The sequence below is a fragment of the Arthrobacter koreensis genome, from assembly GCF_009193255.1.
GTDB lineage: Bacteria > Actinomycetota > Actinomycetes > Actinomycetales > Micrococcaceae > Arthrobacter_B > Arthrobacter_B koreensis.
This window is the reverse complement of record NZ_WACG01000005.1, coordinates 287,364-402,706: the sequence shown is the minus strand read 5'-3', so window position 1 is coordinate 402,706 and position 115,343 is coordinate 287,364. Positions and strand designations below refer to the sequence as shown.

The following is a 115,343-nucleotide window of genomic DNA, read 5'->3' as shown; positions in this document are numbered from 1 at the left end:
ATTTACGCGCCAGAGCAACCAACGCTGCCACGAGGAGACCAACTAAACCAGCGGATACCAGTAGCAGTATCTGTTCCAGACCTGTCCGTTCGGCCCATATGGTGTCCCGCGCGGCGCGCACAAACTTCTTCACTTTCAACCTTTTCACCTTGTAAGTCTGGTGCATCGGAGAGTTGTCCCATTTCCGAAAACGGGAACAGCTTCCAAGTGCCTCCTTGTTTGGCCCAGCTACTTGGGAACGAAACCAAACGATGCCGAGCCGCTGCCCTCAACGGTTCCCACACACACGACGGTCCCCTCCCGCGACTTTCCGTCCCATGCCCGCGACTTGAGGACTCCCCGCAAGTTCACTGGTTCCAGATTCGCGAATACCCCGCCCGCAAAAATGCCCGATGAAGGGAGGCATAAGGGGCCTCTTGGCGCTGAGACCACCCCCAGCGTTACGCCGGAGTGATGGTTACTCTCCTACGGTCTCCCCCAAGGAATCCAGTGCAGCGGTGAGTCGGTCCTCGGCCGGGACCAGTCCCTGGTCCGCGGCAGGCAGCTGCTCATAGGTGTAGGCCGCCACGGCCATTGGTGAGGTCGTTCGAGCCAGGGCATACCGGACTGTGTGCTCGTTCTTACTTCCACAGATCAGGATGCCTACAGTCGGACCATGCGCCTCACGGCGCAGCTGGTCATTCAACCAGCGCCACATAGAAATTGAGTTTGCCTGCATGCTCGGGCTGGAACTTGCCGGTTTTTAGTTCAATCACGAAGTAGCGCAGCTGCTCGACGTGGAAGAACAGCAGATCAACGTAGAAGTCATCCCCGGCAACCTCGAAGTGGACCTGCCGGCCCACGAAGGCAAAGCCTGGCCCCAGCTCCTGCAGTGTCTCCACGATTCGGTCCATGAGCGCCTGTTCCAGGTCCCGTTCGGCCACTTCGCCGGCGAGCCCAAGGAATTCGAATGCGTAGGGATCTTTGGCTACCTGCTGTGCCAGCTCCGAATCCGGAGAGGACAGTTCGCGGCTGAAGTTCGACGGCGCCGTGCCGGTACGCTCCATGGACCGGTTCATCATCATGTTCAGCAGGACGTTGCGGGACCACCCATACTCGAGCGCTGCAGCGGCATACCAGTCACGGGCTTGCCGAGACTCGGCTTTGTCCAGGATGGTGCGGATGTGTCCCCACGGCAATTGCGCCACGGCTTGTGGCACATTTGCTCCGCCGCCCCAGGCTTCAGCCATGGACCGCATGTACTGTAGGTTCCGTTGGGAGAATCCGGTCATCTCCGGGAAAGCAGTGCGCAGGTCCTCAGCCAGCCGGCGGATCACTCCAGCACCCCACCCCTGATGGTCCTGGCGGGACAGGATTTCCCGGCCGATGCTCCAATACAGTCCGATCAGTTCCGTATTAACGGTCCGCTGCGCCTGTAACCGGGTCTGCCGGACTCGGTCTTTCAGGGACTCCAGCAGGCGCGTGTAGTCCTCGGGAATCGGTGCCAGTTGGTCGGATGTCATGGACCCATCCTATGGAAGCGCTCCGGCACCTCTTGCCCGCAGGCTGCCCAACGCTTCGACGCTCTGCCATCCATTCGCGGGCATCGAACTCCGCCATCCTGCGAACAGGGTTGCCCTTGGAGATGACCAGCCCCTGGCCTCATGGACGGCTGGTTCACCGGTCTCGATGGAGTCAGGAAGAACTGAAGAAACTAGCCCTCGACAGCACGGCAGTCACCAAACGCCGCACTCCGTTTCTTACAAGCCAGGGAGCTGAACTATCTCGATACTCCCGCTTTGGTCCGAAGTGCCAGAGGACGCCGTCACCGATACCGGTTTGCCGACCACAAAATGCGGTTCGTGCGTGTCGTTTCTTTAGTCCTCCGGAACTATGGCGTGAGTCTTTGAGACCATGTACGCTTCAAGACTGCCTTCGCGCAGGAGGGAACCGGCTACTTCTGTCGAAGCACCGACAAATACGGATCTAGCATAAATATCGTTGCCCACGAACCAAGATGCGTCTTGTGGCAGCCAGTTCATAGCGATCCGGTTTGGTGGGAAGTCAATGGGTTTCAGCGCGTCTTCCAACCCTCCCGTTAGAACATGCATCGTTCGCTGCATGCTATTGGTGATGGTCTCGCTGTGACGAACCCAGCCAGTCAGAGCGCTGTATCCCTCCCACACAAGGTACACGCACCGTGAAGACTCTGTGTGCTCACTGAGGAGAGTAATCAGCCGCCGAGCCACGCCGGGGTCAATGGTGCCCGCCTCCGGTTCATAATATTGGTCGGCCTTCCCGCCTGCCGCGGCAACGATATCGCTCCACTCAGTCTCTGCATCCACGGTTACCTTGGGGCCGGCAATATCTGACCATCGAAAGCGACTGCCATCAGGAGCTGTGACCGGGTTTAGGACTCGGACCACCGCGGGGTAGCGTTCGGGCACCAAGGAAGTGAGCGATCCTGCCCTCTTTCCCATCGTCTGGTTGAGATACCAGGCAACGACTTCATCGCACTTCAGCTCTCCACGACCTTCATCCACTAGAATCCTACCTCGGTTCCAGCTCGAGAACCCAATTTACGACGTTTGCGAACCTTTCCATGTGTAGGTCAGGTTCGGCTAAATACTCCGCACTGATTGCGACAACCTGATGCTCCTCGTCCGAGAGAACATCAGGTGAGAGTCTCATAAGAAGCGAGTCTTCGATAAGACTTATATGGCATAAACTAGTCACCTCATCACTGCAAACCACCGATTGGTCGGGTGTAGACAGCGGGTCCAATCCGTTGGCGGCAGAACCTCGGAATATCGATACTTGCATATACTGCGGCCAGCCAGAATCCTCGATGATGAACCGTCCGGGACCATCAACCCTAACGGGGAGAACATCTGGCAGGCTTCCTGTTTGGTCACTGAACTCCGTGGTGCTCGCAGACTTCCAGTCCACTGCATAAGGTGCGATTACGTTCTGCCCATAAGTAAGAATCGGAGGGCGATCGTTGCCGCCCGAATATTCCAACAATGGGACCTCCGATACCTGGGACTCAGCCGGTATCGTCTGCGGGGACGAAAAAGTGCAAGCCCCAAGAGTGGTGGGGAGAAGAATTCCCCCCACCACTAAGGGCAATCTTCTTAGGAGTCGCACCCGAAACGGGTCTCTATGTCACTGGACGTACGTGCGATGTAGTCTGTGCCCCCAATATTCACCCGGTGGTAACCGTTACCCCGGTAGGTCTGCATGCTGGTGTTGCCACAGACCGCCTTGGCGTTTACGTCGAGACGAGCCAAACGATTATTGGCCTCGGCACTGTTGAACGCAGACCGATGCCACAACCCGAACCAGCCAGCCTTCATGATTTCGGCACCCGCGATCTGGTAGGACGGAGCGTTGCGGCAATCTCGGATACCAGCGTGAACGGACGACATGCCACCGCTGAGATGAACTCGTTCGGTATAACCTGCACAACCGTAGGGATTCCCATTAATCATGACCCTGGCTGCTACTCCCGTTGTCGCAGGGTCAGGGCTCATCTGAGAGTAGGATGAATCGCTGAAAACTTCCTCGGCGGTACCCGACGTATCCGCTGCCGAAGCCGCGGGAGCGGAAAGAACAATTATCGATATTGCTGCAATCGCAGCGAGACCAAACTTTTTAAGCCTCATCAGGCATTCCCCCATTTTTTATTGTACGGAGCCCCCAATGGCTCCACCTCAATTCAACCACGCTCGAGTTTTTCGTCAAGTCAGGGATGCGAAATTTGTTCTCCCGAAGCCTAGTTGAGGAATGAAAACGCTCCCATAGTGAGACTATCCGGCCAGTTCCTCATCAGGGTTCCGCGATCCAATTGCGGGCGTCGGCCTCCGCTATCCTCCGGTACAGGGTCGCCCTGGACATGCCCAGATCCCTGGCCACATGGACAGCTGGTTCCCCGGCCTCGATGAGCCGGCGGGCATTGCGGATTTGGCTTTCGCTGAACTGTTGGCGGCGACCCCCGAGATCCTTGCCCGCCGCACGGCGTTTGGACACGGAATCGTTGATGCGTTCGCGTTTGATCTCAAGCTCCATCTGAGCCAAGGCCGCCATCACGGTAAAGACCATGGAACCCATTGGCGTGCCGGTATCCACATTCCCGCCACCCAGGTTCAGCACTCGGAGATTCACTCCCCTGGCACGCAGTTCCTCGGCCAGGCCAAGCATATTTACCGTCGACCGGCCCAAGCGGTCCAGGGTTGTTATGACCAAGGTGTCGCCTTCATGGAGCGCTTCCAAGGCCTGGTCGAATCCGGGGCGCGATGCCCTGGCGCCGCTGACGCCATGGTCTATATAAAGGTCATCGCGCCGCACCCCCGCCGCCAGAAGGTCCAAAATCTGCCGGTCTGTGTCCTGCGCCTTCGTGGAAACCCGGCCATAGCCGATCAGCTTCACCGACGATTCCTCGAAACTGTCTCGCAACGAGTGTTCATGTCACAAACCCTAGCAGGAGGTTGTGACACATAGTGACAAGACACTCAAACGCGGACGCTGCTGCGGCCTTGCCGTTGTCTCACACAGATGTCTTGCATCCCGTGGGTTACGACACGTCGGCGCCGACTTGGGTGACATCGCTCTTATTTTCGACGAGATGTGCGAATTCAGCACCCTCTGGGGGCCGTGACCACAGGTCAGGTGCAGTCAGGCCTTGAGCAGCCGTGTTCTTTAGTACTCGTAGGTTTAGCTTGCGGACCCATTGGCTCCCCTCGAGGCTACGTGTAGCGGACAGTAGCTGGGCCGAGAAACTGCTGCGCTCGTACACCCGTGGGTCATTGTTGAACGCAGGATCTATGACGGTGATATTCCTGAGTGGAGAGGAGTTAATCCAGCGGGTCAGAGCCACATTGATATGCGCATCACGGAACGAATAGCCGACTACCAGCAGCCGGTCCGCCCGCGCGAGCATGTTCTCGAACTCTCGCAGCATGGAAAGAAATGGTCCATCCGCGCGTAACTTACCGCGCGCGCCGAAGACCACGCCCGGCAGCGACCCGTAATGCGGAGAGTCAGATGCGCCGACAGTTACCACTTTGGTCTCGTGGAGACCGCCGAGCCCCTTTTCCTCATGTATCCGCCAGTCGATAGAACCGTGAATTTTGAGCAGACGCACTTCTGCCTCTTCATCCCATTGCCAGTCACTCCCACCGCTCCAACTGGCGATACCCGTATCCAAACGAACACCCCGTCGTTCGCAGAGAAGCTCGACGGACCGATCGTAGTTGAGGGTCGCGATTTCCACGGGGGTATCGCTCGTCGGAAGCAGTGGGTGGAGGTAGTCGACGTCCTTATCGGTGACGCTTACGAGCCTGGTCAATGCGTTCAGAAGTTCCATCTGCAGACGGGTGTATAGCTCCTCCGTAGAAGCAGAATTACTACCAGTTAGTGCTTCGACAGCCTTCTTGATCATCTCACCGGGCCCTTTGAAGGCCCGATTTTCCAAGACTCCTTCACGAAAATCCTTATCGAAGAATGCCGGCATCGAACCGCCACCCTGCCTGACGCCAGCGAGGGCGGGAGACCATTGGACGAACGGCGCGATCTCCAACGACTCGCGTTCCGCCAGCATCTGGACTGCCGAAAATAGGTCTTCCACATCAATGCCGGCGTAGGCATTCGCTCCGTTGGCTGTGCGGTGAGCAATCATGGCGCCAATCGCGTAATTCACCGCATGCGTTATCCCGTAATACTGATTTTGGGGTGTATCAAGGGCAGCCACGATCTGCCGAGTCATCGCCGTCGACCCTGGCACTCCAGCATCCACGCTTGCACCAGCCCCGAGCAACGCCAGTGTATTCATCGCATCCCCCTACCATTCATGTCCGAATTCTAGCGATCAGGACTGACGTAACCTGGCTTTTCGGTATAGGTCGTCGCGTTGCCGAAACGTCAGTACCGTGAGGGATCAGCCTGCAGTCCTGCCGACTCCTATTTCTAATCCGAGTTGGTGTTTCGAAGCTTCTGGATCGAAACGCATAGGTTGTGAGACTGATCGTGACGGCTGGCTCCGTTGGGAAGTTGCGCGGCGGCGCAAGCTCAGCGAATTGCCCCCTTCTTCAATCTCGACCTCTGGGCACAGGGACCAACATCGACTCCTAATCACAAGCAACCCAGTTCGGCATGAAAGCAAGGACTCGAGGCCCTGCAGCCTTCGGAGATCTTGATTCGAGAAGCGGCTCAAGACTGCAGAGGGCGGCCTCATGCCGCAGCGGATCCCGCCGCTATCCCCCGCCGTGGTCTCGCTGGCCCCGAATTAATAGCCGAAAGCACCTAACTCGATGACTGGGCCCCCTCTCCCGCTTCCTTCCATGCCCTAAGGGTCTGTTCGAGGGGTGACGACCTCTTCTTGGTGTGCCCCTTTTTAGGGGACGTCTTGGGCGCCGATTTACCCGTAGAGGATTTTTCGTCCATAAATACCAGCGCTTGGTTTTGAAGCCTGTATACGTTCCGAACTCGCTCGCGTGCGAAGGTTCGATTGTTTCCGGGAGGAGCCACGCTGGCCCGTTGAACATATAAGAGGTTCAGATCCCTCAGGTCCTTGGTCCCCCTGGACCTCATGGAGGGACTGACAAAATATTGCTGGGGAAACCGCTCGGTGCTCCACCAAACTTCCTTGCCATCCGATTCCCCAGGGCTGACGTCTCCTGACTGCTCTGCTAGGAGAATCAGCAACATGGTCATCGCGGGCGCCGACATGCGCTGAATGAAGCCTTCAGTCCACAAAGTTGTTGGAACCTTGAAATAAATGTCTCTCCGCAGCTTTTTTGTTGCGTAGGAGGTGGAGGGCAAGTCGTAAGGGGACTTGTCCCCGGATTCATCCAGGAGCGTTATGACGGATGGTTCGCCTCGACGCGGAGACACCGAGATCAGTTTGCATTCCTCCAGAATTTTGATCGCTTTTGCGATGCGGCGGGCGCCTTTGATGTTTGGGTCTTCAAGTCCGAGGAGGTTCGCCCAGGTTCGTGCCGAGATGTCAGTATCAAAGTCCCCGCCGGAGCAGCGCCAGACGAGGGCCAGGTACAACTTGACGATGACGCCGCCGCCGCGGCCACCTCGTTTCACAAGCTCTGCCAGAGGAGGCGGGGTATCTGCTCCTTTTTCTACCCGAACAAAACTCTTACGTATTGGGATCGCTTTACGCCGTCCGGAGTCCTCATCCAGCCTCTTTGCCAGGGTTTTAGAGGCTTCTAACAGCTTCTCGGGGAGATCTTGCGCCTTAGGTGAGGAGTCGATTCCTTTGTTGGCATCCCCGGTACTCATAGGAGTCCTCCATACTTCTCCAGTTTACGACTGGGTTGATAATCACCTAAGACGGTCCATCTAGTCATCAAGTGTAGGTGCAACTGGCCAGCTGATGATCTTCATGACGGCACTGTCCAATAATGGCAAGTGATCCGTCGAGTGAACCCTGATAGTGTCATGACATCGAGTTCCACAGAGGTATTTTGCAGCAGGGACTGGGTGCGCGGCCCCCGTATGGTCACGTGTCCCGGGTGGCCTGGGCAAGTTGAACGTCGGGGCCTATCCACCCCCGATAGCCAGCGAAGCCAGCAAAGCCGAAGTTTGCTCGTAGTGCCAAGAGAGCTCAATCTCCCCCCCCGGTAGTTGAGTTTGATTGCGGGAGTACCAGTCGCTCGTCTGGAACGGCAAGGGGCTCGCAGCCGCAGCTCGAGGCATCAGGAGGACCCCCATGGGAATGGGGGTCCTCCTGCGTTAGACCCGGCAGCCGTATTCAGACACGAGATATCGCGTTAAACCGAAACGTAATCATGCCGCTCACCGTACCGAGCCGATTGGGACCGCCCGCTCTGAACCGTGCCTCCGTCAAAGGATCCCTGACGCGCGAAGCCTTCTGAACTTCCTCTTGGTAATCGGACACGGAAAACGAGACAGGTTCTCCTGGCGTGTCCCGTCTCCGCTGCCGGTGTCTCTAATTCCATCGTTTTCGTGCACGCTCTGCCAACCCGGCGCAGCTGAGTTCAACTCACTCTCCCTGGCTGGCTCTAGTTTTCCGGTGCGGGCACATTGCCGTTGACGCTGTAACCACACGGCTAGAACTTTTTCGGTCTGATCTACGGCGTATTTGTACCGGGGATAGCGCCCGTGTTTCCGAATGAAGTTCTCCAACTCCGCTACACGCTGCTGCCACAAAGCCCGTTCACGCTCCGCCTTCGGGGGTGTCAGCCACCCCGGCACCTGGTCATCCAAACGGATCTTTCTGGAGGGCGGTAGTTTGCCGGCACGGTACTGCTCACGTTGGTATTGAAGGAAGCTGCAGAGGCTGCTTTCGCCGTCCAGGTAACCGCGGGGAAGCCTTCCATGCTGCCGACGAAAGTTGACCAGCTCGGCACAGCGTTCCTCCCAGGAACGACGCTTGTTCAATCCTCCTCGCGGCACCGCCGGGCGGTCATGAACCATCAGCCGCTGACCAAAAAGAGCGGGGTTCTGAATAACAGTGCTGCGGATATGGTCATAGACCTTCCGATACGGCACACGACACAGGCTGGCGATACGCCAAGGATCCAGCCCCTTGGTCCACATGTAGAACCACTCTTCGCGGGACCAATGCTGCGGTTCCGTGTCTCGCCTGGCCGATAACTCATTCGTTGATGTGACGGTCATGGCCGTACCCAAGCAAATAATCCTGCCGTGTGCCACAGCGGAACGCAGACCTTGGCGGGAAACTGGATCCGCATCACACGAACCCTGCTTCCTCAACCGGAATTAGCGAAGTTAGTACCTCACATCCAGCTGGGGACAATCTCAGGCATGAAGGCAGGAACCGCATCGCGTCTCTCGCTTGGAAGCATCGGGAGTAAAACTACCTATCCCCGTTGGAAAAGACAGGTATCTCCGTACTACAGACAAACGACAACACCCCGACTTAGCGTTCAGGTCACCGGAGCAGTGCCGCTTCGGCACAGTCTCGTATTCGGGGGAAATCTGATGCAGACCACCAAGCTCCGCCCTGCTCGCGCCGCTGGCCGGCTCACAACTATTGTCCTGACCGCCGGAGCGCTCACGCTCGGTATGGCGGTGCCGTCTCAGGCAGCCGTCCCGGTGACCACACCCGCCGCCGAAGCAACCATCGGCCAGCTCGGAGCCTGCCCCGGTGCGACCCGACTGCCGCTGCCGGTCAGCGACACAGTCAACGCATCCGTCGACGTCGGGACCGGCAACCTATCCGTCTCCATCAACGCCCTCAGCCTGCCCGGAGTGAACGGGGATGCCAGCCTGGGCATCGTCTACAACTCCCGCTCCGGCCAGACCACTCCCACCAATGTCCACCCGCGCTGGACCCTCGCCCTGGGATCAGCCGGCGCCCTGTCCACCACAGCCACCGGGGTCCTCTTCACCTCCGGGGACGGCTATTCCGCCCTGTTCACACCGGTGCAGGGATCTGCCACCGCTTTCACGCCACCAGCCGGGGTAAAGGCTGACCTGGTGAAAACCAGCACCGGCTACACGCTGACTTCCCGCACCACGGCGGAGGTTCAGACCTTCGACGCCGATGGTAAGGCTGTCTCGGTCGCTGACCGCAACGGCAACAAAACGACCCTTGCCTACACTGGCACCCGCCCGACCACGATTGTCGGCACCCGCGGCAGCACCGCGGCCCGCACTGCAACTCTCAGTTACGGATCCGGTGCGTGAATGCTGGATCGAATCAGCCAAACCGCTGGCACCACCACCCGGGCAGCCACGTTCGTGAAAGACCAGTACAACGACAACCTGGCCGTATATAAGGACCTGAACGGCAAATCGACCAGCTTCGTTTACGACAACGGAAGACTGATCCGTATCACCTCGGCTACCGGTTCTGTCATCAAGTTCAGCTATGACAACCAATCCCGCGTCACCAAAATTGAACAAACCGAAAGCAACGGATCAAACTCGTCGGCAACCCGGCTCGCCTATCCCTCCGCGACGCAGACGCTGCTGGCCGGCCCCAACACTGACCAGGCCGCAGCGATCACCGCGGTACCCCGCACCACCTACACTCTGGACGGCACAGGCCGGGTCACCAACGTCGTTGACGCTGCCGGGCGGACCCAGTCAAAGACCTACACCGCTGATTTCGATACCCTCACCGCCTCATCCGGCACCGGGGCAGGTGCGGGCACCACCACCAACACCTACGGGGCGAACACCGGCCAGTCCCTCACCGCATCCCAATCCTCCACCGGAGCGACCCGACAAGCCGAATACGGCAACACTGCCGCGAACACCAAATACCTGGCCACCACCAGCACCGATGATGCCGGGAACAAGAGCACCTACACGTTCAACGGTTCCGGGAACATGCTCTCCTCCGCCGATGCCCTGGCTGCAACCGCAGCCCTGACCTACAACGCCGACGGAACCGTGGCCACAGCGCAGGCACCAGGGAACGGCACGAACACCACCAAATACTACAACGCCGATAAGCAGCTCACCAAGGTCACCCCCGTGACCGGCTCCTCCCTCGCTGCGAAGGACTTCACCTACGACGAATGGGGCCGGCCAAAGACCGCTACCGACGGACGCGGGAACACCACCACCTACGCGTACGACACAATCGGACGCCTTACATCCCAGGCCTACTCCGACGGCACCCCCACGATCACGTACGCCTACGACGCTGTGGGGCGGATAACCCAGCGTGTCGATGCCTCCGGTACCACCACCTACGGCTACGACCAGCTAGGCCGGCTCACCAGCCGGGGCAACACTGCCGGCGGTGGAACAATCAGCTACGGCTATGACAAGGCCTCAAATCTGGTGTCGACCACCGATTCCCGTGGCACCACCACCTACGAATTCGATGCCGCCGGAACCCCCACCGCCCTGAAATACCTTTACCAGGGGCAACAGAAGACTCTGGCCTTTGCAGTGGATGACCGTGGCCGGCGCACCGACTCCTGGATGGGCGCTAACGCGGCCCGTACCAGTTGGGATGCCCGCACCCACACCGACTACGACACTTCCGGCCGCGTCACCCGCTCCACCGCCTACACAGGCCCGAACAACACGGATAACACCCTGGTGATGGACCTGTCCTACTGCTACACCTCCGGCACCACCGCCCCTGATTGCACCGCCAACGCGGCGGCCGACCGGTCCAAAATCCAGTGGGTGAAGGACAACCTCAGCGGCGCCGTCACCGCTTACACCTACGACGGTGCAGGACGCCTGACCAAGGCCGTCGTCACCGGCGGCCCCGCCCCGGCGACTTATACCTATACCTATGATGCCCGAGGGAACCGGCTTACCGCCGGCGGACCGGCCGGAACCCAGACTCTCGCCGCGAATGCCGCGAACCAGATCAGCACCGCCGGGTACACCTACGACAAGACCGGGAACCTGACCGCCGATCCCTCCGGCGCCTACACCTACAACGCGGCCCAGCAGATGACCAAGGTCACCAAGGGCAGCAACACGTACAACTACACCTACGCCGGATCCAGCCAGAACGAGCTGCTGTCCCAGACCACCCCGCAGGGAACCTACCAGCTCACCTACGGGCGCACCGATGCCCAGGGGCTCCCGATCATCGAACAGCTCAAACGCAATGAGGGAACCGCCTACATTGAGCACGACCCGGTCACCGGCGAACCGCTGATGCTGCGCACCAGCTCAGGGATGCAGTCCCTCTACGTCTATGACGGCACTGGGAACCCAGCCGCCCTGCTCACCAGCGCCGAGTACGTTGCCTTCGCCTACAGCTACGACCCTTATGGCACACCGACTTTGACGGAAACCTCCAACGGGCTCGGGGTTCCACAGAACCCGTACACGTTCAAGGCCGGCCTTCAGGATCGTGCTACCGGCTGGGTCAAATACGGGCAGCGCTGGTACAACGCAGGCACCGGCCGCTGGACGCAAATGGACACCCTCGACGCGCCGCTGGACCCCGCCAACGCAAACCGATACGCCTATGCCGCTAATGACCCCATCAATAATTCAGACCCACTTGGACTCGGAGTCTGCAGCGTTAGTGTCGGTATAGTTTCGATCCTCGCAGGAGGGGTGGCCGGGACGTTCACCTTTGGCGCCGGAATATTGGTCGGAAGCCTCGGCCTGCTCGCGGGCGAAGTAGGGTGCAACTGGGACCCAGAACCGCCCGTGAACTTGATAGATCCCCCAGACGATCAAGGATGCCAAGTAAGCCCAACGAACGGTTCCCGTTGGTGTTACTAATCTGAAGGATGTGCCCAAATGCACAAGAAACTGCGAAAAGGCTTATGGGGAGGGGTAGGTACCCTCGCTACCCTGCTCTTAGGCTGGGGTGTACTGCGACTCATTGACGGCAAGCTTCCTGTACCCGTCGCCGTATCCTTCCTGATTGTCGGTGTAGGGCTGTTTGTACTGTCCTATCTCTTCAGAGATCAATGGAGGAATGAAAACGGGAATCCTCTGCGCTGACAGAACCTATAGTGGCGGGCGCTGACCCAACATGCAGCCCGTTCATCTCACGACGGAGTGCTTGCAGGACCCGGCCCGCGTCGACTCGTTGAGTCAGGACGATCAACAATAGAATTTCTTCCGCGGCTAAGTGTCAGCGCATTGCCAGGCAGGGTTGCGTGGGACCGGCCGGTGAATATCCAGGCCCTTGGCGTTTCAGTGGACCCCCACAGACCGCGGTGACAGAGACGTGGGGCGGGTCAGTGTCCGCACCGAAGCTGCCGGCCCCAAACTCACCTTCCATGTAAAAAGCATGTAAAGAACCCGCGATTGTTCAACAAAAAGACTGGCGGATTGTTCAACAACCTTTAGACTGCTGGAAGCCCCTGTGGCGCCCCCCACATTCTCCAGTGATCGGAAAAACCATGGAAACCAAGCCGACGAAGGTGAAGGTTCGGCCTAACGCCAAGCGCACGGCACTGCTCGGAGCCATGTTCCTTATGGCCACGAGCGCCATCGGACCTGGCTTCATCACCCAGACCACCGTGTTCACAGTCCAGCTCGGCGCGGCGTTCGCGTTCGCGATCCTGGTCTCGATCCTCGTGGACATCGCGGTCCAGATGAACGTCTGGCGCATCATCGGCGTCTCCGGGCTGCGTGCCCAGGCTTTGGGCAACAAGGTGCTGCCGGGGGCGGGCTGGCTGCTCGCGGGACTGGTCTTCATCGGCGGCCTGGTATTCAACATCGGCAACATTGCCGGCACCGGCCTGGGCATGAACGCCATGCTCGGCATGGACACCAAGGTGGGCGGTGCCATTTCTGCCGCCGTCGCCATCTTCATCTTCCTGTCCAAGAAGGCCGGCCTGGCCCTGGACCGGATCGTGGTGGCGCTCGGCGCCATCATGATCCTGCTGATGCTCTACGTAGCAATCAGCGCTGCACCGCCCGTCGGCGAGGCGCTGAAGAACACCGTGCTGCCCGAGCAGGTGGACTTCCTGACCATCACCACCCTGATCGGCGGCACCGTCGGCGGCTACATCACCTACGCCGGCGCCCACCGCCTACTCGATTCCGGCACAACAGGCCCCGGACACGTCAAAGACATCACCAAGGTCTCGCTCCTGGGCATCATCGTCACCGGCGTGATGCGTATGCTCCTGTTCCTGGCCATCCTCGGTGTGGTGGCCAGCGGCGTCACCCTCGCCGGCGACAACCTCGCGGCCGACGCTTTCTACCACGCAGCAGGTGAGATTGGCCTGCGCATGTTCGGCATTGTGTTCTGGGCCGCGGCGCTGACCTCCGTCATCGGTGCCGCCTACACTTCGGTTTCCTTCATCACCACCCCCGCAACCAAGGACCGCACCCGCAGCCTGTTGACCGTGGCGTTCATCGCCGTCTGCACCGTTGCCTTCCTGCTGCTTGGCCAGGCTCCGCAGACCCTGCTGGTCTTCGCCGGTGCCTTCAACGGCCTGATCCTGCCACTGGGCTTCGGCATCCTGCTCTGGGCTGCCTGGCGCCGCCGGGACCTGCTTAACGGCTACGACTACCCGAAGTGGCTGCTGATCATCGGTGTCCTGTCCTGGGCGCTGACCCTGTTCCTGGGCTGGAATTCGCTCTCCGGTCTCGCCGCCCTCTGGCAGTAGTCCGCATTCCGCGGCACGGGCCCGGCCCGAGCCGCCTACAGAAGGATGAACGCATGACAAAACCTGAAACACTGGCCGCACTTGACCGGGCTGCCCTGTCTCCCGCCGAGGCCCGGGAACTCTTCCGGGACGGTCTGGTGACGCCGACGGCGGGCTGGGCGGCCGGGTACGCGCAGGCGAACCTGATCATCGTGCCCAAAGCGCAGGCCTTCGACGTCCTGCTCTTCGCCCAGCGCAACCCCAAGTCCTGTCCCATCCTGGGTGTTCTCGACGCCGGTGAGACCAGCGGGCCGCTGCTGGCCGGCGGGGACATCCGCACCGACGTCCCGCGGTACACGGTCTACGTGAACGGAGAAAAGACCGCGGACCCGACGGATATCACCGACTACTGGCGCGATGACCTGGTCACGTTCATTGTGGGCTGCAGCTTTACCTTCGAAGCAGCGCTTCAGGAGGGCGGCATCCGGATTGCACACATCGACCAGGGCACCAACGTGCCGATGTACCGCACGTCGGTGCGCTGTGAGCCGGCCGGCGAGATGTCCGGCCCGCTGGTGGTGTCAATGCGGCCGGTGCCGGCCGCCCAGGTGGCCGACGCCGTGCGGATCACCTCCCGCTACCCGGCGGTCCACGGGGCTCCGGTGCATGTGGGCAACCCGTCGGAGATTGGGATTGCTGATCTGGGCCGGCCGGACTTCGGCGACCCGGTGGACATTCCGGCGGGGCACCTTCCGGTGTTCTGGGCCTGCGGTGTGACACCGCAGGCGGCGGTCATGGAGTCGAAACCGTCCCTGGCCATTGGCCACGCGCCGGGCCACATGCTGATCACCGATGCCCGGGACAGCGCCTACCTGGTGCCTTAGCAGGCTTTTTGCTGCGGGCGGGCTAGTGCCCGTCCGCAGCCAGGTGCTCCAGCAGTTCGGCCTCGGCGGCGTCGAGGTAGCCGCGGAGCGTTTCCGCCGCTTTCTTCCGCTTGCCGGCCCGCAGCAGCTCCACGATCCTCGCGTTCTGTTCCACGTAGTGGGAGTGGAAGTCCGGTTCGCTGCGCATGGCATAAAAGACCAGCCGCATTTCGGCGAGCACGCGGGACATGAGGTCCTGCAGCTGCGAACTGCCGGACATCGCGATGACAGCCTCATGGAAGGCCTGGTTCGCAGCTGCCATCTCTGCCACGGAGCCAGGGGATTTGGCTTCCCGTGCAGCGGCAATCACCCGATCCAGCCTTTCGAGGTCCAGTTCCGGACCCCACAGCGCGGCCGACGGTTCCAGCATCCGGCGCACCTGGTAAATCCGCCGCACCGCGTCGGCGCCGGGGGAGGCAACGAAGACGCCGCGGTTCGGATACCGGCTCACCACGCCCTCGCCGCTGAGCACTGTAAACGCCTCACGCAGCGTGTTCCGGGAAATGTTCAGGGACGAGGCAAGCTGCTGTTCAGAGAGCTTGGTGCCGGGGAGAAGTTTCCCCGCAGCAATCTGGGCCCGCAGCACTTCCGCCGCCCACAGCGTGATGTTGGTATGCGAGGCACGCTGTTCGGCGTACTCGTCCAGGTTCAGAGCCATCCACCCAACCTAGCGGCTGGGAGGGGTCCGGCGGTGTACCCGCCGGACCTGTTACGGCTGTGCTCAGCCAATCTCGCCCAGGGAATCCCCGCGGCCGACGGCGGCACCGGCCTCCAGCGAAGCCCGGGCAAAGCTTCCGGGGCGGTGGGCCCGGACGGTGGTTTCCATTTTCATCGCTTCCAGCACCGCCACCGGATCGCCTTCGGCCAATTCTGCGCCGTCGTCCGCCAGCCACTTGACCAGGTTCCCGGCCATTGGCGAGGCCAGCCGGGCGGCGTCGGCGGTGTCCGGAGTATTGGAGGACGCCTGCGCGGTGCCGCTGCCGCCGGACCGCAGTGCGTTCAGCAGCGCAGCGGGCAGTCCGACGGCGACGGCACGGCCGTCGATATCCACGGTGATGGTTTCCCGCGCGGTGTCCGACGCCGCGGCAATGTGCGGCGAGGCAGCCAGCGGTTCAGCGAACTCGGATTCGATCCAGGTGGTGTAGACGCCCAGCTCGCCGTCGCGGGTGAACGCCTCGGAGCGGACCACGGCCTGGTGGAACGGCACCACGGTGGGCACGCCCTTGATCACCAGTTCGTCCAGTGCGGCCTTCGCCCGGCGCAGGGCCTGCGGGCGGTCCTCACCCCAGACGATCAGCTTTGCCATCAGGGAGTCGTACTCGCTGGGAACCACGGAGCCGGACCGCACACCGGTGTCCATCCGGATGCCGGGGCCAGTGGGCGGCTCGAAGGCTTCCACCGGGCCGGGGCCGGGCAGGAACCCGCGGGCCGGATCCTCGGCGTTGAGCCGGAATTCGAAGGCGTGACCGTGCGGGACCGGATCTTCGGTGATGGACAGCGGCAGGCCGTCGGCAATGCGGAACTGCTCGCGGACAAGGTCAACGCCGGCGGTCTCTTCAGTGACCGGGTGCTCCACCTGGAGCCGGGTGTTGACCTCCAGGAAGCTGATCAATCCGTCGGGGGAGACCAGGTATTCCACGGTTCCGGCACCGGTGTACCCGGCTTCCCGGCAGATGGCCTTGGCGGACTCATGGATGGTGGTGCGCTGTTCATTGGTGAGGAACGGCGCCGGGGCTTCCTCCACGAGTTTCTGGTTCCGGCGCTGCAGCGAGCAGTCACGGGTGCCGACGACGACGACGTTGCCGTGCGTGTCCGCCAGCACCTGAGCTTCAACGTGCCGCGGCTTGTCCAGGAACCGTTCGGCGAAGCACTCACCGCGGCCAAACGCGGACACTGCCTCGCGGACCGCAGACTCAAAGGCGTCCTCCACGTCCTCCAGCCGGCGGGCGATCTTCATGCCTCGGCCGCCTCCGCCGAAAGCCGCCTTGATGGCGACCGGGAGGCCGTGTTCCTCGGCGAAGGCGCGGACCTGTTCGGCGCTCTCGGCCGGGCCTTCGGTGCCGGGCACCAGCGGAGCGCCGGCGCGGACGGCGATCTCCCGGGCGGTGACCTTGTTGCCCAGATCGCGGATGGCCTGCGGTGACGGGCCGATCCAGGTGAGTCCGGCGTCGAGCACTGCCTGCGCAAAGTCAGCGTTCTCGGAGAGGAACCCGTAGCCCGGGTGAACGGCGTCCGCGCCGGCCCTGCGGGCAGCATCGATGAGTTTGGGAATGTTCAGGTAGGTGTCCGCGCCGGAGGCGCCGCCGAGCGGGAGGGCCTCGTCGGCCAGGCGCACGTGCAGCGCATCGGCGTCGGGGTCCGAGTACACGGCAGCGGAGGAAATGCCGGCGTCGGCGCAAGCGCGGGCCACGCGAACGGCGATCTCGCCGCGGTTGGCGATCAGGACCTTTTTCATACGGGTGTTCATTCGGTTCCTTCGGGAAACAGTCCGACGGCCTGCTCCGCGGTAAGCGGTGCGAGGGTGTCGGGGTCAACAAAGATAAAGCGCACCGGATCTCCGGGAGGCAGCTGGGCGGCCACCGGCAGGTCCTCCGGGATCACAACGGCGATTACCGGGTAGCCGCCGGTGACGGGGTGGTCGGCGAGGAACAGGACGGGCAGGCCCGACGGCGGCACCTGCAGCGAGCCGGCCACCACACCTTCGCTGGGCAGTTCACCGTCGCGGGCGCGGGTGAGCGGGCTGGCTGCTGTGTCCTGGGGGTCCAGGGCGAGCCGGACGCCGATCCGGTTGGATTCGCTGGTGGTGAGCCAGGTCTGGCCGGCCAGCGCGGCGGCGGCGCCGTTGCTGAACCAGTCCTGCCGGGGGCCGGCGGTGATGCGCAGCAGGGCGGGTTCGATGCCGTTGCCCAGGGTTCCAGGGACGCCGGCTGCGGCCAGAACCGGAGCCTCGGGGTCCCCGACGTGCAGGCTTCCCGCCGCCGCAACCGGCAGGCGGGTGCCGGCGGCCAGCGGTGCCGGGCCGATGCCGCTCATCGAGTCGGTGCTGCGGCTGCCGAGCACCGGGTCCACATCCAGCCCGCCGCGGACGGCGAGGTAGGCGCGCACCCCGCGGACCGGAGTGCCCAGGACCAGGGTTTCCCCGTCCAGCAGGGCGAACGGTGCGGCGTGCGGCGCGGGCCGGCTGCGAACGCCTGCGGGATCGACGACGTCCGCGGGGACGTCTGCTCCGGTGAGTGCCAGGACGGCGTCGCCGTGGGCGGTGAGTTCCAGGCTGCCCAAGAGGTTCTCGACGACGGCGGCATCAGCCGGGTTGCCGACCAGCCGGTTGGCCTGCCGGGCAGCACGGGGGTCGGCGGCGCCGGACGTGGAGACGCCTAGGTCCGCATAGCCGGGGCGGCCGAGGTCCTGGATCAGGGACTGGAGGCCTGGATTCCCGATCTCGAGGTGGCAGTGGTCGCCTTGGGCGGGCGCGCGCATCTCATCGTCCCTTAGACACCTCGCTCGTTCCTCGCTCGGCGATGCGGGACTCACGAGATGCGCGCGCCCTGAGCCTTCGCTGCCCGCTCGTTCCTCGCTCGGCGATGCGGGACTTATGACGTCCCTGATCCCTTCGCCTGTCGCCTTCGAGCCGTCAGCCTCAGCGCCGGTACCAGCCCCGGAATCCATGGACTCGGCCGGAGAAGAAGGGGAGGAGGTGGTGGGGAGGAATTCTCGGATGGGGGTGAACTGGACCGAGTCGCCGGGAGAGATGAGAGCAGGGTTGGGACGGGAGAGGTCCCACATGGGGGCGCAGGTGCGGCCGATAAGCTGCCAGCCGCCGGGGGATTCGCGGGGATAGACGGCTGAATAATCGCCGGCAAGGGCGACAGCGCCCGGCGGGACCGCGGTGCGGGGGCTGGAGCGGCGGGGAACGTTCAGGGCAGGATCGCCGCCGGTGAGGTAGGTGAAACCGGGGGCGAAGCCGCCGAATCCGGCGGTCCAGGCGGTACCGGTGTGGGCATTGACCACAGCTTCTTCGGAGAGCCCGGTGAGTCGGGCGACCTCGGCGAGGTCGGCGCCGTCGTACACCGTTTCAATGATTACGGTGCGCGGTTCGTCCGTATCCGCGTGGGTGAAGTCCAGGGCCCGCAGCAGCGGCAGGCCGGCCACGGCGTCGCGGCGGCTGGCAAAGCGCACCAGCACCGTGGCCGCGGCGGCGAGGGCATCGACCTGGCCGGGCAGCGGATGGGACTTGAGCTGGGTGTGGAGGGCGACGACGTCGGCCAGCGAACCCAGCTCGACCAGCAGCGCGCGGGTTCCGGCGGGCCGGATGCCGATGATGGTTCCGGCGGGCGCGTCTGCGGCGTGCGGGAGGCTCATACGAAGCTCTGGATGCTGACGCCGGCTTCTTCGAGGCCGGCGCGGACGGCGCGGGCCATGGCGACGGCGCCGGGGGTGTCGCCGTGCACGCAGATGGATTCGGCGTTCATGGGGATTTCGGAGCCGTCAATGGCGATGATGGTACCTTCGGTGGCCAGGCGGACCATGTTGGCGGTGACCTGATCGGCGTCGTGAATGACGGCGTTGGGCTCACGCCGGGACACCAGCGTGCCGTCCGGGTTGTAGTTGCGGTCTGCGAAGGCTTCCGAGACTCCGCGCATTCCGGCGTCGGCGGCTTTGTCCAGTGCGATGGCGCCGGGAAGCAGCAGGACGGGGAGTTCCTTGTTGAAGGCGCGGATCGCGTCGATGACTGCCTGGGCGTGGTGCTCGTGGTGAACGATCGTGTTGTAGAGGGCACCGTGCGGCTTAACGTACTGGATGTCTGCACCGGCGTGCTGGGCCAGGGCCTGCAGGGCGCCGAGCTGGTAGAGCACATCGTCGGCCAGTTCGGTGGGGGAGCAGTCCAGGAAGCGCCGGCCGAAGCCGGCCAGATCCCGGTAGCCCACGTGCGCGCCGATGGTGACGCCGGCAGCGACGGCGTCGCGGCAGGTCTGGGCGATGACGGAAGGATCGCCGGCGTGGAAGCCGCAGGCCACGTTTGCCGAGGAAACGGACTCGAAGACGGCGGCGTCGTCGCCCATCTCCCAGTTGCCGAACGATTCGCCGACGTCGCTGTTCAGGTCAATGATCGGCATGGCAGGTCCTTTTGCGCCTCGGGAACGGGGTCTTCCAAGTGTGCGGGATCACGCCCGATTGTTCAACAATCTGCGGCGGTATGTTGCGGCGGGTGTCTGTGTCGGGAGGGCTGGTCCGTGTCGGGCGCTAGTCGGAGTCCGGGTTTCATGGGCGATCCGGAGGGAGACGTTTGTTTGGATAGGTCCCGCCCAGCGCACCGACGATGGGTTAGTCCTTGGTGGCGGCGCGCAACTTGTGCGAGACAGCAGATTGGCACCTGCATGGATCTAAGTCTGCTTACTACGGGCAAATCATCATTCTTGATATCCCAAACGCAAGATTCCGGCAAGATCCCGGCAAGATAGCCGCAAATAATCAGTATGCATTTTACTGAGGGGTACGGTGGGCGACGGCTTAGTCACTAAGCATCATTTCGACACTCTGGGGAACTGTTTTGACTATGAGATTTAATCCGCCACCAAATTGGCCCGCTCCGCAGGAGGGCTGGCAGCCCCCTGCCGGCTGGCAGCCTGATCCGGCCTGGGGGCCAGCACCGGAAGGGTGGCAGCTATGGGTGAACGAGGAACCCGCAAATAATCAGTCTGCTGGTACGCCCTCTGACACGTCGGTCGTCAAGAAGAGCTGGTTTGCTAGGCATAAAGTCTTGACGGGGATCGGTGTTGTGGTGCTGCTGAGCCTTATCGTCAATGGGCTCAGCGGGACGGACGACGTAGAAAAGGCTCCGGTCGCACAGGTTAGTGAGAGCCCCTCCCCGAGAGCAACGGAGACCACCACCTCCGAACCGGAGCCAGAAGTATCTGCAACACCTACTCCAATGGCCACCGTTGCGCAGGCGACCGAGCAAGCACCACCACCACCGCCGCCGCCACCGGCGGAAAGCTATGGTCCACGCCCCGCCGATCAGCAGGCATTCCTCGACACATTCGAGGCTGGGAAGGCTGCATACGAGGCTGCGGGAACTGAGCTGCAGCGTTCGGTGGCGCTGACGGATCGAGACGCTCAGATGTGTGCCGTGTCGGGTCAAGGCAGTATGACCAACTGGACGGGGAAGATCCTGGAAATCGGGGCCAATAATGACGGCCTGGCGCACGTAAAAATCGAGTTGTCAGAGGGCGTGAAGGTACAGACTTGGAATAACGCTTTCTCTGACCTCACAGACAACACTCTGATACCGCAGAACGCGCCGTTCTTCAGCACGCTGGCCGGGATGAGCGAGGGAACGCTCGTCACATTCGCCGCTCAAACAGTCCCGTCTCCGTCATCTTGCCTGACTCGGTCCAATTTGACGGACGTGTTCTATGCCATTGATCCGAATTTCATAGTTCGATTCTCTGACATTCGTCCTCTCTAGCTACGTTGCGTGGGGATGGCCGTTCATTGAGAGCGGTCATCCCCACTTTTTGTTTTGTCCGTCCAGCGAGTTGGTCAGCAAGCCTGAACGGTAAGGGGAATGGATCTAGCGGTCCAGCTTCGCCTGGATCTCTTCCCAGGAAGGCTCGGCGGCGCCCTGGTTCCAGGGCAGGTAGGCCAGAGCCTTGCCCATGGCGCAGGTGTTAGACAGTGCGGAGAACACCAGCCCGCCGCTGATGCCGCCGGCCAGGACACGGAACTTCGGGGACGCAATGCGTCCAGCGAGAAGCCCCAGGCCGACGAGGCTGCCCGCGGCAAAGCGTACCTGGCGTTCCATGTCCCAGATCTGCTTGCCCCGCACCACGGAACCGCCGGCCTTCTCGACGTCGTCCACGCTGCCGGTGAGCACCCGCCCGCCCTGCAGCCCCGCCGCGGCGAGGCGCTCGTGCGCCTGCTTTGCCCGCACGCCGGACTGGCACATCAGCACGACGCCGTCATCCAGCCGGGCGGCCAGCTCAACCGTGTGCGCGGAGAGCATTGGCAGGGGAATGTTGTGGGAGCCCGCAATGTGTCCGGATTCGAATTCCGCGGGGTTGCGGACGTCGATGACGGTGAGGTTCGGGTTCTCGGCGATGAGTGTGGTCAGCGTCTGCGCGTCGATGGTCTTGGCGGCGGCAGTCTTGGTGGTCTCTGCGGTGGCAGCGGGGGACATTCGGATCCTTCGGTTGGAGTGGCCGGAGTGAAGCACCCACCCTATGGCCCGATTCTGGGAGAAGTCAGGGGACGTTACGCCCTGTGGCACTAGCGCCCGGCTCTGCGACGGCGCTTCCTTGTTGCTTCTGCTGTCCGAATGGCTTCACTGCGGTCATCGACTGGAGTACGGTGCGGTCCGTGACCGCTTCCGCCCATCAGCGCCATGTCCTCAACCCCCGTCGTCTCGTCGGTCAGCAACGATACCGGCAGGGCTGGGCCGCCCTGCGTGTGGCATTCGCCTTGCAAGGCCCGTCCAGACGCATCCTGTGTCGCAATAGCGTCCCTCGCTCATGCCCAAGCCCATCGTGTGTCGCAATAACGCTGCTCTCGCCCGCGATACGGACGTTATTGCAGGACAGGATGATCAGCGACCACCAAAAGAACGTCATTGCGACACAGGATGAGGTCAGGGACTTGGCGCGCGCCAACAACGCCACGGCCCCGGTCCGCGAACCTGGCGCGCGCACGAATCGCGAAACCCACTCCACACCCCGCATTGCGTTTGCATAACGTTCCGGAAACCCCTTGCCGTGATCCACGTCACGGGCATATGTTGTGCTCGCCTACAAATTGTCGGTAGGGGTACCGGCAGGGCGCTACAGCGTTGTATCCGCTCGATCCAGCCGTCCGGGTCACAAGGATGTTTCCCGCAGTCTCGCCGCGCAGTTCCTTGCCGGCGGCAGGATCCTTTTCAAAGGTTCGACCATGAGCAGAAGAAAGAATGTTTCGGCCGTCTTCCTGGCATTCGGTCTGGCAGCAGGCATGGCGGCCTGCGCCCCCGCCGGCACCACGAACAGTGACAGTGAAGGCGGAGACGGCGTCGAATGCAACGTGGGCATCTCCATGCCCACCCGCAGCCTGGAACGCTGGATCAATGACGGCGAGGGGCTGAAGGAAAACCTCGAGGCCCGGGACTGCACCGTTGACCTGCAGTATGCCGATGACAAGACAGACCAGCAGATCTCCCAGATCCAGAACCAGGTGGCCGGCGGCGCCAAGATCCTGGTGGTCGCAGCGATCGACGGCGAGACCCTGGGCCCGGTCCTGGAGGACGCCAAGAGCCAGGACGTCACCGTGATCGCCTATGACCGGCTGATCAACGGGACCGACGCCGTGGACTACTACGCCACGTTCGACAACTACAAGGTGGGCCAGCTCCAGGGCGAGTTCATCGAGGAGCAGCTGGGCCTGGCCGACGGCGAGGGCCCGTACAACCTCGAACCGTTCGCCGGCAGCCCGGATGACAACAACGCCAAGTTCTTCTTCTCCGGCGCCTGGGACGTGCTGCTTCCCTACGTGGAGAGCGGCCAGCTGGTGGTTCCCTCCGGCAAGTCCCCGGCCTCCAATGATGACTGGGCATCCATCGGCATCCTCGGCTGGGGATCGGCGGACGCGCAGGCGGAAATGGACAACCGCCTGCAGTCCTTCTACACCGGAGGCGACAAGGTCGACGTCGTGCTGTCCCCGAATGACAGCCTGGCCCTGGGAATCGAGCAGTCCCTCTCCAGCGCCGGCTACACGCCCGGCACTGACTGGCCGGTGATCACCGGGCAGGACGGCGACGTCGCCAACATCAAGGCGATCCTCGCGGACCAGCAGTCCATGACCGTCTGGAAGGACACCCGCGAACTGGGTGCCCAGGTGGACACCATGATCGAGCAGATCGTCAACGGCGAAGAGGTGGACGTCAATGACACCGAAACCTACGACAACGGCGTGAAGGTGGTCCCCACCTACATCCTCGAACCGCAGGTCGTGGTCAAGGACCAGGTGCAGGAGAAGCTGGTGGACTCCGGCTTCGTGGAGGCCGGCGACGTCGGACTCTAGGGCACCCAGCCGTGCGGGGCACGACGGCGACTGCCGCCGTCGTGCCCCGCACCCTTCGGAAAGAACAGGCAAGACATGATCGATCAGGACGTCATCCTGTCAATGGACGGCATCGTGAAGGAGTTCAACGGCGTCCGCGCGCTCGACGGCGTGTCCGTCGCCGTCCGGCGCGGTGAAGTGCACGGGATCTGCGGCGAAAACGGGGCCGGCAAATCCACGCTGATGAACGTGCTCAGCGGCGTCTACCCGCACGGCAGGTACTCGGGCACCATCTCCCTGGACGGGCAGGAAGTGCGTTACGGCTCCATCAATGACAGCGAGCGGGACGGGATTGTGATCATCCACCAGGAGCTGGCGCTCAGCCCGTTCCTGTCCATCGCGGAGAACATCTTCCTCGGCAACGAGGTGCAGCGCGGCGGGGTGATCGACTGGAACCAGACCAACCTGCAGGCCGCGGCGCTGCTCAAACGCGTCGGTCTGGACGAGAACCCGGCCACGAAGATCCTCGAGCTCGGCGTCGGCAAGCAGCAGCTGGTGGAAATCGCCAAGGCGCTGTCCAAGGAGGTGAAGCTGCTGATCCTGGACGAGCCGACGGCGGCACTGAACGACGGCGACTCGGCGCACCTTCTGGGGCTGATCGACCAGCTGCGCGAGGGTGGGATCACCTCGATTGTCATCTCCCACAAACTCAAGGAAATCCGTGCCATCGCGGATACCGTCACGGTGATCCGGGACGGGAAGACCATCGAGTCCTTCCCGGTGGAGGATTCGGAGGAGATTGAAACCCGGATCATCCGGGCCATGGTCGGACGCCCGCTGGACAGCCAGTTCCCGGACCGGAACCCGCAGATCGGCGAGGAGAAGTTCCGGGTGGAGGACTGGACGGTCCACCACCCGATCGACGTGGACCGCGTGGTGGTCAATGACGTGTCCTTCAACGTCCGCGCCGGGGAGATCGTCGGGTTTGCCGGGCTGATGGGTGCCGGGCGCACCGAGCTGGCGATGAGCATCTTCGGCCGGTCCTGGGGAACCGGGGTATCCGGACGGGTGTTCAAGGATGGCGTCGAAATCCAGACCCGCTCGGTGGGGGAGGCCATCCGGCACGGACTCGCGTACGTCAGCGAGGACCGCAAACGGTACGGGCTGAACCTGATCGGTTCCGTGGTGGTCAACGTGTCCGCCGCGGCTCTGGGGAAGCTCGCCCGGCTGGGTGTGATCGACAAGCACCGCGAATACTCGGTGGCCGATGACTACCGGCAGAAAATGAACATCCGCACCCCCACCGTGGCGTCCGTAGTGGCGAACCTGTCCGGCGGAAACCAGCAGAAGGTGGTGCTGAGCAAGTGGATCTACTCCGGGCCGGACGTGCTGATCCTGGACGAACCCACCCGGGGCATCGACGTCGGCGCCAAGTTCGAGATCTACGGAATCATCAACGAGATGGCCGCGCAGGGGAAGGCCGTCGTCGTTATTTCCAGTGAGCTGCCGGAGCTGATCGGGCTTTGCGACCGGATCTACACCATCGCCGAAGGCCGGCTCACCGCCGAAGTGCCGCGGGCTGAAGCAACGCAGGAAGAACTGATGCGGCATATGACGGCCGCCAGGATCGGATCAGGGACGGCTGCCCGTCCTGAATCCGCCCAAACTGAATCCGCCCGAATTGAAGGAGCACAGGGCCAGTGACCACAACTACTCCTGAACAGGCCAAGACACCGGCCCCGCCGCCTGCCGGAGGCAACGGCCGGAAACGGATGCGGATCGACCTGAGCCAGTACGGCATCCTCGCCGCACTGGTGGTGATCGTGCTGCTGTTCCAGGTCCTCACCGGCGGCCGGCTGCTGTATCCGGGCAACGTCAGCAACCTCATCCAGCAGAACGCGTACGTGCTGATCCTGGCGATCGGCATGGTCATGGTGATTATCGCCGGGCACATCGATCTGTCCGTGGGCTCGGTGGTCGCCACAGTGGGGGCCATCGCCGCCCTGGCTATGAACAACTGGGGCATGCCCTGGTGGGCCGCCGTAATCCTGTCCCTGGTGGTGGGAGCCGCGATCGGGGCGTGGCAGGGGTTCTGGGTGGCGTTTGTGGGGATACCCGCGTTCATCGTGACGCTGGCCGGCATGCTGGTGTTCCGCGGCGTTGCGCTGATCCTGCTGACCGGTGGAACCATCAGCGGCCTGCCGCGGCCGTTCAACGCGATTGGCTCCGGCACGCTGCCGACCACCGGCACGCCCGATCTGCTCACGCTCGGCATCGGCGCGCTCGCCTCCGTGGCGCTGGTGGTGCAGCAGCTCAAGGTGCGCAATGACCTGCGGAAGCTTGACCTGCCGCGGGAGCGCACGGCGTCGTTCGTGTTCAAGAACGCAGTGGCCGTCGCCGCGATCATGTACCTCTGCTACCTGCTGGCGTACAACCGCGGAACGCCGATCATCCTGATCATCCTTGCCGGGCTGGTGCTGGCGTACTCGTTCCTGCTGAACCGGACCGTGTTTGGCCGGCACATCTACGCCATGGGAGGGAACCTGAACGCGGCGATGATGTCCGGGGTGAAGACCCGCTGGGTGAACTTTATGGTGTTCGTGAACATGGGCTTCCTGGCTGGGCTGGCCGCCGTGGTGAGCACGGCGCGTGCCGGCGGTGCCGTGGCCTCGGCGGGGCAGGGCTTCGAGCTGGACGCGATCGCTGCCGTGTTCATCGGCGGTGCATCGGTGCAGGGCGGTGTGGGCACAGTGGTGGGTGCCGTGATCGGCGGCCTGGTGATGGGTGTGCTGAACCAGGGCCTGTCCATCCTGTCGGTGGACGCCGCCTGGCAGCAGGTCATCAAAGGCCTGGTGCTGCTGCTGGCCGTCGCGGTCGGGTTCGCCCGGCGGGGGAGGAGCGCGCGGTAACGGGCGCCTCGAGTGGGCTGCCCGGAGATCGGCCGGCCCAAGGGGATGTCGAGTATGCTCGCCGCCATGGGGAATCACACAGACTCGGACGACTACGGGCTGTATGCGCGGCCAACAGGTGACCAGGCTCAGGAGTCGGTGCAGATTGTTGACGACGGCGGAACTGTTCCGTCTGCTGTGGGGCGGGCCGCCGGTGGGAGCCGCGCATCCGGCCGCGATAACGGTTCAGCACGGGCTGACGGGTCCACATGGGTTGAAGACGCGGGCACTTCGGGCCGCGCCGACGGTGCCCACGGGGCGTCGGTTCCCGGCGGGTCCTCCGCCAGCCACGGCCTGTCCGCATCTGATGGACCCTGGCGCCGGTTCAACCCGTACCTCTGTGCGGCATGGGCTCTGGTAGCCATGATCCTGGCTACCGGCGCGGCTTGGCTGACCGGAGCTTTCGATCCGCCTAGCTACGTCTCGGTTGACCCGGCAACGGGACGGGGGATGGCAGGCAGGCCGGGCATCCTCGTTTCCAACCTGTACAGCATGGGTCCGTTCCTGCTGCTGATCGGGCTGATCGGTGCTTTCACTCTCCTTACCGTGCAGGCTGATCGCTTCCGGCGGGTGCACGGACGCTAGCCGACTCACTGCCGTTTAGCAGCCCGTTATCGCCGCGACCCCTGAGCACTTTGGTCGTGAGGGGAACAAGGCCGACGCGGTTTCCCAGTGAGTGTTGAACGGGGTACCTGGTGTGACCTCAGTGGTAACTCCTGCAACAGTGGGCGGGAAACTGCGGGGTGGGGGCTGAGCGTCGCGAATCGCGGGCTGGCTTGCTGCCTCCGCTCGGCGTCGGGGCCGCCCGGATGGCTGCAGCCTGTGATGAGGCTGGTGGCGGCCGGATTAGGGCCGTAAAGGTGCCGCTGGCGGCCGCGTTCGGGTCTGCACAGCGGGGGGAACGGCCTGGACGGCAAAAATGTTCGCCCTTGGTTGGCATGGGCGCCAGCGCGTGTTCACTGCTGATTAACCTTGGCTGGATGAACTCGGAGAGTCCCAACCGAGCACGACCCCGAGGTTCCATGAATACCGAGTTGCCCTCCAGTCCGCAGGCTCTCGCAGGCATTCCGCCCGCAGTCGGCGGATTGTTCAATTTCCGTGACGCAGCGGCAGGAACCGGAACGCCGGGCCTGCGCCGGGGAATGCTCTTCCGGTCCGGAGCCCTGAACGACCTTGACCCTGCCGGTCTCGCTGAACTGGCTGCAGCGGGGATCGGCACGGTGGTGGACCTGCGCGAGCCGATGGAGATCGCCTCGGCTCCGGACAATGTTCCAGCGGGAACGCAGATGCGAAACGTTCCGCTCTACCGCGGAAGCCTCCCCGTCTCCGAACCGATCGAAGCCGTCTACCGGCATCTGCTGCAGAACGGTGCCCGGGCACTGACCAGCGCCGTCGGCGAAGTGATCCGGAACCTCGACGGCGGTGTCCTGGTCCACTGTGCTGCAGGGAAAGACCGGACCGGGCTGGTGATCGCGCTGGTGCTTGAGGTCGCCGGGGCCTCCCGCAGCGCCATTGTGGAGGACTACTCCCGCACCGAAGCAGCCCTTCCCCATTCCTTCCGCCAGGCGGTGCTCGCCCGGCTCGGCGATCAGATCAGCGATCCCGCCGAGATGGCCACCGCTGTCCGCCTGCACCTGGCCAGCCCGCCCGAGGTTCTGGACAGCGCACTGCAGGACCTGGCCAAGGAGTCCTTCGAAGGTGAGACCGGTGCCGCTGCCTACCTGCTGCGGCACGGTTTGGGCCAGGACCTGCTGGACCGGGCCCGCGTCCTGCTGCACGGCACCGGGATCCCTGCTGCATGAACGCGCCGGGTTACACCCTGATCCACCTCACGGACACACATCTGCATCAGCCGGACGAGCCGTTGTTCGGTGTCCTGGACACGTGGGCACGCACCGCCGAGGCCCTGCGCGCAGCGGTCCGCTACCGGCCCGACGCCGTTGTGGTTACCGGTGACATCGCCGATTCCGGCGGCGATATCTACTCTGCCGCCGCCGAACTTTTCGCCCGCGCCGGCCGGGAGCTGGGCTGCCCGGTCATCGTGCTGCCCGGTAACCATGACCTTCCCGGCACCCGGGCGTGGACGGCCGAAGCGTTCACGGGTTCGCGCACCGACACAGGCCCCGGTCCCGGGGACAACGTGCATTTCGTCGGGGGACTGCGCCTCATCACGCTGGATTCGGACAACCCCGGGCAGCCCGCGGGCCGGCTCACCGGAGAGCAGCTGCACTGGCTGGATACTGTCCTGGCCGAGCCTGCCCCCGACGGCACTGTGCTGGCCCTGCACCATCCGCCCGTCGATTCGCTGCTGCCGCAGCTGGCCGGCCGCGGCCTGGCCCGGCCTGCGGAACTCGCCGGCGTGCTGGCCGGCACGGACGTGCGCGCCGTCCTGTGCGGGCACTACCACCATGCGGTGTCCGGCCGGCTGGGTGCTGTGCCGGTCTGGGCCGGCCCGGCGGTGTCCTACGGCCAGGACCTGTTCGCGCCGCCGGAGAGGGTGCAGGGCCTGGACAGCAGCTGGCTCTCTGTCATCCGGCTGGACGAAACCGGGGTCAGCGCCGTGCCGGTCCCGCTGCAGCCGACTGGCGCAGTGGTGTTCACCAAGCCCGCCGTGCGCCTCAAGGCCCCAGCTCACCCCAGTTCCACACCGCACCCCCATTCCACACCGCCACCCGGCGCCGTCCCCGCTGCCGGCACTACCCGTTCCACCTATCCCTTCCCGGAGCCCGCACGGGCACCGGGCCACCCTTCCCGGCAGCAGCCGTTGCTGCCGGTTTCCCAAGGAGAACCCCTTGCTGCACCGCTCTAAGTACCCCGCCCTCGCCGTCGTTTCCCTGGCGTCGCTTGCTCTCCTGACCGCCTGCAGCGGCAGCGCCGACGGCGCCGAAAACTCTCCGGAAGCCTCAGCGTCCAGCACCTCGGCCGGGGCCACCGGCACCCTCACGGTGTACACCTCCGAGCCGCAGGCAAAGATCGATGAACTGATTGCCGCCTACAGCGAGGTCAACCCGGAGGTCAGCGTTGAGGTCTTCCGCGCCGGCACCGGTGAGCTGAAGACCCGGATCGCCACGGAGAAGGAAACCGGCGGCATCCAGGCCGACGTGATCCTCGCCGCCGACGTCCCCACGTTCGAGGCATACGCCGCCGAGGGGGACCTGCAGGTCCTGGACATCGACAACGCCGGTGAACTGAATCAGGACGTTGTCGACGCCGAGGGCTACTACGTGGGCACCCGCATCATCCCCACCGTCATCGCCTACAACACCACGCTGGTGGACAACGCCCCCGAGTCCTGGGCCGAACTGACCAAGGACGAATACAAGGGCATGATCGCCATGCCGAACCCGGACGTCTCCGGTGCCGCCGCCTTCAACACCACCGTCTGGCTCGAGACCCCGGCCCTGGGCGAGAACTGGCTGAAGAACCTGATCAGCAACGAACCGACCGTGCTGGAAAGCAACGGCCCGGTGGGCCAGGCCGTGGCCGCCGGTACCTCGGGGATCGGGATCGTGGTGGACTATGTGGCCCGCGAACTGGCAGCGAAGGGCTCGCCCATCAGCCTGTCCTACCCGACCGACGGCGTTCCGTACGTCTCCCAGCCGGCGGGCGTCTTCACTGACTCGAAGAACCCGGACGCCGCCAACGAGTTCGTGGAGTTCCTGGTCTCGAAGGAAGGCCAGGAACTGGCCGTGGCGCAGTCCTACCTTCCGGTGCGCGACGACGCCGGTGTCCCCGAGGGCGCGCCCTCCCTCGCCGACCTTGAGCTGCTGAACCCGGACCTCGCGGTGATTGCCGAGAAGCAGGCAAGCGCCGTCGCGAAGTTCAATGACCTCCTCAAGTAATTCCGTTTCCTTGGCGGCGGGTCAGCTCAGCCCCGCCGCCCGGGGAGCTGCAGGCCGGGTCCGGGGCAACGGGCCTTGGGGCGACGGACTGCACTGGCTCCGGCTGGCGGTCTGGACCGTCCTGGCCCTGCTGGTGCTCCTGCCGCTCGGCGTCATTGTGTTCCGCGGGGCCCAGCCGTCCAACGCCGATGTGCTCACGGACCCCGACGTCCTGGCTGCGGCGTGGAACTCCGTTTCCTCCGCCGCCGGATCAGCGGCGCTGGCCACCGCGTTCGGTGCGCTGCTCGCCGTCGTCCTGGACCGGACCGATCTGCCGGGCCGGACCGTGCTGCGCTGGATCTTCCTGCTGCCGTTCCTCATTCCGCCGTTCATTGGGGCGATGTCCTGGATGGCGCTGCTCTCCCCGGCCGGCACCGTGAACCAGGCGCTGATGGCGCTGACCGGATCCGCGCGCCCGGTGCTGGACATCTACGGCGGCGGCGGAGTGGTGTTCCTGCTCGCTGTGCACTCCTATCCGCTGGCCTACCTGGTGATCAGTGCTGCGCTGCGCCGGGTTCCGGGCAGCCTGGAGGAAGCCGCCCGGATCAGCGGTGCCGGCGGGCTGCGCACCTTCTGCCAGGTGACGCTGCCGCTGGTGCGCCCAGCCGTGGTGGCCGCGTTTGTGCTCACGCTCGTCGCCAACCTCTCCGACTTCGGCATTCCCGCGCTGATCGGCCTGCCCGAGCGGTACACCACGCTCACCACCCTGGTGTACCGCTACCTCGCCTCCGGCACCGTGACCAATCCGCTGCCCGCCGTGGCCGCGATCGGGGTGGTGCTGCTGATCCTGGGCCTGGCTGCCGTGCTGCTGCAGCGCCGGCTGCCCGGGGGCAGCGAACTGGGCGGTTCCGGAGCGGCTGCGCTGCCGCTGCAGCTGGGGTCCGCCCGCTGGGTGGTGGCGGGCCTGCTGTGGCTTACCGCCGCCGTCGTCTGCGTGCTGCCGTTGCTGGCACTGACCGAGCAGGCACTGCTGCCCGCTCCGGGCGTGCCGCTGACTTGGGAGAACCTGACCCTGGCGAACATCGCCCGCGCCGTCACCAGCGGCGGAGCGCTCACCGGCATCGCCAACTCGGTGCTGCTCGCCCTCGGTGCAGCGGTGGCCTGCGGCGTGCTGGGGCTCGGTGTCGGTGCGCTCCTGACCCGGACCAAACACCGCTCCAACGCCGCGCTGGACGTCACTGCCATGCTGCCGCAGGCACTGCCGGGCCTGGTCCTGGCTGTCGCCTGGCTCCTGATTGCCCCGGCGCTGGGCATCTTCAACACGCCGTGGGTGATCCTCGGCGCCTACGTGATGGCGTTCCTGGCCCTGGTGGTCCAATCCGTGAGGGCACCGCTGGAATCCGTGCCGGTGTCCCTGGACGAGGCCGCACGGATCTCCGGTGCCGGTCCGCTGCGGGCACTGGGCGACGTCGCGCTGCGGCTGAGCGTGCCTGCGGCGGTGAGCGGCGCCGTCGTCGTCGCCTTGACCGCGGTGCGCGAACTGACCATTTCCATCCTTTTGGTGGCGCCCGGCTCCCAGACGCTGGGTGTGGTCATCTTCAATCTCCAGCAGGCCGGGGACTACAACTCGGCTTCCGCCCTGGCGCTGCTGGTCACGATCGTCGGCGTCGCGGGGCTCTCCGCGACCGCCGCCCTGGGCGCCCGCCGCACGGCGCGCACCCGTTTCCGGAAGGGGAAGTAAATGTCTTCGATCAGCCTTCAAGGCCTGCGCCACGTCTACGCCAACGGCCATGTTGGCCTCTCGGACGTGGACCTGGACGTGCACGACGGCGAGTTCCTGGCGTTGCTCGGTCCGTCGGGTTCCGGCAAGACCACGCTGCTGCGCAGCATCGCCGGGTTTGTTCAGCCGGAGGGCGGCACCCTGTGCCTCGGCGGCAAGCCGGTGGCGGGGCCGGGCGCCTGGGTGCCGCCGGAGAAACGGAACCTGGGCATGGTGTTCCAGGACCACGCGATCTGGCCGCACTGGTCCGTGGCCCGGAACGTGGGGTATCCGCTCCGCCTGGCGGGCGTGCCCCGCAAAGCCGCGGAGGCCCGGGTGCGCAGCGTGCTGGGGCTGGTCGGGCTGGACGGCTTGGGGGAGCGGGCACCGGCTGCGCTTTCCGGCGGGCAGCGCCAGCGCGTGGCCCTGGCGCGGGCGATCGTCGGCGCTCCGCAGGCACTGCTCCTGGACGAAGCGTTGTCCTCCCTGGACGAACCGCTGCGGGCTCGGCTCCGGCTGGACCTGAAGGCGCTGACGAGCGAGCAGGGACTGACATCGGTGCACGTCACGCACGACCGCGCGGAGGCCCTGGCCCTGGCAGACCGGGTGGCGGTGCTGCGGGCCGGGCGGATTGAGCAGGTCGGCACACCGGAGGAGCTGGTGCGGAATCCGGCGTCGGCGTTTGTGGCGTCCTTCGTAAACGATGCCGTGCTGCTGGACGGGACCTGGGCGGAGGGCCGGCTTGCGGTCGCCGAGGGCATCAGCATCCCCGGCGAACGGCTCGAAGCCGGGCCGAGCATGGGTGAAGGCGGTCTGGGGCACAGGGCACTGGCGGTTACCGCCGCGGTGTCTCCGCTGGACCTCTTGCTGCACCCGGTGCACCCGAACCTCGCCGGCGACACCGGCTGGGCACGGACCGGTGTGGTGACCTCCGCGCTTTACGGCCCGCATGGGTTCGATGTCTCCGTGGACTGGCAGGGCCGGACGCTGCGGGCGCATGTCACGGGTTGGGTGCCCAAGCCGGGGGACCGGGTCCTGCCGGAGGTGCTCCGGGCCCATGTGTTCGCGGGGGAGGCGGCTGGTTCTGCGTCGGGAGCCGCGGGGGATGCGGGGGATTCCGCGGGGGATGCGGGTTCTGCGGGGGCCGCGCCGGGGGACGCGGCCGCTGGCCGCCGGACGCTGGTGACGGCGTGAGTGCTCCGGGGAGGGGTGCCGTGAGTGATGCGCGTATGAATGGTGCTGAGACGCTGCCGGCACGGCTGGTCCTGGTGCGGCACGGGGAAACGGACTGGAACCAGGAGCGCCGGCTGCAGGGCCGAACCGACAACCCGCTGAACGGTGTGGGCCGCGCCCAGGCGCGCAAGGCCGGGCGGCTGCTGGCCGCTGAGCCGTGGGATGTGGTGGTTTCCTCGCCGCTGCTGCGTGCCGTGCAGACCGCGCGTCGTATTGCTGACGCGGCTGGACTGCAGCTCGCCGGTACCGTTCCGGAGCTGGTGGAGCGGGACTACGGGCCGGCCGAAGGGCTGCACCTGAACGGGCTGACCGAACCGCAGATCACGGCCGCACTTGGTATCGGTGAACCGGAGCAGCAAGTGGCGGATCGCGGGCTCACCGCTCTGCGCAGTTTGGCCGCGCAGTATCCGGGCCAACGGATCATCGCCGTGGCGCACGGCACCCTGATCAGGCTTACCCTCTCGGAGCTCACCGGCCAGCGGTATGCGCGGGTGCTGAACGGCGAGGTGGTGGAGGTTCCGCTGTCCGCGCTGTTCGACCGTTCCCAGGTGTGAGGGCCTCCTGGGGATAGGCTAAACGCAGGGTCGAGTAGGTTCACCGGCATGGGGAATTCAACGCCTGGCTCCGACGAGGAGTACCAGCTGCACGCACGTCTGCAGGACGGCCAGAGCCGGAACTCTACGCACATAAGCTCTGTGCAAATAATCGACGACGGCGCCGGTTCAATCCCTATCGCTGTGCAGCATGGGTTTTGTGCTGCGGTGTACATAGCGGAGTCGGCTCCGGATATGCGCCGTGGTTTCTTCGGGTCGTTCTTGGAGTTCGGCACCACGGTGGGCTTTATCCTTGCAGCGATTGTCTGCACCACCACCATCACACTCGTCGGCGACGAGGGGATGCTGGAGGGCTGGTGGCGGCTGCCGTTCCTGCTGACTATCCCGCTGGGTCTGACAGCGCTGTGGATCCGGACCCGGCTGGTGGAGGCTCCGGTGTTCGCGGAGGCCTCGGCGCACCGGGAGACCCTGAAGTCCCCGCTGCGGCAGGTGCTGGCGCAGAACTGGCGGCAGCTGCTGGTCCTGGCCGGGTTTGTGGTGCTGCTGAACGTGGCGTTCTACCTGATCCTCGGATACATGCCCACCCACATGAGCGGCCAGCTGGGACACAGCACGGCACAGGGCAACTGGATGCTGGTGGCCGTGATGGCGCTGATGCTGCTGGCGATTCCGCGGGTCGGTGCGCTCTCTCACCGGATAGGCCGCAAGCCGCTGCTGCTGACCGCGGCTGTTGGCTACATTGTGCTGTCTGTTCCGGCGATCATGCTGCTGGGTGTGGAGAGTCTGATCCTGCAGTTCCTGGGCTTGGCTGTGCTGTGCTTCCTGCTGGTGATCCTGGTGTCGTCGGCGTCCTCCACGCTGCCGGCGCTGTTCCCGACGGCGGTCCGCTATACGAGATTTGCGCTCGCCTATAACTTCTCTACGGCGTTCTTTGCCGGTACGTCGCACACCATCGCGAACCAACTGATCGAGACGACCGGCAACCAGCTGGTGCCGGGTTGGTACATGGCGATTGCCGGTGTGATCGGTCTGGTGAGCATTCTGTGTATGCGGGAGACCGCGCAGGCGACGCTGCGCGGCGAGGTGATTCCCGGTGCTCCGGATTCAGTGGGCTGGCCGAAGAAGGTGCATCTGGAGGAGAACCAGGTGGATGCTGAGGAGCGGCGGCGGGTGAGGGTTCAGGCGAGGCTACGGTCTCAAAGAGCCCATCCGAGCCTCGTGCTGGCGACCCTTGAGTGCGGTCATACGAAACGCCGAGTTCGTTAGTACGCTGGGTTCGATGCGCTTGAGACAGAGGCGCCTGCGTTAGCTACGGTCGGCGAGATGTTGGGTTGGCTGCAAGAGGGCACCTGCCCCGGGCTCTCGAATGACAACTCCTTTCGTTTTGCCCAGATCGTGTATAGCCTCGGAAAACGTGGAGCGGAGGCGCTCGAGTTCATATTGGTAGTCTTCTGGTTCGTACTGAACATTCTCCAGGTATCGGTTACACGCGGACGACATACCGACAAGCACATTGAATTCGTGTGACGAGCGAGGTCGGAGAGCAAGCCTCGTTTCTCGGATCCCGTTCCGAATCTGCAGGATTGCGTCTGTCGCAAATTTCCTATCGTCGCTTGGCCCGGTTGGAATCCTCCTTGGAGTGATAACCGTCAATGCCCTACGCAGATGGAGATCTGTAGTTAGGTTGTTTAGTGCGGCCGTCTGTACGGCCTTGGCATCGCGGATCCGCAGTAGGCGTTCCGAAAGGAACGCTGCAAAAGTTCCTTAGAACGCACCGATGAAAGTCGACGGGAGTGTCGCAAGGATATCCATGGGCGCGAGTCTAGATTGTTCGAGATCTTGTGTTTGCTAAGGCCACGCCGATAGCGAACGCTGACGTGTAATAAATGCCGGCTGCGCTCCATGTCAACTAACGCAGCGCCGAACACCGGACTCACTGGACGGCATACGGGTAGGGGCCAGTCACGCCACATATAGTTACCGACATGATGAATCCCTCGCCCTACGAGGTTGACGCATGGCGTCGGCTCCAGGAGCCCAAACTTCGCCCCGTTTCAAAAGCTGTGAAAAGGGCAGGTCTCAAGGCTGCCCAGAGTTCCGCTGGCGTCGGAAAGAGGGCAGCACAGTATTTTGAGAGTCGTCCTCGGGCACAGTCGCTGGTAGACAGAGGGCAAGACGCGGTCGATAAGGGTACTCGCGCGTTTCAAACGGGTATTAGAAATGCGAAGGAAGTCGTACCAGAGGGAGTCACTGACTGGAGCGGTGCAGTCGTTCAGTCCGTGACTCGAATGCTCGCACGAGCCTCTCGCGTCGGGCTGTCTCCCCGCCGTGTGGTGGAGAGGCACCAGAAACGTGGACACGAAGTATCAGTGCTCTCAGACCTGCGTCGTCTTGACTTGGAGGAAGTTGATGCCGTTCGGGGACGGGGGCTAAATCTCTATTATCCGATCGCAGCAGCCGTGTCGGGGGCTGGTGCGGGTCTAGTCGTTTCAGGCGGATCGCTGGTGGTTGTTGCTTCGGCTGGTGCCGCGACGGCCCCTTCTGCCGCGGCAGTTGCTGGAGCTATTTCCGGTGATGCCGCAATCGTTTTGGGGCTGGCGTCTCGTTCCGTTGGGCACGTCGCATTGCTCTATGGCTATGATCCGGAGGATCCTAGCGAAAAGCTCTTCGTTATGTCTGTGGTCAACGCTGGTACAGCAGCGTCGGCGACTGCAAAGCATACGGCAATGGCGGACGTTTCACGATTAACGCAGGCACTTGTTCGTGGGAAGGCATGGACTGTTCTCGACAAATCCATAGTCACGAAAGTGTCCAAGCAGTTTGCCAAGGCATACGCCACTCGTTTCACTAAACAGTCGCTTGGAAAGATCGTCCCAGCGGCAGGGATCGTCATTGGCAGTGGCCTAAACTGGGCAACTCTGGAGTCAATAGTTGATGCAGCTGACCTGGCCTATCGCAGACGTTTCCTGATGGAAAAGTATCCGGATCTCGTGCCTGGAACCACGGTCTTCCCCGATCTAACTGAGAATGTCGATGGCGACACTGATGTATCCATCAGTGTCCTTGACGAGCTCGCGGAGGCAGGTGGACCTCGGATCGGTTGAACCCCGCCCCCGCTCATCCTTGTCGTAGGGTGCGTGCGCGGGAAAGATGGGCGGTTGCAAGCGGAAATAACAATAAGATGAGGATAGATAGTTGAAGGCCGAAGCAGTAACGCCCAGAGACCTTTTTGATTCCAAAGTTCAGTATGAAATTCCGGCGTTTCAGAGGCCGTATGTATGGAGCGAAGAGGACCAATGGGCGCCGTTGTGGAACGACGTCTGCCGTGTGGCCGAGTCTGTCCTTGACGCAGCATCCAATGACGGTCAACTTCGAGGCATGTCCCCTCACTTCCTGGGTGCAGTCGTCATCAAGGAAGTGTCAGCCACCGCTGGTGACCTTGCGAGGTCGCAGGTCATCGATGGGCAGCAAAGGATGACCACACTGCAGATTCTCATAGATGCGGCTCAGCTAGTCGTAGAAGCCCATGGACACGAAGACGATGCTGAAGCGTTGCAAGAACTGGTCGTAAACGACTCGCGCAGGTTCAAAGGCACGAGCAACCGCTTCAAGCTGTGGCCGTCAAGGGCTGACCGGGATGCGTTTGAAGCGGCGATGGACCGGACGATTGAGGATGACCTGCAACTTCAGGATCACAGAATTGTTCAGGCCCATACCTTCTTCCAGGATGCGATCTCTGATTGGGCCCTGTCCGTCGATGAAGAGCAAACGTTTCAGGTTTACGATCGCCTTTCCGCCCTAGCTAAAGTCCTGAGTGATCAACTGCACCTAGTGGCGATCAATCTAAGTGTGACTGATGACGACCAGCTTATTTTTGAGACGCTGAACGACCGAGGAACACCGCTGCTAGCTGCTGACCTTATTAAGAACTGGGTTTTTCAGCAAGGTGAAAGGGCCCAAGCAGATGTAGACACATGGGCTGAGAAGTATTGGCTTCCGTTTGACGAGGAGTGGTGGCGGCAGGAAATAAACCAAGGCCGGCTTCTCCGTTCGCGAATTGATATCTTTCTGCAGTATTGGCTCATAATGCGGATTCAGGACGACATTCCCAGCGATACGGTCTTCCGGCGGTTCAAGGAATACGCAACTACACACATGCAGGACGGTGAATCAGGAACTCAATTCATTCGTGCCCTCCGTCGGGATGCCGATATCTTCCGATCATTCGCTGAGATTGGCGACGAATCTCCGCAGGGCCGATTTTACCGTCGGGTGATCGAAGCTCTGGAGCTCGGTGCAACGACGCCGTTGTTGCTTTGGATGCTGTCGCCTAACCATCAGGTGCCCCAGGAGCAGATAGAACTGGGGCTGGGCGCTTTGGAGAGCTGGGCGGTCCGCCGAACACTACTTCGCCGTACCAGTAAGGACATAAGTAGGCTGATGGTGAGCCTGCTGAAGGAACTGAACGGTGTACCTATGGAAAACTGCGGGACGTCGGTGGTTCAGTTTCTCGTGGCCCAATCTGCAGACTCCCGTGAGTGGCCCAGCGATGAGCAGATGATTGAGGAGCTTCCCGGCATAAGGCTATACGGGAATTTGCGGCAATCACGCCTGCGTGTTGTTCTCGCAGAAGTCGAGAAACAGTTGAGGCACTCCAGACAGGAAAACGTGACACTGCCAGACGGTCTGGAGGTGGAACACGTAATGCCCCGCGGCTGGCGCTCCCACTGGTTCAACAACCTTCCTACGGAACCCGATGCAGAGAAAAAGCGGGATTCGTTGATTCACACGTTGGGTAATCTGACCCTCACCACCCAGCGTCTGAACGCGGCCCTATCTAATCGCCCGTGGACGGATGCTGAGGCGATGGAAGTGGCGCCAACGGGAAAGGACGCAGGCAGAGGTAAAAGGAGCATGCTGAGTGATTTCAGCATCCTCGCGATCAACAAGGGCATAGTTGACGACCATCCCGCTGTGTGGACAGAAACCGATATTCGAGCACGTTCAGTCCAGCTAACGGAGGCCATTTGCGCTGCATGGACTCATCCGGGAGCTCTGACCTCTTAGGAACCCATGTCCGCTCTCGTACGAGACAATGGACTCAGGGGGATACACACTTATGCAGGAGACCAGCTTGACCACTACACCGCTAAGAACTCAGCTCAACGTCGCACCGGGCTCGGTGGTGAGGATTCGGGACGAGGAATGGCTGGTCACAGCGGCAGAGCCGTCCATCGACGGCACCCTGGTGAGGGTCCAGGGCCTGACAGAACTGGTCCGTGACACCACGGCAGCGTTCTACTCCGGCCTCGACGACATCGAGGTCGTCGACCCTGCGAAGTCCAAGATCGTCGCCGACGACACGCCGAACTACCGCAAGGCCCGCCTTTTCCTGGAAACAACGCTCCGGAAAACGCCGACGCCGCAGTCCGCCAAAGAGCTCACCGTCTCCACCCGCATGCTCTCCCGCAACTTGAAGTACCAGCAGATCGCCGTCGCAAAAGCGCTCGATACGAAGAACATTCGCCCCCGCATCCTGATCGCCGACGCCGTGGGCCTCGGCAAGACGCTCGAGATCGGCATGATCCTCAGCGAACTGGTCAAGCGCGGCCGCGGAGACCGCATCCTCATCGTCACGCCCCGCCACGTCCTGGAACAGATGCAGCACGAACTCTGGTGCCGGTTCGCCCTGCCGTTCGTACGGCTAGACTCCGCCGGCATCCAGAAGGTCCGCCAGAAACTGCCGGCCACCCGCAACCCTTTCACGTACTACAAGCGCGCCATTATCTCCATCGATACCCTCAAGAGCGCCCGCTACCGCGCCCAGCTGGGCAAACTGCAGTGGGACGCCGTCGTCATCGATGAGTCCCACAACCTCACCAACACCGGCACGCTGAACAACGAGCTGGCCCGCATCCTGGCTCCCAACGCCGAGGCACTGATCCTGGCCTCCGCCACCCCGCACAACGGCCGCAACGAATCCTTCGCCGAGCTGCTCCGCCTCCTGGACCCCACCGTCGTCCGCCCCGACGGCAGCTTCGACGCCAAGCAGGTCGAGAACCTGATCATCCGCCGGCACCGCCACAGCCCGGAAGTGGCCCAGGAAGTTGGAGCAGATTGGGCCGAACGCGAAGAACCGGACAACCGCCTCGTATCGGCATCGCCCGCTGAAAACGCCATCGCCGACGAACTCTCTGACGTCTGGCTCTACCCGGACGGCAAGCCAGCACCCCACTCCGGGCAAAACGGATCCCTGTTCTCCTGGACCCTGGCAAAAGCCTTCCTCTCCAGCCCAGCCGCGCTACTGGAAACCGTCACCGAACGTCTCAAAAAGCTCGACGCCGATTCCCCGGTGGAGGCCAAAGAAGCGGAAGCACTCACGCGCCTGCAGAACCTGGCGAAAACAGCCAACACCGGAGAATCCGCGAAATACAACGAACTGGTCAGCTACCTCAAACGCATCGGCGTCGCTAAGGGCTCCAACACCCGTGCCGTCGTCTTCGCCGAACGAGTCGCCACGCTTAAATGGCTGCAGAACAAACTCCCCAAGGCCCTGGGGCTCAAGCCGGAGAACATCGGTCTGCTGCACGGCGGACTTAGCGACATTGAACAGCAGCGCATCGTGGACCAGTTCAAGCGCGGCAACAGCCCGCTGCGCGTCCTGGTGACCGGCGACGTCGCGTCCGAGGGTGTGAACCTGCACGCTGAATGTCACCACCTGATCCATTTCGACATCCCGTGGAGCCTCATCCGTATCGAACAGCGCAACGGGCGCATCGATCGCTTTGGCCAGCGCCACAAACCGCAGATCACCACCCTCCTGCTGAACCCGGCGAACACCCGGTTCTCGGGCGACATCAAGGTCCTGACCCGGTTGATGGAACGCGAACACGAAGCCCACACCGTGCTCAACGACGTCGCCTCGTTGATGGGGGAGTACAGCGAAAAGAAGGAAGAGGACGCCATCCGCGACGTCCTGATGGGCAAAAAGGACTTCGAGGACACGGTCCCGGATCCTGAGGCAATGGACGACGACGACTGGGACTTCCTCGACGCTGTCCTGAACCCGGAGACGCAAAAGGACCACGCCGCAGAAACGATCCCGGACGTCCCGTTGGAAAAGCCGCTGGGCCTCTATCCAACGGACCTGGATTTCCTCGACGAAGCACTCAACGAAGCCTTCGGCGACCCGCAGAAGAAACTGGGCTGGACCGTCCACACCGGCCACGGCATCGCGGAGTTGGAGCCGCCCGCTGACCTGCAGCACCGCCTCGGCTACCTGCCCCAGGACTACCTGTCCGAACGGAAAGTTACCGAAAAGCTCAAACTTGCCACGAACGTGCAGGCCGGCACCCGGGAACTGGACCGCGCCCGTGAGTCGGACACCATGAGCTGGCCCGAAGCCCATTACCTCGGGCCACTGCACCCCGTCCTGGACTGGGCCAGCGACCGGGCCCTCGCCTCAATGTCCCGTAGCGAGGTGCTGGCGGTCCGCGGCGACGTCGACGTTCCACAGGTCCTGCTGATGGGAACCTTGATGAACCAGCGCGGGCAGGTGGTGTCCAAAGCCTTCATCGGTGTGGAATTCCCCAACCCGCAGAGCCCGGACTTCTGCATCGCCGAGCCCATTCCGGATATCGGCAGGCACCTGGCAGAGATTGGTGTCCATGCCAAGGCAACCAACCCCGGACCGGTGCAGCTCACAGGTCTGCAGGACCTATTGCCGCACGCCGTCGAACAAGCCGCCAACAACCTCGAACTCACCTTCGCTGAAGCTGCGAAACAGGCCAGCGACCGGCTCGATGCCTGGACCAGCCGCGCGCACGGCTGGACGCAGGAATCCTTCGAGCTGGCTCAGCGCGGCGAAGTCCGGAAGCAGCGGGAACGCGTGACCGAGGAGCAACGTGTTGCCCAGTCACTGGCCCCAGCTCAGAGGCTGGTCCGCCCGTTGCTTGTGGTTGTCCCGCGCAATACCCCTGCCGCTCCTTTGGAAGGTGCTAACCAGTAATGCCGTCTTTTGATTCGATTGTTGTCGGTGAGGACTGGATCAGTGAGCACTTCTTCACCACGGATTCCACCAAGGAGTCCTACCAGGCCGAGGTCATCAAACTCCGCAAGTCGTGGGACGAACAGGCCAAAGACGGAGACCCGACAACGCTGACCCGTTTCGCCGAGGTCCGCGGACGGTTGCAGGCGCTTCTGACCGGATTGGCCGAAGACCCGTCAGGAGCCGCTGAAGCCTATTCCGTGCTGCGCCGCGCTTTGGGATTCCAGGGAACGACGGCGGCCGCCACCTTCAACCGCAGCGGCACCGAAACTACGGTCGCCGGCGTGTGGTCAACAGGCCAGTCCGAGGTGCTGTTCCTCGAAGCGAAGCCCGCTGATTCCCCTGAAGATGTTCTTTCATCCGTTCAGCCGTTGGGCAGGGTGCTTGTTGACGGCAAGGAAACCGACCTCACCGCTGCGAAGCTTGTGTCAGAGATTTACCTAGCTGAGCAGGCTCCACGCTTTGTAGTGATCATGGCCGGGCGCTGGATGGTGCTCACCGAGCCCGAACGCTGGGCTGAAGGCCGCTACCTCGCCGCGGACGCACTGCTCGTCGCGGACCGGAACGACACCAAGAAGTACGGCGAGACCGACCGGTTCCTAAGCATCTTCGGCAGGGATTCCCTGATGCCCGCCCCGGACGGATCCATGTGGTGGGACACCGTCCTGGAGTCCTCCGTCAAACACACCGTCGGCGTCTCGCAGGACCTGCGGGAAGGAATCCGCCGCTCCATCGAAATCATCGCGAACGACGTCCTGCAGCGGCGCGCCGCCCGCGGTCTTCCCGAGGACGACGTCGATGGCCAGGTTCTGGCCAAACAGTCCCTGCGCTTCCTCTACCGGATCCTGTTCCTGCTCTACGCGGAGGCTTCCCCGGAAATGGGAGTGCTTCCCGTCGGAGCCGGCGAATACAGCGAGGGATACGGTCTGGACCGGCTCCGTGAACTGACACTGGTCAACATGCAGTCCCGGGAAACCCAGCGGGGCACCCACATCTATGATTCGCTGGAACTGCTCTTCCGGCTTGTCGACGGCGGCCACGCTCCGGCTCGGGGGATGTCTCCCGATGAGATGGAACAGGCGAGCGGGGACAACGAAGGCCTGGTCTTCCAGCCGCTGAAGGCAGACCTGTTCCAGCCCGAAGCAACCTCGCTCATCAACGAGGTGGGGCTCAGCAATTCGGAACTTCAGCGGGTGCTGCGCAACCTGCTGCTGAGCAAGGAATCCCGCGGCAAGGACCGTGGCTTCATTTCCTATGCGGAGCTGGGCATCAACCAGCTCGGCGCCGTGTACGAAGGGCTCATGTCCTACACCGGCTTCATCGCCGCAGAACCGCTGTACGAAGTGGCGAAGGACGGTAACCCTGAAAAGGGCTCCTGGGTTGTCCCGGTGGACCGGGCCGACTCAATCGATCCGAAGCACTTCGTTAAAGCAGAAGACGAGCTCACCGGGGAGAAGAAACCTGTCCGGCATGAGAAGGGCTCGTTTGTTTTCCGGCTGGCTGGCCGGGAGCGCCAGCAGTCGGCGTCCTTCTACACGCCCGAGGTCCTGACCAAGTTCGTCGTGTCCCAGGCCCTGGAGGAACTGCTGGACCAGAACGGCGAGACAACCCTGGCCGATGACATCCTCCACCTCACCGTCTGCGAGCCAGCCCTGGGATCCGGAGCGTTCGCCATCGAGGCCGTACGACAACTTGCCGACGAGTACCTCAAGCGCAAGCAGGCCGAACTCGATGTTCAGATCCCTGCCGAAGAGTACCAGCAGCAGCTGCAGCGGGTGAAGGCGCAAATTGCGCTGCACCAAGTGCACGGTGTGGACCTGAACTCGACCGCAGTGGAACTGGCCGAAGTGTCCCTATGGCTGGACACGATGGTCCAGGGCCTCCAGGCTCCTTGGTTCGGGCTGCGCCTTCGTCGGGGCAACTCGTTGATCGGCTCGCGGCGTGCCACCTACTCACGTGCCTCTATTGCAGATAAGTCGTGGCTGAAATCAGAACCCTCGGATGCGCCACTCACGGGTCTCGTAGAGGCGATGGCCAACGACTCGGACGACCCTCAGGTGGTTTCACGCATCCATCACTTCCTACTGCCGGCCGAGGGATGGGGAGCAGCTGCAGAAGCCAAGGAAGTGAAAGACCTGGCGGGCGAAGCCCAGAAGGAGCTCAAGGCCTGGCGTTCCCGCATCAAGGCCAAACCGACAAAGACACAGATCGACCGTCTGGTGGGACTCAGCGGACGAGTGGAGTCTCTGTGGAAGCTGGCCCTTCGCCGGCTCCAGGTCGCCGGGACGGAAGCCCGACGGGACATCGAGTACTTCGGGAAGGCTGAAACCCCGGACCGCGTCGACGGAGCCACACGGCAACCGCGTGAGGCTGTGACGCGGGAGCAGATCGAGGCCTCGCTGAACGACCCCGACGGCTCGTACCAGCGGCTGCGCCGCGTCATGGATGCTTGGACCGCATTCTGGTTCTGGCCGTTGACTGAGACCGCCACGGAGGGTTCACAACCGCCCACATTGGAAGAGTGGATTTCGGTGTTGGAGGGCATCTTGGGGAAGACGTCCAAAGAGAATTTGCCGTCGAAATACAGGGTTTCGGGTCAGACTTCTGTCCTGTCTATGGCATCGTGGGGCGAGCTTGAGGGCATCGAATCATTCGACCACAGCACTGCCCAGGTGCGGAAAATCGACTCAGTACTGGAACAGCACCCATGGCTGCGGGTCTGCGAAAACGTGGCGAAGGAGCAGGGATTCTTCCACTGGGAACTCGACTTCGCTGCAGTCTTTGGCCGTGGCGGCTTTGATCTTCAGGTGGGAAACCCACCGTGGGTGCGACCTGACTGGGACGAGAATGCGATCTATGCGGAGTTCGACCCGTGGTGGCAGCTCAACGACAAACAGACGCAGGCTACCAAGGAATCCAAGAAAGAGCAGGCCAAGGCGGACGACGGCCAGCGAAACTTCATGACTGATCAGGCAGCCAGTGTTGAAGCGGTGCGTGCCTTCCTATCTTCACCCGCGACGTATCCCGTTGTGGCAGGACTTCGCCCCGACCTCTATCGATCCTTCATGGAACGGACGTGGAGGTCGAGTTCGCGGCAAGGAGTTGTCGCGCTCCTTCACCCCGAATCGCACTTTACTGAAAAGAAGGCTGCCCACCTGCGAGCTGAGACGTATCGGCGTCTCCGCAGGCATTGGCAGTTCATCAACGAATTGTCGCTCTTCGAGATTCACCATCTGGTCACTTACGGAGTGCACGTTTACGGAGCGCCAAAAGAGTCCCCTGAATTCCGAATGGCTACATCGCTTTACCACCCGGACACTGTCGCGCGCTCAGAGGTTCACGACGGATCTGGAGAAGTCCCAGGGCTGAAGGATGTGGACGGTAACTGGGACACACGTCCACATGCAGAACGAATTATCCGGGTGGACGAGAAGATTCTCAGGGTGTGGGCAGACATCTTGGACGAGCCCGGTACCCCGCCCCTCCATGCACGAATGGTGTATCCAGTTAACCGTGCCAGTTCCCGTGTCCTCGAGAAACTAAGCAAAGCTCCCCGCGTACGCGACCTGGGACTGCAGTATTCATCGGGATGGAATGAAACTACCGACCGCAAGAAGGGCTACTTTGAGGTCGGCTCGGCTGTTCCGCATTCATGGGATGACGTCATTCTCCAGGGACCGCACTTCACCGTCGCCAATCCCTTCGCCAAACAGCCAAATCCCACGATGAAGAACAACCTGGACTGGACCGAGATCGATCTAGAGGCCCTCCCCGACAATTTCATTCCAAGGACCAGTTACCAGCCTGTCGGCGATCCCGATCGTTACAGGAGGGATTATGGCACCTGGCTTGGAACCGACGGCAATCCAACTTCGGTGCGTAACCAGCTTCGGCTCGGATGGCGTCGCATGGCTGCCACCACTGGGAAGCGAACTCTCCATGCGGCACCTATTCCGCCGGGCGCCGCGCACGTCCATCCGGTTTATTCGGTAGGTCCGTTTGACTCTCCAACCGTGTTGTTGGGACAACTCGCTTATTTCGCGTCCCTTCCAATGGACTTCCTTATCAAGTCGTCCGGTTCTAGCGAGATTCAATTCATGCTGGTCGGGCAGCTGGCGAAGTTTGACCCAAGCAGCCCGCTGGCTCCACATTTGGTCGATCGGGCGGCAAAACTCGTTTGCACTACGGGCATCTATGCGGAAGCTTGGGAGAGTGCACTCGGCTCTGCGTGGAAACCTGAGTTCGTGCTGAGGAAAGCATCCGAACGCCGACAGGCGGAAGTGGAGCTTGACGCGATGGTTGCACTAGACACGGGCCTCTCGGCAGACGAGCTTTGCACCATCTACCGCACCCAGTTCCCAGTTCTCCGCGGCTACGAGCAGAACGATCTTTACGACGCCAACGGCCGCAAGGTTCCAGGAGACATAAACCGGCTCTACCGGAAGGTCGGTGAAAAGCTGACCCTTGAAGAGCGCACATGGACCCATCCGCAGAGCGGCGTCGAGTACGTGTTCGACTTCCCGTTCCGGAGTTTTGACCGGGAAGAGGATATGCGTAAGGCTTACGCACACTTCGAAAACCTGCTGGGGGACAAGAGTTAAATGTCGGAACTCCTTCCTACAAGCCAGAGCCAGGACCTTCGCAGGGGACTGTCCGACTTCCTGGCGACCACCTTCGCGCTCACCGATACCGGGGCGCAGTCGGCGATCCAGGACTTCCTCTCCGACCCCGAGAAGGGCCTGTTCAAAGGCCCGTATATTCGGCTTCGTCTCCCCTTCGAGAGCGCAGCACCGGGCTGGCGGGACTGCCTCGACTGGTATCAGGGCTTCGAGCCCTACGGCCACCAGGCACGGGCCTTCCAACGGCTCAGCAGCAAAGCGCTCACGCCTGCAGCCAGGAGCAGATACCGCCGGCCAGAACCGACCCTGATCACCACCGGCACCGGTTCAGGCAAAACCGAGGGGTTCCTTTACCCGATCCTCGACCACGTCCTGCGGGCCAAGAAGGACGGGATCATGGGCATCAAGGCGCTCATCCTTTACCCGATGAACGCCCTCGCCAACGACCAGGCGAAGCGTCTCGCTGACATGCTGACTACCTATCCGGAGCTGAGCGGAGTCACCGCCGGACTCTACACGGGGCAGAAAGACACCCCGCGGACCAAGGTCTCACCGGATGGACTGATCAATGACCGGGGCGTCTTCCACGAAGACCCGCCGGACGTCCTGCTGACGAACTACAAAATGCTGGACATGCTCCTGCTGCGCCATGACGACGCACCGCTCTGGGCAAAGTCTGCTCTCAGCCTCCAGTACGTTGTCCTGGACGAATTCCACACCTACGACGGCGCGCAGGGCACCGACGTCGCCATGCTGCTCCGCAGGCTTGGCCTCACGCTGAAGAGCTACTGGCCGGACGACCTCACAGACGCGCCGCACGGTCTCACCGAGCAGGACCGCGCCCGCCCGCTGGGCCGCGCCACACCCGTCGCCACCTCCGCAACGCTCGGCAGCGGGGGTGACCCGCAGACAATGCTCGACTTTGCCGAAACAGTTTTCGGCGAGTCATTCCCGCCGGAAGCGGTCATCACTGAATCCCGGCTAAGCGCGGAAGGCTGGGCTGCTCATGGCTCCGGCGCGGCACAGAACAAAAGCCTGCAAGCCATCAGCCTGGCTATCGCCGAAACCAACGCTGAGGTCGCCGCGCTCCGGGAGGAGGGTAAGGATGTCGAGGCTGTCATCGAACCGGTACTCGCTGCCCTGATCGAAACGCCTCCCGACGATCTGCTGGATGCCGTCCGAACTCATCCCCTGACAGGCGCCCTCCTCGCGAACGCCACCGACGCCGTCGCACTCTCCACCCTGGCTGAGGCGATATTCCCCGCCCAGGTTGCGAATCGCGCCCTGCCCACCGGCGCAGTCGAAGAGTTCCTTTCCCACGTCATCGCGCTGCTGAGCCATGTCCGCGCCCGGTACGGCATGAAGGCGCTGACCGTGGAGACGCACTTCTGGATCCGGGAAATGTCCCGGGTGGACAGTGCCGTGGACACCGTCCCGAAGTTCCGCTGGGCCGACGACGGCGTCGACCAGTCCGAAACCATGTTCCTTCCCGCGCTCTACTGCCGGCACTGCGGACGGCACGGCTGGGGAGCCCTCCTGGCTCCCACCGGGATGGATCTGGAACTGGACGACTCCAAGGTCCGCGAATCCCGGCTGGTGAACAATCCCCGGTTCCGGACGCTCATTTCAGCCGCGGACGAAGCCGACGCCGTCGAGTTCAACAGGGACGGTGCGGAGAGAATCCAAGGACTCTACTGGCTCCACACGGCCAACCGGAGCCTGTCCAAGACCCCGCCCGTGGACGACAGTGTCGACCTGCTGCAGGGCCGCATCATTCCCGTCCTGATGCTCGCCGGACAGGACGCGGACGACCAGTCCAAACAGGACGTCTGCCCGGCCTGCCTGGCCAAGGAAGGCATTGCCTTTATGGGCAGCGCCATCTCCACCCTGCTGTCTGTGACCATCTCCAACCTCTTCGGCGCACAGGGTCTCCACGAGGCGGAGAAGAAGGCCCTGGTTTTCACCGACAGTGTTCAGGACGCAGCGCACAAGGCCGGCTATGTTCAGGCCCGGTCGCACACCATGACCCTCCGCACGGCCCTGCGGCGGGCGCTGGGGGATGATGTCAGGACGTTGACCGAGGTTGTTGAGGGTGCCATCTCCGGCGCCTCAACGCCCGCCGACCGGTACCAGCTGATAGCTCCGGAGTACGCGGACCGCAAGGAATTCGTTCCCTTCTGGCGTCCTGGTTCTCCGCCGTCGGCCCGCACCACCGCGCGCAAGTATGTCCGCCGCCGTCTGCAGTTCGATGCCATTCTTGAGCTGGGACTCCAGTCCCGCACCGGCCGGACCCTGGAGCTCACCGGAGCAGTCGCCGTCGAAACCGATGCCGGAAGCCCCACGCGAATGCTCACCGTCGCGGGCAAAGCCTGGGAGACCGCGCAGCACCAGACCATGCTCGGCGAAGCTGCCCCCACCCCCGAACAGCTGCTGCAGTGGGTCCGGGGAACCGTTGAGCGCGTGCGCCTGCAAGGCGGCATTTACCATGACTGGCTCAAAAACTACATCGCTAAGGACGGCAGGCGCTGGCAGATCTGGGGCGGCCGTCCCAAGGGGCAGGGCATGCCCGCGTTCCCGGCCGGGCGGTCCGCTCCCACTTTCCCCCGGATTGGGAAGGCCGATGCGACGGCGGAGAACTTCGACTCGGTCACGTCCACCGCGTCCTGGTACGCCCGCTGGACTTCGCGCTGCCTGGGCGTCCCGACGGCAGACAGCGCCTACCTGGCCAAAGCGCTCATCCTCGCGTTGGCCGAGGACGAGGTGCTGGGAACATCCCGTACAGAGTCCGGTGCGGAAATCTACTGGCTGGACGCCGACAGGATCCTGGTCACACCTCCCGACTCCGACGACCTGAAAAACAAACACCACGTCCTGGCCTGCACCGTATGCCACGCGGTAACCCCGGGAAGCCGTACGGTCTGCGACCAGCTTGAGGGAGCCCCCTGCACACTGGTGCGCTGTCCGGGGAAGCTGGAACGAGCCGAAGGCCATCCGGAAAACTTCTACCGCAAGCTCTACTCCTCGCAGGAGAGCAAACGTGTGGTAGCGAAGGAACACACGTCCCTGCTGGATGACGCCACACGCATCACCTACGAGACCCAGTTCAAATCCGGGTCCGAAAACCCGCAGGCACCCAACGTCCTGGTTGCGACGCCCACCCTGGAGATGGGCATCGACATTGGAGATCTCTCCTGCGTCATGCTCGCTTCGCTGCCCACCTCCGTGGCGTCCTACGTGCAGCGGGTGGGCCGCGCTGGCCGCCTGACCGGAAACTCCCTGGTTCTGGCGTTCGTCCAGGGCCGCGGCGAACATCTGCCCAAGTTGAACGAACCACTCTCCGTCATCAACGGCGTCGTTCAGCCCCCGGCCACGTATCTGGACGCCGAGGAAATCCTGGCCCGCCAGTACGTTGCTCATATTGCCGACCGGTTCGCCCGCGACTCGGGCCGCCGCCACCCCCGCGAGGCTATCCATGCCCTGGGCAGTGTTGAGCCGGGGTCATACCTGGGTGACCTGATCCAGGATGCCACCGCCAACGCCGATGCGTATCTGCAGGACTTCCTGGGCCAGTTCGGCGATAGTTTGTCCGAGTCCAGCCGGAGTCGTCTGGTTGCCTGGGCTACGGAGCACGACGGCGGCGAGCCGAGCGATCTGGCCCGTCACCTCGTCCGTGCCTCAGGGCAGTGGAAGGCTGACATCGAGGAACTGGAGGCTCGACGCAAGACGATCGACGCCGTCATGCCCGAACTGCAGAAGGCCGCTGATGATGCGGAACGTTTGGGTGATTCGTCATCCGAAGCTCCTCAGGCACTTCGGACCGCCAAGGCAACACTGCGGATGATCGGCGGGCAGCTCATGGAGCTGCGCGGGGACTACTGGATATCCGTCCTCGAGGCCTACGGGGTGTTCCCGAACTACACGCTGTTGGACGATTCAGTCAGCCTGGACGTGGGTCTTTCCTGGAAAGATGCGGACACCCAGGAATTCGAAACGGATACGGTCACCTACAACCGGGGTGCCTCCGTCGCGCTGAGCGAGTTTGCTCCCGGGGCCACGTTCTATGCCCAGGGCATGGAGATCCAGATCGACGCCGTTGACCTCGGTCCGCAGCAGAGCAACGTGATGCAGTGGCAGGTCTGCCCCAACTGCGGGTGGATCAACAAAGAGGTGGCGTCCAGCAAACCAGTGGACACATGCCTGCGCTGCAAGACCAGCGCCATTGCGGACATGGGTCAGGTTTTTAACGTCGTCCTGATGAAGAAGGTCTCCGCGGAGATTCGCCGGGATGAAGCTGCGATCAATGATCGCCGGGATAACCGCGTCCGGGAGCGCTTCACCATCGCGGCCGCAGCGGATATTGATGAACAGCATCTGCAGAAGCGCTGGTTTATTGATGGCCTGGATTTCGGTGCCGAGTACCTGAACCGCATCGACATCCGCTGGCTCAATACCGGACGCACCGCCTCCAATGGAGGCGTCCGGCTGATTGCCGGCGACGAGGTCAAGGCACCGATGTTTCGGCTGTGTTCCTACTGCGGCCAGCTGGACCAGGCGGCCAAGGAAAACAAGCCAACCGAGCACCGGTTCTGGTGCAAATACCGGAAGCAGGACCAGGAGAGCATCCGTGATGTGGTTCTGGCCCGGGAGCTCAGCACCCAGGGCGTGGTGCTGCACCTTCCTCCTGAGGTGACGTTCGGTGATGACTTCGCAATTCCCAGCCTCCAGGCGGCAGTCCTTCTTGGCCTGCAGGAAGTTCTGGGCGGCGCCCCGGATCACCTCGGTGTGCTGCGCATCAGCGACCCCGTCTACCAGGACAACCGGCCGGCTCTGCTGCTGCATGACAAGGTTCCCGGCGGCACCGGGTACCTTGCCGAGTTCGGGGACCCCGAACGGGTCTGGCAGCTCCTGAACGCGGCGTGGACAACGGTGAGGGACTGTCCTTGCCGGAACGAGGAACGGCTGGCCTGCCACCAGTGTCTTTTGCCGCATGCGGAGCCATGGCAGGTCGATAAAGTTGCCCGGGCTACGGCCGAAAGGATCCTTCGCCAGCTGCTTCTGGTGGGGAAGGACGAAACCGATGCAGCGCCGTCGTTCGATGCTTGGAAAGTGACCGAGGAAGTACCGGTCCTGGACGAGAGCACGGAGTCTTTCCTGGAGAAGCTTTTCCGTAAGGCTTGGACGGACCGGCTCAAGGATGTGGGCGCGCACATCAAGGTGACGCCGGGTGCGTTGGCTGACACCATCACGTTCCGAATCCCCGGGCAGTCCTTCCAATGGCAGCTGATACCGCAGGCAGACGTAGCGGGAACTCGTCCGGACTTCCTCCTGCGTGGTCCGGCGGATCCTAACTTCCCTGTCCTGGCGGTTTACACCGACGGACACAAGTTCCACGCCAGCCAGGAACACAACCGGATCGCTGACGACGCCGAGAAACGGAACCGGCTGCGGCACACCACCGAGCTTTCTGCCGCCGTCATTCCCTGGGCGATCACCTGGGACGACGTAAAGGCGTTCGAAGCGGGACCTGATGCGCCCGTTAACATGCCTGGCTGGGTCAATGAGAAGTTGAACGCCCAGCTGATGACGAAGTATCCCGTGGACGTCGGCATCATGAACCAGCTCGGTCGCGATGCGGTCTCCATGCTGTGGGAATGGGTCAACCGCCCCGACCCCGAGGCCTGGCAAAAGTTTTCCGAGCTGGTGCCGTTGATGCTGATGCAGCAGAAACCGCAACCTGCTGATCGGGACGCCGTGTATGCGCACGCACGAGATTTGGCGCAGGGAGTCCAGGTGCCGCTAACGCCTGGTGACAGCACTGGGTGGAGCTACCAGTCGGGAAGTCTTGGGTTCACGGCAGCCGGCTCACCGTCGAACCTTCCTGCTGTGACGGTGGGGCTCTGCCTGGATGATCGGGATGAGTCCCTGTCCTCTCCGGGACATGAAGAATCGTGGCGGAGTTGGCTCCAGCTATCCAATCTCTTGGCTTTCAAACCACTCGGGATGACGATCGGATCTGTCCTGTCCAGCGTGAATGCCGGCGACCTGAACGCTGAAGCGGCCCAGCGTGAAGCCGCCCAAGCTGTGGGCAGCGACTGGCAGGAGCTGCTCGCCGATGCCACTCAAGCGGAAAAGGTTGTCCTGCTTCGTCTTGAAGCGGCTGGTCTGCAACGGCTGCCGGAGCTGGGCTACGAGCTCGACGGCTGGGTGGCAGATCTTGCCTGGCCGGAGGTCCAGGTTGCGTTGGCCTACGACGACGAATCGCGGGCCAAGTTCGCCTCCGCCGGCTGGAAAACAGCTACCGATATCGATGAAATCCAGGAACTTCTAGAGGCAGTGGGGGATTGATATGGCGTTGGTGACGTGGATAAGGCAGAAGGACAAGATAGATGGGTCCATGCGGGCCAAGGTTTACGCGTTCTTCGAGAAGCTGCAGAAAGATGACACCGCTCCCGGCCTGCACATTGAACCCATGCATAATCCCGCGGATCCGCGGGTGCGTACCGGCCGGATTGATCTCAATTACCGGGCGGTGCTGTTCAAAGTCTCTCTGGAGTCAATGCCGCATTACTTCTACTACGGTTCCTGGCCCCATGATCAGGCCATCGAGATTGCCCGTTCCAGCGTTCTCGCCGTCAACCCCGTTAATGGTGTTCTGGAGGTCTTGCGGAAGTCTGCCCCGGTTGAGCCTGAAGCCCCCGTCGAAAAGGACGAGATCCCTTCGATTCCACATCCGGAAGAGCCGCAGCCCGTTCAGGACTGGATTAACCCTCTGCAGGAGTCCGGAGTGGATCCGGCGGACCTGGTATCCCGGCTTGGACTGGATGAAGACCTGGTCCGTGCAGCTTACGGCGCCGGATCCGAGGACCATCTGATCGACCTCATCGGAGAGGCCCCCGATTGGCAGGCAACCGCTTTGCTGGAGCTGGCGGCCGGCCTGTCTGTTTCCGAGGTGGAGGAAAAGCTGGCCCTGGACCAGGGCTCGGTTGATCCTGATGCCAGTGAAGAAGAAAAGATCAAAAAGGCGCTGGATCATCCCGCCACTAAGATGCAGTTCACCTTCATTGGGGAGGACTCCGAGGAACTGCGGAGAGTCATTGAAGGCGGCGATTTCGACGCCTGGCGCACGTTCCTGCACCCCGAGCAGCGAATCTACGCGGAGCGCCACTACAACGGGTCTTTCCGCCTGTCGGGTGGAGCTGGAACCGGAAAAACGGTTGTCCTGCTGCACCGTGCCCGAACACTTTCGAAAGCAGAACCCAGTTCTCGTGTTGTACTGACCACCTTCACAACGACTCTTGCCGAGTCCCTGAACAACGGGTTGCAGCGCCTGGACAATGATCTTCACCGGGCTGAAAAACCGGGGGACAGCGGTGTCCTGGTGGTAGGCATCGACGCGCTGGTGTCCCGGGTTCTCCGCGCCGCAAGTGATGGCGAAAAGCGGAAAGCCATGAAGGGTGTTTTCGGGCTGGATCTTCCTGCACCCGGGAACCTGATCGGCACCGAGGCCAGTTCCAAGCAGTGGGACTATGCCCTCGCGGCGGTGGATCACGGGCTGGAGCCTGAGCTGGCGAACTCGACGTTCCTGCAGCAGGAATACGAGACAGTCGTGCTGCCCAATTTCATCACCGCCAAGGACGACTATTTGAAGGTTCCCCGTGCAGGCAGGGGCACCGCACTGAACCGCGCCAAGCGTCTGGCCGTGTGGAAACTTATCGAGGAATACCGCTACCACAACCGGATCGAAATGCACGCCACTTATGTTGAGATGGCACATTTGGCGGCCCGGGTTCTTCGCGAGCGGGGAGACGCTCAGCGGGTTGCCCACCATGTGCTGATCGACGAGGCACAGGACCTCCACGCCGGGCACTGGCTCTTCCTGCGGGAACTGGTACGGAAAGGGCCCGACGACATGTTCATCGCGGAGGATTCCCACCAGCGGATCTACGGGCAGAAGGTTCCGCTCTCCCGCTTTGGAATAGGCATTGTTGGCCGGTCTCGGCGCCTCACGCTCAATTACCGGACGACGCAGCAAAACCTTGCCTACGCCGTCGGCCTTCTCAAGGGGGCGCCGGTGACGGACATTGAAGGGGAGCAGGAAACAGTTACCGGGTATACGTCCTCGCGCGTGGGCCCCCTGCCTCTGGAACAGGCGGCACCGAGCTCGGTCGCGGAGCTGGACAACCTGGCCGCTACCCTCACCTCCTGGAAGAACGACGGCGTCGACCTGGGGACCGTTGGGATCTTGGTCCGCTACAACAGCCAGGCGGCCAAGGTGATCAGTGGCCTGGCTGAGCGGGGCGTTTCGGCGAGGGACGTTGATGCTGCCACTCCTGCCGATGCTCCGATGGTGATGACCATGCACCGGTCCAAGGGAATGGAATTCACTCGGGTTGTTCTCTACGGTCTGTCCGCCGACTCGCTGCCTGCGTCCTACAAGATGCTTGCCCCTGCTGAGCAGCAGGACGCGCTGCTCCGGGAACGTTCGTTGCTGTACGTTGCCGCTACCCGCGCTCGTGACGGTCTGGTTGTGTCCTGGAGCGGGAAGCCACTGGAGCTGCTCGGAGCTCATTAGGACCAAGACTGGCTACAAACAAATGGGGGAAACATGTCAGTAAGCGCGGGGAGCACACCTACACGTTGGTGGGACGGAGACCCGAACCAGCGTTACTGGATGGAGCTCATCAACGTGGAGTCCTGGGGAAGCGAGCTCATTGCTCCCGACACTCCACGGTATGACTTGATGAAAGACGTCAGAGTGGGGGATGTCGTCCTCCACTGGGTGGGGAAGAACAACCCCAAGGGCTACAAATCGGGCTTGTATGGGGCTTCGGTCGTTGCCGGGGAGCTACGTCACCGCGCCGGCGACTGGATAGGCCAGCCGGCCAATACCATTCCGCTGACTCGCTACCGGGCGTTGAAAGACCCGTACCTGTTGACCGATCTGAGGAGCGCTTATGAGGACCAGATACTGGGCATCAAAGAGCAGCTGGACAGAGAATTCGGCGGCCGGGGTGGCTTCACGATGTACTTTCCATTCCAGAGGCATCCGACCAGCGGGCTGAAACCGAATCAGGGTTATCTCTTCAAGCTCCCGGCGCAGCTCGTGGAGGCCATGCCGGATTTGCTGCCGGACAGTGACTGGGGTGGGTTCGACCGGCCGCTGGCTGCCCCGCCTGTTCCTGGTCAAAACGGAGTGCAGCAGAGATATGCAGGGTTCTGCGCGGACCCCGTGTTGAAGAAGGCCATCGAGATGCAGGCCGTGCGCCAGGCCATCAGTCATTATGAGTCCAACGGATACACGGTGGAGGATGTCGGCGCCTACCGGTCATACGATCTGCATGCTGTCCGAGGAGATGAGGTCCGGCATGTTGAGGTCAAAGGGTCGCAGGGCTATGTGGAAAAGATCCTTCTGACACGAAACGAAGTCACGCACGCCAATGAATACAGCCGTACGGACCTGGTGGTGGTTGCGGAGATCCCCTGGGAACGGCTGCTGGACGGTTCCATAGTTACTCAGGACGGCCATATGGACGTTCATCCCGACTGGCGGCCCTCGCCGGAGAACCTAAAGCCACTGAGCTACGAGTATTTCCTGGATTGAACAGTTGTGGGGCCGGGCGGCTCCCGGCCCCACAACTACTAGAGTTCCAGCTCGCCGACTATGACGTTAGCCAGGTCGTCGGGAGCGTAGTCAGGCAACTCCAGCACGTTCCAGCCCTGGTCTGCGAGCCAGGTATCGCGGTCTTCGTCTGTCTCCGTTACTACGGCTATTCTGTGTTCCGGCCAGGCAAGATCAACCATCCACTCGTTGGCCGGTCCTACATCGGGTCCCCACTGATCCGGCGCGACTTTGAGTTCCACGAGTTCGATGATCAGCTCCCGCAGCTCCTTCGCATCTTCGTAGATGTTTTCCCAGAGACTTTGACGGACTGCTTCCGGAACCGGGTCCGTGCCTTCGGTTGTCGGCTGTTCCATAGGGGACGTTGTCTGCCAATACAGGAATCCACCTTTCGGGGTGTACGGCGTTCCGTAGAGGAGCCCGCGATCAAGGTAGGAGTTGAACTGTTCACAGCTGGTCTCAGGAATCAAAACGCAGCAGTGGCAGGCAGCCAGGTTACGTCCGTCCGTTCCGGCACCGGTTGATTCGATACAGACAGGATCTGCAGAACACCATTCCAGCCGGCGCAGTCCCTCATCCAACGCCTGTGCGAGTCTCTCAGGATGTGCCAAGGCCGCTACGCCGCCGAGGCTGCCGGCGGAGTCGGATGAGGCTGTGTACAGCAAAATGCCGGCCGCACCCTCGCCGGAGTACAGCCTTTCCCGAATTGACGACGCCGGGTAGCCAGCGTCCAGTGCGAGCTGGTCGATCATCACATGGGCAAGCGTATGGAGCAGAACCTGCACAATGTCGACCTTGGGCGCGTCTTGTTTTCGCTGTTTCGCTGCGACGTTGATGTTGTGCTGCAGCTGGTGTTTCCGGGCAGCGGCGAAGTCTGTGGCCGCCCACTTGTCCAGCTGCTCCCGGTTCAACGCGATGAAGATACCTTCACCCAGCGTTTCCACAGCTGGGAGCCAGCTCTGTTTGTTGTCTTCCGGGAAGAGGGCTGCCAGTTTGATGTCCGGGGATTCCTGGTTACTCGGCATCAGACGGCTGAACCCGTACAGTGCCCGGACTTCCCGGAGCCTGGTTACCTTCCGAACCGCGTGGATCCAGTTGTGGTAGCTGGAGGGAACAGGCATGGTTTCGGCCACGAAATCCGTGTCAGGCTGATCAGCGCGTCCAGCAATCAGAGCCTGGAATTCCTGCTCGCGCAGACGGTCGTCGTCGGTTTCTTCCTGGCTGTCAGCGTTGTGGAACTGGCGTCTTATTTCGCTGCGCACCTCATCCACGGTGAAACGGCCGTTAAACTCTTTCACCAGCCCCTCGATAGATAGGGTCCCTCTGTCCGTGAGTGCATCTGGGTGACTGAAGGTGTCTGCACGCATGCTGACTAGTTTTGCGAGGAACTCAGAATAAGGAGGAATCGAAATCGCTGAACGGACAGCAGGGAACCATACGTTTGAGGCACCTCGCTGCACCGTGCGGGGAGGCTTCCCACACTCTTTCTCGGTATAGTTTGTGCCGAGCCAGAGCCGGCGTCCGGAGCACTTCATCTCCTTCAACGCCACGGGTGAGAATGCGTCTGCCATGGTCCTGCGTTTGCCGCAGGAACAGACCACCACCATGTCAGCGAGCGAGGAGGTCCGCCCCTCGGAGGTGAGGCTCAATTCGTGATCCGGTCCCGTCCGAAAGCCTGGGCCGTGGACCCAATACCCGTAGGGAAAATCGTCCAAGTGCCCGTTTTCGCAAGCGACGACAAAGCGGGAGGGTGTGAGCGGAACCTTGGATTTACACAAGCCGCAAAGGGCATCCTGGTGGTCGGAATGCAGCTCTTTTATCGATCCCAAACGACCACACTTTGGACAAGTGAGCACGTACGGAAAACGGATGACCGGTACCTTTGCGCGCTTTCCGGTCGGAGGCAGAAGCAGCCTCCCCACACCGAGGCTGCTTGCCAGCCGGGGTTCGGGTGCTGGGGTGAGGTAATCGGCGTCCCACTGGTCGATGCTGGTGACCATAAAGCTGTTGTTTTCTACGGGGAAGAGGCTGCCGACGCCGAAGGTGGAGACCAGCTGGCTCCGTCGTGCTTTGAAAGTATTGCTAGGCATTCGCATCCTTCCGGGCCCCAATGGGTCGCAGTGTCGTTTCGGCGTCTACATCGCGCATGCTCGACGGTGTGGGCCAGGGCGTTCTGGTTGTGGTTGGACGGTACTTCGGGTCTTCGAGTGCCTTCGCAAAGTCGACAAGCAAAGAATTGTCTGGATCACGCATCAGCCAATAACGGAGCTTCGGATTGATGGCAGCTTCCTTGCGCCATGTCGCGAGAAGATTCTCAAGTTCCAAGATCGTCGCGTCCGCGTCCACGGGTTGGATTGCCGTGACTCGAGCACGAATGAACTCAAAGACCTGCTGCACCGATGTGCCGGCCTTCGAGATGTTGCCCGGCCGGTCATCGTCCCGGAGACGCTGGTCCGTCATCCGGAGCGCAGAGACCATGACGGCATGGAGCGCACGGTCTCTGGAACGCGCGGCAAACGGCGTGGCGCTGGTGGCCTCAACGGCACGGTAGAGCGCCTGATGGTAGGGAATGAATCCCTCATAGTGAGACCGGTCCCGGGACTTCGCCGAATTGAAGATCGTCACTACCAGCCCAGGGTGTTTACGGCCCACCCGGCTGGTTGCCTGAATGTACTCAGCGTTGGACTGTGGCTGTCCCATGACAGCCATCAGACCCAGACGGTCGACGTCGAGTCCCACGGAGATCATGTTTGTTGCCAGGACGACGTCGTCGGGCGTTCGGGCATCCCCGAGTCCAGTCTCCAGCGACTTCAGAGCACCAGGGATCAAGTTGCTGGAGACACGGCTTGTCAGCTCGGACAGTTCGACTTCACGAGCCTCGGAAATTCCCTCCCGCGACGCCAACAGCTTTAGCCGGGCACGGACGTCGTCGTATACCTGGAGGTATGCCGAGCCCAACACGCGAAGGCTGTTGAAGTAGCCCATCAGAGTCCAGTAGGGGTCCCGCGTGGCATCGTCACCGTCAAGAACGGCGGCGGAATGGAGCAGTGAGGCGTACGTACGCACCATCAATGTTGCATGGCTGGTCCCGGCTGCCATGACCCCTACATACTCGCGGGTTCCGTACTCTGCACGGGGTGCCTGTTCGGCGAAAAACGAGTCGTTGGGATCGGTCCCGGGCTGCGGGAAAAGACGCGAGGTGCGGTTGAAGACCGCTCGAATCTGCGCGTCGGCGCGGCGAATGGTTGCGGTTGACGCGATGACCTTCGGGCGGCGGACTGCGCCTTCAACGCCCCCTGCACGCCCAATGCTGCTGGAAGCAAGATCCACTGCTGTCTCAAACAAACCTACGGTGGATCCCAACGGGCCCGAGATCAAGTGCAGCTCATCCTGGATGATGAGATCAGGGCCTGGCTCACCCGCATGGACGCGGCCGAAGATATTGGCAACGTCGCCTTTCCAGGCCATGCGGGCGAACTTATCCACTGTGCCGATAACGAGCTCGGGGCGCTCCCGATAGACGTCCGTGTCAACGATGTGCACCGGCAGTCCGGAGCTGTAGTCACAGTCCCGGTTCGGGCAGCTGACTTTCATCCGTTCGTACGGCTGCTTTTCGATGACGTAGTTGTCTACGGTGAGCCGGCTGCCGCACCACGGGCACGCTTCGATCTGGCAGGGGTTGCCTTCGACTACGTCCTCGCCGTTGCGCAGCTTGCCGAGATTTCTCCGTGCCTCCTTAGTGTCGTTTGGCGTGGCAGCCGCACCGACCCAGAGACCAATGCCAAATGACGCGTCCCCAAGGTTTTCCGCAGCAGTCTTGCGGACGTGCTCAAGCGAGCAGATGAGCATCGCGGCGCGTTCGAACTGCTGGATGGTCAGGAGACGCAGGGTGTATCGCATGATCACTGCTACTCCGCTGACCATCGGGTCGCGAAGGCGCCGGAGGAGGAGACAGTATGCGATGAGCCCCAGATAAGCCTCAGTCTTTCCTCCACCGGTTGGAAACCATAGGAGGTCTGCGAAGTCTCGTTCAGGATGGTCCTCATCAGTGACCGAGGACAGATTCAGAAGGATGAAAGCAATCTGGAATGGCCGCCAGCTTTGGTGGTCTCCCAGGCTGAACTCGCCCGGCCGCCCGGCCCGTACCCAGTCCTGGCGGGAGCGCTGGAAGTGCATCGCACGGTTGGCAAGCTGAAAGGCGTTGAAGGCCTCATCACTGGTACGGAGAAGCTCAATGCCTGCAGCAATGCGGTCCCTGGACTCCTCTGCTGAATCCAGGTGCTTTTCCGCGGTCGGGTGCAGGTGAGCTGGGACTGCCGAAGGGCCTCCTCCGTTTTCTGACGATGAACGGGTGGCAGAAATCCACTCTGAGTAGTCACTGACCAGTGCTTCGAGCTGTTCGAGTACTTCATCGCGGCTCCCGGAGCTCAGGAGACCGAGACGGAGGTCTGCGTGGGTATCGCCTGCCATGGACCTTGAGACCTCTTGGCGAGGAATGAAGGTGGTCGACACTTTGCTGCAGCGGTCTTCGTGGACGTCATCTGGGTCCCAGGTCACGGCGCATCCGTGACCGGCTCCAAATACCATCTGATTCCTGTACAGCAACTCAGATGAGGCAAGATCTTCATCGGGGGAGACATCAGTGCGTAGCTTGGACCGGTCGGCGAGTGCGGGTGCATCCGCTTCCACGGTGAGTCCGACCTGGAACCAGGAAGCCTGGTCACGGTCCTCGCCATCCTGCTTCGGCCGCCGGTTTCTCAAAGCGAGCGTAACGGTCACAACGTTATTCTCGGAGGGACGAACCAGAGCATAAAGCTCTAGGCCGCCACTCTCAATATTGGTGATCTGCCGGCCGCTCTTCAGCAAATCGATAGTTACGTGGTGGTCCTCAACTGGAGCACGTCGCCACTCATAGGAGTCTGAACGCCGGCGGGGATCCTGGACGGCCGCGAGCGTCGGTATGTACTGCGCTGCCTGCGGTATCACCCGGATGGAGGTGGCCTTGCCCAGGTCAACCGAGACCGTAAGCCCAAGGCTGGTCGGATACGTGAGCCTGGCATTGGCGACTGGGCTGTCGTCGGCAGAATCGCCTGCCTCGACGGCGGCTGACTCCGGTTCGTCGGGGGCATCTTCGAGCGTGTCATCCGCGGCTGGCCAGAGAACTCCGGTCACGTACCGTTCGAGGGGACGTTCAGCCAGAACCTCATCCGGTGAAGAAGGGCCGTAAAGGTCTTCCACGAGCCGGTCGACCATCTCTGCCCGGAAGGCGTACTTCGCGTTGAGATTAGACATGTATTTGCCTACTTCCATTCAAGTGTTATGAGACCGGTCAATCGCGGGAGCAACCACATGCCCGAGTCACCCAGGCCGGCGTAGTGAGTATCTTCGGGGCTTCCGGACGCGCACTCGATGGAAGCTACCCGGCAGCCTGAGAAGGCCTGTGGCCAGTTGCTTCCGGGGCGGATACTGAATGCACGTTTCAGTGCATACCCAAACCTGTCACTTGTGCGGCCGATGATCTCTCCGCTGCCGAGGCGCAGCAGATAGCGTGGAACCGAATCGAAATCGTCTGAATATAGTTCTCCGGTCACCCGCTGTCCGAGGAGGTCTTCGGTCATTCGTTCCGTTGGGAGCACCTCTGACTTCTCTGCCACAACGGCACCGACCGGAAAGACCGACTCGACGTCATCGTTCAGAAACTCCAGACGTTTGGTATAGATGCGCTTTCCCTTTCCGAAACCGAACTCACTCCATCGGCTGGGACTGTCAACGGTGCGCGCCGGGGCCAGAGCGTTCTTGGGTATCCGAGTCGTGATAACCATCTCCCGCGCTCGGGATAATGCCACGTACTTTTGTTTGAGTCCTGATTCGTCTTTCTCGGACCCTGGCCAATCCGGCATCGGGGGAACGTACAAGACATTGTCGAACTCCAGCCCTTTAGCCCTGTGCACTGTCGAGAGTGTGAGCGGCGCCTGATCCGAAACCGTGAGAGACAGCGGTACTGAGCGTCCGCGCAAACGCTGGGCCAGGCGACCGATGTCCAGTGAATCGTAGGATCGGAAGTCGCCTTCAGCTGTTTTCAGGTCCAGCCACTTGTCCTCGTCCAATCTTTCGTTCTCCAGGAGCTGCAGGACGGTTGCTCGTGGTTGTGGACGGGCCTGGATGTCTCGGAAAACGCGATACACCCAGGGCGCAACGCTCATATCCTGGGCACGCCGGCGTACGACGTGAGGGTACCCGGCCTCCCATAGGACCTCGCTGCTGATAAGCACTTCGTAGTTGGTAGAACACAGCAACGCGGTAGTTCCCACCACCGGTTCCAGGCACGCGGTCTCGTCCAGGAGAGATGAGCTGTTTCCTTCGGAGACGCGGAACTCGTCGAGGAGGCGGTGCCCCAACCTCACGGCCTCGGCGGGATCCATACCCCTGATGCGGTCGCCAATCTCAATGAGTTCCCGCGCCTGATCAGAGCGGGCCCTATAGTGTTTTTCGAGGCTTCTGAATTCGGCTCCGTAGCGCTCCTGAAGATCCGCTACAAACTCAGCCGAACTCAGCTGAGACTCGGACTCGTCAAGCTGGAAATCGTAGATACCCTGAAGCGGGTCTCCCAACACGGTGAATCCGAGGTCTTCGTCACAGACGTCAAGAAGTGCCTTGACCATTTCTGCACGGTCGCCAACAAGATCCTGCGCTTCATCGATAAGGATGTGTTTCAGGGGGAGAGCACGGTCAGGAACATTCTCACCTTTAAGAAGCTGCGTAGCCTGGCGAATGCGCGAGTCGAAGAATCCGCTGAGGGCCTCGTCCGCTTCAGACTCGTCGAGGAGGATCTGCGCGGCGAAAGAGTCGAAGGTTCTGATCTGCACGCTTTCCAGATCCGCGTTCCTTGCGCGTTTGCGGACCGCTTCTACGGCTGCCCGAGAGAAGCTCAGGACAAGGATCTCGTCAGCAGGGTTGAGACCTTCCTCCATGAGATACAAAATCCGAGAAATAAGAACTTCAGTTTTTCCCTGTCCCGCTGCTGCTTGTACGAACTGCCGCTCCTCCGCCGGGGCGGACGCGACTGCCTCTTGGCTGGAATCGAGGCTGATATCAGTGAGCACTAACGGTTCCTGCGTTCCATAGATAGTCGAATTCCGTGAAGGCCAGTTTCTCGCCGTACTGTTCGAGGTTGTCCCTGACGTTCACGATCAGGACTTTCTCGCTTCCACCGTTCTTGGGTCCGCGGAGTCCACGTCCGACCATCTGAATGTACTTGTTAGGGGAAAACGTCGGACGACAAACGTACACGGCATCCACCTTCGGCGCGTCAAATCCCTGCGACAGAACGTCAAAATTCGTGAGCACCTTGATGCGGCCCTTACGGAAGTCCTCAATGAGGCGCCGGCGGTGCGCTGCATCCGTCTTTGACGAGATGGCTGCCGCCGGGAGACCCTCCAACGACAGTACCGCGGCCAGGGCCTCAGCGTGTGCTACGGACGCGGCAAAGACCAAGGTGGTGCCGTCTTTTCCTCGGCTCTTGATGTGGTCGAGGATCACGTTGTTTCGGGTCTGGCTCTGCGCGACCTGATTGAGATCAAGCCTGGCTTCCAGCATCGACGACTGCTCGTCGCTGTTATGAACGCTTGCCATATCTTTCAGCTGGATCTTGATACCTTCCAGCTCGACATGTTTGACGCTCGCGAGAACGCCCATGTGCTGAAGGTAGTTGTGGGCGTCATCCGAGTCGAACTGCTCAGGAACGATGAGATTCCCACCGAACCGGTTAACCAACCGTTTCGTCTCCGCCTCGTTGGCGCCGCGGTAGGGTGTCGCAGACAAGCCGAGGAGCAGGTTGCTGTTGTCGGTGTAGGACCGCCCGAACCAACTGAGCACCCGCGTATAGGACGGGGTTGTCGCAGCATGGGCCTCATCAATGATGACGAGGTCAGGCCGGGACATCCAGTCGTAGGTCAGGCGTCGGTTTTCCTGGATACTGGCGAGGGTTTGGATCGTCGCCACGACCAGATGGAGCTTGGTTTCCTCTGGAGCCGCCTTGTTGCCGCCCCAGAGGCGGCTAACCGCCATCCGCTTCCCGGCGGGGCCAGCGGCCTGCCATACATACATCCACGTTTCAACGGCCTGCTCGCAAAGTTCCTCAGTCTGAGCGATCCAAACAATCACGCGCTTGCCGTCGGACTTCTCTACGTCGCGGATTGCGGATTCGACGGCGACACGGGTCTTTCCCGCACCCGTTGGAAGCTGCAGGATGCCTCTCTTTTTGCCGGAGCGGCCGTCCAGCAATCGGAGAACTTTGTCGAGGACACTTGACTGGTAATCATGAAGAGGCGACAGACGTACTGGCCCGGTAACCTCTTCCCGTTCGGGTTTCCTGCGCTTAACCGAATCCGACTGATCAAACGAAAACCCTAGAAGATCTTCGAGGAATTCCTTTTCATCACGGCTGCCTCGGAACTGTTCAGGGTCAACCACTTCGTCATCCACCAGCGACTTGGTCACCTTCAGGAGATTGCTGCCGTGAAGGGTCTGCATTATTGCGAACAACAGATCATCGGTAAGAATCAGCCCTCGGTTCTCCGCCAACTGAATCAGCTCCGCGGGGAGCAAATTCATGAGCTTCTGCCGACCCACCAGTGCTACGAAACGACCTGCTTCCGTGTCCTTCGCACGGACTTTCTGTTCGCGTTCAAGGCGCTTGCGTTCTTCTTCCAGTTTCTTGAGACGGCTGGCAACCTCGTGGGCCGAAAGTCTCGATCCCAGACTTTCCAACAACGCTGCGAGAACGTTGCGGGGCTGCAGTGACGACGAGTAATAAAATACGCCGTCTTCGATCCGAGACTTGTGGTCCGTGATTATGCGCGTCTCGTCGAAGTCATTGCTGACCACGGTTCGAAGTTCCGAGCACGGTACAGCTAGCATGCCGGACCTGGCACCACTGACGACACGGTGGATCTGTGGGAAGAGCTTGCCCAGCGAGATTGGCTCTTTGTCAGCATCAGGAAGATGCTCAAGCGAAGTCCTTGAAGATACAGAAACCCTATTCAGACCCCACATCTGTGAGAGCGATGCGTCAAGTTCATCATTGCCTGTGTAGACGCAGGCGACGTTGGGGCGGGAGCGCAGAAATGTGAAACTGGCTTCATCCGCGGCCAGGATGACGTGTGAGGTGAGATGGCGGGTTGTTCCGTTTTTGAACGGGACCAGCAACTCCTTGGGAGCTTTCAGCCCCGCACGTGCCATGCATCCGTACAGCTGGTGGACTTGGGACAGGGTCAGTTTGCTTTCAGCCGCAGGAAGGACGAAAGTCCACTGGGCCGCTCGGGGATCGGTAGGCAGGTTGAGGGTTTGAGCAATGTCTCCCGGATAGGGGAGGAACATCTCTGGGAAACCAGGGAGCTGGCCGACACAGTATTTGACGTCCACCAGCCCTAACGGAGTTTTGAGAACGCCAAAGTTGCGGATCCACCAGAGATCAGGACCATCCACGGATTCCGAAGTACGGACGATGCTGCCGTACTGGACGGAAACCGGATACTGCTCATTCGACAGCAGCCTCTCGGTGACCTTCGCTCGAGTAGCAAAGGAAGCGTCGGCAAGCAGTTCCAGACCTTCGGTGCAAAGAGCCGGAGGGAACTTTAGGCTGGCGGGAGAAACCGGTTCAGGGCCGGACGCGGATGCCTGGGAGATCTGGCGACTCAGCTGCGATTTCCAGGTTTCATAAAGTACCCCCGCATGTTGCATGGACGGTGCACCGATGTTTGTGCGGGCCCCAAGATTCTGCAAAAGGCGGAGATCCGGGCGGTGAAACAGCTCATCCACCAACAGATGCTCGTCACCGGGTGAACCCGCCGGGATAAGTGCCCCTGGGAGCCAGACGAGGCGTAGCGGCTTCCACATGCCGTTCTTACACTTGACCAGGAGACGCTCGGTGTCTGTGTTCTCACGGAGTATCTGCAGCGTTTCTGGCACTTGGAGGGATCGGGACATCCGCCAGAGAGACTCAGCAGTTTCTGCGGAGTCGTAGTCCTCGGATACTTCCCGGGCGATTCGGACAATTCTTCCCTGCGCATTCAATGCCTGGAATCCGAGAATCCGAAGATAGTCAGCTACGTGACCATGCTCGTAGAGGGCATTTGCAACGAACTTCGGCTCTGTCTCATGGGCGGACAGGGGCAGGAAGAGATCCCGAGTGATCAGCGGACGCATTTCTCCGTCTGCTGCCAGAACAACCCTGCTCCGGCGCATCTCTTCCTGCAGCCCTGGGTGCCGCTTGTCAATTTCGACCGCGATTTCCAGTGCCTTCTCGATGCTGTCCAAGCTCCCGTCAGCGACTACCTCTTCAAGCCACACGGTGACAGATGTCCGCTTTGTGCGATTGAGTTCGAGGATGCGATTAACCTGGGCAGAGCGGGTCCGGCTATTCAGCGCTGACTCATGTACCCACGGCCGATCCCGGCCGACGGCGGCATTCCACTTTTCTTCCAGCCTGGTTGCTTCTTCCAGGGCAGGCGGGACATGAAGCGTGGCGGCGGATTGAAGCCGCCCCATCCGGTCAGGGAGCGAAGGGACCGCGGCGACTGCCTGCATAACGGGCAGATTGATCACTTCGTCCGCCCAGGAACGGGCTTCTCGCCCACGGGCAGGGAACAAGTCCAGGAAACTGGCTGGATCGTCAGCGGGCGAGAGCTCCGGAAGTGCCCCCGCGACCATGCGTGGCAGGGTTCTAGTCAGAATCTCGCGATTGTATTCGCTCCGAAGCATGTTGTGCCGGTCTTCGTTCATCTTGAACGGAGCGTTGACGATTCCGCGCAGAGTGGTCTGCGAGGTTGTTGGAAAATAATTCCAGAAGCTGCCCAGGTTCTGACGCGCTTTGCCGGCCATCGGCACTGCCCAGACAACCTTGGCATCATCTCGGGCCACGATGCTGCCCGCGTCGGACTTCGCTGTTTCACTAAACACGTGTTTTGCCGTGAAAACGCGCCATTCGCTGGAGTCGCTGCCGTCGCTCAAAGTGACGCGTGAGCCTGCCCGTGTGGCCGTCCAGTGGGTACTGGTGGCCTCGCGCTCGTCGTCGAACTCAAGCCTTCCGATCTGGTCAGAGAACAGAAGGAATTCGGGCGGGAAGTCTTTTAGTTCTTCGGACAGCCATGTGATGTTGGGTTTCAAAGGAAGTTTGACAACAGTGGATGCCCAGGTCATGAGATCTGCCAGCAGGGCGTCTTTTGCAGCGGCTTCGAAGGGATCGACGGGTGTTGCCAGGCGTAGGACGGGATAATCGCTGAGCCCTGGCGCAATCTCAGCGAGGACGGATTCGCTTTGTGCCTTGTCCCACCGGACCGAAGCCGTCCGGCTAAAGATGTGTGGGGTATCCGTAATCTGCAGTACGGACTTGAACCCGAGGCCAAATCGGCCGATTTGATCGTCTCGTTTCGACGATGAGTGCGAGAGCAGCAAAGCAGCGTAGCCTGAACGCTGGAACGGCATGCCTTCATTCGCGCAGTACAGAGCATCGGCCGTGAGCACAACACGGATTCGGCCTTCCAAGCCGTCCATAGCGTCTGCGGCGTTCTGGATCAGCTCGTTGAGCTGTTTGCGGCCATAGCCACCCTGAACCGTCGCCTGCTCAATGTTGCCTTGTTCTCTAACGAGCTCGGGGCGGACACGAAATGATTCCAGCGCCTTCCTGGAATCATTCAAGACGAACTTAGCCAGTTCGCTTTCGACGCTCTGCCACTGGCTTGTGCTGATGCCATCCATATTTTGTTAACTTCCCCCCGGAAGCCCAACGCCTTGCGTCAGGGTCGTTCAAATAGCTGGTTCATCAGTTATACCTGCTGGCACTGACATAGCTTCAGCGACGGACCGCAGGAACCAGCATTTTCCGAACTAAAGCTGCAGGAGAAGCTGAGACGCTATTGCCCTGCCCAGATGAAGCGGCACGGCGTTGCCGATCTGCTTGGCTATGGCAGTCTTTGAACCAACCCAGAGGTGCTCGTCCGGAAATCCCTGCAATCGGGCAGCCTCGAGGTGCGTGATGGCTCGGTTGGCGCTCGGATGTATGTAGCGTCCCTTTTCGGGTTTGAAGAACTCTGTCCGGATGGTGACCGCCGGGGTGTCCCAGCGGAGACGGCCCATGACGTCGCCGGATCCACTCTTATGGTTGACCCAGCAAGGAGCTAGCAGGTGGTCGGGCAGATCCATGCGGTTGCCGCCAGGCGGGATGGCTGCGAAGCGATCCAGGGAAAGCTGCGCGTAGTCGCGGCCCAGATGCAACTCCGTGGTCCTGAATGCCCCAGGCATGGACTTGTCGCCAACTGCCGTGCGTCGGTCCGGCAACTCGGTCCCGTCCACGTCTATCGGCACGCCTGATAATGCCTGTCGAACGGAAAGGTGACGTCCTACGTGGGTAGGCGGAGGAAAACCGGGGAACGGCAAGTCTCGGTGGTGACCGATCAGTATGGCTCGCTTTCGTGCCTGAGGGGCGCCATAGTCGGCGGCATTCAGAACATGCCATTCAAAGCTGTAGTCGCGGAGGAACCCGTCGGGCTTCGTTGCATCCTTGAAATCCACAAGCTGCTGGGACTTACCAAAGGCGCCGACGTTCTCAACGATAAAATATTTTGGTTTTGCGCGAATCAGAGAAGACGCATAGTGCTCCCACAAGGAGTTGCGCTCATCTAGAGCGTTTCTCTTGCCCAGCAGCGAAAAACCCTGGCAAGGCGGGCCGCCTATGACCACGTCCACTTCCGGCACGTCTTCTTTGTGGAGCCACTCCTGGATCGGTCCGGCATAGACCTTCCGCCCGAAGGTTGCAGCGTATGTCGCAGCCGCGGCTGGATCGAACTCAACTGCTCTTTCGGTGACGAACCGAGTGGAAGCGGCATAGAACCCGTGAGTGAGACCGCCGGCACCCGAAAAGAGGTCCAATACTCGGATGGACTCCGGGGAAACTGTACGTTCGAACGGCGCGCGGAGCTGGGTCTGGGTCTTCATCTTGAGAGTAAGGTTATCCGCTTTTCTGAAGACATCCGGCAGGACGTGACGGGCACGTCACGGTCCCCGGATCTCTTGTATCTCTGAGATATATCTGTAGCATCTCTGTTATGCAGGTCACATCATGACGTCCGCGGACAACGTCCACCCGCTGCGTACGGGCAGCGCGCCCGCCGCGAAAGAAGCAGCACCCCAGTCCCAGCCCGAACGGATCCGCAGCATGATCCGCCGGCAGATCATCCGCGCCGAACTGCGCCCGGGACAGATCTTCACGGAACCGGACCTCGCCCGCGAATACGGCGTCTCCAAGACGCCAGTCCGCGAAGCACTGCAGATGCTCACCGTCGAAGGCCTGGTCAGCGTGCTGCCGCGCAAGGGCTACATGGTGCGCAGCCTCAGCTTCCACGACGTCCGCGAAGTCATGGACCTGCGCCTCATTCTCGAACCCCCGCTGGTCGCAGCAGCGGCCCGCAACGTCACCGCCGAACTCGTCACCGAACTCCGCGCCCGCATCGAGGACCAGTTCCGCGATGGAAACACCCTGGAAGAGCGGCTCTCCGCTGCCCGCGACTTCCACGTCACCTGCGCCCATGCTTCCCGCAACACCCGCGCCGCAGCCATGGACCGCAGCCTCACCGACGAGGTCATGCGCTTCTACCACCTGATGCCCATGGCACACGACCACTTCTCCTCCACGGAGGAACGCACCGCCCACGAAGCGATCTTCGACGCCGTCGCCACCGGCAACGCCGAAGCAGCGCAGCAGCTCATGCATGACCATCTGCTTGAAGCCAATGCCGCCATGATCCGCACCTTCTACAACGCCGGACCGCTCTAGCCCTGAACCACCCGAAACCCCCTAACTCAGCCAGCACCCCGCCCACCCGAAAGGCAGCGCAATGAAGCGTTCACTCAGCACCCTCGGTACCGCCACCCTGCTCACCACCGGAATCTTCCTCACCTCCTGCGGCTCGGACGCCGGAACCGGCGACGGCGGGGGAGACGGACCGGTGAAGATCGGCATCTCCCAGCTCATGGACATCGAAGCCCTCGACGACACCCGCGAAGGCTTCATCAAGGGCATGAGCGAAAACGGCTACCCCGAGGGCGAGGGCGTGGAGTACGACTACCAGAACGCCCAGGGCGACCAGGCCACCGCCACCCAGATCGCCGCCGGCTTCGCGTCGTCGGACCTTGACCTGGTCTTCGCCATCGCCACCCCCGCAGCCCAGAGCGTGGCGCAGGCCGTCGGCAACATCCCCGTGGTCTTCTCCGCCGTCACCGAGCCGGTGGAAGCCGGGATCGTCGAATCGTGGGACGCCCCCGGGGCCAACATCACCGGAACCAGCAACCTCGGCCCGGTGGAAGACCAGATGGCGCTGATCAAGGAACTTGCCCCGGACGCCAAGACCATCGGCGTCGTCTACTCCTCCGGCGAAGTGAACTCCCGCGTGCAGGTGGACCTGGCCCGGGAAGCCGCCGAAGAACTCGGCATGGAACTGAAGGAGGCCGCCATCTCCGCGACCTCCGAGGTGCAGCAGGCCGCCCAGTCCCTGGACGTGGACGCACTCTACGTCCCGACCGACTCGCACGTGGTTGCCGCCATCGACAGCGTGGTGGAAGCCGCGGAAACGAAGCAGATTCCCCTCGTCGTCGGCGATGCCGCGTCCGTGGAGGCCGGCGGCGTCGCCACCTACGGCCTGGACTACGAACAGCTCGGCTACCAGACCGCGCTGATGGCCATCAAGATCCTTGAAGGCGAAGACCCGGCCGGCATGCCCGTGGAAAAGCAGACCGAATCCCTGCTGGTGCTCAACAAGTCCGCTGCGGCACGCATGGGCATCACCCTTCCGCAGGACATGCTCGACGCCGCCGACACCGTCATTGACTAATCCCACCCTTTCGAAAGCAGCCATGAAGCGCCGAATTCCCCAGTACTCCGAACTCCGCGAACTCGTCCAGTTCAAGGCCTTCGACCCCGACCGGCGGCGAGCCCGCCTCGCCAAGGCCAACACCATCGCGGACCTGCGGAACACCGCCCGGCGGCGGGTCCCGACGGCGGCGTTCGAGTATGTGGACGGCGGTTCCTTCGCCGAGCACTCGCTGCGCCGGAACCGGGACGCGTTCGACGCCGTCGAATTCAACCCGCACGTGCTGCGCGACGTCGCAGCCGTGGACCTGCGCACCACGATCGCCGGAGCGCACGCCGCCCTGCCGGTGGGCATCGCGCCCACCGGCCTGACACGGCTGATGCACGCCGAAGGTGAGGTGGCCGGAGCGCAGGCAGCGGCGTCGTTCGGGATTCCGTTCTCCCTCTCCACCATGGGCACGGTGTCCATCGAGGAGGTCGCCGCGGAAGCGCCCGACGCCGACCGCTGGTTCCAGCTCTACCTCTGGAAGGACCGTCCCCGGTCCCTGGAACTGATCCGCCGGGCGGAAGCTGCCGGGTTCGGGGCGCTGGTCGTCACCGTGGACACCCCGGTTTCCGGCGCGCGGTACCGCGACACCCGCAACGGCATGACGCTGCCGCCCACCCTCACCGCGAAGACCATCCTCGATGCGTCCTACCGGCCGGAGTAGTGGTTCAACTTCCTGACCACCAAGCCGCTGGGCTTCGCGAACTTCGAGGGGGAGCGGACGTCGGTGGCTGAGCAGGTCAACACCATGTTCGATCCATCGCTGAACCTGGAGGACCTGGCCTGGCTGCGGGAGAACTGGTCCGGGAAACTGATCGTGAAGGGCATCCAGTCCGCGTCCGACGCCGTCGACGTCCTGGCCCGCGGTGCGGACGCCCTCGTGGTTTCCAACCACGGCGGCCGGCAGCTGGACCGTGCCCCGGTTCCGCTGAAGGTGCTGCCGGAGATCCGTGCCGCCGTCGGGCCCGAAGCGCAGCTGATCCTGGACTCCGGGATCATGTCCGGCGGGGACATCGTGGCGGCGCTGGCCGCCGGTGCCGACTTCACCCTGATCGGCCGCGCCTACCTGTACGGGCTGATGGCCGGCGGAAGGCAGGGTGTGGACCGGGCGCTGGAAATCCTGCGGACGGAGATGACCCTGGTGATGCAGCTGATCGGCGCTACGAGTGTGGCCGAGCTGGGGCCGGAGCATCTGCGGAACCTTGCCGGCGTTCCCAACGCGGCCATGCGGGGTGCCGCCGCCCGGTAGGCACCCTCCGATTCGGAGACCGCGGTTCCTTCTGCGAGGATGTTCGTAAGTCTACTTACTAAGCACCAAGGAGATTCAGCATGCCCTCCGCAACCGCCGCAGGCGCGGCCGCGTCCTACGGCGTCCACTCCGAGGTGGGCAAGCTGCGCAAGGTCCTGGTCTGCGCGCCGGGCCTGGCGCACGAACGCCTGACTCCCACCAACCGGGAAGACCTGCTGTTCGATGACGTGCTGTGGGTGGACAACGCGAAGCGCGACCACGCTGACTTTGTGGTCAAGATGACCAGCCGCGGCGTCGAGGTGGTGGAACTGCATGACCTGCTGGGCCAGACCATGGATCTGCCCGATGCGAGGGCCTGGCTGCTGGACCGCAAGATCATCCCCAACCGCGTGGGCCTGGGGCTGGTTGCCGGCGTCCGCGCCTTCCTGGATTCGCTCTCCGGAGCGGAACTCGCGCGCTACCTCATTGGCGGCCTGACGACGTCGGACCTTCCGGTGGATTACCGCAGCGGTTACGTCGGGCTGATCCGGGAGTCCCAGGGGCGGCCCGAGTACCTGCTGCCTCCGCTACCCAACACCCTCTACACCCGGGACACCACCTGCTGGATCGGCTCGGGACTGACCCTGAACCCGCTGTACTGGCCGGCCCGGCACGACGAAACCCTGCTGATGCAGTCCATCTACCGGTTCCACCGGGACTACGCCGGATCGAAGATCTGGTGGGGCGACGCCGAACAGGACTGGAGCCAAGCCACCCTGGAAGGCGGCGACGTGATGCCCGTAGGCAACGGCACCGTGCTGCTTGGCATGGGGGAGCGGACCTCCCGGCAGGCCATCACCCAGCTGGCGCAGGCGCTGTTCGCGGACGGGGCCGCGGAGCGGATCGTGGTGGCGGGGATGCCGAAGCTGCGTGCCGCGATGCATCTGGACACCGTGTTCACCTTCGCGGACCGGGACTTGGCTACCATCCATCCGGCGATCGTGGACGGTATCCACCCGTTCACCATCCACCCGTCGGACAAAGCCCCCGGCCTCGAAGTTCGGGACGAGCGGGACCGCCGCTTCGTGGACGTGGTGGCGGAGGCGATGGGTTACAAGAAGCTGCGGCTCGTGGAGACCGCCGGGGACTACCACGCCACCGAACGCCAGCAGTGGGACAGCGCAAACAACGCCGTCGCACTCGAGCCCGGCGTGGTGTTCACCTATGACCGCAACACCCAGACCAACGCGGCGCTGCGGAACGCCGGCGTTGAGGTGATTCCCATTGTGGGAGCCGAGCTGGGCCGCGGCCGCGGCGGCGGGCACTGCATGACCTGCCCGATCGTCCGGGACGGGCTGGAGTGACGTTTTCAGTGCAAGGAAGAGGCTGCATGATCCGTCGACAGAGCAGGGGACCAGTTGCACGAGCCTGACCACAAGGACACCTACCTTGCACCCGTCGATGCGCAGCTAGGCAGGTTCATCGACCAGCACCGCAGCATGCTCGTGCACTGCCTCGATGGCCTCACCGAGGATGAAGCCAGCCGCCGGATGGTTCCCTCCAAGACCACGCTCCTCGGCCTGGTGAAGCACGCCACTTTTGTGGAGCGCGTCTGGTTCGGCGAGGCGGTGACGGGTGCGTCCCGCGCAGAACTGGGGATCCCGGAAACTCCGGACGAATCGTTCGAGCTGGCGGAAACAGACACCATTGAGTCCGTTCTCGCCGGATATACGCAGGCGGTGGAACTTTCCAAGAGCGCGGTCGACGGGCTGAATGGGGACGATCTGCTGCCCGGAAACCGCAGAGGACCGCTGCCCCTGCGCTGGGTTCAGCAGCACATGCTCCGAGAGCTTGCGCAGCACTGCGGTCACGCCGACATCCTGAGGGAGCTGCTCCTGGCTGCCCGAACCAGTCAGCCGGACTAACCCCTCTCCAAACCCCGGCGTGGCCCTGGCATGCACCCCAGTCAGATACTCCGAAGGACACTCCCACCTGCGCGGAGAACGCCGCGTACCCGGCAACTCCGGACTCGGACACTGCCGCCCCAATGGTGCCGGCCAGTTCCACCTGAGACAGATCGCCCGCGGCGCTGCGTCGGGGCGACGACGGTATTGAGTGCGGGTGGGCAGCAGCTTCCGGCTTGGGCGAACCCGCGTTGGATAACGCTTGATTAATTCTGCGTGTCTCCGCCTGATGGGATGAGCGAGCTGATACGTTCTCACCCGATGCTTATGCATCCATGATCGCTTGTGTGTTATGGGGGAAATCAATGTCGTCAAAGCCGCACAATGCTGCCCAAAAATGGAAACCGCTCAGGTCCACCTGGATAGTTGGAGGGGGGCTGGACTGTTTCTGGTTGCCCTGCTGCCCGAAATGGGAGGCTTCAGCGCATGGGTCTTGCTGATCGGGCTGCTCTTACTCATCACTTCCGCATATAGCCTGATCTTCCGCCGCCGATCTTGGGTGGCCTTCAGCTCTTCGAAGGGAGCGAAGATTGGCTTAGCATCCGGCGCCGCCGCCCTGCTGATTGGGTTCGTCGGAGTGGGGCTGACTGGTCCAGACCTTGCCGTAGCTGAACCTGTCGCAAGTTCCAGCACCAGCCCTTCCGCGTCCCTGAGTCCGACACCCACTCCTACTCCGTCGGCAACTGCCCGAATCATCGTGGGCGGGTCATGCCCCAAAGTCGGGATGACCCAAACAAGAGAGTCCGTCGGTACGGCGTCGCCATCGGCATCAGGTTCAAGAGCTGCGGCTTCTCCTTCAGCGTCACCGTCCACGAAGGCAGGTGCCGGTGTTGTCACCTTCGTGTGCGCTGAAAACGAACACCAAGAGTTTGTCTGGATGGAAAAAGACGTCGCGGACAAGCTGAAAGCTGATCGCATAGCTGCTGCCGAGCAGGCGGAATCTGCACGTGTTGCGGCAGAAGAGGCTGAGCAGCAGCGGTTGGCAGATGAAGCGGCGAAAGCGGCGGCAGAATCTCAGCGGCTAGTCCAAGAGCAGGCGGCCGCCGCCGAGGCACAGCGTCTGGCCGAAGAACAGGTGAGACAGCAGTATGTTCCGCCAGCTCCAGCGCCCGCGCCCGTACCTGCGCCAGCGCCTGAACCGGTGCCTGCACCGGTAGGCCCGAATGTTGTCCACCCCGGTGCTTTCTGCAGTGGAGGAGTCGGTGTCACGAAAACAGGCAAGCCGATGATCTGTGCTCCAGCAGCGGATGGTCGAATGCGCTGGATCTCGCAGTAGGAACCATCAATAGGGGCACTGGGCGCAAGACCAGTGCCCCTAAGTTAACCAACCGCGGGGGGCTGGTTAAGCGCCGAACAGCTCCTGCTCCAGCGCATCAATCTCTGCCGTCATGGAGGCCTTCAGTGCGGCCTTCTCCGGCTCCGGGAGCCAGCAGGCATCCACGCCGGCCAGCGCTGACTTCCGCAGCCAGGCCCGGTCCAGGCCCAGGTCGTCCACGGCGATCCGGTATTCGTTGGCCAGGGTGGTGGGGAACATCCCCGGATCATCGGACGCAAGGATGACGTTCAGGCCGGCGTCCACCATGGCCTTGATCGAGGCGCGGCGCCACGGCCGCCAGGACCGCCGGGAGGTGGTGAAGATGCCCGTGAACGGGACCTGGTCCTCGCGCATCCGGGCGATGACGGCGTCGTCCTCCATCACAAAGTAGCCGTGATCAATCCGGTCGCAGCCCAGCACGTCCAGGCAGGTGATGGTGTTGACAGCCACCGGGGCGTGCTCGGAGGAATGCGCGGTGCGCTTCAGCCCGCCCCGGCCGGCGAGCTGGTAGGCGGCTTCGAACCGCTCCGGCGGCCCGGCCGTTTCAAGGTTGTCGAGCCCGATGCCCACCACGTACTCATGCGGGGCGTTCAGGATCTGCTGGACCCGGCGCACGGCGTAGGCGCCGTCCTTGCTGCGGTCGATGCCGACAATCAGCCGGCCGCTCATGCCGAAGTCCCGTTCGGCCTGCCGGATGCCCTCCGCGTAGGCCTCGATGCAACCGGCGTATCCCAGTTCCTTCAGGGCGGGGGGAACGTCATCGATGAACAGTTCCAGGTGCCGGGTGTTGCTGGTGCGGTGCGCCGCTTCGAACGCTTCGTAGGTGATGCGGGTCAGGTCTTCCGCCTCGGTCAGGGCCTGCATGACCCACTCCGAGGCCTGGAAGAGCGAATACCGGTCCCCCGAGGGGTCCAGCGAGTAGTCCTCCACGATCGGAATCCGGGCATTCTCATACGGCGTGAAGTCCCGCATCACCGAGGAGATGTTCGCGAAGATCATCTCCGGATCCTCCGGCAGCACCAATCCGGCCTTGGCAGCCAGATCGGCGAACGTGGAAGCACGCACGGTGCCGATGAGGTGGCAGTGCAGGTCCGTTTTCGGAATGCGGGCAGCGAACTCGTGCAGGGCTGTGGACTCGGTGGCTGCTGTTGTCTCGGAAGAGGTCTCGGTGGTCATGCGTCCTGGCTTTCAGTGCTGCGGAGAATGCGGGAAATAGGAAAAGGCGGCAATGCGGGAAAAACGAACGGGTTCCGGTTCCGGCGCGGAAAGCCGGGACCGGAACCCGCGGAAATTACTTGGACGAAGCTTCCCGGGCAAAGCGGTCAACCCAGGTGTCGTAGTTGGCCACGATGGTGGGGAAGTCCAGGGTGGAGAAACCTGCGGCGATCGGATCCTCGGCGATGTCGCCCACCACGGCCGTCAGCGAATCCGGAACGGTGGCCTCCGGGTTCACCGGCAGATCGCCCACCAGCTCGGCCGAAGCGGTCTGCGCTTCGGCGGAGAGCAGGTAGTCGATGAACTCATGAGCGGCGTCCACGTTCTTGGCACCGGAGGGGATCAGCACCCGGTTGGTGGCCATGTAGCGGCCTTCATCCGTGGCGGTCCAGGCCACCGGCTCGCCGTTTTCGATCAGGTCCGTGGCGAAACCGTTCAGCGTGGGGGAGGCAACAATCTCGCCCTGCACCAGCAGGTTGGTGATCTCGGTGGAGGAGGAGACGAACTTCAGGATGTTCGGGGACCAGCCGCCGATCGCTTCCAGGGCAGCGTCGATGTCATACGGGTCCTGCCCGTAGGTGTCCGCCACACCGGTCACGGAGAGCTGGCCGCCGGTGGTGGAAATGTCCGGGAAGGCCACCCGGCCGGCGTAGTCGGCGTCCCCATAGAGGTCCCAGCTGGCGGCTTCCTCAGCGGAGACGTCTCCGGTGCGGTACAGCACGCCGTTGAGCTGGTAGCTGTAGGACGGACCGGAGAAGTCATCCGAGACGGCAAAGTCCGCGATGTTCTCCAGATTGGGCACCTTCTCCGCGTTCACGGCCTGGAACAGGTCCTTCTCTTCGCCCATGGCGGCATAGAAGTCGGACATCAGCATGACGTCCACACCGGAGTCGCCGCCGGCCAGTTCCAGCGAGGAGAGGCGGTCCGCGTTGGATCCCGTCTCGATTTCAACGGTGATGCCGGTCTTTTCCTCGAAAGGCTTCACCACGGCTTCCTCGAACGCTTCCGCGCCGAACGGGAACGCGCTGAGCACCAGTGTCTTGGACTCGGCGTCGGAGGATGAATCCGAGCCGCAGCCGGACAGGAGCAGTGCGGCGGCGACGGCGGCAACGGAGAATTTCGCTGCACGGTTGCGGGGGAGGGACATGGGGATTTCCTTTCGGTGGTACCCGGCACAGCTGTGCCGCGTAGGTTCAGGGCAATACGGGGATGGGGGAGGACGGAAGGCGCCGGTTGGGGGGGACAATCCGGCGGCTCCCGTCCGGTCTAGGCGGCGGAAGGAACGACGTCGGCGGGCAGTGCCACGATGTCCCCGCCGGAGGCGGTGACCCGCACCGGGTCTCCGGGGCGAAGCGCGGGAAGCGCCGCAGTCTGCGAGTTGCGGTGCACGGAAACCTTCAGCACCGTTCCGGCAGCGTCCACCGTGAGGATCTCGTCCGTTCCGCGGTAGGCCACCGAGGTGACCACAGCAGGAACATCCAGCCCGCCGGCGTCGTGCACCGAGTCCGCGGAGGCGAGGTGCAGATGCTCCGGGCGGATGGTCACCAGGCCGCGGCCGGGCAGCTCCAGGAAGTTCTCGTAGCCCAGGAAGTCGGCGACGAACCGGCTGGCCGGCGCGGTGAAAACCTCGGACGGGGATCCCGTCTGTTCGATTTTGCCGGCGCGCATCACCACCATGGAATCGGACATTTCCAGCGCTTCGTCCTGGTCATGCGTCACCAGCACCACGGTCAGGCCGGTTTCGGCCTGGATGCGGCGGATTTCGGCGCGCATCTGCACGCGCAGCCGGGCATCGAGGTTGGAGAGCGGCTCATCGAGCAGCAGCAGCCGCGGGCGGATGGCGATGGCCCGGGCCAGCGCCACGCGCTGCTGCTGCCCGCCGGAGAGCGCCTTGGGCTTACGGCTGGCCAGGTGCCCCAGCCCCACCATGTCCAGGCACTCGGTGATGCGGGCCTTCCGCTCGGCGGCCGGGACCTTGCGCAGCTTCAGCCCGTAGCCCACGTTGTCCGCGATGCTCAGGTGCGGGAAGAGGGCGTAGGACTGGAAAACCATGCCCAGGTTCCGCTTCTCCGGCGGCAGCCGCGTGGCATCGGAGCCGCCGATGATGATCTGCCCCGCGGTGGGCTGCAGGTACCCGGCAAGCATCCGCAGGCTGGTGGTCTTGCCGCAGCCGCTGGGGCCCAGGAGGGTGGTGAGCTTGCCTTCCTCGATCTGGAGGTTGATGGAGTCCACGGCCAGGGAGGAGCCGTAGTTCTGGCTCACGTTCACGAATTCTGCTGCGGGCGTGCTCACGAGTTGATACCTCCGAAGATTTTGGCGAAGCCCACGGTCCGCTCGGCAAGAATGGCGATGACGACTGTTCCGGCCATGATCAGCGTGGACATGGCCGCGATCATGGGGTCGTAGGACTGCTGGACGTAATCCAGCATGGTGATGGGGAAGGTACTGAAGTCCCGGCTCTGCAGCAGCAGGGACAGCGGCACGTTGTTGAACGAGGTGATGAAGCTCAGCAGCGCCGCGGAGATCAGGCCCGGACGCATCAGCGGCAGCGTCACGGTGCGGAAGGTGTGCAGCGGCGTCGCACCCAGCCCGCGGGCCGCGTCTTCGATGCTCAGGTCGCTGAGCACCAGGGTGGAACCGGTGACCCGGACGGTGTACGGCATGAGGATCACCACGTGGCCCAGCAGCAGGACCCAGAAGGTGTCCGCACGCAGCGCGATCACCAGCTGCTGGTACAGCGCCAGCCCGATCACCAGCTCCGGCACGATCAGCGGGGAGGCGAAGAACGTCTGGACCGCGCCCTTCGCCGCGAACCGGCTGCGCGCAATGGCCAGGGCCGCCGGCACGCCGAGCAGCAGGGCCAGCACGGTGGCAACCACGGCCAGCAGCAGCGAAGAGACAAGCGAGTCCATGAACGGGGCGTAGGAGAGCGCCTTTTCGAACCACTGCAGGGAGAAGCCCGACGGCGGAAAGGCCAGGGAGCGTCCGGCGGTAAAGGAGGTCAGGACTACGAACAGGATCGGCACGATCATCACGAGGTAGCCGACCACCGCAAGGCTGAGCAGGACTGGACGGGTTCTCATTCGACCCTCCCCTTACGTGATCCGAGGGCGGAGGACAGGCCGGAGACCGCGAAGACCAGCACGGTCATGACCAGGGCCGTGGCCGAGGCCGCTTCCCAGTTCACGGTCACGGAGGAATAGGTGAACAGCTGGGTGGAAAGCACCCGCTGTCCGGTGCCGCCGAGCAGGTACGGGGTGGTGTAGGCGGTGGCCGCGCCGGCAAAGACCAGCGTGGCGGACACGACGACGCCGGGCAGGGACAGCGGCACCACCACGCTCCACAGCGTGCGGGTGCGGGACGCGCCCAGGCCGCGGGCGGCGTCGTCGAGGTTCTTGTCCACCTGCGCGATTGCCGAATAGCAGGTGATGATCGCCAGCGGCAGGAACAGCTGCAGCATGCCCAGGATGACCGCCAGCGGCGTGTAAAGCAGCTGCGGTCCGCGCTCGCTGAGGCCCAGCCAGACGATCAGCTGGCCAACGGCACCGTTGCTGCCCAGGATCACCAGCCAGCCGAACGTGCGCACCACGTTGCTCAGCAGCAGCGGGAAGATGGCCAGGGCCAGCCAGACCCCGGCGAAGCGGGAGGTGGACCGGGCCAGCAGGAACGCGATGGGGAAGCCAAGGACAATGCAGAGCGCCGTAACCGTGAGACCGAAGAACAGCGTGCGTCCAATGATGGCCAGGTCATAGGGGTCGCCAAGCATCTGCCAGAGACGGGCGAAAACTTCACCCGGGCCGGTGCCGGGCGGACTGAAGAGCATTACCAGCGCGGGGATGGCGAATCCCAGCACCAGAACTATGGCCCCCGGTGCAAGCAGGAGCTTGGGTCTGCGCAGCATAAGGCGATATCCCCGAATTCGAATGGAGTGATGAAACCGGTTGTGGAACCGATTGCACCCTAGCCTAGTAGGATCGTGTTTCAGCATTGTTACCGGACTTCACAAGCTGTCGTGTTCCCACGTCACGGCTATGATTGCGGCCTAGAAGAGGGGGGAACTGATGGCAACACTGGACGACGTCGCCGTGCTGGCCGGCGTGTCGAAGGCGACCGCTTCCCGTGCCCTCGCCCGGCCGGAACTGGTAGCCCGGGACACCATTGAGCGGGTCCGTGCCGCCGCAGACTCCCTTGGCTTCCAGCCGAGCCGCATTGCCCGGGCCCTGGCCCGCGGCCGCACCGGACTGTTGGCGCTGGTGGTGCCCAGCCTGCAGAACACCTTCTTCGCCCCGATCATCGAAGGCGCCCAGGCAGCTGCTGAGGAATCCGGCAACCACCTGACCATCGCCGTCAGCAACCTGGCCTCGCCAGCGGGCAACGCCGGCCTGGAACGCCTGGCCAGCCAGGTGGACGGACTGATCCTCAACGCGTCACAGGCCTGCCCCGAGGTGGTCCGCCACGCCGAGTCCCTGGCGCCGACCGTACTGATCGAGCGCGAACTTTCCGGTATCCCCTCGGTGCTGGCGGACACCCCGGCTGCTTTCGGCGAACTCGCCGCGGAGTTCGCGGCCCGGGGACACACCCGGATTGCATACATGGGCGGACCGGATGGTTCCTGGCTGGACAGCATGCGCGCCCAGGCGGTGCAGGATGCCCTGGCAGGCAAGGCTGAGCTGACGCTCCTTGGCCCGCTGCCTCCGCTGGCCGAGAGCGGCATCCGCCTGGCTGAGGACGTGCTGGCCGCCCGCGCCACCGCCGTCCTGGTCTATGCCGCACCGATCGCCCTGGGACTCATGTATGCCCTGCAGCTGCGCGGCATCAGGGTGCCGCAGGACCTCGTGGTGAGCGGGGACGCCCGGATCGCCCGTGCACTGGGTTCCTCCGGTGTGCCCTCGGTGGACGTGGATGGGACCCAGGTGGGGCGGCAGGCGGTTGAGCTGCTGCTGCGGCGGCTCGAACTGCGTGCCCTGGAAGTGCGCGGCCTCCCGGTGTCCGCGCAGGCAGGCCCGGAACAGCGCCGGCTCGCGGTGCCGGTGCACTGGTCCTAGCGGCGGGGTAAATCCATCCGGCAGCTAATTAGGACATCTTTCTGTCACCAAATTTCCCACCAGCCGCAAACGTCGCTTAGGGTTACCTTGGTTAGCCTGCCCTAAGCACGTATCCGGAGCGTCGCAGGAAGGCTTCCGCCGGCCCAACCGGGACCGGCCCGCACCTGCATCAAAGGAAACGACTCTTGCGCTCCTCCAAACTCGCTGCGCTCTCAGCCGCCGCCCTGCTCACCGCATCCCTCGCCGCCTGCGCCTCCACTCCGGCGGAAAGCCAGGCCGCACCCGAAGGCGACTGGGAAACCGTCACCATCGAACACGCCCTCGGCACCACCGTCATTGACGAGAAGCCCGAGCGCGTCGCCACCGTCAACTGGGCCAACCAGGAAGTACCGCTGGCCCTGGGCATTGTGCCCGTGGGCATGGCCGCCGCGAACTTCGGCGACGACGACGGCGACGGCATCCTCCCGTGGGTCGAGGAAAAGCTCGAGGAACTCGGCGGCGAAACACCGGTGCTCTTCGACGAGAACGACGGCATCGACTTCGAAGCCGTCGCCGACACCCAGCCGGACGTCATCCTGGCCGCCTACTCCGGCCTGACCCAGGAGGACTACGACACCCTGAGCGAAATCGCCCCCGTGGTCGCCTACCCGGAAACCGCCTGGGGCACCTCCTGGCGCGAAATGATCGAGTACAACTCCACCGCTCTGGGCCTCGCCGAGGAAGGCGAGCAGCTGGTCGCTGACCTGGAACAGGAAATGACCGACGCCGCCGCCAAGTTCCCGTCCCTGGCCGGCAAGTCCGCCATGTTCATGACCCACGTGGACACCACGGACCTCAGCGAAGTCAGCTTCTACACCACGCACGACCCGCGCACCCTCTTCTTCGAAGACCTGGGCATGAGCGTGGCAGACAGCATCGCCAAGGCCTCCGCCGAAACCGAGAAGTTCTCCCTTACCCAGAGCGCCGAGCAGGCCGATGCCTTCAGCGACGTGGACATCATCGTCACCTACGGCGGCGAAGAACTGATCACCGCCCTCGAGTCGGATCCGCTGCTCTCCCAGATCCCCGCCGTTGCCAACGGCGCGATTGTCACCCTGCCCGGCGACAACCCGCTGGGCACCGCAGCCAACCCCACCCCGCTGGCCATCAGCTGGGTCCTGGACGATTACCTGACGGTGCTCGCAGAAGCAGCAGACGCCGCCAAGTGACACCCCCGTCCCGCTCAGCCGCCCCGGCCGCTGCACCCGCACCCGGAAAGGATTCCCCGGAGTCCCTCACCTCCGGGCCTGCGGCGCGGCGCCCGGGGCGGCTGCGCGCCCTCTGGCTCGCCGCCGCCGTCGTAATCCTGGGGCTGCTGATGCTGGCCTCCGTGACGGTGGGGGCGCGCGACGTCGAGTGGGCGGACATTCTTGCCGCACTGGGCGGCTCGGCGGACGGCTTCAGCGAAGCCGCCGTGGCCAAGCGGATTCCGCGCACGCTGCTGGCCGTGCTGGCCGGTGCCGCGCTGGGCGTGGCCGGAGCGGTGATGCAGGGCGTCACCCGCAACCCGCTGGCGGACCCGGGCATCCTGGGCGTGAACATGGGCGCCTCCCTCGCCGTGGTGGTGGGCATGGCGTTCTTCGGCCTGACCGCGGCCAACAGCTTCGTCTGGGCCGCGATCCTCGGCGCCGGCATCACCGCGCTGTTTGTCTACGCCGTGGGCTCGCTGGGCCGCGGCGGCGCCACCCCGCTGAAACTCGCGCTGGCGGGCACCGCGATCTCCGCGGCCCTGGCCTCCTTCATCTCCGCCGTGGTGCTCCCGCGGAATGACCTCGCCGGGGGAGTGCGGTCCTGGCAGATTGGCGGCGTGGGCGGCGGATCCTTCGACGCAATCGGGCAGGTGCTGCCCTTCCTCGCCGTCGGATTCCTGGTCTGCCTGGTCACGGCCCGCTCGCTGAACTCCCTGGCCCTCGGTGACGAACTGGCCGCCGGCCTGGGCGAACGCGTGGCGCTGGCCCGCGGCACCGCCGCCCTGGGAGCCGTGCTGCTCTGCGGCGCGTCCACCGCCGTCACCGGACCGATTGCCTTCGTTGGCCTCATGGTGCCGCACGCCTGCCGGCTGCTCACCGGGGTGGACCACCGCTGGCTGCTGCCCTTCTCCGCCGTCGCCGGAGCGGCGCTCGTCACGGCCGCGGATGTGCTGGGCCGGGTCGTCGCCCGCCCGGCGGAGATCGACGTCGGCATCATCACCGCGCTCATCGGCGCCCCCTTCTTCATCTGGATTGTCCGCCGGCAGAAAGTCCGAGCCCTGTGAACGTTCCCTCCTCTCCAGCCGCGGACACAGCCCCTGATCTGGAAACAGGCAGCAGTACGACCATCGCCGCCGTCGTGCGCGGACGCCGTAACCGCGGCGTCCGCCTGCGCACCGTCGTCACGGTCCTGGCCCTCCTGATCCTGGCGGTCTTCGCGCTCAGCGTGATGGCCGGCCGTACCTTCTATCCGCTCGGAGACGTACTGCGCGTGGTCTTCGGTGAGGACGTGCCCGGCGCCTCCTTCGCCGTCGGCCGCCTGCGCCTGCCCCGCGCAGCACTGGCCGTGCTTGCCGGGGCCAGCTTCGGCCTGGCCGGCGTCGCCTTCCAGACCATGCTGCGCAACCCGCTGGCCAGCCCGGACATCATTGGCATCAGCTCCGGCGCCGGGGCGGGTGCGGCCTTCGCGATCGTGGGGCTGGGCCTGGGCGGCGCCTCGGTGTCTCTGTTCGCGATCACCGCGGGGCTTGCCGTCGCGCTGGTGGTGTATGCCCTGTCCTATAAAGCGGGCGTGGCGGATACCCGGCTGATCCTGGTGGGCATCGGCATCGCCGCGATGCTCGAATCCGTCACCGCGTACATCCTGAACCAGGCGCCCGACTGGGAACTGCAGGAAGCCATGCGCTGGCTCACCGGCAGCCTCAACGGCGCCTCCTGGAACCAGGCCCTGCCCGTCCTTGCAGCCCTGCTCATCTGCGGTCCGGTGCTGCTCAGCCAGGCCCGCAACCTCGGCGCCACCCGGCTGGGCGATGACACAGCCTCCGCCCTGGGCGTGCGCGTGGGCCGCACCCGGCTGGTCATCATTGTTGCCGCGGTGCTGCTGATCTCCTTCGCGACGGCGGCCACCGGACCCATCGCGTTCGTCGCCTTCCTCGCCGGGCCGATCGCCGCCCGGCTGGTGGGCCCCGGCCCGTCGCTGCTGGTCCCCGCCGCCCTGGTGGGAGCACTGCTGGTGCTCGTGGCCGACTTCTGCGGCCAGTACGCCTTCGGCACGCGCTTCCCGGTGGGAGTGGTGACCGGCGTGCTCGGCGCCCCCTACCTCGTTTACCTCATTGTCCGCGTCAACCGCGCAGGAGCCTCACTGTGACCGCTGCCCACACCCTCGCCGTCGAAGGCCTCACTCTCGGCTACGGAGACCGCACGGTAATCGAGTCCCTGGACCTGCTGGTGCCGCCCGGGCAGGTCACCGCTGTCATCGGCGCCAACGCCTGCGGCAAGTCCACGCTGCTGCGCTCCATGTCCCGGCTGCTCGCCCCGAAAAAGGGGCACGTACTGCTGGACGGCAAAGAGGTGCACCGGATGCCGCCCAAGCAGCTGGCCCGCACCCTGGGCCTGCTGCCGCAGTCCCCGGTGGCGCCGGAAGGCATCACGGTTGCGGACCTGGTGGGCCGCGGACGGCACCCGCACCAGCGGCTGCTGGCCCGGTGGAACGCGGACGACGACGCCGCCGTCGCCGCCGCGCTGGACGCCACCGAAACGGCGGGGCTGGCCGAGCGCTCCGTGGACGAGCTCTCCGGCGGACAGCGCCAGCGCGTCTGGATCGCCATGGCCCTGGCCCAGCAGACGGACCTGCTGCTGCTCGATGAACCCACCACATTCCTGGACGTCAGCCACCAGGTGGAAGTCCTGGACCTGCTCACCGACCTGAACCGCAGCCGCGGCACCACGATTGTCATGGTGCTCCACGACCTCAACCTGGCCGGCCGCTACGCGGACCACCTGGTGGCCATGGCGGATGGGAAAATCCTCGCCGCCGGCACACCCGCCGACGTGCTCACCGAAGACACAGTGCGCGCGGTCTACGGGCTGGAAAACCGGGTCATCACCGACCCGGCCTCCGGAAAGCCGCTGGTCCTGCCGCTGGGCCGGCACCACGTCCTTGCCTGAACCGGTCTCACCGGGAAGCGGCACTGCCGTAACGGATGCAGGACGGACGGCGCCAATCGCCTAGCCTGAGCGCATGGCTAAACCAGTGCTGACCATCCTCACCGGCAACCGCGAAGTCACGGGACTCGACACCCTGCGGGAGCTCGCCGACGTGCGGCTGGCCGCCGACGCCGATGAGCTGGCCGCCGCACTGCCTGGCACGGAGATTGTGTACCTGTGGAACTACTTTGCGGACGGGCTCCAGCAGGGCTGGGAGAGCGCCGATGCCCTGAACTGGGTGCACCTGCCCGCCGCCGGTGTGGACCGGCTCCTGTTCCCCGAACTCGCCGCCTCCAACGTCACCGTCACGAACGCCCGCGGCATTTTCGACGCCGCCATGGCTGAGTATGCCCTGGCCGGGATCCTGTACTTCGCCAAGAACTTCCCGCAGGCGCGCCTGAACCAGGCGGAGCGCCGCTGGCAGCACTTCGGCACCTCCAACCTGGCCGGGACCCGGGCGCTGGTCGCCGGAACCGGAAGCATTGGACGGACGACCGCCCGCCTGCTGCGCGCCGTCGGCATTGAAGCGGACGGGCTGGGACGCACCGTGCGCGACGGCGATGCGGACTTTGGTGCAGTGCACGCCAGCGCGGACTTCGCCGCTGTGGCCGGGAACTATGACTGGGTTGTGCTCGTCGCGCCGCTGACCGAGGACACCCGCGGCATGCTCAACGCCGACGTCCTGGCCGCCATGAAATCCTCCGCCGTCCTGGTGAACATGGGCCGCGGTGAGCTGGTGGTGCAGTGCGCCCTGGAGGGGATGCTGCGGGACGGCCGCATCCGCGGGGCTGTGCTGGACGTCACCAGCCCCGAGCCGCTGCCCCAGTCCAGCCCGCTGTGGGGGCTGGAGAATGTGCTCATCACTCCGCACCTGTCCGGGGACTCCCGTTCGCACCTGCCGGCAATGGCTGCGCAGTTCGAAGCGAACCTGCGGGCGTACCTGGCGGGGGAGCCGCTGGAGAACGTCGTGGACAAGCAGCTGGGATTCGTGGCCGCCCCCGCGGGACGGTAACCCGGCCACCGCCGGGACGGAACGCGTCCCCCGTAGAATCGACGGATGGCAGAAACCCAGCAGGCCTCAGCCGGCCAGTCCGCGCAGCTGTCCTTCCGGCTGGCGCGCATCGTCACCGAAACCACGGCCCCTGCCGTGCTGGTGGGAATCCTCCTGCTGCTGCAGCCGCTGCTCAGCCCGGACGTGACCTGGCTGCAGGTCATCACGGCGGCTGTCTTTACCGTGGGCCTGCCGTTCTGCCTCGTTCTCTGGCTCAAGGGCCGCGGATCCGTCACCGACCACCACGTGGGGGTGCGCTCGCAGCGTGCCCCGATCCTGGCGGCGTCGGCGGTGTCCCTGGGCGTGGGAGCGCTTGTCCTGCTCCTGCTGGAGGCCCCGGCCGGCCTCTTCGGTGAGATTGGCGGCGTCTTCATTGGGCTGATGATCTGCATGGCAGCGAACCTGGCGTGGAAACTCTCGGTTCATTCCGCCGTCGCGGCCTACGTGGGCCTGGCCCTGCTGGCACCCGTCCCGGTGTTCGGGCCCGCGCTGGTACTGATGCTGGCCTCGGCAACCGGCTGGTCCCGGATCAAGCTCGGCGACCACACTCCCACCCAGGTGCTCGCCGGTCATCTGGCCGGCTGTGTTGCCTTCGCCGCCGCCCTGCTGCTGCCCTGACCTTGCCCCCGCCGCTTTCCCGACACCTTCTCCGACACCTTCGCCGACACCGGGGCATCGGCGTCGGGCTCCTGATGTGGGATAAAGTCGCAGGGTCCGTGCCGGTCATTCGGGGCACGGCTGCAGGTGTGGGACAAGGACGGGGAATTCATGGCACTGCGTTTTACCAAGTCAGCGGGCAGTGCACGGGAACGCGCGGCTTCCAGGGCCGTAGTGGAGGCGCTGAATCTGGCCGAGCACGTCAGCTTCGAGGACCTGCTGGCCGCCGTGTCCACAGCCCACGGCAAACCCATTGAACTGCACGATATAGACCACGGAATCATTCCCGCTGTCACCGGCCTGTGGATCGAAAAGGAAAAGAAGTCCATCATCCTGCTGCCCGCCGGGGACAACCGCCTTCACCGCACCCATGCAGCGTGCCACGAGTTCGGCCACATCCTGCTGCAGCACCAGAGCTGCGGGGGAGTGGAAACCGCAACCCCGTCCGTCTTCGCGCACGTCGGCAGCCGCCGGGGCATCAAGACCATGCTGGCCCGGTCCCTGGACTGGAACGAGACCGAACGCGCTGCGGAGCACGTGGCCTACCTGCTATCCCTCTCGCTGCTGGGAGACCGCGGCAGTTCCAGCGACTTTGAGCGGACGTTTATATGACGTACCTGCAGGTTGCGCCCGTCCTCGTGCTGTGGGCCGTGGTGGCCATCCGGCTGCTCGGACTGCGGTACGGGTGGAAGGCGGGGGTGCTTCCCGCCGTAAGCGCTGTGGCGGTCGCGGGAACCCTGAACATCGACCCGGTGTACCTGGCTGTTGACCAGGCACTGGGTGGCCGGAACGTGCTGAACCTGGTGATCCACCTGCTGGTGGGTGCCGGCATGACGGACCTGAGCCGCCTGCTGCTGCAGGTCACCGGGCGGGGCCGGCGGGTGAAGGTGCTGCTCGCCGTCGGGCTTGTCCTCGGGGCAGCGCAGATCGTGCTGCTCGCGGTGTCCGACACCCGGGGGTCCGCCGCGAGTTTCACGGATACCTTCGGCAATATCCCCACCATTGCCTGGTACCAGGCCATGTTCTTCGCGTGGTTCGCCATGATCTGCGGGTACACCGCCGTTGAGATGATGCGCCGGAACCGCCGCGGGGAATCCCGGGCGTTCCGGATCGGCTTCGATGTGCTGGGGCTGGGCTGCTTTACCGGCGTGGCGGCCGCAGTCCTTAAAATGATCCAGATAGGCATGGAACTGAACGGCATCACCGATTCCGGCGGACCCCAGGCCGTGGCCTACCAGGTGCTGCTGGCTTTGATGATTATGAGCTTCGCCGTAGGCTTCATCCTTCCTTCCTCGGAACGGATCAAGGCAACCTTCCGGGTCCGCGGCCAGCGCGCGCAGGACATTGCGGCGCTGCGGCCCATCGTTGCCCGGCTGGTGCAGACGCCGCAGGGACGCAGCTCCATTGGAGCCGCGCAGATTTTCCTGGGAGACCGTCCGTCCAAGGACCAGTTGTACCGGTGGTTCATCTTCATTGGCGACGTCCGGGTCCTGGATCCCACGCTGCTCTCCCCGCAGGAAACCACAATTATTGACGAGATAGGCACACGCATTGAGCACAACGGTTCACCGCTCCAGCGCCCGGCTGGCGCTGGCCGCTAGCCTCTCCCGGGTCCTGCCGCCGGCCCTGGTGCTGGCTGTCCTGGTGCTCCTGGCCGGGCTCGAGGCCGGGCTGGGCCTGCTCGGCGCCGGCGTGCTGCTGGCGGCGATCATCGGTGTGCCGGGCCTGCTCTACAAGCTGGCGAAGCGGCCTTTCCAGCGGCGGGGATTTCCAGACCGGCTGCGGATCCAGCTCCTGGCCGGGTTCACGTTCGCCGGCGCCGTCGCCTGTTTCCTGCTGCCGCTGGGATTCCCGGTTCCGCTGACCGTGGCGGCGCTCTTCGTGGGAAACGCCGGCCTGGTGTTCTTCCGCCGCTGGCTCAACGTGTCCGCCCATGTGTCCGTTGTAACCTTCGGCGCGCTGTGGATTATGGCGATATTCGGGGGAGCGTGGGCATGGCTGTTGATATTATCGCCGTTGATGATGTTCAGCAGGGTCTCTCTTCGTGAGCACACGTGGCCGGAGGCTTTTTCGGGCGCCGCACTGGGAACGGCCACTTTCTGCTGTTTCCTCATAGCTATGACATGGAGCTGAACTAAGTGGAGAATCTGGATCTTCCCCCCGAGCGGGCGGCGGGACTGCGGCGCGCGGAAACGCTCGCCCGGAAGATCAACCTGCTCCTGGACGTGATCATGTCCGAATCCGGCAAACCCTACGATTACCCCGCGATCCGCGATGGCGCCCAGAAAGCCGGTTATTACCTGTCCCGGACCCGGTGGTCGCTGCTGAAATCCGGCAAGGAACAGGTGGTGCCGGAGGAGGCCCTGCGAGCCATTGCCGCAGTGTTCGACGTCGATCCCGAGTACCTGCTCCAGGAGGGCGGAAAGCTGCCCGAGCGGGTGGAAGCCGAACTCGAGCTGATCCGCAGCCTGCGCCGGGCCGAGGTCCGCAACTTCGCGGCCCGGGCCCTGGGTCCGGTGGACCCCGAGGCGCTGCGTGCCATCGCCAAGATCCTCGACGAAACCGACTAGAGCCGTTTTTGACCGTCCTGCGGTGCGCTGCTATGGTTTCACTCATGTCTCACACATGTGTGAAACATGAGTGAAACCGAGAATGACGGACGGGGAATGCGCTCACCGAACGGTGAAGCCGCAGGCATTATGTGATTGGGGGATCACGCCTGCAGCCCTGGCTTGGGGCTGAGTCCCGTAAGCCGCGCACCCCGTCCGCCTTCTTGGGACGCGTCCGGTGAAGCTACGCCCGGACGGTTAGGCAACATCCGCTGCCTGTGGGGGTGCAGCGGAGATTGCGGGTGAAAGCCAGCGAAGTCGATTCGCTGGCTTTTGCTGTCTCCGGGGTTGTGGCGGTTTGGGTTTGCGGGTCCCGACGTGCCCGTCCTTCGTTACTGGCGAGGCAGGTGTGACCTCAGGAGGAGGCAGGTTTCACGGCGGGTGGGAATCTCCGCGCTGCCCCGGCCGTGCGTGCTTCGGCCGGGCAGGCACCTCCGTTCAGAGTCCACCCGGGTCCTGGGGCGAACGGGACAAAACGGGCCGTCCGCCGCTGGGCCGTGCAGGCGTTCCCACCCTTCGTTGCTGGTGAGTCGGGTGTGGTCCCAGGAGGGAGCAGGTTTCACGGCGGGTGGGAATCCCGGTCGCGCCCGGCCGGCCCCGTCCTGCTCGGTAGCCGGCTTGCCAGGCCGGGCGGGCACCTCCGTTCAGAGTCCACCCGGGACCTGGGGCGAACGGGACAAAACGGGCCGTCCGCCGCTCGGTCGTGCAGGCGTTCCCACCCTTCGTTGCTGGTGAGTCGGGTGTGGTCCCAGAAGGAAGCAGGTTTCACAGCGGGTGGGAATCCCGGTCGCGCCCGGCCGGCCCCGGCCTGCTCGACCCCCAGCCCGCCCGGCACCCGCCCCCCCCCGCCTACCCGACCGGGCACCTCCGCTCAGGAGACCACCCAGGTCCTGGGCCGAACGGGACCAAAAGGACCTTCCGCCCCGCGCCCGCCACCTACAGCCGAGGCGTCCGGGGAGGCTCGGTGCGTCGGGAACCGGTTGCCTCAAACGCAGCACCAAACCGGAGCAGCGCGTTGTCATCCCAGCCGCGCCCGGCGAAGGTCAGCCCCACCGGCATACCGATATCCGGCAGGGTGCCCATCGGCACGGTGACCGTTGGGATGCCAAGATGCCTCGGCACGAGGTTGCCGTTGGCCACCCAGACGCCGTTGCGCCAGGCAAGATCAGCAGACTCCGGGTTCACATCGGCGTCAGCTGGGCCAATGTCCGCCACGGCAGGGAACACCACGGCATCCAGTCCCAGCGAATCCATCCACACTTCCAGGTCGATCCGCCGGGTTTCCTCCAGCCCGCGCACGCCGCCCGCCAGATGTGGAATGTCCGTGAAGGACTCCACCGGATGTTCCCGCACATGCTGCGGGTACATGGCGATGTCGTCGTCGAACCCGGTGTACCGGTCCGGCAGCGCACCCTCGGGATGCGGGAAGATGGCGGCGGCGTCGACGTCGGCCAGTGACATCAGCTTCGGATCCCCGTTGGCCGCCAGGAAGTCCCCCCACGCCCACGCAGACAGGTCCACGATTTCCCGGTGCAGGAACTCCGGGCTGACCAGCCCGCGGGTGGCGACGGTCGGAGTGCCGGGCCGGTCACCCTCGTAGTTGGAGACCACCGGGAAGTCCACCTCCACCACCTCGGCACCGGCAGCTCCCAGATCACGGCGGGCAGCCCGCCACAGCTCGATCACGGTGTCCCGGGTTTCGATCCGCTGGCCGGTCGGCCCGCCGATGCCGGGGGAGTCCGCCGTTCCGGCGTCGGGGTCCTCATTGATGTACATCTTCGGCACGCCGAAGCGCTTTCCGGACAGGACTCCGCGCGCGGCGGCGGTGCCCACGGCCAGGGACGGGTACGACGGCGGACGCACGTCGGACGCTGCAGGCACCTTCACCCACGGCTGGGCGCGCCAGAAATCGCCGCGCGTCTCGGCGTCGTCCGCCACAATGACGTCCAGGACCTCCAGCAGGTCCGCCATGGTGCGGGTATGCGGAACCACCACGTCCATGGTGGGTACCAGCGGCCAGTTGCCGCGGATGGAGATGACGCCGCGGGAGGGCGTGTAGGCGCAGAGCGCATTGCACGACGCCGGTGCCCGGCCGGAAGACCAGCTCTCCTCGCCGAGCCCGAATGCGGCGAAGCTGGCCGCCGTCGCCGTCCCGGACCCGTTGGAGGACCCGGACGCGAACGCCGACGTCAGGTACGCCGCGTTGTACGGACTTTCCGCGCGGCCGTAGACCCCGCGCTGCATGCCGCCGTTGGCCATGGGCGGCATGTTCGTCAGGCCGATCAGCACAGCCCCAGCATCGCGGAGCCGCCCGATGGTGAAGGCATCCTGCTGCGCCACCAGGTCCGCAAAGGCGGGGGAGCCGGCGGCGACGGTCAGCCCCCGGACCTTGAAACTGTTCTTCGCCGTATACGGAATACCGTCCAGCGGGCCCAAGGTCTCTCCGCGGGCACGCCGGGCATCGGAGGCGCGGGCCTCCTCGAACACCCCGGGATTCTCCACGATGACCGAGTTCAGCCGCGGCCCGGACCGGTCATAGGCCTCGATTCGCGCCAGGTAGGCAGTGACCAGTTCCTCGCTGTTGGTTTTCCCGGACTCCAGCGCATCCCGCAGTTCGGCAATGCCGGCTTCAACGACGTCGAACATCAGGCGCCCGCGGTCCGGGGAGCCGGCTGCTGCTGGGTAATGCAGTGGATGCCGCCGCCGAATTCGAAGATGTCCCGTGCATCCACGAGTTCGATGGCGCGGCCCGGGTAGGCGCGGGACAGGATGTCCGCGGCGGCGGCGTCGTTCGCGTCATTGAACCCGCAGAGGATCACCGCCCCATTGGCGACGTAGTGGTTGATGTAGGAGTAGTCCACGAACCCGTCCCCGGCATCGATAACCGTGGGGGCGGGAACGTCAATGAGCTCCAGTTTCCGACCGCGGGCGTCCGTTGCGGCTTCGAGGACGGCGCGGATTTCCTGCATGACCCCGTGGTCCGGGTGCGCCGGGTTGTCCTGCCGGTGCAGCAGAACCGTGCCCGGGGAGGCAAAGCACGCAACGATGTCCACGTGGCCGCGGGTGCCGAATTCGTCGTAGTCGCGGGTCAGGCCGCGCGGCAGCCAGATGGCCTTGGAAGTGCCGAGCCGGGCGTGGATTTCGGCTTCGACGGATTCACGGGTGGCGCCGGGGTTGCGGCCCGGATCCAGCTGCACGGTTTCGGTGAGCAGCACCGTGCCCTCGCCGTCGGTATGGAACCCGCCGCCTTCATTTATTAGCCCGCTGGTTTGGACCGCTGCACCGGCCTGGGCTGCGACAAAACGGCCCAGGTGCTGGTCCTGATCCCAGGCCGCCCAGTCCTGGGCACCCCAGCCGTTGAAGATCCAGTCCACGGCCGCCACGGAACCCTCCGCCGTGTGGACGAAGGTGGGCCCGGAGTCCCGCAGCCACGCATCGTCCAGGTCAGCGGCGAGGACTTTGATGCCGTCACCGAGGTATTCTCGGGCGGCGTCCAGGTCTGCCGGGTCGGCCAGGACCGTGACCGGCTCGTAGCGGGCGATGGTGCGCGCGACGGCGGACCAGGCAGCGCGCGCACGGTCCAGTGTGCTGCTGCCCGGCTCGCCAAAGGTCTCGTTCGACGGCGGAAACGCCATCCAGGTGCGCTCGTGGCGTGCCCATTCGGCGGGCATGGACGTAATGCTCGAAGACATATCGGTGGGTCCTTACGGGTCGTTTAGCTCAGGGTAGCGGCCGCGGCATCGAAGAACGTTTCACCGCCGTTAACGGTCAGTAACACGCCGCTGGCTAGGCGGGCTGTGGAGGAGGAGTCGCTGGCCGCAGGTGTTGCAACGCGGCGGGGTTCCAGGCCTAGAGGCTCCAGCCTGCCCGGACGGACCGGCTCGCCCGCTCGGGATCGTCCCCGGCGCCGGCGAAGAGTGCGCTGAGGATTGGAACGGTGTGCTGGAGGTCTTCGCGGGGAAGCGGGCCGCCGGCCACGAGGGAGAGCAGGCCGTGGGCGACAGCCCAGCTTTGGGTGGCGACGTCGAGCGCTACCGTGTCCGGGCGCAGGCGGCCGGCGTCGCGGGCGCGCGCGGCGGCCCGGACCAGGTAATCCAGGGTGGCATCGGCTGCGGGCAGGTCCACCAGTTCGATGCTGGCGTCGAACATGACCTGGTAAAGGTCCGGATGATCCAGTCCGTGCCGGAGGTAGGCGCACACCAGGGCCGTGAGATCCTGCAGCGGATCGTCGGTGGAGGGGATTCCCGCGAATGCGTCCTCGAGCCCGGTGAACCCCTCCTGGCGCAGCGCCTGCCACATTCCTTCCATGCTGCCGAAGTGGGTGTAGACGGCCATGGTGGAGGCGCCCGTGCCGGCGACCAGGGAGCGGAGCGTCACGGGTTCGCGGTCGCGGAGCATGCGTGCTGCGCGTTCCAGGAGGCGTCGTCGAACCGCCGGATCAGTGGGGCGTGCCATGCCGTCAAGATTACATGGCATAGCAATGCTATGTTAACTCCAGTACGCCGCTCGGCAGCCCTGCCCCGCGGTATCAACCCGTAAGGAGCCCGCCATGCCCGTGACACTGATGAACCCGGAAGCCCTGCCCGAGGTGCCGCTGTACCGCCAGGTTGCCGTTGTCTCCGGCTCGAAGATGGTCTTCCTCGCCGGCCAGGTGGCGGTGGACTCCTCGGGCAACCTCGTGGGGGAGGGGGACCTCGCCGCACAGGTGGAACAGGTGTACCTGAACCTGGCCGCGGCCCTGGAAGCAGCCGGTGCCACTTTTGCCGACGTCGCAAAGCTGACCTGCTACCTGGTGGACTACAAGCCCGAAGATTTCCCGCTGTTCATGGAGGGCCGTGACCGCGCCATCGCAAAGCTCGGAATCACCGAATCGCTTCCACCGTTCACTGGCATTGGCGTGGCAGCCCTGGCCGGTCCCGGCCTGCTGGTGGAGATCGAGGCAGTGGCCGTGCTGGTCTGAGGTCCGGCCTCCCTCACTGTCCGTGTCCGGGGTTAGGCTCCGGGCATGGGTTGGGGAGAATTCTGGCCGGCAGTCACGGACTGGGCCATTACGTGGATACCGGTGCTGGGTCCGCTGGGCATCCTGGCAACGGCGCTGGTGGCGTACTTTGCCTACCGCCAGAAGCTTGAAGCTGACCGCCGGGCTCAGTGGTGGGTGCGGGCGCAGTGGGCGCTCGAAGCGTCACTCAGTGCCGATCCGCGCCGTTCGCTGGCCGGGCTGGCCGTGCTGAATGACCTGAAGAGCTCCTCCCTGGCGACCCGGGAGGACCAGGAGCTCTTCCGGCTCATCGGGGCGGCGGTGCGGGAAGAACTGTCGGGTGCCGGTCCCGAGGCTCGTCTTCCCCCGCCGCGGGTTCCGGAGGGGCGGGCTTCGGACGCGCCGGTTTCTGAGGAGCGGGTTCCGGAGGCGGACGACGGCGGTCCCCGGGTGCTCCGGGGCAGGCTCCGGACGCGGGCCGGACCGGCGGCAGGGTCGATGCTGGAATCCGAGCTGAGGGCACAGGCGGAAAGGCTTGCAGGGGACGGGACGGAAGAGTCCGCGGTGTTGCTGGGTCCACCTGGCGCACCTACCGTGGGAGAAGCGCGAAACCACTGACCCGCAGGCTTGCCTGCCGGGACCGGACCAGCGAGGCAACTATGGGCTCCCAGCCGCACGACTCCCGGGGCTATCAGGGGTATCCGCCGCCGAATCGGAAAGACGGCCGGGGACTGGCAGCCGCCGGCCTGATCGCCGGCATCGCCGCACTGCTGCTGGTCTGGTTTCCCGCCCTCAACCTTCTGGCGGTGGCGCTCGCCATCATCGGGCTTGGCCTCGGGATCGGAGCACTCGTAGCCGCCGGGAGGGCCCGCAGCTCGGCGAAGGGACTCTCCGTTGCGGCAGTCATCATTTCCGCCGCCGCGCTGGTGTTGAGCATCCTGGCCGCGGTGATGTGGGCGTCACTGTTCACGCCCATGGAGCGCAACACCGTGACTCCCTCGCCCGAGCCCACCCGTACGGCCACCGCCCCGCCGTCGTCATCCGCCGGGCCTGGCAGCCCCAGCGGACCGGCGTCGTCGTCTGTGCCCACCGGGACCTCGGGGACGTTCGCTCCCGCGACGCCCACCAGCGGCGCGACGGCCTCGCGCTGAATGCAGGGAATGCGGCGCGGACGTGGCGGGGAAAGCGCACATCCTTGTAGCGCCTGCCAGGCGCGCCTACCGTTGAAAGACCCGAAAAACCGACCCGCTGCCGGGAGGGCCAGGAACAGGGTTCCCCAGCTGCGGTGTCCGAATTCAGCGAGGCGATCATGGGTACTGGGCCAAACGATCCTATGTACGGCTATGGCGGGCAGGGGTATCAGGGGTATCCGCCTCCGCCGGGACTGATGCAGTCCAACAAGGGCAGGGGCATGGCGCTGGCAGGACTGATCCTGGGGATCGTGGCGCTTTTCCTGTTCTGGATTCCGATCATCAGCTGGGTGGCGCTGGTGCTGGCGCTTGTCGGCCTGGGGCTGGGCATAGCAGCGCTGGTGATCGCCGTCCGCGAGCGGACATCGGCCAAGGGGCTGTCCATCGCCGCGGTGGTGGTATCCGCCGTCGCGCTGCTTGCCGCCATCCTGGTCACCGCGTTCTGGGGTGCGCTGTTCAGTGCAGTGCAGGACGAGGTGAACAACAGCTCCTCCTCCACAAACGCACCGCGGTCCACGGCCGGTCCTTCCGCGTCCACGTCCGGTCCTTCCGCGTCCACGTCCAGTCCTTCCGCCTCCACGTCCGGGTCGGCCAGCACCGAACTGCTCCCAGTAGGTACAGCGGGGGAGGTGGGCGACTACACCGTCACGGTTTCCAGCGTCCAGCTTGACGCGACCGACGCGATCCTGGGCTTCAATGAATTCAACGAGGCACCCCAGGGACAGTATGTGCTGCTCACCCTCGACGTCGTCTACAACGGCAACGAGGAGGGCGACCCCTGGCTGGACCTCACGCCGGCGTTCGTGGGTTCGGACAGCCGCCAGTATGACGAGTCGACGTGCACCGCCACCCTGGACCTGGACGGCACCTCCGTGCCGACACTCGAAAACGGCGGCGCGGCCCAGTACGAGGTCTGCATGGACGTTCCTGCCGCGGCGCTTCCCGGGCAGCGCGTGCTGGTCGAGGAGACGTTCGGACTTACCGAACCGACCGAGGCGAGCTGGCGGACCGAGTAACTTCGCGGCGTCGTGCCCGTCCCGCCCAGCGCGAACCGACATCAAGCGCCGACGCATTGGACGCCACCAGTGCTCCGAGAATGAGGGCGAGGCCGGCCAGCTGCCCGGGAGAGAAGGCTTCACCCAGCACGGCGGCGCCGGCCACCGCAGCGACTACGGGGCTGAGCAGGGACAGGAAACTGACGCCCGACGCCGGCAGCCGGCCAATTCCGCGGAACCACAGCCAGTAGGCCAGTACGGTTCCCACCAGCGCCAGGTAGAGGTAGCCGGCAAGGTTTGCGCCGGTGAAGGCGGGCAGGGCGGGCCCTTCGACGGCGAGCATGACCGGCACTAGGAACACGCCTCCTGCCACCAGCTGCCACGCCGTGGATGTCAGCGGCCCGGCCGGTGGCTGCCAGCGCTTGGTCAGCACGATGCCCGCTGCCATCGAAGCGGCCCCGCCCAACGCCGCCAGCACCCCGGCGGCGTCGAGCCTGGCGTCCGCGGAGAGGACCAGCAGGCCCACCCCGGCGATTCCCGCCATGCCGGCACCGAGTTTCACCGGACCCAGGCGCTCGCCGAGTACCCGCGCAGCCAGGACTGCGACCAGCAGCGGCTGTACGGCGCCGACCATCGCCGCGACGCCACCCGGCAGGCGGTAGGCGGCGATGAACAGCAGCGCGAAGAAGGCACCGAAGTTGAGCAGCCCCAGCACGGCGGACTTCCACCACCAGGAGCCGGCAGGGAGGCGGCGGAGCAGGAGCAGCAGTACCAGTCCGGCGGGCAGGGAACGCAGGACGGCGGCGAGCAGGGGCCGGTCCGGCGGCAGCAACTCGGTGGTCACCAGATAGGTGGTGCCCCAGACGGCAGGCGCAAGGGCGGTCAGGAGGAGCAGGTTTATTTTGCTAAGCACTTAGCCATAATTATCTAAGCGCTTAGTAAAGTCCAGAGCTGCCCACATCGAGATGGCAGAAACTGCACGTATGGCCCTTTATTCGGGCAGTTTCTGCCATCTCGATGGGGGGAACGCCTGACAAACCGGACGTGACATTGCGGTGATTGGATGCCGAAACGGGCTCGGTGCCTTCCGCTCCTGTGGTGCAGCAGGAAAGGCTGCCTAAGTATCCCCATTCCCGCAGGTCCCAAGGAGCTGGTTCCACGTGTTCTTTCCCTCGCCCCGGCCGCCCACGCGCGTTGCCGCCGTACTCGCCGCCGTGTGCGCGGCTAGCCTGGTTGTTATGCCTGCTGCAGTCGCCTCGCCGGGTCCCGGCCACGGACAGGGTCACGGACCTGGCCATGGATCCGGGAGCGCGCCCGGGCACGGCAGCAAGCCGGGACATCCAGGCAAACCGGCACATCCGGGCAAACCGGGCAAGCCGGACAAGCCCGGTAAGCCCGGCGGCGGCAACACTGCGAGCATCACGGTCATGGGCACGTCCGACCTGCACGGCTACATCGAAAACTGGGACTACTTCAAGAACACGGAGTACGACGACGCCGCCGGCAACGATGTTGGCCTCGCCAAGATCTCCGGCCTGGTCAACCAGGTCCGCGCCGACCGCGGCGTGGACAATACGCTGCTGATCGACGCCGGCGACACCATCCAGGGCACGTCGCTCACCGACTACTTCGCCAACGTTGAACCCATCACCGAGACCGGCGAGCTCCACCCAATGGCCGCGGCCATGAACGCCATGGATTACGACGCCGCAGCCCTGGGCAACCATGAATTCAACTACGGCACCGACCTGCTTGCCCGCTTCGAAGGGCAGCTGGACTTCCCGCTGCTCGCTGCCAACGCGGTGGATGAAGCCACCGGCCAGCCCGCCTTCGCCCCGTACATCATCAAGACGGTCAAGCCGAAGGGCGGCAAGCCCATCAAGGTGGGCATCCTGGGCCTGACCAACCCCGGCATCGCCATCTGGGACAAGGGCAACGTGGAGGGAAAGCTCCGCTTCCCGGGGCTGGTGGAAACGGCCGCTGAATATGTGCCGCAGATGAAAGCAGCGGGAGCCGACGTCGTTGTGGTCAGTGCGCACTCCGGCACCTCCGGCACGTCTTCCTATGGTGATGACCTGCCGCTGGAGAACGCCGCGACGCAGGTGGCAGAGGAAGTCCCCGGAATCGACGCGATCCTGGTGGGCCATGCGCACCAGGAAATCCCGGAGCACTTCGTCACCAACAAGGCCACCGGGGAACAGGTGCTGCTGACCGAACCGCTGAACTGGGGCATGCGGCTGTCCGTTCTGGACTTTGAACTGATCAAGGTGCGCGGCAAGTGGGACGTGACATCGGCGTCGGCCTCCCTGCTCAATGCCAACACCGTCGAGGCGGACCCCGTGGTCTCGGACCTGGTCCGGGATGCGCATCAGCGGGTGATCGACTACGTGAACACGCCGGTTGGCACGGCGACGGAGACCATGTCCGCCGCGGAATCGCGGTACCGGGATACCGCCGTGATCGACTTCGTCAATGAGGTGCAGGCCCAGGCCGTCCAGCGCGCGCTCGCCGGCACTCCCGCGGGCGACCTCCCCGTGCTCTCACTCGCTGCCCCCTTCAGCCGCACGGCCGCCATCCCTGAAGGTCCGGTGACGATCCGCGACTTGGCCGGGCTCTACGTCTTCCCGAACACGCTCTACGCGGTGGACATGACCGGAGCGCAGATCAAGGACTACCTGGAGTACTCGGCGAAGTACTTCACCCAGACGGCGTCCGGTGCCCCAGTGGATCCGGAAACCCTGACCAACTCCGATGGGACGCCGGACTACAACTACGACATGTTCTCCGGCATCGGCTACGACATCGACATCAGTGCGCCGGTGGGGGAGCGGATCGCCAACCTGACGTACGACGGCGCTCCGCTGGATCCGGAGCAGCACTTCGCCGTCGCGACCAACAACTACCGCCAGTCCGGCGGCGGGAACTTCCCGCACATCGCCACGGCTCCGGTGCTGCTGAACCAGCAGACCGAAATCCGGCAGCTGCTGATCGACTACGTCGTGGCGAACCAGAGCATCAACCCGGCCGGCTTCGCGGAAGAGAACTGGCGGCTGGTCCGGGAGGGTGTACCCGTCTTCGGGTAACCAGACGGGTTCTTCTGCTGCCGGTTGGCACTTTTTCGACCGCCTGGAACCGGCCGGAAAAGTGCCAGGTGGCAGCAGAAACGAACATGTCACAAGCCCGCACCTTGTTGTGACGTGCGTCATGCCTCCAGTACAGTGAATCCGAGCTTGATTCGAATATTGAACTAGTTGTTCAAATATCGAACACGAAGAACCAGAGAAGTGAGGACACTGTGCAGTTCCACCACCACGGCTACGTTTCCGGCGATCCGCGCATCGAACCGGCAGCCGGCGTCGGCCTTGACCGCCCCGAAGAGCTCCCCGAGGAAGTCGACGTCCTAATCGTGGGCTCCGGTCCCGCAGGCATGCTCGCCGCGGCACAGCTGTCCCAGTTCCCGAACATCACCACCCGCATTGTCGAGCGCCGCCCCGGCCGCCTGGTGATCGGCCAGGCCGACGGCATCCAGGCCCGCAGCGTGGAGACCTTCCAGGCGTTCGGCTTCGCCGAGGAAATCACCGCCGAGGCGTACCGCATCACGGAGATGTGCTTCTGGCGCCCAGACCCGGAAAACCCGGAGAACATCGTCCGCTCCGGCCGCGCGCTGGATGACCCGGCCGGGATCAGCGAGTTCCCGCACCTGATCGTCAACCAGGCCCGCGTCCTGGACTACTTTGCCCGGTTCATGGCGAACTCCCCGGCCCGCATGAAGCCGGACTACGGCTACGAGTTCGTGGACCTGGAGGTCGACGACGACGCCGAGTACCCGGTCACCGTCACCCTGCGCCGCACTGCAGGCGAGGACGAAGGCACCGAGCGCACGGTCAGGGCCAAGTACGTGGTGGGCTGCGACGGCGCCCGCAGCAAGGTCCGCCAGTCGATCGGCTCCACTCTGGCGGGCGACGCCGCGAACCACGCCTGGGGCGTCATGGACGTGCTGGCCTCCACCGACTTCCCGGATATCCGCACCAAGTGCGCCATCCAGTCCTCCAACGGCGGCTCGATCCTGCACATCCCGCGCGAAGGCGGACACCTTTTCCGCATGTACGTTGACCTCGGTGAAGTTCCGGAAGGCGACAACGGCGCCGTCCGCAAAACCAGCATCGACGAGATCATCGCCAAGGCCAACGCGATCCTGCACCCCTACACGCTGGACGTGCGCAACGTGGCCTGGCACAGCGTCTACGAGGTGGGGCACCGGCTTACCGACCGCTTCGACGACGTGAAGCCGGAGGAAGTGGGCACCCGCACCCCGCGCGTCTTCATCACCGGCGATGCCTGCCACACCCACAGCGCCAAGGCAGGACAGGGCATGAACGTTTCAATGCAGGACGGTTTTAACATCGCCTGGAAGCTCGGCCACGTGCTGGACGGCCGTGCGCCGGAATCCCTGCTCTCCACCTACTCCGCCGAGCGCCAGGTGGTGGCCAAGAACCTGATCGACTTCGACAAGGAATGGTCCACCCTCATGGCCAAGAAGCCGGAGGAGTTCGAGAACCCTTCGGACCTCGAGGACTTCTACGTCCGTACCGCCGAATTCCCGGCCGGGTTCATGACCGAATACACTCCGTCGATGCTGATCGGCGAGGCGAAGCACCAGGACCTGGCCACCGGATTCACCATCGGCAAGCGCTTCAAGTCCGCCCCGGTGCTGCGGGTCAGCGACACCAACCCGCTGCAGCTGGGCCACCAGGCCAAGGCGGACGGCCGCTGGAGGATTTACGTCTTCGCTGACGCAGCTCCCGCCGGCACGCAGTCCGGCGTTACCGAACTGGCCGAGTGGCTGCAGAACGCGCCGGAATCCCCGCTCGCTGCGCAGCCGGCCGGCGGCGATGACGACGCGTGGTTCGACGTGAAGGTGATCTACCAGCAGGACCACACCGCAATCGACATCAATGCCGTGCCGCAGGTCTTCAAGCCGCAGGTTGGCCCGTTCCGCCTGACCGACCTCAACAAGGTCTACGGCGCCAACCCGGAGGAAGACATCTTCGAGGCGCGCGGCCTGGACCGCTCCGGCGTCGTGGTGGTGGTCCGTCCGGACCAGTACGTGGCGAACGTCCTGCCGCTGACGGCCACGGCCGAGCTGGCTGAGTTCTTCGCGCCGCTGCTGCCGGCACACCAGCCGCAGCACTAGCACACCTAAACAGAGGACGACGGCGGCACTTCCGGTGCCGCCGTCGTCCTCTGTTTAACGTCCGGCAGTTCCGCATACCCTGTCCGAACATCTTCGGTGCGCCGTACGCTGGGCTGAGCAGTGTTCCAGCTCCCGCCGGCCCAGGATGTGAGCAATGACCGAACCCGAACCAGGCCTGGGACAAAACCGCATCCGGACGCTGGCCGTGCTCTCGGTCCCGGCGGTCCTCATCGGCGTCGTCTCGGCGCTGATCCTCTTCGCCCTGGACGAGCTGAGCCGGCAGCTCCAGGACCTGCTCTGGGACGTCCTGCCGCATGCGGTGGGGATAGACCCCGACGGCGGCTGGTGGATCTTCGGGATGCTCACCGCCACCGGACTGGCAGTGGGCCTCATGGTGCGCTACCTGCCGGGCCACGCCGGACCCGACTCCGCCGCCGCGGAACTGGGCGGTTCAGCCCTCCCGCTGAAGGTGGTTCCCTCGCTGGCCGCCGTCGCCGTCCTGGGCCTGGCCGGCGGGGTGAGCCTGGGCCCGGAGAATCCGATCATCGCCATCAACACGGCTGTCCTGACCGCGCTGCTGGCCAGGTTCTTCCGCCGGGTGCCGGCACGGCTGGTCCTGGGCCTGACGATGGCCGGCACGGTCGGGGCGCTGTTCGGCACCCCGGTGGCCGCAGCCCTGCTCTTTACCGGGATGGCCGGCGCCATGGCGGGCCCCGGAGCCCTGTTCGACAAACTCTTCCTGCCGCTGGTCTCCGCCGGAGCGGGGGCGGCCGTCATGACCACGCTGGGCGGGACCATGCTGCCGGCCAGCATTCCGGAGGCGGGAAGCCCCGGCGGCTGGGACGTCCTGGCCGCCATGGCCATCGCCCCGCTCGCCGCAGCATTCGGACTGGCCGGGGTCCTCGCGTTCCGCTGGGCGCACCGGCAGTTCCGCCGCCTGCGCAGCCCCGTCCTGTTCACCACACTCGGCGGAGCGCTGCTGGGCCTGCTGGGTGTCCTGGGCGGTCCGCTCACGCTGTTCAAGGGCGCCGAAGAATCCGAGGAACTGCTGCACGGCCAGGGCGAGTCCTTTTCAACGCTGGCCGTTCTGGCTGCGGTGAAACTGGCGGCGCTCGTGGTGGCAGCCGCCGCCGGGTTCCGCGGCGGCCGGATCTTCCCGGCCGTGTTCGTGGGCGTCGCGTTTGGCCTGGCCGCGGGTGCCCTCCTGCCGGACATCCGCGCGGACGCCGCGGTGTCAGCCGCAGTGCTGGGCGTGGTGCTCGCCATCGCACGCGACGGATGGCTGGCACTGTTCATCGCCGTCGTCATTACCGGAGACGTGGCGGTGTCCGCCATGCTGTGCCTGGCGATCCTGCCCGCCTGGCTGGTGGTGACGCACGCTCCCCACATGGTGGCGGAGGACGACGGCGGTGCGCAGCCGGCGTAAGCGGAGAGGGGCTGTTGGCAGCCGGGAGCCGCGGGATACGATTCCGGCCACAGTCGATCGCAAAGGAGCAGGCATGAAAGCTGTACGAGTGCACCGCTACGGGGAAGACGCGCGCATTGACGACGTGCCGGAGCCGGAAATCACGGGACCGCTGGATGTGCTGGTGAAGGTGGGCGCCGCCGGAGTCTGCCGGACGGACCTGCACGTGCTGGAGGGGCAGTGGGATGCAATCCAGCGGCCGGAACTGCCCTACATCCTGGGCCACGAGAACGCCGGCTGGGTGCTTGAAACCGGCTCAGCCGTAACGAATGTGCAGCCCGGGGACACCGTGATCCTCCACCCGCTGGTCGCCTGCGGGCTCTGCCCTCCGTGCCGGGCAGGGGAGGACTCGCACTGCGAGGCATCGAGCTTTCCCGGCCTGAACGCCGACGGCGGCATGGCCGAACTGCTCAAGACCAGCGCCCGCGCCGTGGTGAAGCTGGACTCCTCCGTGGCGCCAGCGGACGTCGCTGCCCTCGCCGACGCCGGACTCACCGCCTACCACGCGGTGCGCAAGGCCGTTCCCCTGCTGCCGCCCGGCTCAGAGGCCGTGGTGATCGGCGCCGGCGGGCTGGGACACATTGGCGTGCAGTCCCTGAAGGCACTGACCCGGGCGCACATTACCGTGGTGGACACCTCCGATGCGGCCCTCGCACTGGCCAAGGAACTCGGTGCCGACGCGACCGTGAACCCCAACGACCTGCATCCCGCGGCCCGCGCCGTCGGCGAACCTCCGGCAGACGCCGTCGTGCTTGCCGTCCTGGATATCACCTGCGGGGGAGCGCACGTCGTCTTCGACTTTGTGGGCGAGAACGGCACCGAGATCACCGGCCCGGCGATGCTCCGCAACCGCGGCAGCTACTACGCCATCGGCTACGGCGGCACCGTGGCGCTGCCAACCATCGACTTGATATCCCGGGAAATCAGCGTGGTGGGAAACCTGGTGGGCACCTACCAGGACCTGGCGGAACTGATGACGCTGAACTCCCAGGGCGAGATTACCCTGCACACCACCACCTATGACCTCCTCGATGCGGTTCAGGCGCTGCATGACCTCGACGCCGGCAAACTCACCGGCCGGGCCATCCTGGTGCCAAACCCGTGAGTCAGCGGAACGCCGTGATGGAGCCGTTTCACCCTGAACGGTTGCGCTTGGGCTGGGATTCCTGACGGTGCGCAGGAGCTAGGACCGGGCAGCCGCCTGGGCCGCAGGCACCGAAGCCGCGGCCGGTGCGGCCGCCGGCGCCGCCAGCAGTTCGGAGAACGCCAGCTCGGCGGCACCAACCAGCAGCAGGTCCGCGCCGAGCGCCGCCCGGCGAATCTCCACCTGCCGGCCCAGGCCGCCGATTCCACCCTGGGCTACGGCATCCTGCAGCCGTTCCGGGTCGAAGGAAAACAGGACTCCGAGGAAGCCTCCCAGCAGGATGGTGCGCGGATTGAAGATGTTCACGAAGTTGACCAGTGCCTCGGCCAGCAGATCCAGCTGGCGGGCTGCCACGGCGTCGAACTCCGGCGTCCGGCGGCCGGACATGGCGGCTTCCAGTTCCTCGAGGTCTGCGTGCTCGAGTCCCAGCGGTGCCAGCAGCCCGCCCAGGTTCACCTCGGTTTCAAGGCAGCCGCGCCGGCCGCAGAAACAGGCCAGCCCGTCCGAGCGGACCAGCGTGTGGCCCAGTTCCCCCGCGAAACCCGCCTGCCCGCCCAGCGGCACACCTCCAACGACGGCGCCGCCGCCGATGCCGCTGGCACTTCCGTTGAGGTAAACCACGTCTGTCTGCCCCACACCGGCCCCGAAAACCGACTCGGCGAGGGTGCCGAGGGTGGCGTCGTTGCCCGCGAACGCCGGGAGTCCCAGCGCCCGGGACAGCGCCTGCGCGAATGGTTCATCCGTCCAGCCGAGGTGCGGTGCCAAACGCACGGATCCGTCCGCGCTGTCCACCAGCCCGGGCACCGCTGCGCCCACTCCCACTATCCGGTCCATCGTGGCCAGCTCAGCTGCCATGCCTTCCACCACCGCCCGGGTGATGCTCAGGGTTTCCGCAACTCCCGGCACGGCGGCGGCGTCGTACCGGACCCGGCGGTGCACCCTCCCGCCCAGGCCCACCAGGCCCACCGTCACGGCGTCGACGTCGGGATGCACTGCCAGCGCAGCCACACGTTCGTTGGGGTGGACCAGGGGGCTGGGCCGACCGGCGCGGCCGGCAGCGGCGGGCTCGGTCTCATACGCGAGTCCCAGGCGGGACAGCTCGGCGGCAAGTGCTCCGACGGTGGAACGGTTGAATCCGGTGAGGCGGGTCAGCTCGGCCCGGGACAACGCTCCGCGGCGGTGCAGCAGGGACAGCACCCGGGACAGGTTCTGTACGCGGATGCTGTCTGTGGCCGGTTTGCTCGGCATGCGCTGGGTCCTTTGCGGAGAGAACTGAACGCTTGATTGTTGCACGGAACACCATTTACAACACCACGTTGCGGCCGGAAAGCTCAGTCGTTAACCCATTGACAGCGGCTTGGGCCCTGCATATGTTGTTGACCACAACTAATTCAGCGGACCCACATTCTGGAGCAGAGCACCATGACAAAGACGCCAACACCTGCCGACCGCTTTACCTTTGGACTCTGGACCGTGGGGTGGACGGGCAATGACCCGTTCGGCACCGCGACCCGTGCAGACCTGGACCCCGTGGAGGCCCTCCACAAGCTGGCCGACCTGGGCGCCTACGGCGTCACCTTCCACGACGATGACCTGGTGCCCTTCGGTTCCTCTTCCCAGGAACGGGACCTGATCCTCAAGCGCTTCCGCGCCGCGCTGGCGGAAACCGGCCTGCAGGTTCCCATGGTCACCACCAACCTGTTCAGCCACCCGGTCTTCAAGGACGGCGGCTTCTCCTCCAATGACCGTTCGGTGCGGCGCTTCGCCCTCCGCAAGGTCCTGCGCAACCTGGACCTCGCCGCCGAACTGGGGGCCAAGACCTTCGTCATGTGGGGCGGGCGCGAAGGCGCGGAGTATGACGGCTCCAAGGACATCTCCGCGGCGCTGGACCGCATGCGCGAAGGCGTGGACACCGCCGCCGGATACATCAAGGACCAGGGCTATGACCTGCGGATCGCCCTGGAACCCAAGCCCAACGAACCGCGCGGAGACATCCTGCTGCCCACCGTTGGCCACGCCCTGGGATTCATCGCCCAGCTGGAACACCAGGACATCGTGGGCCTGAACCCGGAAACCGGGCACGAGCAGATGGCCGGGCTGAACTACACGCACGGCATTGCGCAGGCGCTCTGGGCCGGCAAGCTCTTCCACATTGACCTCAACGGCCAGAAGTCCATCAAGTATGACCAGGACCTCGTCTTCGGCCACGGTGACCTGACCAGCGCGTTCTTCACCGTGGACCTGCTGGAGAACGGCTTCCCGAACGGCGGCCCGGTCTACGACGGCCCGCGGCACTTCGACTACAAGCCCTCCCGCACCGACGGGTATGACGGCGTGTGGGAATCGGCAGCGGCGAACATGTCCATGTACCTGCTGCTGAAGGAACGCGCCCAGGCCTTCCGCGCCGATCCGGAGGTCCAGGAAGCCCTGGCCGCGTCCGGCGTCGGAGAACTGGCCGAACCCACGCTGGCGGCGGGGGAGAGCACCGCTGACCTCCTTGCGGACACCGCGGCGTTCGACGAGTTCGACGCCGATGCCGCCGCCCAGCGCTCCTTCGGCTTCATCCGGCTGAACCAGCTCGCCATGGAGCACCTGCTCGGCTCCCGCTAGGGGGTTTGCTAGCATCCATGGTTCCGGGCACTGAAGCCCGCTCTACCTGTTGAAAGGTCCGTTATGCCGCTTGTCGCAGGAGTGGACAGCTCCACGCAGTCCTGCAAGGTCGTTATCCGCGACGCCGAAACCGGGGCCCTGCACCGTCAGGGAACAGCCCGCCACGCGCCCGGGACCGAGGTGGATCCGGAAACCTGGTGGCGGGCACTGCTGGAGGCCGCCGCGGCCGCCGGCGGCCTGGACGACGTTGCCGCAGTGGCAGTCTCCGGACAGCAGCACGGCATGGTCTGCCTGGACGCAGACGGGGCAGTGGTGCGGGACGCGCTGCTCTGGAACGACACACGGTCCGCCGCCGCGGCCCGGCAACTGATTGAGGATGCCGGGCCCGACGGCGCGGCCTACTGGGCGGAAACCACCGGGACGGTGCCGGTTGCCTCCATAACGGCAGCGAAACTCAAATGGCTGGCGGAGAACGAACCCGAAAACGCCGCCCGGACCGCCGCAGTGTGCCTGCCCCATGACTGGCTGTCCTGGCGGCTGGCCGGGCATGGCCCGGGAAGCGGCGGGCTGGCCGCCCTCCGCACGGACCGCTCCGACGCTTCCGGGACCGGCTACTGGTCTCCGGCAACCGGCCAGTACCTGCCGGAAGTCCTGGATGCGACGCTCGGGCATGTTCCTGCGCTCCCGGTGGTCCTCGGCCCGCTGGAACCCGGGCTGCAGACGCCGGCGGGTACCGTAATCGGCCCCGGAACGGGGGACAACGCCGGTGCCGCGCTCGGCGTCGGCGCCACGGTGGGTGACGTAGTAGTGTCCGTGGGAACCTCCGGGACGGTTTTTGCGGTGACCGAGGATCCCACGGCGGACGTCACGGGCCTGGTGGCCGGGTTCGCGGACGCCACCGGCAACTTCCTTCCGCTGGCCGCGACGCTGAACGCCTCCCGGGTCCTGGATGCGACGGCAGGTGTGCTCGGCGTCGATCTTCCAGCGCTCACCGAACTGGCCCTGGCCGCCGAACCCGGCGCCGGAGGGCTCTCGCTGGTTCCCTACTTTGAGGGGGAGCGCACGCCCAACCTTCCCGAGGCGCAGGCCAGCCTGCACGGCATGACGCTCGCCAACTACACTCCTGTCAACCTGGCCCGTGCTGCCTTCGAAGGCGTGGCGTGCTCGCTGGCTGACGCCTTCCGTGCCGTAACCGGGCTTGGGATCGAGGCGCGGCGCGTCATCCTGGTGGGCGGAGGGGCGCGCTCGGTTGCCATGCAGCAGACGCTTTCCTCCGTGCTGGGGATGCCGGTGGACGTGCCGGAGCCCGGGGAATACGTGGCCGACGGCGCTGCCCGCCAGGCGGCCGCGGTGCTTTCGGGGGCCTGGCCGGAGTGGAAAACCCAGGACTCGCTGACGGTATCCGCCCCCGCGGCGCCGCAGGTGCTGGAACGTTACCGGGCCGCGGCGCAGCGTATGCACGGTTCCGCCAGCTGACCTGCGGCGAAGCAATACCTGTGGCAACGGCAAGCCTGTTTGCCATGGGTAAAAACTAATGGGTACTGTGACGGGCGTAACACCGGTATCCGGCGCACTGGAGCGCCGCAGAATTATGGACGGAATAAAGCAATGAAAGCTACCTGCAGTGAACCGCTGCAGCCGGATGGAACCGTCCGCTGGCCGTATTCCCATCCCGGCAGGCCCGCACCGGGCACCCGGGCATGAGCGCCCTTAAACCGGCCACCGCACCCCAGCAGGAATCACCGAAAACCGCGCCCGAGCGCGTCACGGACCGCGGCAGCATCCGGGCCCTGTGGTACCTCGTTCCCGCGCTGGTGGTCTTCGCGCTGTTCCTCTTCTACCCGCTGGGCCGGTCCGTCTTCCTCTCCTTCCAGGGCAGCGACCTCTTTGGCCGCCCCTCCGGATTCGTCGGATTCGACCAGTACATCCGCATGTTCACGGACAGCGGCTTCTGGACCGTCATGGGCGTAACCCTCGGATTCACGGTGCTGACCGTGATTCCCTCCATCGGCATCGCACTGGCGCTTGCGCTGCTGCTGCACCAGAAGATCAAGGGCATCCGGTTCTTCCGGACGGCCTTCGCCCTTCCGTTCGCCTACTCCGTGGCCACCGCGTCGGTCATCTTCGGCGTGATGTTCAACCAGGCCACCGGCGTGCTGAATGGCATGCTCGGCTTTTTCGGGTTTGACCGGGTCGGCTGGCTCACGGACCCGGCCTGGGCCCTGGTGTCGGTTTCCCTGGCCACGGTGTGGATGCAGCTGGGCTACAACCTGCTCGTGCTCTCCGCCGGACTCGGCGCGGTCTCCGAAGACGTGGTGGAGGCAGCCCGGCTGGACGGTGCCCACGGGTGGCGGATGCAACGGTCAATCATCATGCCGCTGCTCACCCCGCAGATGTTCTTCCTGCTGGTCACCGGAACCATCCACGCCCTGCAGAGCTTCGGGCAGATCCACATTCTCACCAAGGGCGGACCACAGGACAGCACCACCACACTCGTGTACTCCATCTACGAACAGGCATTCGCCAACAACAACTCAAACTTCGGCTACGCGTCCGCGCAGGCCGTGGTGCTTCTGATCATCGTGGTAGTGGTGTCCGCCATCCAATTCGGTGTCCTGGAACGGAAGGTCTTCTACCGATGAGCCGCACAGCAGCCCCCGCGCCCGCGAAGCCGCCTGCGGCAGCGGGCCGTCCCCGGGACCTGAAGAAGAGCCAGCGCCGTCCCCTGACGCCCGGCAGGCTCCTGACCTACGCCGCGCTGAGCGTCGGCGCCGTCATCGTCCTCTTTCCCGTCTACTTCGGTTTCGTCGGCTCCTTCATGGGCCCGGCAGACATCAACGCCTATCCGGCGTCGCTGTGGCCGTTCAACGGATTCCGGGTGGAGAACTTCGCCGGTGCGCTGAACTCGATCCCGCTCGGACGGCAGTACGTGAACTCCGTTGTCATGGCAGGCCTGATCACGCTGGGCCAGCTGGTGACCTCCCTGCTGGCGGCCTACGCGCTGGTCTTCCTGAAAGTGCGGGGCCGGGCCTTCTGGTTCGCCCTGTTCCTGTGCAGCATGATGGTGCCGGCCGAAGCCATCATCATCCCGAACTACCTGACCATGTCCTCCGCCGGACTGATCAATACGATTCCCGCGCTGACCCTGCCCTTCCTGGCACACGGATTCGGCATCTTCCTGCTTCGGCAGGCGTTCCTGTCCTTCCCGACGGAACTCTGGGAAGCAGCCAAGATCGACGGCGCCGGGCACTTCCGGTTCCTGATCTCGGTGCTGGTTCCGCTGTCCAAGCCCACCCTGGCGGCACTGGGAATCTGGGCCTTCCTCTCGGCCTGGAACATGTACTTCTGGCCGCTGCTGGTAACCCAGACCCCGGAGATGCAGACCATCCAGATTGGCATCACCCAGCTGCGTTCCGCGGACAACTTCAACGCCGGGCTTGTCCTGGCCGGAACGGTCCTGGCCATCATTCCCACCCTGCTGCTGGTCATCTTCGGTCAGCGCTTCATCGTCCGCGGCCTGACCGCGGGTTCCATCAAATAAACGCACCCCGGCCAAACACCACGGCTATCCGGAGCTCAGGCTCCGGCCAATCCTGAAGGGATATCCATTGCGAACTACAACCAGAGGACGCCGGCTGCCAATGATGGCCGCCGGTGCTGCGGGGCTTGCCCTGGTACTGTCCGCCTGCGGCGGCGGCAGCAGCACGGGCGGGGCCGGCGAAGCGCCCGCCGCGGATGCACTTGAGTCGGCTGACGGCGTCACCACCGTCAATTTCTGGCACTCGATGGACGGCACCAACGGTGAGACCCTGGGCAAGCTCATTGACGAATTCAATGCTGCCAATGAAGGCAAGATTGAGGTCAAGGGCGTTTACCAGGGCGACTACGACTCCACCATCACCAAGTACAAGGCCGCGGTCCAGTCCAACAGCACGCCCAGCATGGTGCAGATCTATGACATCGGCACCCAGTTCATGATCGACTCCGGCGCAGTGCTGCCCACCCAGGCCTTCATCGACCGGGACGAATACGACGTCTCGGACCTGCAGCCCAATATCGCCGGCTACTACACGATCGACGAGGACCTCTGGTCCATGCCGTTCAACACCTCGATGCCGGTGCTGTACTACAACAAGACCCTCTTCGAAGCAGCCGGGCTGGACCCGGAAACCGCGCCCGAAACCCTGGACGAGGTTGGTGAAGCAGCCGCCGCGCTGTCCAAGAAGAACGGCGGCCCGGCGGAGTTCGGCTTCAACGCGGCCATCTACGGCTGGCTCCTGGAGCAGGAAATCGCCGCCAACGGCGCCCTCTACTGCAGCCCGGACAACGGCCGCTCCGGAGAACGCGCCTCGGACTACAGCTTCAACAATGACACCGCCGTCGAGTTCGTGGACTGGTGGAAGGGCCTGGTGGCTGACGGGGTTGCCGGCAACACCGGCCGTGCCACCGCAGACGCACAGAACGCCTTCAAGAGCGGCACCATTGGCATGACCCTTGAATCAACGGGCGCGCTGGGCGGCATGCAGAAGGCTGCCGAGGAGCAGGGCTTCGAACTGGGAGTCGGCTTCTACCCGAAGATTGAGCAGAACGACTCCGGTCCCATCATTGGCGGTGCCTCGCTCTGGATCTCCGGCGAGGGCCACTCCGATGCGGAGAAGGAAGCCACCTGGCAGTTCATGCAGTTCCTCGCCGAGCCGGCCACCCAGGCCACCTGGCACACCGGAACCGGCTACTTCCCGATCTCCAAGGCCGCGCTGGATGAGCCGGAGGACGTCGCCTGGCGCGAGCAGTACCCGCAGTTCGACGTCGCCGTGCAACAGCTCGAGGCGACCGAACTGACAGCCGCCACCCAGGGCTGCGCCGCCGGCTCGATGCCGCAGGCCCGCAAGGCCGCTGAGGACGCGCTGGAAGGCGCGCTGCTCGGCGGAGACAGCAAGACGGAGCTGACCAAGTCCGTTGACGCGCTCAAGACTGAAATCGAGAACTACAACAACTCAGTCCAGTAACCCCGTCAGCACCAGCTGACCCTTTCGAGATGACAGAAACTGCCCGTATGAGCGCTCATACGGGCAGTTTCTGTCATCTCGAAGCGTGTGTTCCGGGGTAGTGTCCCGGCATGGGCACTAACTACGTCATCCGGCCGGAAACCCCCGCAGACTACGCCGCAGTGGAGAACCTGACCCGCGAAGCGTTCTGGAACGTGTACCGGCCGGGGGCGGTGGAGCACTTCCTGCTGCACCGCTACCGCTCCCTGCCGGACTTCGTTCCGGAGCTCAGCCAGGTCCTGGAAGCGGAAGGCAGGATCCCCGGCCACATTCTGTACAGCCGTGCCGAACTTCACCGGGAGGATGGAGCTGTGCTGCCCATCCTGGTCTTCGGACCAGTCTCCGTCCTGCCGGAATACCAGAAGCGCGGCTACGGCGCGGCGCTGATCGGGCACACCCTGACCGAAGCCGCGGAAGCCGGCTTCGGCGCCGTTGTTATTACCGGCAGTCCGGAGTATTACCGCAGGTTCGGGTTTGCGGAGGCGAAGACACTGGGAATCTCTTACGACGGCGTTCCCCGTGACGAGCCCACTCCCTACCTGCAGGCGCTTGAACTGCGGGAGGGCTACCTTGCCGGCGGCCCCTGGGTTTACCGGGACCCGCCCGGCTATGTGGCGAGTGACGAGGACGTGGACGCGTTCGACGCCCGCTTCCCGCCGAAGCAGAAGCTGAGGCTACCCGGCCAGCTCTGAAAGTGCCAGCCTGCGGGGCCGTCACCTCCGGCCAGCGTTCGGGTGCTGATTGGCAGGACCCCTTCAGTGGAGGCGCCCGCAGGCCTACCCTTCGGGGTATGACGCAGGATCCAGTCCAGTCCAACCCCGGCAACTACTCGGTGGTCTTCGAGAATGACCGCGTCCGGGTGCTTGAATACCGGGATACCCCCGGACACCGGACCGTTGTCCACCGGCACCCGGACAGCGTGATGGTCACCGCGAGTTCCTTCCGCCGCAGGCTAATCTCCGGCGACCACGAGCGGGAGGTTGAGCTGCCCGCCGGTACGGTCCAATGGCTGCCAGCCCAGGAACACGTCGGTGAAAACATCGGCGAGACGGACACCCACGTGTTCTTCGTCGAACTCAAGGAGTAATTCAAGAATCCTTGACCTATTTCAAGAGTTACGTAACTCTTGAAGACATGACTTTGCAAGACGACCGGCTGCAGGCACTTGAAGAACGTGTTGCCGCCCTGGAAGAACGGCTCACAGCCTCCCCGCCGGAGGGCAACCCGGCAACTGATGATGTCTTCTGGGCGCTGAACGGTATCCGGGAGCGTTACCCGGCGCCGGGGGCGGTTCTGTTCGCCGGTACCGCCAGCACACCGGGCGGCGAACGGTACGAGTACCAGTACGGCCTCGAAACAGGTCACCTGCTCGACGCCGACTGGGCACCCTTCGCCGACTCGCTCGCCGCCCTGGGCAACCCGGTGCGGCTGGCGATCCTGCGCGCAGTCCTGGGCGGAACCGAGACCGTGGCCGGCCTGGCCGAGGAGCTGGGAGCCGGGACAGCCGGGCAGATCTACCACCACGTGAACCAGCTCAGCGCCCAGGGATGGCTCGCGGCCCACGCACGTTCCCGCTACCGCGTACCGGGGGCCCGGGTCATTCCGCTGCTGGCAATCCTGACCGCCGCCGCTGGAGGGAACTGACATGCCTGAAACCGTTATCCGCGCCAGGAAACTGACGCCCCGCCTGATCGCCGGAGGTGCCGCGGCCGCCGTCGTCCTGCTGTGCGGCCTCGCCGCAGCGCCGTGGCCGCCGAGGCTTTCCGGGAACGTCACCGGCGATTCAGCACTGGCCGAACGCGTCCGGCCGCTGCTGACTGCGCCCGCGGACCAGGTCAGCGTCGCGTACATCGATGGGGAGGGCATCCGGTACGCGGGCTTCGGAGCGGATGAACATACCCAGTACGAGATCGGTTCCGTCAGCAAGACCTTCACCGCCTCGCTGCTCGCCGA

General features: G+C 64.2%; 83 protein-coding genes and 2 pseudogenes (2 of these 85 cut by a window edge). 57 read left to right on the top strand and 28 right to left on the bottom strand.

Translation table 11 applies throughout. The features are described 5' to 3' along the window. From GD628_RS12445 to GD628_RS12415, 8 genes and pseudogenes are all read right to left on the bottom strand, one after another. Positions 1-166, bottom strand: the start of a protein-coding gene (locus tag GD628_RS12445) for a hypothetical protein (RefSeq protein WP_091607455.1). 602 nt of this gene lie to the left of the window's left edge; only the first 166 of its 768 coding nucleotides appear in the window; its start codon is at positions 164-166; the stop codon falls past the left edge of the window. A 444-nt stretch (positions 167-610) separates the two neighbouring features. Then, positions 611-697 (bottom strand): annotated as a pseudogene (locus tag GD628_RS17005) (hypothetical protein); the annotation flags it as partial. Then, positions 678-1,502, bottom strand: a complete 825-nt coding sequence (locus GD628_RS12440) for a PDDEXK nuclease domain-containing protein (protein WP_338083423.1) — start codon at positions 1,500-1,502, stop codon at positions 678-680. The gene GD628_RS12440 and the pseudogene GD628_RS17005, both read right to left, overlap by 20 nt. A 354-nt stretch (positions 1,503-1,856) precedes the next feature. Next, positions 1,857-2,522 carry a hypothetical protein gene (locus GD628_RS12435; RefSeq protein ID WP_141653699.1) on the bottom strand — a complete coding sequence of 222 codons (666 nt, stop codon included), beginning with the start codon at positions 2,520-2,522 and terminating at the stop codon, positions 1,857-1,859. Between the two features lie 1,285 nt (positions 2,523-3,807). Beyond that, positions 3,808-4,407 carry a recombinase family protein gene (locus GD628_RS12430; protein ID WP_091607449.1) on the bottom strand — a complete coding sequence of 200 codons (600 nt, stop codon included), beginning with the start codon at positions 4,405-4,407 and terminating at the stop codon, positions 3,808-3,810. A gap of 145 nt (positions 4,408-4,552) precedes the next feature. Then, positions 4,553-5,809, bottom strand: coding sequence for an SIR2 family protein (locus tag GD628_RS12425; RefSeq protein WP_152274918.1), 1,257 nt, complete (start codon positions 5,807-5,809; stop codon positions 4,553-4,555). A 470-nt stretch (positions 5,810-6,279) separates the two neighbouring features. After that, a complete protein-coding gene (locus GD628_RS12420; RefSeq protein WP_152274917.1) occupies positions 6,280-7,269 on the bottom strand; it encodes a hypothetical protein in 990 nt (329 codons plus the stop codon). 564 nt (positions 7,270-7,833) lie between these two features. After that, the gene (locus tag GD628_RS12415) at positions 7,834-8,631 is read right to left on the bottom strand and encodes a helicase associated domain-containing protein (RefSeq protein WP_152274916.1); all 798 of its coding nucleotides are present in this window, start codon (positions 8,629-8,631) and stop codon (positions 7,834-7,836) included. Between the two features lie 324 nt (positions 8,632-8,955). On the opposite strand from GD628_RS12415, the gene GD628_RS12410 reads away from it, so the two are divergent. The 4 genes from GD628_RS12410 (at position 8,956) to GD628_RS12395 (ending at position 14,899) form a co-directional block, all read left to right on the top strand. Further along, positions 8,956-9,663 carry a hypothetical protein gene (locus tag GD628_RS12410; protein ID WP_152274915.1) on the top strand — a complete coding sequence of 236 codons (708 nt, stop codon included), beginning with the start codon at positions 8,956-8,958 and terminating at the stop codon, positions 9,661-9,663. Next, positions 9,664-12,189 (top strand): RHS repeat-associated core domain-containing protein, encoded by a 2,526-nt coding sequence (locus GD628_RS12405; protein WP_152274914.1) that lies wholly within the window; start codon positions 9,664-9,666, stop codon positions 12,187-12,189. A gap of 629 nt (positions 12,190-12,818) precedes the next feature. Beyond that, positions 12,819-14,036, top strand: coding sequence for an NRAMP family divalent metal transporter (locus GD628_RS12400; RefSeq protein WP_152274913.1), 1,218 nt, complete (start codon positions 12,819-12,821; stop codon positions 14,034-14,036). A 53-nt stretch (positions 14,037-14,089) separates the two neighbouring features. Continuing rightward, positions 14,090-14,899, top strand: a complete 810-nt coding sequence (locus GD628_RS12395; protein ID WP_152274912.1) for a putative hydro-lyase — start codon at positions 14,090-14,092, stop codon at positions 14,897-14,899. Positions 14,900-14,921: 22 nt separating this feature from the next. Here GD628_RS12395 and GD628_RS12390 read toward each other — a convergent pair whose 3' ends face one another. The 4 genes from GD628_RS12390 to GD628_RS12375 all read right to left on the bottom strand — a co-directional run bounded on the left by GD628_RS12390 (position 14,922) and on the right by GD628_RS12375 (position 20,052). Next, positions 14,922-15,596: a GntR family transcriptional regulator gene (locus GD628_RS12390; RefSeq protein WP_152274911.1), complete on the bottom strand. Its 675-nt coding sequence runs from the start codon at positions 15,594-15,596 to the stop codon at positions 14,922-14,924. A 63-nt stretch (positions 15,597-15,659) separates the two neighbouring features. After that, a complete protein-coding gene (locus tag GD628_RS12385; RefSeq protein WP_152274971.1) occupies positions 15,660-17,393 on the bottom strand; it encodes an acetyl/propionyl/methylcrotonyl-CoA carboxylase subunit alpha in 1,734 nt (577 codons plus the stop codon). A gap of 8 nt (positions 17,394-17,401) precedes the next feature. After that, a complete protein-coding gene (locus tag GD628_RS12380) occupies positions 17,402-19,297 on the bottom strand; it encodes a 5-oxoprolinase subunit B/C family protein (RefSeq protein WP_152274910.1) in 1,896 nt (631 codons plus the stop codon). Next, on the bottom strand, positions 19,294-20,052 hold the full coding sequence (locus tag GD628_RS12375; RefSeq protein WP_152274909.1) for a LamB/YcsF family protein: 759 nt from the start codon (positions 20,050-20,052) through the stop codon (positions 19,294-19,296). The genes GD628_RS12380 and GD628_RS12375 overlap by 4 nt, the downstream gene beginning before the upstream one ends. A 554-nt stretch (positions 20,053-20,606) precedes the next feature. On the opposite strand from GD628_RS12375, the gene GD628_RS12370 reads away from it, so the two are divergent. Beyond that, complete coding sequence (locus GD628_RS12370) at positions 20,607-21,404, top strand: hypothetical protein (protein WP_193313271.1); 798 nt, start codon at positions 20,607-20,609, stop codon at positions 21,402-21,404. 105 nt (positions 21,405-21,509) lie between these two features. On the opposite strand, the gene GD628_RS12365 is transcribed toward GD628_RS12370, so the two are convergent. Beyond that, positions 21,510-22,115: a rhodanese-like domain-containing protein gene (locus GD628_RS12365; RefSeq protein WP_152274907.1), complete on the bottom strand. Its 606-nt coding sequence runs from the start codon at positions 22,113-22,115 to the stop codon at positions 21,510-21,512. 746 nt (positions 22,116-22,861) lie between these two features. On the opposite strand from GD628_RS12365, the gene chvE reads away from it, so the two are divergent. The 18 genes from chvE to GD628_RS12275 all read left to right on the top strand — a co-directional run bounded on the left by chvE (position 22,862) and on the right by GD628_RS12275 (position 56,544). Next, positions 22,862-23,983, top strand: a complete 1,122-nt coding sequence (gene chvE / locus GD628_RS12360; protein WP_152274906.1) for a multiple monosaccharide ABC transporter substrate-binding protein — start codon at positions 22,862-22,864, stop codon at positions 23,981-23,983. 75 nt (positions 23,984-24,058) lie between these two features. After that, complete coding sequence (mmsA, locus tag GD628_RS12355) at positions 24,059-25,666, top strand: multiple monosaccharide ABC transporter ATP-binding protein (RefSeq protein ID WP_152274905.1); 1,608 nt, start codon at positions 24,059-24,061, stop codon at positions 25,664-25,666. Further along, a complete protein-coding gene (gene mmsB / locus GD628_RS12350; RefSeq protein WP_420837574.1) occupies positions 25,663-26,871 on the top strand; it encodes a multiple monosaccharide ABC transporter permease in 1,209 nt (402 codons plus the stop codon). The genes mmsA and mmsB overlap by 4 nt, the downstream gene beginning before the upstream one ends. Before the next feature lie 66 nt (positions 26,872-26,937). Next, the gene (locus tag GD628_RS12345) at positions 26,938-27,495 is read left to right on the top strand and encodes a hypothetical protein (protein ID WP_152274904.1); all 558 of its coding nucleotides are present in this window, start codon (positions 26,938-26,940) and stop codon (positions 27,493-27,495) included. A 437-nt stretch (positions 27,496-27,932) separates the two neighbouring features. Then, positions 27,933-28,712, top strand: coding sequence for a tyrosine-protein phosphatase (locus GD628_RS12340; protein ID WP_193313262.1), 780 nt, complete (start codon positions 27,933-27,935; stop codon positions 28,710-28,712). Further along, entirely contained in the window at positions 28,709-29,719 is a 1,011-nt protein-coding gene (locus GD628_RS16745; RefSeq protein WP_152274902.1) for a metallophosphoesterase, read from the top strand. The genes GD628_RS12340 and GD628_RS16745 overlap by 4 nt, the downstream gene beginning before the upstream one ends. After that, complete coding sequence (locus GD628_RS12330) at positions 29,703-30,752, top strand: ABC transporter substrate-binding protein (RefSeq protein WP_226802524.1); 1,050 nt, start codon at positions 29,703-29,705, stop codon at positions 30,750-30,752. The genes GD628_RS16745 and GD628_RS12330 overlap by 17 nt, the downstream gene beginning before the upstream one ends. Beyond that, positions 30,736-32,472: an ABC transporter permease gene (locus GD628_RS12325; protein ID WP_152274900.1), complete on the top strand. Its 1,737-nt coding sequence runs from the start codon at positions 30,736-30,738 to the stop codon at positions 32,470-32,472. The genes GD628_RS12330 and GD628_RS12325 overlap by 17 nt, the downstream gene beginning before the upstream one ends. Continuing rightward, positions 32,473-33,684, top strand: coding sequence for an ABC transporter ATP-binding protein (locus tag GD628_RS12320; protein WP_152229385.1), 1,212 nt, complete (start codon positions 32,473-32,475; stop codon positions 33,682-33,684). A 20-nt stretch (positions 33,685-33,704) separates the two neighbouring features. Next, the gene (locus GD628_RS12315) at positions 33,705-34,277 is read left to right on the top strand and encodes a histidine phosphatase family protein (protein WP_152274899.1); all 573 of its coding nucleotides are present in this window, start codon (positions 33,705-33,707) and stop codon (positions 34,275-34,277) included. A 48-nt stretch (positions 34,278-34,325) separates the two neighbouring features. Continuing rightward, positions 34,326-35,543: an MFS transporter gene (locus tag GD628_RS12310; protein ID WP_226802523.1), complete on the top strand. Its 1,218-nt coding sequence runs from the start codon at positions 34,326-34,328 to the stop codon at positions 35,541-35,543. Positions 35,544-36,646: 1,103 nt separating this feature from the next. Then, positions 36,647-37,381: an EcsC family protein gene (locus tag GD628_RS12305; protein ID WP_338083421.1), complete on the top strand. Its 735-nt coding sequence runs from the start codon at positions 36,647-36,649 to the stop codon at positions 37,379-37,381. 91 nt (positions 37,382-37,472) lie between these two features. Further along, positions 37,473-39,344 carry a DUF262 domain-containing protein gene (locus GD628_RS12300; protein ID WP_152274898.1) on the top strand — a complete coding sequence of 624 codons (1,872 nt, stop codon included), beginning with the start codon at positions 37,473-37,475 and terminating at the stop codon, positions 39,342-39,344. A gap of 67 nt (positions 39,345-39,411) precedes the next feature. Further along, positions 39,412-42,285, top strand: a complete 2,874-nt coding sequence (locus tag GD628_RS12295; protein ID WP_226802522.1) for a helicase-related protein — start codon at positions 39,412-39,414, stop codon at positions 42,283-42,285. Further along, positions 42,285-46,925 (top strand): Eco57I restriction-modification methylase domain-containing protein, encoded by a 4,641-nt coding sequence (locus GD628_RS12290; RefSeq protein ID WP_152274896.1) that lies wholly within the window; start codon positions 42,285-42,287, stop codon positions 46,923-46,925. Before GD628_RS12295 ends, GD628_RS12290 begins: the two co-directional genes overlap by 1 nt. Then, positions 46,926-53,288, top strand: coding sequence for a DEAD/DEAH box helicase (locus GD628_RS12285; protein ID WP_152274895.1), 6,363 nt, complete (start codon positions 46,926-46,928; stop codon positions 53,286-53,288). A 49-nt stretch (positions 53,289-53,337) separates the two neighbouring features. Beyond that, positions 53,338-55,515, top strand: coding sequence for a 3'-5' exonuclease (locus GD628_RS12280; RefSeq protein WP_226802521.1), 2,178 nt, complete (start codon positions 53,338-53,340; stop codon positions 55,513-55,515). A 99-nt stretch (positions 55,516-55,614) separates the two neighbouring features. Next, positions 55,615-56,544, top strand: a complete 930-nt coding sequence (locus GD628_RS12275) for a protein NO VEIN domain-containing protein (RefSeq protein WP_193313261.1) — start codon at positions 55,615-55,617, stop codon at positions 56,542-56,544. Between the two features lie 38 nt (positions 56,545-56,582). Here GD628_RS12275 and drmB read toward each other — a convergent pair whose 3' ends face one another. The 5 genes from drmB to GD628_RS12250 form a co-directional block, all read right to left on the bottom strand. Further along, the gene (gene drmB / locus GD628_RS12270) at positions 56,583-58,652 is read right to left on the bottom strand and encodes a DUF1998 domain-containing protein (RefSeq protein ID WP_152274892.1); all 2,070 of its coding nucleotides are present in this window, start codon (positions 58,650-58,652) and stop codon (positions 56,583-56,585) included. Next, the gene (locus GD628_RS12265; protein ID WP_226802520.1) at positions 58,645-61,872 is read right to left on the bottom strand and encodes a helicase-related protein; all 3,228 of its coding nucleotides are present in this window, start codon (positions 61,870-61,872) and stop codon (positions 58,645-58,647) included. Before GD628_RS12265 ends, drmB begins: the two co-directional genes overlap by 8 nt. Then, on the bottom strand, positions 61,863-63,665 hold the full coding sequence (locus GD628_RS12260) for a UvrD family DEAD/DEAH box helicase (RefSeq protein WP_152274891.1): 1,803 nt from the start codon (positions 63,663-63,665) through the stop codon (positions 61,863-61,865). Before GD628_RS12260 ends, GD628_RS12265 begins: the two co-directional genes overlap by 10 nt. Then, positions 63,655-68,319, bottom strand: a complete 4,665-nt coding sequence (locus GD628_RS12255) for a DEAD/DEAH box helicase (protein WP_152274890.1) — start codon at positions 68,317-68,319, stop codon at positions 63,655-63,657. The genes GD628_RS12260 and GD628_RS12255 overlap by 11 nt, the downstream gene beginning before the upstream one ends. Positions 68,320-68,448: 129 nt before the next feature. Continuing rightward, positions 68,449-69,555, bottom strand: a complete 1,107-nt coding sequence (locus GD628_RS12250; protein ID WP_152274889.1) for a DNA cytosine methyltransferase — start codon at positions 69,553-69,555, stop codon at positions 68,449-68,451. 124 nt (positions 69,556-69,679) lie between these two features. Between GD628_RS12250 and GD628_RS12245 the strand changes: the two genes are divergently transcribed. From GD628_RS12245 to GD628_RS16530, 6 genes and pseudogenes are all read left to right on the top strand, one after another. Beyond that, entirely contained in the window at positions 69,680-70,393 is a 714-nt protein-coding gene (locus GD628_RS12245) for a GntR family transcriptional regulator (RefSeq protein ID WP_152274888.1), read from the top strand. A gap of 61 nt (positions 70,394-70,454) precedes the next feature. Beyond that, positions 70,455-71,447, top strand: coding sequence for an ABC transporter substrate-binding protein (locus tag GD628_RS12240; RefSeq protein WP_152274887.1), 993 nt, complete (start codon positions 70,455-70,457; stop codon positions 71,445-71,447). A gap of 22 nt (positions 71,448-71,469) precedes the next feature. Beyond that, positions 71,470-72,720 (top strand): annotated as a pseudogene (locus GD628_RS12235) (alpha-hydroxy acid oxidase). Between the two features lie 80 nt (positions 72,721-72,800). Beyond that, complete coding sequence (locus GD628_RS12230; RefSeq protein ID WP_152274886.1) at positions 72,801-74,063, top strand: arginine deiminase; 1,263 nt, start codon at positions 72,801-72,803, stop codon at positions 74,061-74,063. A 54-nt stretch (positions 74,064-74,117) separates the two neighbouring features. Then, positions 74,118-74,624 carry a DinB family protein gene (locus GD628_RS12225; protein WP_226802519.1) on the top strand — a complete coding sequence of 169 codons (507 nt, stop codon included), beginning with the start codon at positions 74,118-74,120 and terminating at the stop codon, positions 74,622-74,624. A 916-nt stretch (positions 74,625-75,540) separates the two neighbouring features. Then, positions 75,541-75,939 (top strand): hypothetical protein, encoded by a 399-nt coding sequence (locus GD628_RS16530; RefSeq protein ID WP_193313270.1) that lies wholly within the window; start codon positions 75,541-75,543, stop codon positions 75,937-75,939. 66 nt (positions 75,940-76,005) lie between these two features. Here the strand turns inward: GD628_RS16530 and GD628_RS12215 are convergent, their stop codons facing one another. The 5 genes from GD628_RS12215 to GD628_RS12195 all read right to left on the bottom strand — a co-directional run bounded on the left by GD628_RS12215 (position 76,006) and on the right by GD628_RS12195 (position 81,094). Beyond that, a complete protein-coding gene (locus GD628_RS12215) occupies positions 76,006-77,154 on the bottom strand; it encodes an adenosine deaminase family protein (protein WP_193313260.1) in 1,149 nt (382 codons plus the stop codon). A gap of 115 nt (positions 77,155-77,269) precedes the next feature. After that, on the bottom strand, positions 77,270-78,340 hold the full coding sequence (locus tag GD628_RS12210) for an extracellular solute-binding protein (RefSeq protein ID WP_152274884.1): 1,071 nt from the start codon (positions 78,338-78,340) through the stop codon (positions 77,270-77,272). A 119-nt stretch (positions 78,341-78,459) separates the two neighbouring features. Next, positions 78,460-79,485 (bottom strand): ABC transporter ATP-binding protein, encoded by a 1,026-nt coding sequence (locus GD628_RS12205; RefSeq protein ID WP_152274883.1) that lies wholly within the window; start codon positions 79,483-79,485, stop codon positions 78,460-78,462. Further along, entirely contained in the window at positions 79,482-80,276 is a 795-nt protein-coding gene (locus tag GD628_RS12200; protein WP_091607308.1) for an ABC transporter permease, read from the bottom strand. The genes GD628_RS12205 and GD628_RS12200 overlap by 4 nt, the downstream gene beginning before the upstream one ends. Continuing rightward, entirely contained in the window at positions 80,273-81,094 is an 822-nt protein-coding gene (locus tag GD628_RS12195; protein ID WP_152274882.1) for an ABC transporter permease, read from the bottom strand. Before GD628_RS12195 ends, GD628_RS12200 begins: the two co-directional genes overlap by 4 nt. A 160-nt stretch (positions 81,095-81,254) precedes the next feature. Between GD628_RS12195 and GD628_RS12190 the strand changes: the two genes are divergently transcribed. The 11 genes from GD628_RS12190 (at position 81,255) to GD628_RS16740 (ending at position 90,730) form a co-directional block, all read left to right on the top strand. Beyond that, a complete protein-coding gene (locus GD628_RS12190; RefSeq protein WP_152274881.1) occupies positions 81,255-82,238 on the top strand; it encodes a LacI family DNA-binding transcriptional regulator in 984 nt (327 codons plus the stop codon). Between the two features lie 185 nt (positions 82,239-82,423). Next, positions 82,424-83,446, top strand: a complete 1,023-nt coding sequence (locus GD628_RS12185; RefSeq protein ID WP_152274880.1) for an iron-siderophore ABC transporter substrate-binding protein — start codon at positions 82,424-82,426, stop codon at positions 83,444-83,446. Beyond that, positions 83,443-84,531, top strand: a complete 1,089-nt coding sequence (locus GD628_RS12180; protein ID WP_420837573.1) for a FecCD family ABC transporter permease — start codon at positions 83,443-83,445, stop codon at positions 84,529-84,531. The genes GD628_RS12185 and GD628_RS12180 overlap by 4 nt, the downstream gene beginning before the upstream one ends. Further along, positions 84,528-85,613: a FecCD family ABC transporter permease gene (locus tag GD628_RS12175; protein ID WP_226802518.1), complete on the top strand. Its 1,086-nt coding sequence runs from the start codon at positions 84,528-84,530 to the stop codon at positions 85,611-85,613. Before GD628_RS12180 ends, GD628_RS12175 begins: the two co-directional genes overlap by 4 nt. Beyond that, on the top strand, positions 85,610-86,413 hold the full coding sequence (locus GD628_RS12170) for an ABC transporter ATP-binding protein (protein ID WP_152274879.1): 804 nt from the start codon (positions 85,610-85,612) through the stop codon (positions 86,411-86,413). Before GD628_RS12175 ends, GD628_RS12170 begins: the two co-directional genes overlap by 4 nt. Before the next feature lie 73 nt (positions 86,414-86,486). After that, positions 86,487-87,464 carry a D-2-hydroxyacid dehydrogenase gene (locus tag GD628_RS12165; protein ID WP_152274878.1) on the top strand — a complete coding sequence of 326 codons (978 nt, stop codon included), beginning with the start codon at positions 86,487-86,489 and terminating at the stop codon, positions 87,462-87,464. Positions 87,465-87,509: 45 nt separating this feature from the next. Then, positions 87,510-88,121: a phosphatase PAP2 family protein gene (locus GD628_RS12160; protein WP_152274877.1), complete on the top strand. Its 612-nt coding sequence runs from the start codon at positions 87,510-87,512 to the stop codon at positions 88,119-88,121. A gap of 150 nt (positions 88,122-88,271) precedes the next feature. Continuing rightward, entirely contained in the window at positions 88,272-88,772 is a 501-nt protein-coding gene (locus GD628_RS12155; RefSeq protein WP_152274876.1) for a hypothetical protein, read from the top strand. Beyond that, positions 88,769-89,761, top strand: coding sequence for a hypothetical protein (locus GD628_RS12150; protein WP_152274875.1), 993 nt, complete (start codon positions 88,769-88,771; stop codon positions 89,759-89,761). Before GD628_RS12155 ends, GD628_RS12150 begins: the two co-directional genes overlap by 4 nt. Next, positions 89,712-90,293, top strand: coding sequence for a hypothetical protein (locus GD628_RS12145; RefSeq protein WP_091607284.1), 582 nt, complete (start codon positions 89,712-89,714; stop codon positions 90,291-90,293). The genes GD628_RS12150 and GD628_RS12145 overlap by 50 nt, the downstream gene beginning before the upstream one ends. Positions 90,294-90,298: 5 nt before the next feature. After that, positions 90,299-90,730 carry a hypothetical protein gene (locus GD628_RS16740; RefSeq protein ID WP_226802517.1) on the top strand — a complete coding sequence of 144 codons (432 nt, stop codon included), beginning with the start codon at positions 90,299-90,301 and terminating at the stop codon, positions 90,728-90,730. A gap of 975 nt (positions 90,731-91,705) precedes the next feature. Here GD628_RS16740 and GD628_RS12135 read toward each other — a convergent pair. The 3 genes from GD628_RS12135 to GD628_RS12125 all read right to left on the bottom strand — a co-directional run bounded on the left by GD628_RS12135 (position 91,706) and on the right by GD628_RS12125 (position 95,224). Further along, positions 91,706-93,415: an amidase gene (locus GD628_RS12135; protein ID WP_152274874.1), complete on the bottom strand. Its 1,710-nt coding sequence runs from the start codon at positions 93,413-93,415 to the stop codon at positions 91,706-91,708. Further along, positions 93,415-94,461 carry an agmatine deiminase family protein gene (locus tag GD628_RS12130; protein ID WP_226802516.1) on the bottom strand — a complete coding sequence of 349 codons (1,047 nt, stop codon included), beginning with the start codon at positions 94,459-94,461 and terminating at the stop codon, positions 93,415-93,417. The genes GD628_RS12135 and GD628_RS12130 overlap by 1 nt, the downstream gene beginning before the upstream one ends. 157 nt (positions 94,462-94,618) lie before the next feature. Next, a complete protein-coding gene (locus GD628_RS12125) occupies positions 94,619-95,224 on the bottom strand; it encodes a TetR/AcrR family transcriptional regulator (protein WP_152274873.1) in 606 nt (201 codons plus the stop codon). Positions 95,225-95,318: 94 nt separating this feature from the next. Between GD628_RS12125 and GD628_RS12120 the strand changes: the two genes are divergently transcribed. The 4 genes from GD628_RS12120 (at position 95,319) to GD628_RS12105 (ending at position 97,953) form a co-directional block, all read left to right on the top strand. Further along, on the top strand, positions 95,319-95,729 hold the full coding sequence (locus GD628_RS12120) for a RidA family protein (RefSeq protein WP_152274872.1): 411 nt from the start codon (positions 95,319-95,321) through the stop codon (positions 95,727-95,729). Positions 95,730-95,774: 45 nt separating this feature from the next. Then, complete coding sequence (locus tag GD628_RS12115) at positions 95,775-96,365, top strand: hypothetical protein (RefSeq protein ID WP_152274871.1); 591 nt, start codon at positions 95,775-95,777, stop codon at positions 96,363-96,365. A 41-nt stretch (positions 96,366-96,406) separates the two neighbouring features. Further along, positions 96,407-96,898 carry a hypothetical protein gene (locus tag GD628_RS12110; protein WP_152274870.1) on the top strand — a complete coding sequence of 164 codons (492 nt, stop codon included), beginning with the start codon at positions 96,407-96,409 and terminating at the stop codon, positions 96,896-96,898. Positions 96,899-97,056: 158 nt separating this feature from the next. After that, positions 97,057-97,953, top strand: coding sequence for a DUF4352 domain-containing protein (locus tag GD628_RS12105; RefSeq protein ID WP_226802515.1), 897 nt, complete (start codon positions 97,057-97,059; stop codon positions 97,951-97,953). On the opposite strand, the gene GD628_RS12100 is transcribed toward GD628_RS12105, so the two are convergent. Further along, entirely contained in the window at positions 97,916-98,845 is a 930-nt protein-coding gene (locus GD628_RS12100) for an EamA family transporter (protein ID WP_152274868.1), read from the bottom strand. The genes GD628_RS12105 and GD628_RS12100 overlap by 38 nt on opposite strands. 325 nt (positions 98,846-99,170) lie before the next feature. On the opposite strand from GD628_RS12100, the gene GD628_RS12095 reads away from it, so the two are divergent. The 4 genes from GD628_RS12095 (at position 99,171) to GD628_RS12080 (ending at position 105,696) form a co-directional block, all read left to right on the top strand. After that, positions 99,171-101,015 carry a bifunctional metallophosphatase/5'-nucleotidase gene (locus GD628_RS12095; RefSeq protein WP_152274867.1) on the top strand — a complete coding sequence of 615 codons (1,845 nt, stop codon included), beginning with the start codon at positions 99,171-99,173 and terminating at the stop codon, positions 101,013-101,015. Positions 101,016-101,227: 212 nt separating this feature from the next. Continuing rightward, positions 101,228-103,126 (top strand): FAD-binding monooxygenase, encoded by a 1,899-nt coding sequence (locus GD628_RS12090; protein WP_152274866.1) that lies wholly within the window; start codon positions 101,228-101,230, stop codon positions 103,124-103,126. A 154-nt stretch (positions 103,127-103,280) separates the two neighbouring features. Beyond that, on the top strand, positions 103,281-104,552 hold the full coding sequence (locus GD628_RS12085) for an ion channel protein (protein ID WP_152274865.1): 1,272 nt from the start codon (positions 103,281-103,283) through the stop codon (positions 104,550-104,552). A gap of 73 nt (positions 104,553-104,625) precedes the next feature. Continuing rightward, positions 104,626-105,696, top strand: a complete 1,071-nt coding sequence (locus GD628_RS12080) for an NAD(P)-dependent alcohol dehydrogenase (protein WP_152274864.1) — start codon at positions 104,626-104,628, stop codon at positions 105,694-105,696. A 78-nt stretch (positions 105,697-105,774) separates the two neighbouring features. Here GD628_RS12080 and GD628_RS12075 read toward each other — a convergent pair whose 3' ends face one another. Continuing rightward, positions 105,775-106,983 (bottom strand): ROK family transcriptional regulator, encoded by a 1,209-nt coding sequence (locus GD628_RS12075; RefSeq protein ID WP_152274863.1) that lies wholly within the window; start codon positions 106,981-106,983, stop codon positions 105,775-105,777. Positions 106,984-107,157: 174 nt separating this feature from the next. Between GD628_RS12075 and xylA the strand changes: the two genes are divergently transcribed. The 9 genes from xylA to GD628_RS12030 all read left to right on the top strand — a co-directional run. Beyond that, complete coding sequence (xylA, locus tag GD628_RS12070; protein ID WP_152274862.1) at positions 107,158-108,345, top strand: xylose isomerase; 1,188 nt, start codon at positions 107,158-107,160, stop codon at positions 108,343-108,345. Positions 108,346-108,408: 63 nt separating this feature from the next. Then, positions 108,409-109,821 carry a xylulokinase gene (locus GD628_RS12065; RefSeq protein ID WP_152274861.1) on the top strand — a complete coding sequence of 471 codons (1,413 nt, stop codon included), beginning with the start codon at positions 108,409-108,411 and terminating at the stop codon, positions 109,819-109,821. 224 nt (positions 109,822-110,045) lie between these two features. Then, complete coding sequence (locus tag GD628_RS12060; RefSeq protein ID WP_091607246.1) at positions 110,046-110,987, top strand: carbohydrate ABC transporter permease; 942 nt, start codon at positions 110,046-110,048, stop codon at positions 110,985-110,987. Continuing rightward, positions 110,984-111,886, top strand: coding sequence for a carbohydrate ABC transporter permease (locus tag GD628_RS12055; RefSeq protein WP_091607244.1), 903 nt, complete (start codon positions 110,984-110,986; stop codon positions 111,884-111,886). Before GD628_RS12060 ends, GD628_RS12055 begins: the two co-directional genes overlap by 4 nt. A 67-nt stretch (positions 111,887-111,953) precedes the next feature. Then, positions 111,954-113,351, top strand: coding sequence for an ABC transporter substrate-binding protein (locus GD628_RS12050; RefSeq protein WP_226802514.1), 1,398 nt, complete (start codon positions 111,954-111,956; stop codon positions 113,349-113,351). A 110-nt stretch (positions 113,352-113,461) separates the two neighbouring features. Further along, the gene (locus tag GD628_RS12045) at positions 113,462-114,082 is read left to right on the top strand and encodes a GNAT family N-acetyltransferase (protein ID WP_152274860.1); all 621 of its coding nucleotides are present in this window, start codon (positions 113,462-113,464) and stop codon (positions 114,080-114,082) included. A gap of 98 nt (positions 114,083-114,180) precedes the next feature. Then, positions 114,181-114,477, top strand: coding sequence for a cupin domain-containing protein (locus GD628_RS12040; protein ID WP_152274859.1), 297 nt, complete (start codon positions 114,181-114,183; stop codon positions 114,475-114,477). Positions 114,478-114,524: 47 nt separating this feature from the next. After that, entirely contained in the window at positions 114,525-115,034 is a 510-nt protein-coding gene (locus GD628_RS12035; protein ID WP_152274858.1) for an ArsR/SmtB family transcription factor, read from the top strand. 1 nt (position 115,035) lies between these two features. After that, positions 115,036-115,343 carry the 5' end (the start) of a serine hydrolase domain-containing protein gene (locus GD628_RS12030; RefSeq protein ID WP_152274857.1) on the top strand. Its footprint extends 796 nt past the window's final position, so 308 of the gene's 1,104 nt are visible here — the first part of the coding sequence; the start codon lies at positions 115,036-115,038; its stop codon lies beyond the right edge, outside the window.

Bases quoted from the DNA above. Each gene is read 5' to 3' on its own strand.
- GD628_RS12390 (WP_152274911.1), bottom strand. From the start codon at position 15,596: ATGGCTCTGAACCTGGACGAGTACGCCGAACAGCGTGCCTCGCATACC.
- GD628_RS12285 (WP_152274895.1), top strand. From the start codon at position 46,926: ATGTCGGAACTCCTTCCTACAAGCCAGAGCCAGGACCTTCGCAGGGGA.
- GD628_RS12280 (WP_226802521.1), top strand. From the start codon at position 53,338: ATGCGGGCCAAGGTTTACGCGTTCTTCGAGAAGCTGCAGAAAGATGAC.
- GD628_RS12165 (WP_152274878.1), top strand. From the start codon at position 86,487: ATGGCTAAACCAGTGCTGACCATCCTCACCGGCAACCGCGAAGTCACG.
- GD628_RS12400 (WP_152274913.1), top strand. From the start codon at position 12,819: ATGGAAACCAAGCCGACGAAGGTGAAGGTTCGGCCTAACGCCAAGCGC.
- GD628_RS12130 (WP_226802516.1), bottom strand. From the start codon at position 94,461: ATGTCTTCGAGCATTACGTCCATGCCCGCCGAATGGGCACGCCACGAG.
- GD628_RS12345 (WP_152274904.1), top strand. From the start codon at position 26,938: ATGGGGAATCACACAGACTCGGACGACTACGGGCTGTATGCGCGGCCA.
- GD628_RS12065 (WP_152274861.1), top strand. From the start codon at position 108,409: ATGCCGCTTGTCGCAGGAGTGGACAGCTCCACGCAGTCCTGCAAGGTC.
- GD628_RS12320 (WP_152229385.1), top strand. From the start codon at position 32,473: ATGTCTTCGATCAGCCTTCAAGGCCTGCGCCACGTCTACGCCAACGGC.
- GD628_RS12055 (WP_091607244.1), top strand. From the start codon at position 110,984: ATGAGCCGCACAGCAGCCCCCGCGCCCGCGAAGCCGCCTGCGGCAGCG.
- GD628_RS12045 (WP_152274860.1), top strand. From the start codon at position 113,462: ATGGGCACTAACTACGTCATCCGGCCGGAAACCCCCGCAGACTACGCC.
- GD628_RS12410 (WP_152274915.1), top strand. From the start codon at position 8,956: ATGCAGACCACCAAGCTCCGCCCTGCTCGCGCCGCTGGCCGGCTCACA.
- GD628_RS12230 (WP_152274886.1), top strand. From the start codon at position 72,801: ATGCCCTCCGCAACCGCCGCAGGCGCGGCCGCGTCCTACGGCGTCCAC.
- drmB (WP_152274892.1), bottom strand. From the start codon at position 58,652: ATGCCTAGCAATACTTTCAAAGCACGACGGAGCCAGCTGGTCTCCACC.
- GD628_RS12190 (WP_152274881.1), top strand. From the start codon at position 81,255: ATGGCAACACTGGACGACGTCGCCGTGCTGGCCGGCGTGTCGAAGGCG.
- GD628_RS12035 (WP_152274858.1), top strand. From the start codon at position 114,525: ATGACTTTGCAAGACGACCGGCTGCAGGCACTTGAAGAACGTGTTGCC.
- GD628_RS12160 (WP_152274877.1), top strand. From the start codon at position 87,510: ATGGCAGAAACCCAGCAGGCCTCAGCCGGCCAGTCCGCGCAGCTGTCC.
- GD628_RS16530 (WP_193313270.1), top strand. From the start codon at position 75,541: ATGGAAAAAGACGTCGCGGACAAGCTGAAAGCTGATCGCATAGCTGCT.
- GD628_RS12275 (WP_193313261.1), top strand. From the start codon at position 55,615: ATGGAGCTCATCAACGTGGAGTCCTGGGGAAGCGAGCTCATTGCTCCC.
- GD628_RS12110 (WP_152274870.1), top strand. From the start codon at position 96,407: ATGGGCTCCCAGCCGCACGACTCCCGGGGCTATCAGGGGTATCCGCCG.
- GD628_RS12095 (WP_152274867.1), top strand. From the start codon at position 99,171: ATGCCTGCTGCAGTCGCCTCGCCGGGTCCCGGCCACGGACAGGGTCAC.
- GD628_RS12080 (WP_152274864.1), top strand. From the start codon at position 104,626: ATGAAAGCTGTACGAGTGCACCGCTACGGGGAAGACGCGCGCATTGAC.
- GD628_RS12105 (WP_226802515.1), top strand. From the start codon at position 97,057: ATGGGTACTGGGCCAAACGATCCTATGTACGGCTATGGCGGGCAGGGG.
- GD628_RS12380 (WP_152274910.1), bottom strand. From the start codon at position 19,297: ATGAGCCTCCCGCACGCCGCAGACGCGCCCGCCGGAACCATCATCGGC.
- xylA (WP_152274862.1), top strand. From the start codon at position 107,158: ATGACAAAGACGCCAACACCTGCCGACCGCTTTACCTTTGGACTCTGG.
- GD628_RS12125 (WP_152274873.1), bottom strand. From the start codon at position 95,224: ATGGCACGCCCCACTGATCCGGCGGTTCGACGACGCCTCCTGGAACGC.
- GD628_RS12060 (WP_091607246.1), top strand. From the start codon at position 110,046: ATGAGCGCCCTTAAACCGGCCACCGCACCCCAGCAGGAATCACCGAAA.
- GD628_RS12195 (WP_152274882.1), bottom strand. From the start codon at position 81,094: ATGCTGCGCAGACCCAAGCTCCTGCTTGCACCGGGGGCCATAGTTCTG.
- GD628_RS12325 (WP_152274900.1), top strand. From the start codon at position 30,736: ATGACCTCCTCAAGTAATTCCGTTTCCTTGGCGGCGGGTCAGCTCAGC.
- GD628_RS12290 (WP_152274896.1), top strand. From the start codon at position 42,285: ATGCCGTCTTTTGATTCGATTGTTGTCGGTGAGGACTGGATCAGTGAG.
- GD628_RS12120 (WP_152274872.1), top strand. From the start codon at position 95,319: ATGCCCGTGACACTGATGAACCCGGAAGCCCTGCCCGAGGTGCCGCTG.
- GD628_RS12150 (WP_152274875.1), top strand. From the start codon at position 88,769: ATGACGTACCTGCAGGTTGCGCCCGTCCTCGTGCTGTGGGCCGTGGTG.
- GD628_RS12085 (WP_152274865.1), top strand. From the start codon at position 103,281: ATGACCGAACCCGAACCAGGCCTGGGACAAAACCGCATCCGGACGCTG.
- GD628_RS12340 (WP_193313262.1), top strand. From the start codon at position 27,933: ATGAATACCGAGTTGCCCTCCAGTCCGCAGGCTCTCGCAGGCATTCCG.
- GD628_RS12075 (WP_152274863.1), bottom strand. From the start codon at position 106,983: ATGCCGAGCAAACCGGCCACAGACAGCATCCGCGTACAGAACCTGTCC.
- GD628_RS12420 (WP_152274917.1), bottom strand. From the start codon at position 7,269: ATGAGTACCGGGGATGCCAACAAAGGAATCGACTCCTCACCTAAGGCG.
- GD628_RS16745 (WP_152274902.1), top strand. From the start codon at position 28,709: ATGAACGCGCCGGGTTACACCCTGATCCACCTCACGGACACACATCTG.
- GD628_RS12440 (WP_338083423.1), bottom strand. From the start codon at position 1,502: ATGACATCCGACCAACTGGCACCGATTCCCGAGGACTACACGCGCCTG.
- GD628_RS12415 (WP_152274916.1), bottom strand. From the start codon at position 8,631: ATGACCGTCACATCAACGAATGAGTTATCGGCCAGGCGAGACACGGAA.
- chvE (WP_152274906.1), top strand. From the start codon at position 22,862: ATGAGCAGAAGAAAGAATGTTTCGGCCGTCTTCCTGGCATTCGGTCTG.
- GD628_RS12255 (WP_152274890.1), bottom strand. From the start codon at position 68,319: ATGGATGGCATCAGCACAAGCCAGTGGCAGAGCGTCGAAAGCGAACTG.
- GD628_RS12250 (WP_152274889.1), bottom strand. From the start codon at position 69,555: ATGAAGACCCAGACCCAGCTCCGCGCGCCGTTCGAACGTACAGTTTCC.
- GD628_RS12215 (WP_193313260.1), bottom strand. From the start codon at position 77,154: ATGACCACCGAGACCTCTTCCGAGACAACAGCAGCCACCGAGTCCACA.
- GD628_RS12310 (WP_226802523.1), top strand. From the start codon at position 34,326: ATGGGGAATTCAACGCCTGGCTCCGACGAGGAGTACCAGCTGCACGCA.
- GD628_RS12155 (WP_152274876.1), top strand. From the start codon at position 88,272: ATGGCACTGCGTTTTACCAAGTCAGCGGGCAGTGCACGGGAACGCGCG.
- GD628_RS12385 (WP_152274971.1), bottom strand. From the start codon at position 17,393: ATGAAAAAGGTCCTGATCGCCAACCGCGGCGAGATCGCCGTTCGCGTG.
- GD628_RS12365 (WP_152274907.1), bottom strand. From the start codon at position 22,115: ATGTCCCCCGCTGCCACCGCAGAGACCACCAAGACTGCCGCCGCCAAG.
- mmsA (WP_152274905.1), top strand. From the start codon at position 24,059: ATGATCGATCAGGACGTCATCCTGTCAATGGACGGCATCGTGAAGGAG.
- GD628_RS12210 (WP_152274884.1), bottom strand. From the start codon at position 78,340: ATGTCCCTCCCCCGCAACCGTGCAGCGAAATTCTCCGTTGCCGCCGTC.
- GD628_RS12405 (WP_152274914.1), top strand. From the start codon at position 9,664: ATGCTGGATCGAATCAGCCAAACCGCTGGCACCACCACCCGGGCAGCC.
- GD628_RS12200 (WP_091607308.1), bottom strand. From the start codon at position 80,276: ATGAGAACCCGTCCAGTCCTGCTCAGCCTTGCGGTGGTCGGCTACCTC.
- GD628_RS12135 (WP_152274874.1), bottom strand. From the start codon at position 93,415: ATGTTCGACGTCGTTGAAGCCGGCATTGCCGAACTGCGGGATGCGCTG.
- GD628_RS12425 (WP_152274918.1), bottom strand. From the start codon at position 5,809: ATGAATACACTGGCGTTGCTCGGGGCTGGTGCAAGCGTGGATGCTGGA.
- GD628_RS12040 (WP_152274859.1), top strand. From the start codon at position 114,181: ATGACGCAGGATCCAGTCCAGTCCAACCCCGGCAACTACTCGGTGGTC.
- GD628_RS12265 (WP_226802520.1), bottom strand. From the start codon at position 61,872: ATGGAAGTAGGCAAATACATGTCTAATCTCAACGCGAAGTACGCCTTC.
- GD628_RS12115 (WP_152274871.1), top strand. From the start codon at position 95,775: ATGGGTTGGGGAGAATTCTGGCCGGCAGTCACGGACTGGGCCATTACG.
- GD628_RS12375 (WP_152274909.1), bottom strand. From the start codon at position 20,052: ATGCCGATCATTGACCTGAACAGCGACGTCGGCGAATCGTTCGGCAAC.
- GD628_RS12240 (WP_152274887.1), top strand. From the start codon at position 70,455: ATGAAGCGTTCACTCAGCACCCTCGGTACCGCCACCCTGCTCACCACC.
- GD628_RS12395 (WP_152274912.1), top strand. From the start codon at position 14,090: ATGACAAAACCTGAAACACTGGCCGCACTTGACCGGGCTGCCCTGTCT.
- GD628_RS12245 (WP_152274888.1), top strand. From the start codon at position 69,680: ATGACGTCCGCGGACAACGTCCACCCGCTGCGTACGGGCAGCGCGCCC.